General features: G+C 34.6%; 101 protein-coding genes and 5 tRNA genes (2 of these 106 cut by a window edge). 52 read left to right on the plus strand and 54 right to left on the minus strand.

What is annotated here, in order from left to right; translation table 11 throughout:
• The 3 genes in view from BM371_RS14775 to BM371_RS14780 are tightly spaced (at most 16 nt apart) and all read left to right on the plus strand, a layout consistent with a single transcriptional unit that may run on beyond the window.
• Nucleotides 1–120: the 3' end of a transposase gene (locus tag BM371_RS14775; protein WP_316931485.1), read on the plus strand. 315 nt of this gene lie to the left of the window's left edge; 120 of the gene's 435 nt are visible here — the last part of the coding sequence; the start codon falls outside the window, past its left edge; it ends in the stop codon at nucleotides 118–120.
• Between the two features lie 7 nt (nucleotides 121–127).
• Complete coding sequence (locus BM371_RS20600; RefSeq protein WP_165571804.1) at nucleotides 128–304, plus strand: hypothetical protein; 177 nt, start codon at nucleotides 128–130, stop codon at nucleotides 302–304.
• A gap of 16 nt (nucleotides 305–320) precedes the next feature.
• On the plus strand, nucleotides 321–656 hold the full coding sequence (locus tag BM371_RS14780; protein WP_034679470.1) for a transposase: 336 nt from the start codon (nucleotides 321–323) through the stop codon (nucleotides 654–656).
• 207 nt (nucleotides 657–863) lie between these two features.
• On the opposite strand, the gene BM371_RS14785 is transcribed toward BM371_RS14780, so the two are convergent.
• The 9 genes from BM371_RS14785 to BM371_RS14825 form a co-directional block, all read right to left on the minus strand.
• Nucleotides 864–1,163 carry a hypothetical protein gene (locus BM371_RS14785; RefSeq protein ID WP_034679467.1) on the minus strand — a complete coding sequence of 100 codons (300 nt, stop codon included), beginning with the start codon at nucleotides 1,161–1,163 and terminating at the stop codon, nucleotides 864–866.
• Nucleotides 1,164–1,263: 100 nt separating this feature from the next.
• On the minus strand, nucleotides 1,264–1,590 hold the full coding sequence (locus BM371_RS14790; protein ID WP_131431022.1) for a hypothetical protein: 327 nt from the start codon (nucleotides 1,588–1,590) through the stop codon (nucleotides 1,264–1,266).
• 94 nt (nucleotides 1,591–1,684) lie between these two features.
• Entirely contained in the window at nucleotides 1,685–2,440 is a 756-nt protein-coding gene (locus BM371_RS14795; protein WP_034679463.1) for an SDR family oxidoreductase, read from the minus strand.
• An 81-nt stretch (nucleotides 2,441–2,521) separates the two neighbouring features.
• Nucleotides 2,522–3,040 (minus strand): hypothetical protein, encoded by a 519-nt coding sequence (locus BM371_RS14800; RefSeq protein ID WP_034679461.1) that lies wholly within the window; start codon nucleotides 3,038–3,040, stop codon nucleotides 2,522–2,524.
• A gap of 64 nt (nucleotides 3,041–3,104) precedes the next feature.
• The gene (locus BM371_RS14805; RefSeq protein WP_034679460.1) at nucleotides 3,105–3,737 is read right to left on the minus strand and encodes a hypothetical protein; all 633 of its coding nucleotides are present in this window, start codon (nucleotides 3,735–3,737) and stop codon (nucleotides 3,105–3,107) included.
• Nucleotides 3,738–3,823: 86 nt separating this feature from the next.
• Nucleotides 3,824–11,530, minus strand: coding sequence for a GEVED domain-containing protein (locus BM371_RS14810; protein WP_131431021.1), 7,707 nt, complete (start codon nucleotides 11,528–11,530; stop codon nucleotides 3,824–3,826).
• A gap of 384 nt (nucleotides 11,531–11,914) precedes the next feature.
• The gene (locus tag BM371_RS20440; RefSeq protein ID WP_228376811.1) at nucleotides 11,915–12,061 is read right to left on the minus strand and encodes a DUF4469 domain-containing protein; all 147 of its coding nucleotides are present in this window, start codon (nucleotides 12,059–12,061) and stop codon (nucleotides 11,915–11,917) included.
• Between the two features lie 552 nt (nucleotides 12,062–12,613).
• Entirely contained in the window at nucleotides 12,614–13,813 is a 1,200-nt protein-coding gene (locus BM371_RS14820; RefSeq protein ID WP_034679457.1) for a hypothetical protein, read from the minus strand.
• Between the two features lie 282 nt (nucleotides 13,814–14,095).
• On the minus strand, nucleotides 14,096–14,638 hold the full coding sequence (locus tag BM371_RS14825) for a hypothetical protein (protein WP_143106492.1): 543 nt from the start codon (nucleotides 14,636–14,638) through the stop codon (nucleotides 14,096–14,098).
• 454 nt (nucleotides 14,639–15,092) lie between these two features.
• On the opposite strand from BM371_RS14825, the gene BM371_RS14830 reads away from it, so the two are divergent.
• Both BM371_RS14830 and BM371_RS14835 read left to right on the plus strand, forming a co-directional pair.
• Nucleotides 15,093–16,736, plus strand: coding sequence for a helix-turn-helix domain-containing protein (locus tag BM371_RS14830; RefSeq protein WP_051883060.1), 1,644 nt, complete (start codon nucleotides 15,093–15,095; stop codon nucleotides 16,734–16,736).
• Between the two features lie 822 nt (nucleotides 16,737–17,558).
• Nucleotides 17,559–17,822, plus strand: coding sequence for a hypothetical protein (locus BM371_RS14835; RefSeq protein ID WP_034679455.1), 264 nt, complete (start codon nucleotides 17,559–17,561; stop codon nucleotides 17,820–17,822).
• Between the two features lie 83 nt (nucleotides 17,823–17,905).
• Here BM371_RS14835 and BM371_RS14840 read toward each other — a convergent pair whose 3' ends face one another.
• The 3 genes from BM371_RS14840 to BM371_RS14850 all read right to left on the minus strand — a co-directional run bounded on the left by BM371_RS14840 (nucleotide 17,906) and on the right by BM371_RS14850 (nucleotide 22,767).
• Nucleotides 17,906–18,460, minus strand: coding sequence for a hypothetical protein (locus BM371_RS14840; protein ID WP_034679454.1), 555 nt, complete (start codon nucleotides 18,458–18,460; stop codon nucleotides 17,906–17,908).
• A 61-nt stretch (nucleotides 18,461–18,521) separates the two neighbouring features.
• Nucleotides 18,522–21,359, minus strand: a complete 2,838-nt coding sequence (locus tag BM371_RS14845) for a DUF11 domain-containing protein (RefSeq protein WP_165571803.1) — start codon at nucleotides 21,357–21,359, stop codon at nucleotides 18,522–18,524.
• Nucleotides 21,360–22,065: 706 nt separating this feature from the next.
• A complete protein-coding gene (locus BM371_RS14850; RefSeq protein ID WP_117601844.1) occupies nucleotides 22,066–22,767 on the minus strand; it encodes a DUF1826 domain-containing protein in 702 nt (233 codons plus the stop codon).
• A 156-nt stretch (nucleotides 22,768–22,923) separates the two neighbouring features.
• Here BM371_RS14850 and hpt point away from each other — a divergent pair, with 156 nt between their 5' ends.
• The 6 genes from hpt to BM371_RS14880 all read left to right on the plus strand — a co-directional run bounded on the left by hpt (nucleotide 22,924) and on the right by BM371_RS14880 (nucleotide 28,252).
• A complete protein-coding gene (gene hpt / locus BM371_RS14855) occupies nucleotides 22,924–23,478 on the plus strand; it encodes a hypoxanthine phosphoribosyltransferase (protein ID WP_034679451.1) in 555 nt (184 codons plus the stop codon).
• Between the two features lie 127 nt (nucleotides 23,479–23,605).
• The gene (locus BM371_RS14860) at nucleotides 23,606–24,184 is read left to right on the plus strand and encodes an adenylate kinase (RefSeq protein WP_034679449.1); all 579 of its coding nucleotides are present in this window, start codon (nucleotides 23,606–23,608) and stop codon (nucleotides 24,182–24,184) included.
• Between the two features lie 79 nt (nucleotides 24,185–24,263).
• Nucleotides 24,264–25,247, plus strand: a complete 984-nt coding sequence (gene obgE / locus BM371_RS14865) for a GTPase ObgE (RefSeq protein WP_034679447.1) — start codon at nucleotides 24,264–24,266, stop codon at nucleotides 25,245–25,247.
• Nucleotides 25,240–26,280 carry a DUF6438 domain-containing protein gene (locus BM371_RS14870; protein ID WP_131431019.1) on the plus strand — a complete coding sequence of 347 codons (1,041 nt, stop codon included), beginning with the start codon at nucleotides 25,240–25,242 and terminating at the stop codon, nucleotides 26,278–26,280. Before obgE ends, BM371_RS14870 begins: the two co-directional genes overlap by 8 nt.
• Before the next feature lie 48 nt (nucleotides 26,281–26,328).
• A complete protein-coding gene (locus BM371_RS14875; RefSeq protein ID WP_034679441.1) occupies nucleotides 26,329–26,817 on the plus strand; it encodes a DUF6438 domain-containing protein in 489 nt (162 codons plus the stop codon).
• Between the two features lie 166 nt (nucleotides 26,818–26,983).
• Complete coding sequence (locus BM371_RS14880) at nucleotides 26,984–28,252, plus strand: DEAD/DEAH box helicase (protein ID WP_034679440.1); 1,269 nt, start codon at nucleotides 26,984–26,986, stop codon at nucleotides 28,250–28,252.
• A 38-nt stretch (nucleotides 28,253–28,290) separates the two neighbouring features.
• Here BM371_RS14880 and BM371_RS14885 read toward each other — a convergent pair whose 3' ends face one another.
• The 7 genes from BM371_RS14885 to BM371_RS14915 form a co-directional block, all read right to left on the minus strand.
• Nucleotides 28,291–29,457 carry a hypothetical protein gene (locus tag BM371_RS14885; RefSeq protein WP_131431018.1) on the minus strand — a complete coding sequence of 389 codons (1,167 nt, stop codon included), beginning with the start codon at nucleotides 29,455–29,457 and terminating at the stop codon, nucleotides 28,291–28,293.
• A gap of 435 nt (nucleotides 29,458–29,892) precedes the next feature.
• Entirely contained in the window at nucleotides 29,893–30,654 is a 762-nt protein-coding gene (locus tag BM371_RS14890; protein WP_034679437.1) for a TatD family hydrolase, read from the minus strand.
• Nucleotides 30,655–30,658: 4 nt separating this feature from the next.
• Nucleotides 30,659–31,171 carry a DUF4269 domain-containing protein gene (locus BM371_RS14895; protein ID WP_034679434.1) on the minus strand — a complete coding sequence of 171 codons (513 nt, stop codon included), beginning with the start codon at nucleotides 31,169–31,171 and terminating at the stop codon, nucleotides 30,659–30,661.
• Between the two features lie 24 nt (nucleotides 31,172–31,195).
• A complete protein-coding gene (locus tag BM371_RS14900) occupies nucleotides 31,196–32,152 on the minus strand; it encodes a GSCFA domain-containing protein (RefSeq protein ID WP_034679433.1) in 957 nt (318 codons plus the stop codon).
• Between the two features lie 40 nt (nucleotides 32,153–32,192).
• A complete protein-coding gene (locus tag BM371_RS14905) occupies nucleotides 32,193–33,164 on the minus strand; it encodes a polyprenyl synthetase family protein (RefSeq protein ID WP_034679598.1) in 972 nt (323 codons plus the stop codon).
• 78 nt (nucleotides 33,165–33,242) lie between these two features.
• Nucleotides 33,243–34,007 (minus strand): GLPGLI family protein, encoded by a 765-nt coding sequence (locus tag BM371_RS14910; RefSeq protein WP_034679432.1) that lies wholly within the window; start codon nucleotides 34,005–34,007, stop codon nucleotides 33,243–33,245.
• 52 nt (nucleotides 34,008–34,059) lie between these two features.
• A complete protein-coding gene (locus tag BM371_RS14915; protein WP_034679430.1) occupies nucleotides 34,060–34,350 on the minus strand; it encodes a hypothetical protein in 291 nt (96 codons plus the stop codon).
• A 161-nt stretch (nucleotides 34,351–34,511) separates the two neighbouring features.
• Here BM371_RS14915 and BM371_RS14920 point away from each other — a divergent pair, with 161 nt between their 5' ends.
• Nucleotides 34,512–34,844, plus strand: coding sequence for a helix-turn-helix domain-containing protein (locus BM371_RS14920; RefSeq protein ID WP_034679428.1), 333 nt, complete (start codon nucleotides 34,512–34,514; stop codon nucleotides 34,842–34,844).
• Nucleotides 34,845–34,904: 60 nt separating this feature from the next.
• Here BM371_RS14920 and BM371_RS14925 read toward each other — a convergent pair whose 3' ends face one another.
• The 3 genes from BM371_RS14925 to BM371_RS14935 form a co-directional block, all read right to left on the minus strand.
• Complete coding sequence (locus tag BM371_RS14925) at nucleotides 34,905–36,047, minus strand: inorganic phosphate transporter (protein ID WP_034679427.1); 1,143 nt, start codon at nucleotides 36,045–36,047, stop codon at nucleotides 34,905–34,907.
• A gap of 15 nt (nucleotides 36,048–36,062) precedes the next feature.
• Nucleotides 36,063–36,701 carry a DUF47 domain-containing protein gene (locus BM371_RS14930; protein WP_034679426.1) on the minus strand — a complete coding sequence of 213 codons (639 nt, stop codon included), beginning with the start codon at nucleotides 36,699–36,701 and terminating at the stop codon, nucleotides 36,063–36,065.
• Between the two features lie 158 nt (nucleotides 36,702–36,859).
• On the minus strand, nucleotides 36,860–38,581 hold the full coding sequence (locus tag BM371_RS14935) for a DEAD/DEAH box helicase (RefSeq protein WP_034679424.1): 1,722 nt from the start codon (nucleotides 38,579–38,581) through the stop codon (nucleotides 36,860–36,862).
• 273 nt (nucleotides 38,582–38,854) lie between these two features.
• Between BM371_RS14935 and BM371_RS14940 the strand changes: the two genes are divergently transcribed.
• The 3 genes from BM371_RS14940 (at nucleotide 38,855) to BM371_RS14950 (ending at nucleotide 41,916) form a co-directional block, all read left to right on the plus strand.
• Nucleotides 38,855–39,532 carry a DUF2461 domain-containing protein gene (locus tag BM371_RS14940; RefSeq protein ID WP_034679423.1) on the plus strand — a complete coding sequence of 226 codons (678 nt, stop codon included), beginning with the start codon at nucleotides 38,855–38,857 and terminating at the stop codon, nucleotides 39,530–39,532.
• A 104-nt stretch (nucleotides 39,533–39,636) separates the two neighbouring features.
• Nucleotides 39,637–40,431, plus strand: coding sequence for an FkbM family methyltransferase (locus BM371_RS14945; RefSeq protein ID WP_034679420.1), 795 nt, complete (start codon nucleotides 39,637–39,639; stop codon nucleotides 40,429–40,431).
• Nucleotides 40,432–40,440: 9 nt separating this feature from the next.
• On the plus strand, nucleotides 40,441–41,916 hold the full coding sequence (locus tag BM371_RS14950; RefSeq protein WP_034679419.1) for a lipopolysaccharide biosynthesis protein: 1,476 nt from the start codon (nucleotides 40,441–40,443) through the stop codon (nucleotides 41,914–41,916).
• Here the strand turns inward: BM371_RS14950 and BM371_RS14955 are convergent.
• The 4 genes from BM371_RS14955 to BM371_RS14970 all read right to left on the minus strand — a co-directional run bounded on the left by BM371_RS14955 (nucleotide 41,909) and on the right by BM371_RS14970 (nucleotide 46,469).
• Nucleotides 41,909–42,937: a hypothetical protein gene (locus tag BM371_RS14955; RefSeq protein WP_034679417.1), complete on the minus strand. Its 1,029-nt coding sequence runs from the start codon at nucleotides 42,935–42,937 to the stop codon at nucleotides 41,909–41,911. The two genes, BM371_RS14950 and BM371_RS14955, sit on opposite strands and share 8 nt — an antisense overlap.
• A gap of 92 nt (nucleotides 42,938–43,029) precedes the next feature.
• Entirely contained in the window at nucleotides 43,030–43,884 is an 855-nt protein-coding gene (locus BM371_RS14960) for a glycosyltransferase family 2 protein (protein ID WP_034679415.1), read from the minus strand.
• Nucleotides 43,885–43,966: 82 nt separating this feature from the next.
• Nucleotides 43,967–45,367: an aspartate ammonia-lyase gene (gene aspA / locus BM371_RS14965; RefSeq protein WP_034679414.1), complete on the minus strand. Its 1,401-nt coding sequence runs from the start codon at nucleotides 45,365–45,367 to the stop codon at nucleotides 43,967–43,969.
• Nucleotides 45,368–45,446: 79 nt separating this feature from the next.
• Nucleotides 45,447–46,469, minus strand: a complete 1,023-nt coding sequence (locus BM371_RS14970) for an N-acetylmuramoyl-L-alanine amidase (protein WP_034679413.1) — start codon at nucleotides 46,467–46,469, stop codon at nucleotides 45,447–45,449.
• A gap of 135 nt (nucleotides 46,470–46,604) precedes the next feature.
• Between BM371_RS14970 and BM371_RS14975 the strand changes: the two genes are divergently transcribed.
• The 7 genes from BM371_RS14975 (at nucleotide 46,605) to BM371_RS15005 (ending at nucleotide 48,349) form a co-directional block, all read left to right on the plus strand.
• Nucleotides 46,605–46,689: transfer RNA gene (locus tag BM371_RS14975), tRNA-Ser, on the plus strand.
• A gap of 13 nt (nucleotides 46,690–46,702) precedes the next feature.
• A tRNA-Pro gene (locus BM371_RS14980) sits at nucleotides 46,703–46,777 on the plus strand.
• Between the two features lie 135 nt (nucleotides 46,778–46,912).
• Nucleotides 46,913–46,986, plus strand: a tRNA-Arg gene (locus BM371_RS14985).
• Nucleotides 46,987–47,035: 49 nt separating this feature from the next.
• The gene (locus tag BM371_RS14990) at nucleotides 47,036–47,347 is read left to right on the plus strand and encodes a GIY-YIG nuclease family protein (protein WP_051883056.1); all 312 of its coding nucleotides are present in this window, start codon (nucleotides 47,036–47,038) and stop codon (nucleotides 47,345–47,347) included.
• A gap of 45 nt (nucleotides 47,348–47,392) precedes the next feature.
• Nucleotides 47,393–47,527 (plus strand): GIY-YIG nuclease family protein, encoded by a 135-nt coding sequence (locus BM371_RS20815; RefSeq protein ID WP_228376810.1) that lies wholly within the window; start codon nucleotides 47,393–47,395, stop codon nucleotides 47,525–47,527.
• 538 nt (nucleotides 47,528–48,065) lie between these two features.
• Nucleotides 48,066–48,140: transfer RNA gene (locus BM371_RS15000), tRNA-Pro, on the plus strand.
• A 135-nt stretch (nucleotides 48,141–48,275) separates the two neighbouring features.
• Nucleotides 48,276–48,349 (plus strand) — tRNA-Arg (locus tag BM371_RS15005).
• 42 nt (nucleotides 48,350–48,391) lie between these two features.
• On the opposite strand, the gene BM371_RS15010 is transcribed toward BM371_RS15005, so the two are convergent.
• The 8 genes from BM371_RS15010 to BM371_RS15045 form a co-directional block, all read right to left on the minus strand.
• Nucleotides 48,392–48,721, minus strand: a complete 330-nt coding sequence (locus BM371_RS15010) for a hypothetical protein (RefSeq protein ID WP_034679412.1) — start codon at nucleotides 48,719–48,721, stop codon at nucleotides 48,392–48,394.
• Between the two features lie 62 nt (nucleotides 48,722–48,783).
• The gene (locus BM371_RS15015; protein WP_034679411.1) at nucleotides 48,784–49,629 is read right to left on the minus strand and encodes an SH3 domain-containing protein; all 846 of its coding nucleotides are present in this window, start codon (nucleotides 49,627–49,629) and stop codon (nucleotides 48,784–48,786) included.
• 63 nt (nucleotides 49,630–49,692) lie between these two features.
• Nucleotides 49,693–50,520, minus strand: coding sequence for a 50S ribosomal protein L11 methyltransferase (prmA, locus tag BM371_RS15020; RefSeq protein WP_034679410.1), 828 nt, complete (start codon nucleotides 50,518–50,520; stop codon nucleotides 49,693–49,695).
• Between the two features lie 442 nt (nucleotides 50,521–50,962).
• Nucleotides 50,963–51,676: a 3-ketoacyl-ACP reductase gene (locus BM371_RS15025; RefSeq protein ID WP_034679409.1), complete on the minus strand. Its 714-nt coding sequence runs from the start codon at nucleotides 51,674–51,676 to the stop codon at nucleotides 50,963–50,965.
• A gap of 177 nt (nucleotides 51,677–51,853) precedes the next feature.
• Entirely contained in the window at nucleotides 51,854–53,437 is a 1,584-nt protein-coding gene (locus tag BM371_RS15030; RefSeq protein WP_034679408.1) for a calcineurin-like phosphoesterase C-terminal domain-containing protein, read from the minus strand.
• Between the two features lie 27 nt (nucleotides 53,438–53,464).
• On the minus strand, nucleotides 53,465–54,916 hold the full coding sequence (locus BM371_RS15035) for a SusD/RagB family nutrient-binding outer membrane lipoprotein (protein WP_034679407.1): 1,452 nt from the start codon (nucleotides 54,914–54,916) through the stop codon (nucleotides 53,465–53,467).
• A gap of 10 nt (nucleotides 54,917–54,926) precedes the next feature.
• On the minus strand, nucleotides 54,927–57,905 hold the full coding sequence (locus BM371_RS15040; RefSeq protein ID WP_034679406.1) for a SusC/RagA family TonB-linked outer membrane protein: 2,979 nt from the start codon (nucleotides 57,903–57,905) through the stop codon (nucleotides 54,927–54,929).
• A 319-nt stretch (nucleotides 57,906–58,224) separates the two neighbouring features.
• The gene (locus BM371_RS15045; RefSeq protein ID WP_034679404.1) at nucleotides 58,225–58,971 is read right to left on the minus strand and encodes a glycerophosphodiester phosphodiesterase family protein; all 747 of its coding nucleotides are present in this window, start codon (nucleotides 58,969–58,971) and stop codon (nucleotides 58,225–58,227) included.
• A gap of 226 nt (nucleotides 58,972–59,197) precedes the next feature.
• On the opposite strand from BM371_RS15045, the gene ligA reads away from it, so the two are divergent.
• Both ligA and BM371_RS15055 read left to right on the plus strand, forming a co-directional pair.
• On the plus strand, nucleotides 59,198–61,201 hold the full coding sequence (ligA, locus tag BM371_RS15050; protein WP_034679402.1) for an NAD-dependent DNA ligase LigA: 2,004 nt from the start codon (nucleotides 59,198–59,200) through the stop codon (nucleotides 61,199–61,201).
• 219 nt (nucleotides 61,202–61,420) lie between these two features.
• Nucleotides 61,421–63,586 carry a DUF7619 domain-containing protein gene (locus BM371_RS15055; RefSeq protein WP_165571802.1) on the plus strand — a complete coding sequence of 722 codons (2,166 nt, stop codon included), beginning with the start codon at nucleotides 61,421–61,423 and terminating at the stop codon, nucleotides 63,584–63,586.
• Between the two features lie 48 nt (nucleotides 63,587–63,634).
• Here BM371_RS15055 and BM371_RS15060 read toward each other — a convergent pair whose 3' ends face one another.
• A complete protein-coding gene (locus BM371_RS15060) occupies nucleotides 63,635–64,285 on the minus strand; it encodes a DUF1349 domain-containing protein (protein ID WP_034679400.1) in 651 nt (216 codons plus the stop codon).
• 91 nt (nucleotides 64,286–64,376) lie between these two features.
• Complete coding sequence (locus BM371_RS15065) at nucleotides 64,377–64,937, minus strand: sugar O-acetyltransferase (protein ID WP_034679398.1); 561 nt, start codon at nucleotides 64,935–64,937, stop codon at nucleotides 64,377–64,379.
• 76 nt (nucleotides 64,938–65,013) lie between these two features.
• Here BM371_RS15065 and BM371_RS15070 point away from each other — a divergent pair, with 76 nt between their 5' ends.
• The 4 genes from BM371_RS15070 to BM371_RS15085 all read left to right on the plus strand — a co-directional run bounded on the left by BM371_RS15070 (nucleotide 65,014) and on the right by BM371_RS15085 (nucleotide 69,638).
• Nucleotides 65,014–65,769 (plus strand): helix-turn-helix transcriptional regulator, encoded by a 756-nt coding sequence (locus BM371_RS15070; protein ID WP_034679396.1) that lies wholly within the window; start codon nucleotides 65,014–65,016, stop codon nucleotides 65,767–65,769.
• Between the two features lie 39 nt (nucleotides 65,770–65,808).
• Nucleotides 65,809–66,453, plus strand: coding sequence for an MgtC/SapB family protein (locus BM371_RS15075; RefSeq protein WP_034679394.1), 645 nt, complete (start codon nucleotides 65,809–65,811; stop codon nucleotides 66,451–66,453).
• 199 nt (nucleotides 66,454–66,652) lie between these two features.
• A complete protein-coding gene (locus BM371_RS15080) occupies nucleotides 66,653–67,234 on the plus strand; it encodes a Crp/Fnr family transcriptional regulator (protein WP_034679392.1) in 582 nt (193 codons plus the stop codon).
• Between the two features lie 262 nt (nucleotides 67,235–67,496).
• Complete coding sequence (locus BM371_RS15085; protein WP_034679390.1) at nucleotides 67,497–69,638, plus strand: S46 family peptidase; 2,142 nt, start codon at nucleotides 67,497–67,499, stop codon at nucleotides 69,636–69,638.
• Between the two features lie 51 nt (nucleotides 69,639–69,689).
• Here the strand turns inward: BM371_RS15085 and BM371_RS15090 are convergent, their stop codons facing one another.
• A complete protein-coding gene (locus tag BM371_RS15090; RefSeq protein ID WP_034679389.1) occupies nucleotides 69,690–72,557 on the minus strand; it encodes a M16 family metallopeptidase in 2,868 nt (955 codons plus the stop codon).
• A gap of 713 nt (nucleotides 72,558–73,270) precedes the next feature.
• Between BM371_RS15090 and BM371_RS15100 the strand changes: the two genes are divergently transcribed.
• The 4 genes from BM371_RS15100 to BM371_RS15115 all read left to right on the plus strand — a co-directional run bounded on the left by BM371_RS15100 (nucleotide 73,271) and on the right by BM371_RS15115 (nucleotide 75,357).
• On the plus strand, nucleotides 73,271–73,828 hold the full coding sequence (locus BM371_RS15100; protein ID WP_034679385.1) for a YdeI/OmpD-associated family protein: 558 nt from the start codon (nucleotides 73,271–73,273) through the stop codon (nucleotides 73,826–73,828).
• A 169-nt stretch (nucleotides 73,829–73,997) separates the two neighbouring features.
• Nucleotides 73,998–74,561: a DUF4256 domain-containing protein gene (locus tag BM371_RS15105; protein WP_034679383.1), complete on the plus strand. Its 564-nt coding sequence runs from the start codon at nucleotides 73,998–74,000 to the stop codon at nucleotides 74,559–74,561.
• Between the two features lie 10 nt (nucleotides 74,562–74,571).
• The gene (locus tag BM371_RS15110; RefSeq protein ID WP_131431017.1) at nucleotides 74,572–74,874 is read left to right on the plus strand and encodes a hypothetical protein; all 303 of its coding nucleotides are present in this window, start codon (nucleotides 74,572–74,574) and stop codon (nucleotides 74,872–74,874) included.
• 96 nt (nucleotides 74,875–74,970) lie between these two features.
• Nucleotides 74,971–75,357: an immunity 22 family protein gene (locus tag BM371_RS15115; RefSeq protein WP_034679380.1), complete on the plus strand. Its 387-nt coding sequence runs from the start codon at nucleotides 74,971–74,973 to the stop codon at nucleotides 75,355–75,357.
• A 54-nt stretch (nucleotides 75,358–75,411) separates the two neighbouring features.
• Here BM371_RS15115 and BM371_RS15120 read toward each other — a convergent pair whose 3' ends face one another.
• Together BM371_RS15120 and polA are read right to left on the minus strand one after the other, a co-directional pair.
• Nucleotides 75,412–76,746 (minus strand): toxin-antitoxin system YwqK family antitoxin, encoded by a 1,335-nt coding sequence (locus tag BM371_RS15120; RefSeq protein WP_165571801.1) that lies wholly within the window; start codon nucleotides 76,744–76,746, stop codon nucleotides 75,412–75,414.
• Nucleotides 76,747–76,759: 13 nt separating this feature from the next.
• A complete protein-coding gene (polA, locus tag BM371_RS15125) occupies nucleotides 76,760–79,612 on the minus strand; it encodes a DNA polymerase I (protein WP_034679376.1) in 2,853 nt (950 codons plus the stop codon).
• A 695-nt stretch (nucleotides 79,613–80,307) separates the two neighbouring features.
• Between polA and BM371_RS15130 the strand changes: the two genes are divergently transcribed.
• Complete coding sequence (locus BM371_RS15130; protein WP_034679375.1) at nucleotides 80,308–81,150, plus strand: prephenate dehydrogenase; 843 nt, start codon at nucleotides 80,308–80,310, stop codon at nucleotides 81,148–81,150.
• Nucleotides 81,151–81,155: 5 nt separating this feature from the next.
• Here the strand turns inward: BM371_RS15130 and BM371_RS15135 are convergent, their stop codons facing one another.
• On the minus strand, nucleotides 81,156–81,830 hold the full coding sequence (locus BM371_RS15135) for a hypothetical protein (RefSeq protein WP_034679374.1): 675 nt from the start codon (nucleotides 81,828–81,830) through the stop codon (nucleotides 81,156–81,158).
• A 165-nt stretch (nucleotides 81,831–81,995) separates the two neighbouring features.
• Between BM371_RS15135 and BM371_RS15140 the strand changes: the two genes are divergently transcribed.
• From BM371_RS15140 to BM371_RS15150, 3 genes are read left to right on the plus strand one after another with little or no spacing between them, the layout of a single operon-like run.
• Complete coding sequence (locus BM371_RS15140; protein WP_034679372.1) at nucleotides 81,996–82,262, plus strand: DUF2089 family protein; 267 nt, start codon at nucleotides 81,996–81,998, stop codon at nucleotides 82,260–82,262.
• Between the two features lie 4 nt (nucleotides 82,263–82,266).
• Entirely contained in the window at nucleotides 82,267–82,836 is a 570-nt protein-coding gene (locus BM371_RS15145; RefSeq protein ID WP_034679371.1) for a Yip1 family protein, read from the plus strand.
• Between the two features lie 18 nt (nucleotides 82,837–82,854).
• Nucleotides 82,855–84,498 carry a serine hydrolase domain-containing protein gene (locus BM371_RS15150; RefSeq protein WP_051883052.1) on the plus strand — a complete coding sequence of 548 codons (1,644 nt, stop codon included), beginning with the start codon at nucleotides 82,855–82,857 and terminating at the stop codon, nucleotides 84,496–84,498.
• Between the two features lie 120 nt (nucleotides 84,499–84,618).
• Here BM371_RS15150 and BM371_RS15155 read toward each other — a convergent pair whose 3' ends face one another.
• The 7 genes from BM371_RS15155 to BM371_RS15185 form a co-directional block, all read right to left on the minus strand.
• Entirely contained in the window at nucleotides 84,619–86,037 is a 1,419-nt protein-coding gene (locus tag BM371_RS15155) for an L-serine ammonia-lyase (RefSeq protein WP_034679369.1), read from the minus strand.
• Between the two features lie 241 nt (nucleotides 86,038–86,278).
• Nucleotides 86,279–87,625, minus strand: a complete 1,347-nt coding sequence (locus BM371_RS15160) for an ammonium transporter (protein ID WP_034679585.1) — start codon at nucleotides 87,623–87,625, stop codon at nucleotides 86,279–86,281.
• A gap of 98 nt (nucleotides 87,626–87,723) precedes the next feature.
• Complete coding sequence (locus tag BM371_RS15165; RefSeq protein WP_034679367.1) at nucleotides 87,724–88,365, minus strand: alpha/beta hydrolase; 642 nt, start codon at nucleotides 88,363–88,365, stop codon at nucleotides 87,724–87,726.
• 80 nt (nucleotides 88,366–88,445) lie between these two features.
• The gene (locus BM371_RS15170) at nucleotides 88,446–89,057 is read right to left on the minus strand and encodes a YceI family protein (protein ID WP_051883050.1); all 612 of its coding nucleotides are present in this window, start codon (nucleotides 89,055–89,057) and stop codon (nucleotides 88,446–88,448) included.
• 78 nt (nucleotides 89,058–89,135) lie between these two features.
• On the minus strand, nucleotides 89,136–89,702 hold the full coding sequence (locus BM371_RS15175) for a YceI family protein (protein ID WP_034679366.1): 567 nt from the start codon (nucleotides 89,700–89,702) through the stop codon (nucleotides 89,136–89,138).
• 142 nt (nucleotides 89,703–89,844) lie between these two features.
• A complete protein-coding gene (locus tag BM371_RS15180) occupies nucleotides 89,845–90,894 on the minus strand; it encodes a glucokinase (protein ID WP_034679365.1) in 1,050 nt (349 codons plus the stop codon).
• Between the two features lie 113 nt (nucleotides 90,895–91,007).
• Entirely contained in the window at nucleotides 91,008–91,580 is a 573-nt protein-coding gene (locus tag BM371_RS15185) for a hypothetical protein (protein ID WP_034679581.1), read from the minus strand.
• 240 nt (nucleotides 91,581–91,820) lie between these two features.
• Here BM371_RS15185 and BM371_RS15190 point away from each other — a divergent pair, with 240 nt between their 5' ends.
• The 5 genes from BM371_RS15190 to BM371_RS15210 all read left to right on the plus strand — a co-directional run bounded on the left by BM371_RS15190 (nucleotide 91,821) and on the right by BM371_RS15210 (nucleotide 97,121).
• On the plus strand, nucleotides 91,821–93,194 hold the full coding sequence (locus tag BM371_RS15190; RefSeq protein ID WP_034679364.1) for a DUF1800 domain-containing protein: 1,374 nt from the start codon (nucleotides 91,821–91,823) through the stop codon (nucleotides 93,192–93,194).
• Between the two features lie 68 nt (nucleotides 93,195–93,262).
• The gene (locus tag BM371_RS15195) at nucleotides 93,263–94,453 is read left to right on the plus strand and encodes a DUF1501 domain-containing protein (RefSeq protein ID WP_051883048.1); all 1,191 of its coding nucleotides are present in this window, start codon (nucleotides 93,263–93,265) and stop codon (nucleotides 94,451–94,453) included.
• A gap of 124 nt (nucleotides 94,454–94,577) precedes the next feature.
• Nucleotides 94,578–95,258 carry a hypothetical protein gene (locus BM371_RS15200; protein WP_034679360.1) on the plus strand — a complete coding sequence of 227 codons (681 nt, stop codon included), beginning with the start codon at nucleotides 94,578–94,580 and terminating at the stop codon, nucleotides 95,256–95,258.
• A 76-nt stretch (nucleotides 95,259–95,334) separates the two neighbouring features.
• Nucleotides 95,335–96,360, plus strand: coding sequence for a sensor histidine kinase (locus BM371_RS15205; RefSeq protein ID WP_034679357.1), 1,026 nt, complete (start codon nucleotides 95,335–95,337; stop codon nucleotides 96,358–96,360).
• Entirely contained in the window at nucleotides 96,357–97,121 is a 765-nt protein-coding gene (locus tag BM371_RS15210) for a LytR/AlgR family response regulator transcription factor (RefSeq protein ID WP_034679355.1), read from the plus strand. Before BM371_RS15205 ends, BM371_RS15210 begins: the two co-directional genes overlap by 4 nt.
• Nucleotides 97,122–97,150: 29 nt before the next feature.
• Here the strand turns inward: BM371_RS15210 and BM371_RS20605 are convergent, their stop codons facing one another.
• The 3 genes from BM371_RS20605 to BM371_RS15220 form a co-directional block, all read right to left on the minus strand.
• Entirely contained in the window at nucleotides 97,151–97,291 is a 141-nt protein-coding gene (locus BM371_RS20605) for a hypothetical protein (RefSeq protein ID WP_165571800.1), read from the minus strand.
• 46 nt (nucleotides 97,292–97,337) lie between these two features.
• Nucleotides 97,338–98,357 (minus strand): helix-turn-helix transcriptional regulator, encoded by a 1,020-nt coding sequence (locus BM371_RS15215; protein ID WP_034679353.1) that lies wholly within the window; start codon nucleotides 98,355–98,357, stop codon nucleotides 97,338–97,340.
• Between the two features lie 343 nt (nucleotides 98,358–98,700).
• Nucleotides 98,701–99,033: a HopJ type III effector protein gene (locus tag BM371_RS15220; protein WP_034679351.1), complete on the minus strand. Its 333-nt coding sequence runs from the start codon at nucleotides 99,031–99,033 to the stop codon at nucleotides 98,701–98,703.
• 679 nt (nucleotides 99,034–99,712) lie between these two features.
• Between BM371_RS15220 and BM371_RS21020 the strand changes: the two genes are divergently transcribed.
• The 5 genes from BM371_RS21020 (at nucleotide 99,713) to BM371_RS15245 (ending at nucleotide 103,938) form a co-directional block, all read left to right on the plus strand.
• The gene (locus BM371_RS21020; RefSeq protein ID WP_394334190.1) at nucleotides 99,713–100,513 is read left to right on the plus strand and encodes an RtcB family protein; all 801 of its coding nucleotides are present in this window, start codon (nucleotides 99,713–99,715) and stop codon (nucleotides 100,511–100,513) included.
• Between the two features lie 183 nt (nucleotides 100,514–100,696).
• Nucleotides 100,697–101,446 (plus strand): nucleotidyltransferase domain-containing protein, encoded by a 750-nt coding sequence (locus tag BM371_RS15230; protein ID WP_034679349.1) that lies wholly within the window; start codon nucleotides 100,697–100,699, stop codon nucleotides 101,444–101,446.
• Nucleotides 101,447–102,106 (plus strand): hypothetical protein, encoded by a 660-nt coding sequence (locus BM371_RS15235; RefSeq protein ID WP_034679348.1) that lies wholly within the window; start codon nucleotides 101,447–101,449, stop codon nucleotides 102,104–102,106. It begins immediately after the preceding gene.
• Nucleotides 102,103–102,834: an ATP-grasp domain-containing protein gene (locus tag BM371_RS15240; protein WP_034679347.1), complete on the plus strand. Its 732-nt coding sequence runs from the start codon at nucleotides 102,103–102,105 to the stop codon at nucleotides 102,832–102,834. The genes BM371_RS15235 and BM371_RS15240 overlap by 4 nt, the downstream gene beginning before the upstream one ends.
• A gap of 6 nt (nucleotides 102,835–102,840) precedes the next feature.
• Nucleotides 102,841–103,938, plus strand: coding sequence for a nucleotidyltransferase domain-containing protein (locus tag BM371_RS15245; protein WP_034679344.1), 1,098 nt, complete (start codon nucleotides 102,841–102,843; stop codon nucleotides 103,936–103,938).
• Between the two features lie 68 nt (nucleotides 103,939–104,006).
• On the opposite strand, the gene BM371_RS15250 is transcribed toward BM371_RS15245, so the two are convergent.
• Nucleotides 104,007–104,441: a cold shock domain-containing protein gene (locus BM371_RS15250; RefSeq protein ID WP_034679342.1), complete on the minus strand. Its 435-nt coding sequence runs from the start codon at nucleotides 104,439–104,441 to the stop codon at nucleotides 104,007–104,009.
• A gap of 455 nt (nucleotides 104,442–104,896) precedes the next feature.
• Between BM371_RS15250 and BM371_RS15255 the strand changes: the two genes are divergently transcribed.
• From BM371_RS15255 to BM371_RS15270, 4 genes are all read left to right on the plus strand, one after another.
• On the plus strand, nucleotides 104,897–105,337 hold the full coding sequence (locus BM371_RS15255; protein WP_051883047.1) for a MarR family winged helix-turn-helix transcriptional regulator: 441 nt from the start codon (nucleotides 104,897–104,899) through the stop codon (nucleotides 105,335–105,337).
• Between the two features lie 6 nt (nucleotides 105,338–105,343).
• Nucleotides 105,344–107,773: a TonB-dependent receptor domain-containing protein gene (locus BM371_RS15260; RefSeq protein WP_081874597.1), complete on the plus strand. Its 2,430-nt coding sequence runs from the start codon at nucleotides 105,344–105,346 to the stop codon at nucleotides 107,771–107,773.
• 185 nt (nucleotides 107,774–107,958) lie between these two features.
• Nucleotides 107,959–108,480, plus strand: a complete 522-nt coding sequence (locus BM371_RS15265; RefSeq protein WP_034679338.1) for a hypothetical protein — start codon at nucleotides 107,959–107,961, stop codon at nucleotides 108,478–108,480.
• 169 nt (nucleotides 108,481–108,649) lie between these two features.
• A complete protein-coding gene (locus BM371_RS15270) occupies nucleotides 108,650–109,060 on the plus strand; it encodes a 5-fold beta-flower protein (protein WP_034679337.1) in 411 nt (136 codons plus the stop codon).
• Nucleotides 109,061–109,176: 116 nt separating this feature from the next.
• Here BM371_RS15270 and BM371_RS15275 read toward each other — a convergent pair whose 3' ends face one another.
• From BM371_RS15275 to rpsO, 3 genes are all read right to left on the minus strand, one after another.
• Nucleotides 109,177–111,447: a polyribonucleotide nucleotidyltransferase gene (locus BM371_RS15275; protein ID WP_034679336.1), complete on the minus strand. Its 2,271-nt coding sequence runs from the start codon at nucleotides 111,445–111,447 to the stop codon at nucleotides 109,177–109,179.
• Nucleotides 111,448–111,586: 139 nt separating this feature from the next.
• Nucleotides 111,587–112,777: an acyloxyacyl hydrolase gene (locus BM371_RS15280; RefSeq protein ID WP_034679334.1), complete on the minus strand. Its 1,191-nt coding sequence runs from the start codon at nucleotides 112,775–112,777 to the stop codon at nucleotides 111,587–111,589.
• Between the two features lie 141 nt (nucleotides 112,778–112,918).
• The gene (gene rpsO, locus BM371_RS15285) at nucleotides 112,919–113,188 is read right to left on the minus strand and encodes a 30S ribosomal protein S15 (protein ID WP_034679332.1); all 270 of its coding nucleotides are present in this window, start codon (nucleotides 113,186–113,188) and stop codon (nucleotides 112,919–112,921) included.
• A 278-nt stretch (nucleotides 113,189–113,466) separates the two neighbouring features.
• Between rpsO and BM371_RS15290 the strand changes: the two genes are divergently transcribed.
• Nucleotides 113,467–114,024, plus strand: coding sequence for a hypothetical protein (locus BM371_RS15290; RefSeq protein WP_034679330.1), 558 nt, complete (start codon nucleotides 113,467–113,469; stop codon nucleotides 114,022–114,024).
• An 83-nt stretch (nucleotides 114,025–114,107) separates the two neighbouring features.
• On the plus strand, nucleotides 114,108–115,343 hold the 5' portion of the coding sequence (gene mgtE / locus BM371_RS15295) for a magnesium transporter (protein ID WP_034679328.1). 87 nt of this gene lie beyond the right edge of the window; 1,236 of the gene's 1,323 nt are visible here — the first part of the coding sequence; its start codon is at nucleotides 114,108–114,110; its stop codon lies beyond the right edge, outside the window.

The following is a 115,343-nucleotide window of genomic DNA, read 5'->3' on the forward strand; positions in this document are numbered from 1 at the left end:
ATTTTAGAAACTGTTAACTCAGGAAAAATGACAAAGAAAGAAGTAATAAACACGTATAAAATACCTAAAACTACTTTGTACAAATGGATCAATAAATATAATAAAAATACTAAAAAATGATAGAATAATGAAACTTATTGGTAAAACTAAAGAAGAGATAATTGCTGTCATGGGACAAAAACATTTTGAAAGATCAGATAAAAATTATCTGGTTTACTCTTTCAGAATATTGTTTTTTTTTAAAAGAAAAATGTACATCGAGTTTAATGACAAAGGAATCGCACATACTGTTTATACCTTATAATATTAACAATAAGATAATGGAAAGCCACAGACCTGACTATAAACGAATATTTAAGGATATTATTTTAGACAAATGCCCTGAAAGAAGTGAAGAATTTGAACAGTACCTTATTCAGGATCATCTTTCTGCCATAGACATTATTAATATTAATAAAAAAATATTTGGTGTAGGCAATAAGGAAACATTAAATTTCAACCAAAAACACAGATCATATGATAAACAGACTATCATGATGATGCTTAATTATCAGAAAAAACAAAAATTAAGTAATGAGCAATTAGCCAATCATTTCCAAATGAGCAGAAATACAGTAGCTAAATGGAAAAAGCTTTATCTAAAATTATGTAAATAAACTGTCTTTTTAAAAAACACCTCCTAGACATACTTTATTACATATATTTAACTGATGATAAGTATTAATAAAAAAAGAAATCTACCTAAAAATAGATTTCTTCAACGAATAAAGTTCAATTTAATTAGATAATTTTAAATAAAGCCTATTCTACATAATGCTCTGCTGCAAATTTTGCAGTCTATTATGATATAATCATATGATACTTTAATACAAAAAATTATAAACCTTATATTTAGGATCTTTGTACTCGTAATAAAAAACATTTCTGAACTCTCTTCCTAAAAAATATTGTGCAATAAAAATATCTACAACAATATCTTCTTCGAAAATAAACCCTATTTCATTTTTTAATATACGAATATAGCTGGGTTCTTTAAAAAACCAAATATGGTTGTCACAATATCCGTTCGCCTGACCAAATTTTCCGCGAATCTGACTTTTTGAGAGATATAAATTTTTTTCGATAAGAGATTGCAATTTTCTGATAAGTCCGCTATTTTTCATAGTTATTAAAGTGATATGTACAAAAATTTACTGACTAAAGCAATTAATTTTACGATATAATATGATTATTGTATCAGGAATTGAATTATTAATAAAAATATTATAAAGTATAAAATGTTTTATACTCAGGAAAAGAATTTTTATAATAAAAAATGGTTCTGCAATCTATTCCTATAAGATATTGCGTAAGAAAAATATCTACTGCAATATTTTTATCAAAAATAAATCCGATCTCATTTTTTAATAGGCCAAAACAACTGTGTTCTTCAAAAAAGGAAATGTACTCTCCTGACTTAGTATTTGGTTTTCCGAACTTTCTTTCAATTTCTTCTCTAGGAAGATACAAATTGCTTTCAACAATGGATTTTAGTTTTTTCTGGGTCATAATATTCTTTATTTCGTTACTGCTTCTGTAGTAGTTTTGCAATGAGAACATTTTTGAATATGACATTTCAAGAAGCTGCAGATGCGGGGTATAATGATCCCGCCTTTCTGCAACGCTTCCTTATCATATGCAGATATTATCTAGTGGTATACCCTCCATTTGCAAAAATGGTTTGTCCGGTAATCCACCAGCCATCTGTCACAAGAAATTCTATTAATGGGGCAATGTCCTTAATGTTTGTAAGCCCCCCTAAAGCAGAAGCCGATTTATGATAAGCGACCGCATCATCACTTTCCTGACCATAGAAAAATGGCGTATCCATAGGGCCGGGTGCAACTGCCGTTACGGATATGGTGCGATTACCAAATTCTTTAGAAGCCATTCTGGTAAAATGTTCTACCGGAGCTTTTGCACCGGCATAAGTGGAATACAAACCTGTATAAGCTGCAAGAAGAGATGTTACAATCGTACATATTTTACCTCCATTACTCACATTTTTACCCGCTTCCTGAATAAAGAAATAGGCTACTTTGGAGTTGATGTTGAACATATCATCATATTCTTTTTCTGTGGTGTCAAGAAATGTTTTTTTCAATACCATTCCTACAGTATTGATCGCAATATCGATGCTTCCAAACTTCGTTTTTACCTCAGAGAACATTTTGGATATATTTTCTATTTTAGTAAGATCTGCCTGATAAAGAAATCCTTCCGCTCCCAGCGTACATATATCATCTAAGGTTTTTTCCGCATCTTCTTTTGTACTTTCGCTGTTATAGTGAATGGCCACTTTTGCACCTTTTGCAGCAAAATTGCGGCTCAGCAATCCACCTAAGTTTTTTGCTCCTCCGGCAATTAAAACTACTTTTCCTTTTACATTATGTGTTGTCATAAAATTTGATTTAAAAAATTTTGTTTTCTTTTACTGTTATATGGTAACAAATACCTTCTTGTTTGAAATGACTGCTGTATGCTAATGTTCTTCCTCAATTTTAATAAGCTTGGGATCTGCAAATTGTATTTTTAAAGTATTCTGAAGACTTTCTTTCCGAAGCTCTCCGTTTCCTCTGATATTGAATGCAATTGAATCATTCGCTTTTAACTGAATTTGAAAGTAATACTCCCCATTTGCCGGAATATTGTGCTGATTTTTACTGAAAGCTTCTTTACCATTCAAGCTTACGTAGTAGCTTATATTGTTCTCTTTTCTTTCGGTAGCATTCAGATTTGTATTCAGCGTAAATCGATAAATTCCATTCTTTTTTACTTTAACAGCATTGTCGGATATTTCTATTTCACTATTGTTTTGTGAACCTGAAAATGAAAGCTTCTCCTGTGCTTGTGAGGTTGAAATCCCATTTCCTGTGATGATGTAAACAGGGTTAGAATCTATAATTTTATGATCTTTATGACTGCTTTTTCCCTGTGCGTACATCAGGTATGTTGAAAAGAACATAGCAGAAAGAAAAGTTATTTTTTTTAAAATTTGCATAGCAATAATATTTAAATTAGGTTAAAAGCACGGGTGAAAAATTGCCCGTGCTATAAACAATATTTTAAGGTTTCCAGAAAGACCAGACCGTTCCGTTGTAAACAGCCAATTGTCTTTTCACGGTATCAAATACCATCATTCCGGGAGCAGGATTTTGTATGGTAAGATGCGGGCTTGCCACTTTTGGAAGAACCATTGCTTTATCCGTATCCGTTAAAACCAAGATGCCGGTTGTTGTATCTGTAGCAGCATTCACACCGATCGCGCTTTTAGCATTATCTACTTCTTTAGCATTATCCTGTAAGGTAGAATTGATATTATTGAACTCGGTAAAAGTTACGTCGTTGTTTGAACTATCTTTTATGGTCAGAGGGAAAACGGGGCTTCCTGTAAGGTCAGACCAAGCTCCGGCTTTCATGTATTTCATTTTTTTGTCTGAAAGGTCAAAAATGATAGTCCCGTCGACTACCGTTCCCTGTATTCCTCTGTAGCCTGCGCCGGTAGTGGCATTGTAGGCTATGGGATTATCTGGTACTGTAGACGTCCATGGTACAACAATTCCTTTGGCATTATCTGCAGAATCATAAAACTCGAGAGAAACGTTGGAACCTGCGGTTACTGCGCTTTTTCCTACTGCCACCTGAGAAAATACAGGGAAGGACAGAAGTCCTAAAAGTATTATAGTAAGTTTTTTCATTGTTTTAATTTTAAATTAAAAAAGAGAAGGTAAAGAGGTGATTGGCTTTGTCTTTGTTCACCTCTTTATTCTTCAGTATTTAACCATTAATCCGGACAAGCTTGTGTAGTAAAACAGTGCCAATTAGCCACACTTTCTCCTTCTTTGATGGTGTAAATTTTCAGACAGTCTGCCTCTTCATCATATACCATCATTCCTTCAATAGGGTTGGTGATTAAGCTTAAGTTGGCTGTAGTAGATACCCTGTTGATTACAAATCCTTTTTCTTTAGATTCCAGGACTGTCCAGGCACCTTTTCTTTCCATTGGCCAGTTGCTGTTGTCAGCACCTGCTCTGCCTAAAGCAGTGATACCATGTTTTGTTTCCAGTGGTGTTCCTGTAACTGCTGCTGGTTTGTAGCAATATACAGGGGCGCAGTTTGGAGTCCAGTCTACATAATAATCTTCTACTTCTCCGTCTGCTGCTGCAAGATGGCTACGCTCATCCACTGTAGTAGAAGTAACATCAGTTAGAGTAGATGTTGTCAGTCTCAATCTGATAAAACTGCGGATAGATACTCCTGCATTACAGTTAGCAATGTTTCCCGGATCTGCCCAGGTAAGTGTAACAGTCTGCGCTGTTGCTGATGCAGGGACTGTTTGTACTACAGTTTCACTTGATTCAAATAAACCGTTGTTATTCCAGTCTACAAAGCCATACAAATAAGCATTGTTACCTGTATTATTGGTTAATGGTATATTTAAGGTATAAGCAATACCTGCTGTTTTTACAGGCATTGTTCCTGTGAACGCATCTTCATCATCAATACTGCCATCACCATCATTATCATCACCCAATGCATCATTTCCACTACCTGTTATTGTAAATTGAGGCCCTTCATCACTGTCTGCAGCTGCTGTTCCTAATTTAAGAGGATTGTCTGTCTGGCTGTATAATATTTGGTGGCTTGCTTTATCACCAATATTGTAATTATCATCCAGATCTCCGTAATCAAAAGCTGTATTTCCGCAAACAGGCCCGGTAGAAGGTGGTGCTGTGAAGTTATATTCTGCAGGGCTTCCTGTACAGCCTCCACATCCGTCACTTCCGTCGACAGTATGACCTACATAACCATATCTGTCATTTTTATCCTTAATTAATATAGAAATATGCCCTCCTGACTCTACTATAATCATTTTACCAGGAACTTTAGTGCCACCACTACTCATTGTAACTGCTGTTGGTGTGCTGGTTGAGGTAGCTCCTACAACACCTACCTTGCTGCCATCGTTACCACCACATGCATAAGCAATGTTGTCTTCTGTGATTAAGCTCAATTGTGTGTCAGAGTATCCAGAATCGTGATTACTGGCAGAGATCCATATTACTTTTTTAATAGGCTTCGTAATATCGGCCTGGTTTCCGGCGGCTTCGGGTTCTTCATTTACATAATCAATGGTAAGCCAAGATTTTGTTTCATTCGTATTTCCAAGACCTAATTTTCCGGAGCCATTGTCTCCTAAAACAAAGACTTTTCCGTTAGCATCTCTAAGGTAATATGAGGTTGATATTCCACCCAGATCCATTTGCTTTATTGGTAGAGTAATGCCTATAGGGGTTTGCATCAATGTAGCATAAGCTTTGTTTTGAGAATTTGATCCGTTACCTAAATATACTCCTGTACCCCAAGTGTAAATATTATTTCCATCTGTTGCCATTGCGACAGGTCCCATTGCTTTTACATCTTTCATTCCTGTAAGTGGTACTCCCGGAGCTGTCGTTACTTTATGCCATCCTGAAGAAGCGATATTACCGTCTCCCTGTACATTATGTCCGATCGTATTGGTATAAGACCAAATTTCCCCCGTTTTTGTAAGAATCATAAGTGATCCTACGCTGGAATTCCTACCCGCATCAATCATCTGTATATTTCCCGGGGCAACTTGTGGCGGTAATGCTACCTGCGTCATTGCATTTGTTGCATTGGTAAAAATCATTCCTGAAGTTCCCCAAACGTACAAACCTGTAGAAGTCAGAAGATAGTATTGATGTCCCACAATGTTGTTACTTGAACCAGTCACCATTAATGGAGTTCCAGTAAAATTAAATCCATTACTGCCAGATACTACCTTAGCCGGAGTAAGCTGATTCGTGACACCATCTCCGTAGGCACTATTTCCAAATACCAAGTAATCACCTTTGGTTGTTTTTATGATACTTGCGTGGAAAAGCCCCTGTACAGGATCTAAAATTCCTAATCGATCATCTGTAGGATCACATCCCGGAACTACTACCGGTGTAGCATCTATTGGTAATCTGTAATCTTCAACCTCTCCGTTGATAGGATAAGAGCTGGTTGCAGCACTTAATCCTTCACCGATGGAACGTTCATCTACGTTAGTTGTTGCTGTATTATCAGTCAGAGTAGCGGTTGTAAGGCGCATTCTTATGTAAGTGTTGGCTGCCGTTCCTGAATAATTTGTAATATACCAGTAAAGGTTAGCTGTCGTCTCACCAGCATTAGCAGGAACAGAAGCAGAAGAATATTCATTTGCACTAAATTTACCGTCCCCGTTCATATCAATCCATGCATGCAGTACCGCAGCTGTAGCCAAAGTATTTTTTACCTTGACATCCAGATTGTATTCCGAGCCTGATACTAATGCAGGTAATGGATAAGATGTAATTCCATCTTCATCAGCACCATCTCCGTTTGTACCATTATTATCAGCTCCTGCAGCAACGTTTTGTGGCGCAGATTCTATATCTGTTGTATTTCCGATATTTAGATCAGAAGTATAAAGATGTCTTGCCGGTAAAGAGCCTCCGGATGTATTCTGGTCATAGGTTACTGGTGCATCTCCATAATCCAATTGATTAGTTACCGGAATAGCATAATCTTCTATCTCACCATTAAAAATCACTGGTGATGCAGCATATTCACCCGTATTCAAACCATCCGCCAAAGCTCTTTCATCTACAAGAGCTCCAGGAGCACCCGTGGTGAAATCAGTTAAAGTAGCTGCTTCCGATATACGTAACCTCATCATCAGCTGACTTGGTGCACCAGTAATCACAGTATTGGCAGCTGCCCATGTTAAAGTTACCAATCCATTATTTGTTGCGACTGGAACTGGAATCGTAGTAGCTTCTGTTGCTTGGAAACGACCATCGTTATTGAAATCGATCCAGCCATACAAGGTTTTTGCAGCTGCGGTATTATTAGTTGCTTTTACTCTTAATGAATAACCATTTCCTCCGCCTGTGAAAATCGGGCTCGGAACCGTACCGTCTTCGTCATCGATGTTATTGTTATCATCATCCAATGCATTTGCAGAAGTAAGTTTTGCGGATTCCTGATCTGCTGCCAAATTTCCCAAATATAATGCGCTGCTTATAGCTTGTCTTGCAGGGGCTATATTATTATTTCTCGAATTATCATAAGTATCAGGTGCATCACCAAAGTCATAAGCACTGGTAACCGGTAGGAAATAATCTTCTATTTCTCCTATTTGCGCTACACCATATGCGGTTCCTGCTAATCCGTCACCTATTGCTTTTTCGTCTACTGCAGCATTATTAGGACCCGTAGTTAAATCTGCTAATGTACCGTTTGAAATACGCAAACGCATATAAACATTGTTTGCTCCTGCAGCAATAGTATTTGTATTTGCAACTGTCCAGCTCAGGTACACGGTCTGCTGTGTTGCTGAAGAAGGTACTGATACTGTTGCAGATTCTCCTGTCTGAAAACGTCCGTCATTATTAAAGTCAATCCATCCGTAAAGATTTTTTGCTGTACCTGTATTATTCATCACACTTACTTTAGAATAATAGGCAGAACCTTTATTGATCGGCATAGCAGTCGTTCCGTCTTCGTCATTACCGTCGCCATTGGTTCCGTTATTGTTGGCACCTGCGGAAACATGCTGTGCTGATGCTTCAATATCTATTGCAGTTCCTATTGTTAACAATGGAGATATTGCCTGTCTTGCAGGAAGATAGTTAAGAGGATTTACCGTACCGTCTTTATTCATATCATAGCTTATCGGTGCATCCCCAAAATCATAATGATCAGTTATTAAAAACTGGTAATCTTCAATTTCCCCGGTATTGGTTGACGGGCCATAACTTCTTGTGTCGATCAATGCCGGTGTAGCACTATTGCCATTTGCAGCTAATGCAGCGGTTGACAACCTTAATCTCGCGTAGGTTTTACCTGCCAGCAATACGGTAGCACCTGCAGTTGTATTTGCCCAGGTTAAAGTAGCTGTAGCCGTAGTTCCTGCTGTAACAGAAACAGTAATACTGGCAAATTCATTTCCGTTGAATATACCGTCTCCGTTAAAGTCAATCCATCCGTAAAGATTTTTTGTGCCGCTTAGAGTGGAATTTACAGGAACCTTAAGCGTAAATGGTGTTCCGCTGGTAATGGTTTCCGCTGTGCTAATAGCATCTTCATCGGCGCCGTCTCCGTTTGTTCCGTTGTTGTCTGCTCCGGAAGCTACAGGGGTATTGGCTAATTCGTAATCTATCGTTGCCCCTAATGTAACTTCAGGCACTATCGTGTTGCTCTGAGATGCCGGACTTCCATTTTCATAGGTTGATGGAATATCCCCAAAATCCCTGATAATCATAAGCTGGTAATCTTCAACTTCACCATTCGAAACTGTAGCATATGCGCCTGCACTTAGACCGTCTGCAATTGCACGTTCATCTACCACCACGCTGTTAGTACCAGTGGTAAGGTCCCCGATAGTAACACCAGGATCCGGCTGAACAAGTCTCAATCTCATGTAAACTTTATTGGTTGTTGACGCGATGGCTGAGATTTGTGCCGCAGTGAAATTAAGTATAGCAGAAGTGGCACCATTTGCTACTGATACACTTTGCGCTTCACCTGCTTCAAATCTTCCGTTGTTGTTGGTGTCAATCCAGCCGTATAATGTCGCTGCGCTGCCAGTGTTATTGTTCAAAGCAACAGTGAATGAGTTTATGTCAGCAGATTGTATCAATAACTGTCCTGGAGCTAATCCGTCCTCATCAGCACCGTCACCATTGGTTCCGTTGTTGTCTGCTCCGGAAGCCATTGAGTTTGGAGTTAATTCTTTATCGAAAGATTTACCTAAATAAAAAAGATCCGTAGGATTGTTTCTGGCAGGTTTATAATTTGCAGGATTTGCAGTTCCGTCCTTATCCATTTCGTAGCTTGCAGGTGCATCTCCAAAATCATATACATCTGCGCTTACGCCGAACCTGTAATCTTCAACTTCTCCAAATAACGATGTGGTATAAATCCCAGTATTGCCACCATCCGCTATAGAGCGTTCGTCTATCGCATTTGTTGTCGCATTATCAGAGCCTGTTGTAGTAGCTAGTCGGATTCTTGCATACAAATTGGTTACCCCTGCAGGAATTAGAGCGGTTTGAGCGCCTCTGAACCAGAATGTTATATTCGAAGTACCTGTTACTGTAGCCTGATATCCTGTAGTTGTACCTGTTGATGCAGTATATGCTGCTTCAGATGCCTCAAACTTACCATTGTTGTTAAAGTCTACCCATGCAATGATATCTGACGCTGTAGCTGTATTTACTGGAACTGAAAAATTAAAGGATGTTCCTTTGGTAATTACAGGTAATATTCCTGTAATACCATCTTCATCGGCTCCGTCACCATTTGTAACATTATTGTCTGCTCCTGCAGCAACACTTTGAGCCGTTGGCTCAAAATCTGTGGCAGTACCAATCGTATAGTTTATACTGGAAATATGCCTTGCAGGTTGAAGGGCAGATGCATTATTAGTATCATAAGATACCGGTACATCTCCGAAATCATATTGATCTACAGGTAATTGGTAATCTTCAATTTCTCCAAATGACACCAATGGGTTATTCACAGCATTTGCAGTTGTTGTTGCCCCGTTACCTATACTTCTTTCATCTATAGTTGTTCCTCCGGCGGCACCTGTAAAATCTATAAGATTAAGGTTTGAAAGTCTTAATCTTGAATAAATACGAGCTGTTCCGGGCGTAATAGACAATGTCTGAGCAGCAGACCATGTTAGGGTTAAATAGTTTTCTCCTATAACTGTACTAGTTGCTGTAGCAACTTCACCAATTTGAAATTTTCCATCTCCATTAAGATCCAGCCAACCGTATAAATATTTTGTGCCCGTTAAAGTAGCAGGCACATTTACAGGTACAGTAATACTATGTGGAGCTCCTCTGCTAACACTTGCAAATGTCGATAGTCCGTCTTCATCAATCAATCCTAGTACATTATCTCCTGTCGTATTGTTTTGATTTGGACTGGTAACAGAAGCCGGCGAAGTTTCTTCGTCAATCAACTTACCGATAGAAAACCCGGTTAAAATAGCACTGGAAGCAGGCAAAAAGTTACTGTCTTTATCATTTTCAAAAGATGCAGGTAAATCTCCGTATTCCAAAGGATAATTTACCGTAATCTGATAATCTTCCACTTCGCCCGCCGGTGTGTTCCTTGCATCTAAAGCACTAGCAGTACTTGTTGCGCCATTACCTACACTCCTTTCATCAATAGCAGCATCGGTTGCATCTATAAGAGACAGAGAAGAAAGTCTTATTCTAATATAGAGTTTGGTGCTTCCCGCTACAATCGTTGAAGTCTGTAGAGCTGTCCATGTTAAAGTTTGTATAGTAGCTCCTGCTGTACTGAATGTAACAACAGTTGCCATTTCGTTTGACTGAAATTTTCTGTCATTATTAAAATCAATCCAGCCATACAGGTATCTTGTTGCGGCAGCGGGATTATTTACTGGTATTGATAAACTATAAGTTATTCCCTTTCTGATAGGGTTTGGAATAGGTATTGCATCTTCGTCTGTACCGTCTCCATTCGCCCCATTATTATCGGCATCCAAAGCGACACTTGCAGGTGTATACTCTAGGTCCGGAACAATACTTCCTAAATAAAGACCTGATAAAATAGAATGCCCCGCAGGTGCAAAAACTCCGTCTTTTGTATTATCGTAGCTTGTCGGTGCATCCCCATAGTCATAGGCTGCTGATGTAACGCCAGCCCAAGTTGTGTTGACCACAATATTATCTAGTTCAAGAGTAGGGGCATTCGTTGTAGCCGCTGTTGTTCCCTGATACAATTGTATTGCGGCAAAAGAGGTCGCATCTGCTGCTGTTCCAGTATGGGAAATATCAGCGACACCAGGTTCATTACCAGCTGAAGGATTTACATACAGCTTAACGATATCATTCGTTGCACCTGCTACCTGCTCGTATTTCAATACCAGCTTAATATTGGTATTAAAGGGTCTTACAGTAGATTCATAGGCAACGGTACCTGTGTTTCGAAGTACTCCAAAGCTGAAGCCTGTGCCGTTTGATTGAATGTATACCCTGGCAATAGATGTTGTTGCGTTTCCCAGTGATAAAAAATAATCACCGGTAGTCTGAGCTGCCGAAACATTAACTACTGCCGTTGTATATATCGCAGGAACAGTCGCACTTAATGTAGTTGAGGTAAAAGTCTTATAGACATCCTGACCGGTATTTGCCAAGGCGACCTTGTTACCCATACCATCACCAATGCTATTAGGTATAGTGAGATTACCGGTTGATACTGATATTGTCGGGGTACCCGTCGCTGACTGCGTCCATAAGGCCCCTATAAGCAATGTTCCGGCAGGATAATTAAAACTCTCTGTGAGGATTGTTTGTGCCCGCAACTGTGGAACAAAAGCGATCCAAGCAAGAATAAGCACCGTTATCTGAGTGCGAATTCGCTTGCCGGGATGTATTAAGAATTTGGAAATTTCATTCATATTTTATTGTTTTTAACAGGTTGAATGCTTGCTTTTTACTATCTGATATTTACTCATCTCTAATCTGTTGATAAGGTCTGAGTGTCGTGTAGATTTTTTTTTCTCATGGTTGTTTTTCAATCTTGTTTGTGTTCTGGTTTTCCTTGGGAAAAGCAGATCTTGTGTTTTACTAGTGTTTTCTGTTTTCTTGTCATTTGAAAGATTTTTGTATTTATTGTTTGTGTTGTAAAACCTGCCGGTTATTTCACCGACAGTCATTTATATAGAACTTTTTTTTCAAGCAAAACCTGTTGTATGTCGTTAAAACATTTCCCGAGCGGGAAAAGACCTTTTACCCGAGCGGGGTAAACACTTTTCTCCGGGATAGGAAAGGATCTTAACGTATCAGCTTACGGTTAATGTTTTGTTAAATTCTGCTGTCCGGGGTTCTTTTAAAAGATTACATCCTGCATACTGAGTCACTATTTCCAACTTGTATGTTCCTGCGGTAAGAGAAGGGATAATGCCGTTGTTTGCATTGTCTCCTGCCACTTTGATCTTGCTTCCGACGATCTTCAGATCCCGACCGGGTGTTAAAAGATCATACAGTACCGCTTTTCACATCGGTTACATGTAATATGGCAGATTAAGCGTCAGCAACTCCAAGAATATTAATTTTAATATTAGGAATCTCTGTTCTGAGCTTTTCACCTGATTAAACTGGAAAAGGATGTTGTGCTTTTCTTTGCTAAAGGTTTCAGCAGCGCAGGGTCTTTTTTTGTTAAAAAGTTATCGTAGAGATAAGCTTTGATTTTGTGTAAAATTGCCATTTGTGTAGATCTTTATTATTATGTTGTTTAATTTTTTGTAAGCTTTAAGCATTTGTATTATATTCAATACTGCACTTCCTTATCCCTTACGGGTAATTGATAAGAAGATTTTTTTACTACCACCAGCGCCTGCACCTATTTGCATACACCACCATTTGAACTCGTACCATCTGTAGGTGTTGGCATCTATCTGTACCTGTACATTGGTTGTTTCTACTTCTGCCGCGGTGGTTGTCCACCACACAACATTGTTATTGTCTACCTGGAGGTATTCTCAGGGAGCCACTGTATTATTTAGGGACGTTTTATTCTCATTTACCTGCGTAGCAAATGACTGATAGCTTACCAACTGCGAGGCTGATGAAAGGTTATAAATTCTTGGATCATAATAGTTGCTACTGTCACCCTGTAAACTAATCTGCAAACCATCAATCATCGGTAAAGCAGGTAAGCTGTTGGCTGTGACATAGATTCCCAGATTAAAACTACTGGTGTTTGTTGTCACAGCAGGTATAGAATAAACTTGTGAAATGGTTTCCCCCACATTGATAGAGCCTGAAGGGGGAGTTCCGCCTCCGGTAGTGGGTAGTCCTGCTACATACCCCAAAACACCGTTGGCATCAGCCACTATCGTTCTGGTTGCAGTAAAAGTCTGGTCTTGTGCTGAAGACATCTCTCCTGTACTTGTTGTATTAATAGCATTCGTTGTACCGTTCAGCGGAAGATTTCTCAGTCTTGTAATTCCATTATTATCAAGTTTTTCTGTTGGATTGATAATATCAATACCAACATTTCCCTCTCCTGTGACTCTCATTTTTTCACTTCCCAAATCCCCTCCACCTGCACTGGTACTGATGATTACGGGAGCAGAAACTGTATTCCCACTTGTAGATAAGGTAAGAGAAGTAGCATCTCCCTGCGCCTGAACTCTACCTTCGGCGTTATAGAACTGTTGTATCCATAGATTTGAGTTGCTTCCTCCATCCAAGCTTATAGCTGAAGATCCTGAAGACAGAAGATTTTCCTGATATAAAACGCCATTTGTTCCCCATGATGATCTTTGTTGCGTTCCTGTGAAATTCAATACTCTACCATTGAGCATTAAAGTACGGTTGCTGGTTAATGAACCGTTGGCATTGTAAATATTAGTAGAAGCAGAAGATTTTACAGTCTGCCACAAAGTCCCGTCGAAATAATAATAGCCGATATTGGTTACATTTACGGTTTGTCCGGCAGGGGTCGGGTCAGCAGTTGTTACATAGACCAAGGCTCCTTCCTGAGAACTAGTATAGGTTTTTGCTCTTAATTGCGCTCCTACAATTCTCGGAGCAATCACACCATCAAGAGATGAAGCGTCTGTAGGTTTTCCTACTATATCTAAAGTAGCCTGAGGAGAGTCTGTATTAACACCTACTTGTGCAAATGATAAGCCTGAAAAGAATAGAGTTCCTAAGAAAATAAAGTTTTTTTTCATTGTTTTACTTATTATTTATGTTTATAGTTGCATAAAAGCTTTAAAATGTCAGATTTTACTTTAGCCCGACAAAGTAACAGGTATAGCTTATTGAATATCCCTCCTACCGGCCGAATCTCAATGCACTACAAATTGAAATCAGTATGATTGGGTAATAGAAAATGTACTATGATTAAATCTCATCCTTTTCCTACCAATACGAGGAATAAAGTTTAAAATCTATTTTATAGCATATTGACAGAGTATAAGAATAGATGGATGATAAAAAAGAATAATGGAGCTCTATAAGCTCGGAGGAGGGCGCTGAAAATTGTGCCCTATATTAAGGATCGGAATTACCGTGCTTTTAAATGAATGAATACATATAATAGCAAAAAAGTAAAGAATAACTATGACAATACTGTTAACGATAACAGCATATAATTTGAAATCATAACGTGTTATTACGGAAAGCTTTTTAATCCCAGAAGTTCCGGTATTGAAATCTTCAGCACTGCGGGAAGGAATAATTTTAGCCGTATCATAAGAAAGGTTTTCTATCTTTCTTATTTTCTTCTCTGTTGATTTTGTTTTTACTGGTTTTGACTTGAGCTTTCTTAAGGTCTTATGTATCTTTTTGGCAGGGACAGTGACAACATCGCCATATAATATCGTACCCTCGGACACTATGAATTTAGCATCACCAGATATATATATTTTGCCGGAACTAGGATCTGAAATTTCAGCTGCTTTTGTCAACGATAAAAATGAAACAATAAATGATAAAATAAACAGATGCCACCTTCTCCGTGAGTAAGAAGAAGATGGTAGTATTTTTTTTATCATCATCAGTTTTTTCAAGCTTTTGGATATTGATTAGTTGCTAAATATAATTTCATCATTATTATTAATCTGCATCGATTAATCCTCCAAACATATTTATCTTTAATGCGGAACACTATAATCGCAATAGATTAAAGTATTGTGCAATGATATACCATATTTATAGATAAATAAATTGATGACAATATTAAGATGAACACACCTTTCCTGCAAAAGTTATACTTGGCGATTTCCGAATTAGTCTCATGATCCCGAAAGTTTTTTTTTTATTTTACAAATAACACCACATGATTATCAATAATTTACACAAATCAACAATTCACACGTTTACGAATGAAATTTCTACCATGCACACCATGAAATTGGGATATTTTTCTGAATTTATCTTATAACTTTGCAAGAGAGCATCTGATATACCAAACAAAAACTACTTACCCATTAACAAACTATCATATCAATGAAAAAACTACTCTATCTTTTTATCCTGCTTTTTTATTTTTACACAGCGGTTGCTCAGAACAAACAATCCTATACCACATCACAAACTGAAGCTATCGTCAAACAATTAAAAAAAATCACCCAGGATATTAATGAGGGTAAAGGCAACCAGAACCAACAAGTGCAGCAACTGCTTTACCTGAAGGCAACCTGTGAGAAATTAGGTTATGATGATGGAATTTTACAGAGTGGTAGTCTTATGATGCTTTTATATGGAAGTCAGAGTCGAAATAAAGAAATAATTGAATTAGGCAGTGAGCTTAAGAAATTAAGTCAAGGTAAAAAAGATACTTATGGGTACATATCTAATATATACCGGAGAAATGCACTTGCATTGGGCTATCTGGGTTTGGATGATGAAAGTATAAAGGATTTTAGAACAGCAGTTAAATTTACACAAACCATTGAAAATAGTGATAAAAAGTTTTATTATCTTTCTTTATGTTATGAAAACATGACTGTTTATTATCAGAATAAACAATTCGAAGATAAATCTGGAGATTCAATCGAATACTATTATAAAAAAAGTCTCAATGAGGCAAAAAAGATCAGAGATAATAACGAAACTATATCCAATAGCCTGAAATATGACCAGATTGCTTTTAGTAACATGGCGATAGGAGTATTTTATTTGTCTAAGGCTGATACCAAAGTGAATATACAACTAGCAGAAAAATACCTTCTCGAAGGTTTAAAAATACACGAAAATAAAAAATACAATATAATTCCTGATAATAAAATAAGGATGCTGAATCAGGTAAGCTGGCTATATTCAGAAAAATTAGATTATCAAAAATCTATTGATTATGCTCTTCGTGCACTTGAATTGGAAAAGCAATTTCATAGTCCATATGACCGGGTAGAATCTTTTGAATTCCTTGCAGATTCTTATATGGGTGCCGGCAATAAAGAGAAATCTAGATTCTATATGTATAAGTACACTAATCTTAAAGATAGTTTACATTTTATTACAAAAAGTAATGCAGGTGCCACCATGAAAAATATGGTAGCCGATGAAATAAATGAGCAGAAGACCGCTTCAAAGAAGCAGCTAACGATTATCGGCAGTTTGTTACTTATTGCTATTATAGTCACAATTCTGCTCTGGAGAAGAAAAAATAATAATCTTCATAAGAGATATGAAGAAATGATATCTAAAATAAATAGCAGGAAAGAAAATTCACCTATAAAACCTTTAGAAATCATAAGAAACAATGAAGCTAAAGGTTCTATATACATTCCGGACGATACAGTAAAATCACTGCTTGAAAAACTGAGAAAATTTGAAGCATCTGAAAAATATCTGAGAAAAGATGCTAGTTTAACATGGCTTGCCAATAATCTCAATACAAATACCAAATACCTTTCTGAAATTATCAAGATTGAAAGAGGTAAAAACTTTTCAAACTACATCAACGGATTACGGATCAATTATATTGTTGATAAGCTGTACAATGACCCAAAATACAGAGAATATAAAATAAGCCACCTCGTTGAAGAAAGCGGATTTGTCACCCATAAGGTTTTTGTCGCTGCTTTTAAAAACGAACATGGTGTTACACCATCCTATTTCATTGAGAAACTAAAAACCTCAGATCATTGAATATTAATTTCTAAATCATTGACGATAATTTTGATATAAATATTCATTAAGATTATTTAAAGTTTTCTAATGCTAAAATTTGTGAAATTCTTCCAAATCTTCAACCAAATATGGTTTGTTTAATTTATTTTAATGCAAAATACAGCTATAATTTTAGAATTTCTTACGTATCATACTTTAAAAATAAAAATTGGATTTTATCAGTAAAATCTCTCAATAATCACTATTGCAGTCGGGAATTATTAATTGTTTAATTTGCAGTAATTTATAAAATTAGAGGTGTACAGAAGTAGTACAAATGCTATTTTTATTTCCACTATAAAAACAATAAAACCCTTTATTTATGACTGTTTTCTAAGACGAAATTCTTGCGGAAAAGTAGAAAAAAGATGTTACAGCATCTTAATTCTGTACACTTTTGTACACTTTAAGCTGCATAACCACCATTAATAAACACTTCTTTAGATACTGTATCAGGAAAGTAATTATTATTTAATCCTTTATTTCTCCCGATTTACAACAACTTGCATTTATTCATTTTCCTTTAAAATATAGTCTAACATTAAAATGGTTTGTTTATTGATATTCAATTTTAATATCATAAAAACTTTATTATTAATATTGAAATAGGAAATGTATTCAAGGAAGTATTTGTAATGCTATTTAGACCTGATAAAATAAATTCTTTTTATTTTAAAATATTATTCAATATACACACTTTAGTGATTTGAATCATAACTTATCTTCTCGATATTTATAATATTTACAAAAGAATATTCAGAATAACCAACTAAATCGGTTACCGGCTCAAATAATATAAATATGGAAAATATATTCAAAAATAAATCTGAAAATGTAAAACTCGTGTCTGATTGGCTGCAACACAAAATGAATCAACAATTTAATTCTGAAATTAATCTGTCCCGGGAATATGCTATTGATATTGATGGATCAGGTTTGATTATTCCTACCGAAGGTTTATCGAAACTAAATTACGAGCAAAAGTCATATCTCTCTACCATGATAAGATCAATAAACAGTCGGGAAGTTTCTTTTGAAGAAATTAATTCAGAACTTAATCTGTAAATATTTCATATATAATTCTATGAAAAACAAAAAACCGCTAAAAAGCGGTTTTTTTATAAATATGATTTCTTATATAATAAAATCTAATTTGTTGTTGCTTTCCAAAAACTCCATCTGGTTCCGTTAAACACAGCCAGCCTTTTAGAACCTGCTTTATTTACGTAAACCATCATACCCGGTGCAGGATTCACAACGTTTTGTACATCCTCAACCGTTGGCAAAATCATCGCTTTGGATGCTGATTCAAGAACCAAAACTCCATCAGCGCTTGTAGTAGCACTACCAACGATTGTTTTCGCTCCGGCAACTTCCGTAACTTGTGCTGACGTAGGTTGAGAAGCTAAAGCAGAAGTAATGTTTCCATCCTGTCCGCTAAGATCAATCCATGAGCCGTTGAAATATTTCACTCTCGCTGCTGTTCCGGAAGTGGCATCCAATGCAATTGTTCCTTCTGTAGGTGTTGACGGCATTGTTCTTACATAAGGCAAAACCATTCCTTTATTTTGACCTGCAGCAAACTCTAAAAGAACCGAACCCTTCTGGTTTGCCGGCGCAGTACCAACCGCATCACCAATAATAACTTGAGCATTGATCATAGCAACGACTATTGTAAATGCAGCTATATATATTTTTTTCATTTCTTCCTTAATTTTTATTTTAAATACTTTAAATGATTATCCTGAATTCTGTAAACTATTTTTACGGACAAGCAGGTGTAGAAAAACAAGACCATCCTGTATTGGCAGGAACTGCGGTATCTACTGTATAAATTTTAAGACATTTAGCTGTTGTATCATAAACCATCATACCATCTACAGGTTGAGTAATAGCCGAAAGACCAGTCGTGGGAACTCTCGTAATTACAAAGCCTTTAGTATTTGATTCTAAAACAGTATGTGCTCCGGTTCTGATCATTGGCCAGTTTCCTTCTGCAGCTCCTGCTCTTTTAAGAAGCGTAATACCATGTTGAGCAGCAATACCCGTAGTTGTCGTATTCGGAAGATTGTAGCATGCACACTGAACGATATTCAGTCCGTATCCTCTACCGGTAATAATTGTTGCTCCTACAACAGCTTGAGTAATTGTTATTGTATTACCTGAAGAAGTGTTCCAGGGTATTGTGTTAAATGAATTTCCGTTGAAAAGTTCAAGCGGGAAAAGTGCTCCACCTGCAGTTTTACTTCCGTACATAGAGACTACACCTGTAGGACTGATTACTACTCTGATAAGTGGTGCAGCAGCAGATCCTGAATAATTGTATATCAAAGGAGTATTTACTTCATATTGATCACCATCAGCAAAACGAATATTAATTCCGGGTACTGCACCAGACTGGAATTCAATTTCAGAAGATGCTATTTTCACACCATTTACAGTCATGTTAAAGGAATTGTCTATAGAATAAATGTCAAATACAAATCCGTAATTCGTTGCAGGCTGAACAAATGTTTTTGGTGTTCCAAATGAAGTAGTAAAGTCTTCTCCTCCGACTTGTTCCGTACATATTGCTGCCGCTGTATAAGAAAGCGATAAATTTTTGATATTGTTACAGCTTCCTCCAATACCATTATTAGTACATTCTGCCTGTGCGTCTGTAGGCTGTACTGTCGGATCAGGATTCGTTGCATCAGGGTCGGTAACGTCATTAGGACGTAAAATACCTGCTTTAAAATTTTGATTTCCTGAATTCACACCTGTGGTTACATTTAATTTTATGGTATAACCGATTTCACAACCGTTCGGAAGATCAATAGAAGATGAATAGGTTCTTGTTGCAGCATTATAAGTTATGGCAAGTGACTCGGTACCACACCCTTTACCATCAAATACAACCGATTGAGGACTAAATCCAACAGGAATTGTAAACGTAAATTTAGATCCTGTAACTGCACTTGGTCCATCATTTTTAGCTTTTACATAAAAAGTAACAACATCTCCAGGAATAACAGCTGTTTTATCTGCAACTGCCTGAGAAATATTAAGATCCGCAATTTGAGTAACAATAGGTACAGGCTGTGTTTCAACAGGACCTTTCACAAATGCCCAGGTATCCATTGACTTTACATCACCAAACTGACCACCCGTTCCTGTACCGTTTACTCCCCAAATGTGTCCGTTTACATTACTGTTTAATCCTGCACTATTTACAGGCGGTAAATGAGAATTGTTTTTAGGTGAAGAATTACTACCGTTATTAACATTTGGAATATCAGTATCGTTCCAGTAAACTGTACTTGACGCAACCTGAGAAAGATCATCTTTGTTCAGCAACTCAATGATCGTTCCGAACCTGTTGTATTCCATATCAATATACGGAAAGTGCACCTCTGCTCCCTGAAGCTGAACTGAAACATCCGCCTGATGAATTCCCACTGGAAGAGGCTGACCTGCTCCATCTTTTCCATCCCATAATATACTATTGGCATTGGCATTGGCAAAACCTAGCAAAACTCTTTCCGTAAAAGTAGCAGGATTGGCGCTGCTCTTAATGATGATCGTATACTTTGCGGGTCTGTTGGAATTAAATTTAATATATCCTCCCTTCGAGCTTACCTGCCCATTTGTACCTTCAACTCCCTGTGTATTCAATGAAGTTACAACAGGTACAATAGGAGTTTTTCTCAACCAGGTACTGTTTCCCGGTACTGCACCAACGCTGGTTTCAGGCAGATCTGACGAAGGCAGGGTGTAGAAGATTTTATGGGTAATCTGCTGGGTGGTTGAGTTTGATATATCAGCAGCTGTAGGATTTTGCACATCACTGCTAGATAGGTTTGTAATATTTAAACTCTTATAAACCGATACTCCACTGGCATTTGTAAAACCGTTGTTGTTGATAAAAAACGAGAAGTACAAACCATTATTACCATTATTATTAATTCTATAAATAAAACCGTCGTCCGTCAATCCATATACAATTCCATAGAATCCGTTGGCATTTGAATTTTGGTTTCCGTTGCTCATATTAAGCAAATTTGCATAAACACGGCCACCAATAAATCCTGTATTGGACGTATTTATAACTGATATATCCCATGCAAGGATACCGGCATTAGATTCTTGAATCCAAGCTGCATCGGCGAGCACAGTAGTACTAGGAATTCCAGAAGCTCTTGCGATAAATTCTACACGATAGATACCCGCACCTCCTGCTGGAACCTGATAATAGACTGGTGTATATTTAGTAGTAGAGCTTTCACCAAATAATTTAGGTCCATTTTTTTCCTGATCTCTACTTGCGATTTGACCAGCAGTATTATTATCCACAACAAGTGTACCTGATGGACTGTACATCATGATCTTAGGAGTTGCATTAACATTACCCAAAATCTGTGCACTGGATGCTAAAGTAATTCTCTCTCCTTCTTTTGCATACACATAATGCGTTCCGTTTGTAGGAAACGGCCATCGTTCTGTATCCGGCGTTAAGCTGGATCTAAGGTAAGCACGGTATCCTGCTTTTCCGTTCGGGTATAAATCTTTTGAACCATCAGCAAATAAAAAACTGTTGCACAAAAGAGTGATAAATAATGTCAAAAATAATTTTAAACTGACATTTGTTTTTAGTTGATATATTTTTTTCATGGACGAGGGGTATCATGAGTTTTGATAATATGATTTTAACCCAAAGAAATAATCTCTGAGCAAAATGTTTATATTTTGAAGAAAATTAAGGGTTTAGAGCCTTATTTCTCGGATTGATAAGAATTGAATATGCCTCTTGACTGACAAGAAATTTGCCATGGAAGCAAATTCAAAAGATGTTGCGTGTGGGGAAAAATCACAAGGGAAAATCAACACCTGTTGAACAAGGTGCTGAAAGAAGGTGTTAAACATTTTCATTCAGTTTCAGTTTGAGCAGCAAAAATACACAAAATCATTTAAATAGCACATCCCTACCTGATTTTTTAACCATATTTTAATATGGATTGAATAATTCGTAACATAATCGTTTACATTTTGTAAAATATTTTTTATACCTTATTGGGAATTTATCATCATTATTTATTAATAATCAACAGTTTACACATCAAAACAACACCTCCAAACAGCGTCTGAATCATCATTTATGACATTTATCATTAATTATTGAAAATTATTCTTCAAAAGAGTAATCTTATCCAAAAAGTATAATCATTCGAATAAGAATGTATTTTGATAAGATAACAGGAAATTAAAAATCAAAAAAAACTCTGACGAGTCTCTTTGTATTGTAAAATAAAGCACACTGTTTTTCAGACAATTAACAGATCAGCAAAAGTCGGCACTCTCCCTTATTTTCCACAGGAGCTCGATGAACACAAGGTAAAACGTTTTGCTCAGGATGATCTACCGCCAATCGCCAAAGATGACCATTTCCTAAATTGGTGGGTTGTGCATCAGGCTTTGGTTCATAATGCAAATCGAAGAAATTTTCTCTAAGAAAAGATTCAAAATCACCTTCTGAACCGTCATATAATTGACTAAGTTTTTCACGAACTTCAGGAATCAATATTTTTTGTACAACTTGATTATTTGGAATTATATCACTTGCCGCACCATAATAAGTACACAAAAAGGTATCTGTTCCAATTGGTGAGCGGTCTACATGATAAGAATATACATCGGTTGAAATAAAATCAAACTCATCATCACGATCATAATTTTTAAGCAAATTAAGAGAAGGAGAAGCTCCGAAATCTGACAATAATTGCAAATCACTTAATATAATTTCTCTTGCAACACTACCCTTTCCAGATAAGTTTAAAACCAAAAGCTCCTCAATAGAAATTTCTGTAATATTTTCTTTTAACTCAAGCTTCGAAACAATTTCTTCAAAATCTCCGGTTAAATTTCTTTCCCAGCACAGAGCATTTACTTCCCCTTGAAACTCGGTATTTACCAATTCAGAAAAAGAAGAAACCACTTCAACCTGATTATTTTCAGAAAATATATCATTTATCATATCAATTTCACAGACTTAATTATCTGCAAAAATAATAAACAACAGTGATACAAATTTAAAGTTAGATCACTTCAAAAACATTTATGCAAATAACCCTACCCTTCCTAAAAATATTTCAATCAAAAATCCGTAACTTTGCCGCCTACGAAAAATTTTATGGAAAGTATTCAAGTTCACGACAAAACTTTTGTTCCCTATTTAAAGGATGCCGAAATTCAGGAAATTGTAAAAGCAACTGCTCTAAAAATTCACGAAGACTATAAAGATGAAGTTCCTGTTTTTATTGGTGTTTTAAATGGTGTTATCATGTTTTTTTCAGACCTTCTTAAACATTATCCGGGCTCTTGCGAAATCGCTTTTATCCAGATGAGTTCTTATGCCGGGACAGAATCTACAGGAATTGTTTATCAGAAAATGGAATTAACGAAAGACGTAAAAGACCGTCACATTATTCTTGTAGAAGATATCGTAGATACCGGAAATACTGTTGAAAGTCTTTTCAAATATTTTAATGAAACCCAACGTCCGAAATCTGTAAAAATTGCTTCATTCCTATTGAAACCTGAAGTTTATAAAAAAGATTTTAAACTTGATTATATTGGAAAAGAAATTCCAAACAAATTTGTACTGGGTTACGGACTGGATTATGATGAGTTAGGGAGAAACCTACCGAATTTATATCAGTTGGAAGACGGACAAATCAATCACTAAAATGCGATCAGCTTCTAGCTTTTGGCTATTAGCTTTTAAAAATTATATCTAAGTAAAAAGTAATTATTAATTTAAAAATGCTAAGAGCAAGAAGCCATTCGCCAATTGCCAATAGCGAAACCACATTATGATAAACATTGTTCTGTTCGGTCCTCCAGGAAGTGGAAAAGGAACTCAAGCGCAAAACCTAATCGAAAAATTCAATTTAAAACAAATCTCAACAGGTGACCTTTTCAGGTTCAACATGAAAAACGATACCGAACTTGGGAAACTGGCTAAATCTTACATCGATAAAGGAGAATTGGTTCCGGATCAGGTAACGACAGATATGCTGATTGATGAGATCAGAAAACCAAGTGATGCTGCAGGATTTATTTTCGACGGATATCCAAGAACCGCCGTTCAGACAGAAGCTTTGGAAAAAATCGTAAAAGAAGAATTAAATGACGAGATCGACGTTTGCCTTTCTTTGGTCGTTGAAGATTCTATTTTGGTTGAAAGACTTTTGAAAAGAGGAGAAATCAGCGGAAGATCAGACGACAGCAATGTTGAGATCATCGAAAACAGAATAAAAGAATACTACACAAAAACAGCAGAAGTTGCCGAATTGTACAAACAACAAGGCAAATATGTAGAGATCAACGGTGTCGGAGATATCAACGAAATCTCTGAAAAACTTTTCGCTGAAGTTCAAAAATTTTCATAAATTTTTGATTCAATATTCAAAGTTCAAAATTCAAGGTTTGGAACTTTGAATTTTAAATATAAAACCTTGAATTAAAATTATGTCAAATTTTGTAGATTACGTAAAGATTCATTGTAAAAGCGGTCATGGTGGCGCAGGTTCTGCCCATCTTCGTCGCGAAAAATATATCCCGAAAGGTGGTCCCGATGGAGGTGATGGAGGTCGCGGTGGACACATCATTATGAAAGGAAATGCCAATGAATGGACTTTACTACCCCTTCGTTACACCCGTCACGTAAAAGCGGAACGTGGTGAAAACGGAGGAAAAAACCAGCTGACCGGGGCTTACGGAGCAGACGTTTACATCGAAGTTCCGATTGGGACTATCGCTAAAAACGAAGAAGGCGAAATCATCGGTGAAATTATGGAAGATGGTCAGGAAATCATCCTGATGGAAGGCGGAATGGGAGGAAAAGGAAACGAACACTTCAAATCTTCTACCAATCAGACTCCTAGATTTGCACAACCGGGAATGGATGGTCAGGAAGGTTACGTTGTTTTCGAGCTTAAAATTTTAGCAGATGTAGGTTTAGTTGGTTTCCCAAACGCTGGAAAATCTACATTATTATCATCTGTTTCTGCAGCAAAACCGAAGATCGCCAATTATGCATTTACTACTTTGACACCCAATTTAGGAATTGTTGATTACAGAAATTACAAATCTTTTGTAATGGCAGATATTCCTGGAATTATTGAAGGCGCAGCGGAAGGAAAAGGATTAGGACACCGATTTTTAAGACATATTGAAAGAAATTCAATCTTATTATTTTTAATTCCTGCCGATTCTGAAGATCATTTTCAGGAATTTAAAATTTTGGAAAATGAGTTGAAAGAATACAATCCTGAATTATTAGATAAAGATTTCATTATTTCCGTTTCAAAAGCAGATCTTTTGGATGATGAACTGAAAAAAGAAGTTTCAGCAGAATTCCCTGAAAACAGAAAACCTTTATTTTTCTCAGGAGTAACCGGAGAAGGTTTAATGGAGCTTAAAGATGCAATCTGGAAAAAACTTCATGGATAGAAAAATAGTATTTTTTTTAATTATCTTAATCAATCAATTTTACTTTTCACAGAGTAAGGTTTTATCAAAAATAGACAGCCTCGAGACAGAACTCGAGGTTGAGTCTTTTGTAAGATCATGTTCTAAAAGTGAAAAAGACCACTTATCTGAATTTGAATTAAAAACAATTCAGAGTTTTGACGAAAATTATCATTCTGTAACTGAATTATTGCGAAATACTGTAAAAAAATTAGGAATTACAAAAAGCTTCTACAAAGGAGATTTTGATCATAATGGCAAAACAGATTTGCTTATAATTGGTGATGATAAGACATGTGGTGGATATGACTCTGAAACGAAAAAAAACACTTCCTGCAGCTCTGTTGTGATCATAATTTTAGATATCGATGGTTCTTATGAAATAAAAAATTTAGGCCCAAATTTCCATACATTTGTTATTCCTCTAGTTATTCAAATTAATAGTCAAGACTTTTTGAAAGTTTTCTATGATGTCGCTGTTGAAGATATTAATGCCAAAGAACTTATCTTCAATCATCATATTGAATCCAGAATTGTAGAGTATAAATTTGGAAATATCATTGAATACAATCCTCAGCCGGGAAAATTATCTGTAGACAAAATCGTATATGAAACTGAAATGTGTTATGGATATTGTCCGATTTTCAAATTAGAAATAAATAAAAACGGAACTTCCACATTTTATGCAGATTCCTATAATTTCATTGATTTTAAAAATGCAGAGTTCGTAAAAGAGATTTCGGATCCGGATAGAAAAACATTTGAAGTTGTAGTAAAACAAAATAATTTCAGAGAACTTGAAAATATTTTAAACTATATTGATTTTCAGAATCTTCTTGATAATTATGCGGTTCACTGGACAGATGATCAATCTTCAAAGCTAAAAATCTTTTATGATAATGGTAAAGTAAAAACCATTGAAGATTATGGCTTATCAGGAACTTATGGTTTAAAACTTCTTTATAAAAAGCTATTCGATCTACGATTTAATCAAGATTGGAAGCTCATAAAATAAAAATTTGGAACAATTATTGACAGAGGTTTTTAAATTAAAAAAACAAAAATGAAGTATTTATTCAGCCTTTTGGCATTTGCATTTGTATTTTCTTGCAATTCACAAAAAATAACCTCAAAATATTCAACGATAGAATATGAAGCAGGACCTTGCTTCGGTTCTTGTCCGATCTACAAAATGACGATTAATGCAGACAGAACAGCAGTTTTAGAAGCAGAACATTTCAATTTTTCTAAAGGGTTTTCTAAAGGTGAATTCGATAAACCCAGAGAAGGTACATTTAAAACAATCATTAAAGAAGCTGATTACAAAAAACTCACAACTCTTCTTGACGATTTGAACGCTAAAAGCTTAAATGACAAATACGGAAAACGTAATATTACCGATTTATCTACTTCTTTTCTAAGAATTAAATTTGCTGACGGTTCAGAAAAAAACATTGAAGACTACGGAAAAAAAGGAACGGAAAAACTAATGACTGTTTACAAATTTTTCGAAGATTTAAAGCATAATCAGCAGTGGGAAAAGGTTCAGTAATATTCTTAAATTAATTTAGAGTATCTTTGCAGTATATTTCGCGGCATTCTCAGCCAAATAGTAAATGATTTTACTTAAAAATTCTGTTAAAATACATTTAGCAGATCTGCTAAAAATGATGAAGTATACTGCTTCAACCGCATTATTTTAATACACAATATATATTTTGTTATTCACAGACTTAAAATTAATTAAGCCCATTCTTGATGCGCTTCAAAATGAAGGCTACGAAAAGCCTACTCCTATTCAGGAACAGGCAATTCCTTCCATATTAGAACACAGAGATGTTTTAGGAACAGCACAAACAGGAACAGGAAAAACTGCCGCTTTCGCCATTCCTATTTTACAAAATCTTACCGAAAGAAAAGCACCGAAAAATAATCATATAAAAGCTTTGATTCTTACTCCTACAAGAGAATTGGCCATTCAGATTGAAGAAAGCTTTAATGCTTATGGTAAAAACTTACCCCTCAGAAAATTGGTGATTTTTGGTGGTGTAAAACAGGGAAATCAGGAAGCAGCCTTGAGAAAAGGTGTAGATATTTTGGTAGCAACTCCGGGAAGATTGCTGGATTTTGTTGCACAGGGAATTATTTCACTTAAGAATCTTGAAATATTTGTTCTGGACGAAGCCGACAGAATGCTGGATATGGGTTTTGTACACGATGTGAAAAGAATCATCAAGCTTATACCTCAAAAAAGACAAACTTTATTTTTCTCTGCAACAATGCCGACGGAAATTCAGAAACTGGCAGATTCTATTCTGAATACTCCGATAAAAGTTTCTGTGACCCCAATTTCCTCTACAGCAGAAACGATTAAGCAATCTATCTATTTTGTTGAAAAAGATGATAAAATTGCTCTTTTAACCCATATTTTAAAAAATGATATCTCGGGTTCAGTGTTGGTTTTTGCACGAACAAAACACGGTGCCGATAAAATTTCAAAAAAACTTCAGCAAAGCCATATCACCACAGAAGCGATTCACGGAAATAAATCTCAGAATGCAAGACAAAATGCCCTGAATAATTTTAAATCCGGAAAAACACGTGTTTTGATTGCCACAGACATTGCTGCAAGAGGGATCGATATCGATGAACTGAAATATGTTGTGAATTTCGAACTTTCCGATGTTGCAGAAACATATGTTCACAGAATCGGGAGGACCGGAAGAGCAGGTTCTGAAGGGAGCTCAATCTCATTTGTGGACGGTTTAGATTTATTGAATCTGAAAGACACCGAAAAACTGATCGGAATGAAAATTCCTGTGGTAAAAGATCACCCATTTCACACAGACAATTTGGTTGTTGAAAAAAGAGATTCTAATAATAAACCCTTTACTCCGAGACCTAAACCAAAAGATCCGTCTCAACAGAGAAAAGACATTGGTTTTAAAAAACCGAAGAATAAGAGTAATTTTTCGAGAAAGAAATAATAAATAGCAAGCCTTCCGATTGGAAGGCTTGCTATTTATTATTTCAATTTATAAACGCTAATCGAATCATACCCAGACTGCCAAGTTTTAATGGGATTCGGATAAGATTTAATCTTATTTAATTCACTTTCTTTCAAACTATCTATTGTTGTTCGTTTTAAAGTATTTCTTAAAGAGAAAGTATAATCATCTGTCAGGTTATTAACACGAACAGCTAAAAAGCTTTGCTCTTTGGCTCTTACCAAAAAATGCGTAGGAAATATTAAATACTCTATTTTATTTTTAATTAAAAAGTTTCTAAAATTTCCTGGCTTCATGTCGTTAAAATAATCTTTATTCGCAACTAATCCGTCTGCAGGAATAACATTAAAACCAGAATAAAAAGCAAATTTTCCCGGAAAATCATAGACAAAGATTCTTGAGCGCTTAGGAATATTTCTCTCAAATTCTTGTGCTGTTTTCATTACTAGATCATTGGATTTTTTCTCTAACTTAGAATAACTGGCAAAGACATTATTCTGAAGACTAAAGCTGGTAGTAAGCTTTAACCATGCGATTCCACAGACAAAGATCATAGCACCTAAAAATACAATTCTATCGAAAGCTATTTTTTTTAATATACTATTTTCTAAAACACGCATGACATCATAAATAAACATGCCACAGAAAAACATTTGAGAAACAAAATACCACTGTCCTATTTCAGATTGAAATATCAAATTATAAATAAGATGAAGAAAACTTCCCAATAAAAATGAAATTTTAATAGCCCGAAAAGGATTTTTTTTGTCTAAAATTAAAAAAACGAAATATAGAACACCACAAAGGGCAAATAATTTTGGAAAAAGGTCAAACTTAATATATGGCTGGATGAGAGGGAATGTACTTTTAATCCTACCACTGATCGGAACAGCAGCATCAAAATAATAATAGTTTGATCCAATGTACGGAACTGATAAAACAGAAAAACCAATTAATATGATTCCCAAACTTTTAAGATTCCATTTTCGGTAATGCCAATATAAAAATCCAAAAGGAAGAACCACGAAAATATGATCTAAACGGGCTAAAAAAACCAGACTACAAATGAAACCAAATAAGAAATCATTCGTTAATCTTTTAGAAATATAAAATATAAGTAAAGCAAATGTAAAAAATGTGAGATGTGCCTCAATTAGATATAAAGTACCTAAACCAAAAAACATCAGACAATAAAATGCCAAGCTGAGAATTTTCCCAGTTTTGTTTTCTTTGAAAATCGTTTTTTCTAAAAGGATAAATCCGAAAAAAATTAATAAAACCTGAAAAATCCAGATGATATTTAATACAAAAAATTTATCAAAAGGATTAATTAATTCTGCTAATACACAAAAAAACATCCATAATGGATGAAAGCCATTAGTCAAATAGAGATCATTAAAACCCATAAAACTATAATGGATAATATTATACGCAATTTGCGGATAGAAAAAACCGTCATCAGCAGGAAACTTCGATGGATTTCCCAAGAAAAAAATTGAAGAAAGAAAAAGTAGATAATGATAGTTTTTTTTTATGAATTCCATTAATTAAAATTTATGTCACCGTTTTACTTTATTTCTCGTCAGATGATTAAATTTGGTTTATTAGTTACTTAGACCTTAAACAAACATTTTCTTAGCATTCTCACTCGTAATTCTCCCAATCTCAGCAAAATCTTTATTGTAAATGTTCACCAGTTTTCCGACAATGAGATCAAGATATGAGCTTTCATTTCTTTTTCCACGATGCGGAACAGGAGCCAAATATGGGGAATCTGTTTCCAGAACGATTTTATCCAAAGGAATTTCATGTAAAAACTGATCTATTTTACCATTTTTAAAGGTTACTACTCCACCGATTCCTAAAATAAAATTCAGATCTAAAGCATGTTTTGCCTGCTCCAAATTCCCTGAAAAACAATGAAAAATCCCACGAAGTTTCGGATGTTTTTTCCTTTCTAAAACCTCAAAAGTTTCATCAAAGCTTTCTCTGGTATGAATTACAATTGGCAAATCTTTTTCAATTGCCCAGTCGATTTGTTGTTCAAAAGCTTTCACCTGAATATCTAAAGTCGATTTATCCCAATACAGATCTATTCCGATTTCTCCGATTGCCGGAAAATGTCTTTGGTCGAGGTAATTTTTTGCGATTTCCAGTTCTTTTTCCCAGGATTCCGGCTTTACATAACAAGGATGCAATCCCATCATTGAGAAAATCTGATTTGGATATTCACTTTCCAGTTGAAGCATTTTTTCATGCGATTCAGAATCGATTGCCGGAAGATAAAACTTTGTAATTCCTTTATCTAAAGCTCTTTGAATTGCTTCTTTTCTGTCTTCATCAAATTCTTCAGAATATAAATGGGTATGCGTATCAATCATTATTTTAAAATTTCAAAAGATCTTCGTAAGGATTTTCTAAATGTAAAAGCATTCCGAAAGCTTGTTCGGTTTTCATTCCTTGTTTCTTGAGATCTATTATTTTTTGTTTAAACTTCTCTCCTTTTTCCTGTAAAATTTTGTATTCGGCAATCATGTGGAGATAAGCATTCTGTTGTGTTGTCGGTTTGTTTTGTCCGAAAATTTCGATAGAAAATTCTTCTAATTTAAAATTACAAACTAATGATTTTTCATTATTAATTTTAAAAATTTCAATATTTAAATCAAAATCCTTAAATGCTTGAATTAAAAATTTTTCAAACTCAACTTTATCCTTAACCTCGCAAATAATATCCAAATCACTTTCTTCAATATCAATTTCGATCGGAATAGTTCCTGCTAAGATTGGAGAATAATTTTTTAATATATCAAAGATTTTATATTTTGTGAGAACCTCATAAATTATTCTCTGCCTTTCATTTCCGATTTTCAGATAATCAAGCTTTGTAAAATCAATCATTTTAATAACATTAATCTTTGAACCTTATACCTTGAATATCGAATGCTTCACCTTCTGTTTTTGAACTTCAATTCTTTGGTTTAATTTTTCTTTAAACTCAATAAATTTCGGATCTTTTTCATCATTCGTTCGATGTTCTAAAGCTTTATTGATTTTAAAATTCTCTTTAATAAAATCTTTGGCTTCATCTGAAAAATAAGCTTCTCCAAATTTTTCAAAGATATAATTAACTGCCTGAGAATTGGGATGAATTAAATCTTCTTTATAAAATCTATAATCCCGTAAATCATCCATTAAAATCTCATAAATCGGAAGATAATGGCAATTTTCAAACTGTGAAATTACTTCATGAACCGTTGTTATCAATTTAGATTTACTTAATTGATTTTCAGTCATACCGTCTTTCGTATGACGAACTGGTGAAACGGTGAAAAGAATCTGTACATCATCTTTACAAATATCTTCCAGATTAATAATGGTATCATATATAGAATCTGTCAATTCCTGATTCGTCAAAAGTCTTTTCTCGAAGAATTTTTGTGGAATTTTATGACAATTGGCCACAAGCTTTTTCTTAGGTTCAAATTCATAGATAAATGAGGTTCCGTAAGTGATAATCACCCAGTTTGTTTCCTGTAAAAAACGGTTTCCTTCTTCTATTTTAGCATTGATTTTATCTAAAGTCTGATGAATATATCTCGTATCAAAACTCGTATGATGATCCAAAGAAATAAACTCATCGTGATATGCAATCAGTTCATCTTCATGATAAAATGCTGAATCATGAAGCCTTTTAACCGAATTATTAATCGAAAACGGATTAAAAATCGTCCCGAAAGGATTATTAACCGTCTGAAGTTGTCCTTTGTGGAACAAATCCGACATTTCCGAAGCAAAGCAAGAGCCTATTGAAAATATTTTATCTTCAATTTCAATCTTCTTCGGCGATGGTTTTATGTCAACTTCGGTACGAAATTTCATTTATATAATTTGAAAATTTGAGAATGGGCCAATTTGAAAATTAGGATTCTCTTCTCAAAAGGTAATTTGCAAGTTCTGTGAACGGTTTTTTCTTTTCCTCTGGAACATTAATTTTTGATAAGTAACTTTGGCCGATTTCATTATGCTTTTCAATTAAACGAAGTGCTTTTTCATCCACTCTTGTTCTTCTGAAAATCTTTTCTACACCGTAAACTTTATCAATATTATCGGTTTTTTTAGAATACCAGTAATCTAATTCTTTACGCTCTTCCTCCGTTCCGTGCTCTCTTGCCAAAAGATAAAGAACTGTTTTTTTATTCTCGTAAATATCGCCCGCATGTTTCTTACCAAACTGAGCCTGGTCTCCGAAAACATCCAGATAATCATCCATAATCTGGAAAGCGATACCGATATGTTTTCCGAAATTGAAAATCGCTTTTGCGTCTTTAAACTGAGCTTTAGCAATCATTGCTCCGATCTCAAATGAAGAAGCACTCAAAACTCCTGTTTTATACGTAATCATTCTGATATAATCATCGAACGTTACATTTTCCTGGGTTTCAAAATTGATATCATATTGCTGACCTTCACATAAAAGCAAACCTGTGTGAGTGAAGATTCTTACACATGCTTTAAAAATTTCGGGTTCAAGATCTTCAAAAAACTTGTACGCTTTCAGCATTAATCCGTCTCCGGAAAGGATCCCGGTATTGATCCCGTGAATGGTATGAATAGTTGGTTTGTTTCGTCTCAACGGTGCTTCATCCATAATATCATCATGGATCAAAGTAAAATTATGGAAAAATTCTATTGCCAAAGCCGGCTTTATCGCCATTTTCTGGTCGCCTCCAAACAGATCGCAAGCCATCAAAACCATGATGGGACGAAGTCGTTTTCCACCATGCGAAATGATATAATTCATTGGTTCATAAAGTTCCGTAGGCTTGTCTTTGAAAGTATATTTGCTAATCGCATCAGCAACAATATCTTGGTATCTGTCTAAAAATTCCATAAAATTTAATAGTTTGAACAAAAATACAATTTTCTGAGCTTTCTTTAAAGGAAAAATGATCACCGATTCTGCAATAAATCAATCTAAAAAAACGTTGAAATTTTTAAAATTGCTATTTACTGTTTTTGAATCAAATTTTACACGATCTCCAAGATAAACCTTAGAGACTTCCGCAGGGTTATTAAAAAACTCCTGTCTTTTATTTTTAAAATCAGCAGAAGTGGTAGAGATCGTATTTTTAGGCAATTCAGTGGAAATTTCTTCTTTCTTAATTTCACTTAAAACAAAATGGAACAGTTTTTTTTCATCATAAACCTCTACTACAAGCCCAGGAAGTCCCTTGAATCGGTACGGCCCGTCATTTACCGGTATTGAGATTGTAAACCATGCTTCAAATTTTCTGTTATTTATTATGCAATATGCATTCTGGCATTCGAAGTCTCCAATCTTTTTCCTGCTATTTCCTAAACTCCATTTTACAGGATTTTCAGTATAAGCAAAAGTAGCATTCACTACTTTATCATAAATTAAAATAGTGTTTTGAGATTTGTCCGAATAAACTTTTTGATTGACCCTGCTCTTTGGTAAAGTACTAAAATCGGCCATATTGCCTTTCTTTACATTGCTCAGCAATATTGAATCATTTTTCATTTTCACATAGCTGCAAAAGAATGATTCTTTCTGGTTTGACAATAAAACTGTTGTTTCTGTATTAACTTTGTTTACATCTGTAGAATCATTGTGATAAGTATATTCGTAGAAGTAGGCTGTATTAAAACTAATTTTCTGTGCATTGGAAAAATTAGCTATAAAAATGAATAATAATAAGATCTGTCTTTTCATAATTTTGGTATAAATAAATTACCCATCAATCAATGATGGGCATTTAGTTTGATTAAGGGGCACACATTATATAATCTGCTGCTTCCATATCACTTATAAGGCATTCTTGTCCCCAATCACTATCCCAGGTTATATAAGTAACCAATCCGCATGAAGTTCTTACAGGAATATTGCTAAATAATTTTTTTGATTTATTCGATGTCAGGTTTTCTGCACTTTCAGTATTTTGTACTTTTTCAACGTTCTCAGATTCTGATTTTTGAACAGAGGTTTCTTTTACCACATCTTTTGCACTCATTACTCCCGCCATTCCAAGAGCTAAAATTAAGATCATTTTTTTCATAATAATTTGAAATTTTAAATTAATATTTTTAAAAGTTTTTCGCGAATACTTTTATCAAAGATGAGCAAGAAATTTTCCTTATACAATTCCAAAAAGAATATAATTCATTTTATTTGGAATAATTCATTAAAACATATATATTTGCAATACATCACCAAATAATGAATAAAGACACTGGCTTTAAGATAAAAAAATTAAGAGAAGCTGAAAATATTTCTCAGGCAGAAATGGCTCACCACTTAGAAATTTCACAGAGTTACCTCAGTAAAATAGAGAACGGCTTTGTCGAAAAAATAGATTTCAAGTTAATTCAAAAAATTTCTACTTTCTTCAATAAAAACGTTCTTTATTTTTACGGTAAAAAAAATGACGGTATTCCCGAAAGGAATCTTGAACTTGATGCTATTCTGAAAAATATTTTTAAAAACCAAGAGCAGATCAATCATTTGGTAGAAATGCAAAACAATTTAATATTACAATTGGTCAATAAATAAGAATAAACAAAAAACTTTGCCCGGATAGACAAAGTTTTATATTGTTAAGAAAAATTCAGTTTAAGTTAAAAACGTTACCACTAAATAAGTAATTCCCGCAACAATTGCTGAGATTGGAATCGTTAAGACCCAAGCCCAAAGTAAGCTTACTGTAATACCCCAACGTACTGCTGAGATCCTTTTTGTAAGACCTACCCCGATAATCGAACCGGTAATTGTATGGGTTGTAGAAACCGGAATACCAAAGTGATCGGTAATGAAAAGCGTGATTGCTCCCGCAGTCTCTGCGCTTACTCCTTCCAATGGTGTTACTTTTGTAATCTTTGTCCCCATCGTTTTAATAATCTTCCAACCACCACTCATCGTTCCTAATGCAATCGCGATAAACGAAACCAGAGGAACCCAGATATAATGTTCAGAAAAATAATTAAAACGTTCTGCTGTAGGAATATTCAGATACTGAGGATCTGCAAGCATATTCACATGATAATAAATTAAAGCCGCACCAATAATACCCATTACTTTCTGTGCATCATTCAAACCGTGACCTAAACTGAATAAAGCTGAAGAAGCCAACTGAAGTCTCTTAAACGCTTTATCTGCCTTGTGTGGATTTGATTTTTTATAAAGATGAACAATAATAAGAGTAATGATGATCGAAATGATCATACCAATAATCGGAGCAAGGAAAATGAATAAGAAAATAGGGATTACTTTATCAAATTTCACAACGCTTTGCGTAGTCACTTTCATGATAGCTTCCTTTATGGTTGCAAACATTCCGAGATCAGGTTGTGCTGCAACAACTTCATGATAATCCATCATAAATGCATGCATTAAAGCTGCTCCTAAAAATCCCCCGATCAAAGTGTGAGATGATGATGAAGGAATACCAAACCACCAAGTCAAAAGGTTCCATGCAATCGCTGCAATAAGACCTGAAAATATTACTTCGAGCGTAATAAAGTTTTCGTTTACGGTTTTGGCAATCGTATTACCGATTTTGAATTCCCCGATAATATAAACGGCGATAAAGAACGCTGCAAAATTCCACAATGCTGCCCAAAGTACGGCCTGAAATGGCGTAAGAACTTTAGTCGAAACAATTGTTGCAATAGAGTTTGCCGCATCATGAAAACCGTTGATGTAATCGAAGATTAAAGCTAAAGCAATAATAACCGTAAGTAAAATAGGAAATTCCATTTCTGTTATATTGTTTTATGCGTATTTAATCATGATGTTCTCAATCGTGTTGGCAACATCTTCTGCTTTATCGGTTACTACTTCAAGATAATTTAATACGGATGAAACTTTGATGATATTGATTGCATCATTGGTTTCAAACAATTCTACCATAGAATTTGAAAGAAGGTCATCTGCAATGTTTTCGATAGAATTCACTTTGATACAAGCTTCTTTCACCTGTTCCATGTTTTTAAACCCTTTAAGATTTTTCATCGCATTCTGAATCTCAAGACAAGCTTTGTGAATCAATAGAGAAAAATCTGCATAAGCTCTCATCAAAGGAGACTTATAAAGGAAAATATATTTTGCAGAAGCATAGATGTAATCTGCGATGTCATCTAAACCTGTTGCTAAAGTGTGAATATCTTCACGATCAAAAGGAGTAATGAAGTTTTTCCCCAATTCAACGAAAATCTCGTGAGTAAGTTCATCATTTTTATGCTCATAGTCGCTCATCAGTTTCAACATAGAATCGTCATTCAGATCGAAATCCTTGATTCCGTGGTTGAAATCGTTAGACATAGCAACCAGATTATCTGTAACTTTTTCGAAAAGTACAAAAAAGATTTTATCTTTCGGTTGAAAAGCGTGGAAAATATTACCAATTCCCATTTTATAGTATTTATAAATTCGTGTGCAAATTTCCTAAAAAAGCATCTTATCAAAAAGCTTCCCGCGTTAATTTTTGTTCACATTGAAGGAATTTTTGTTCACATTTAAACAAAAAAGCCGACATTATTGCCGGCTCGTTGTATGGTATAAAGAGAAGATTAGTTAGCTTCTTCAGCTCTCATATCTTTTCCTTTGAATTTCATTGAAGAAATATTTCCTAAAAGTTCGTTTTTGTACGATTTTTCAACTTCAAAGAATGAGAATTTTTCAAGGATCTCGATATTACCGATTTCCGCTCTCTTGTTTCCTTTGCTAGAAGTTGCTTTGTTGATGATTTCTAAAACGTCAAGTTTCTTCAATTGGTCTTTTTTACCAAGATTAAAGAAAAATCTCGTCATATTTTCATCTCTTTGTCTTGGCTTACCACCACGATCGCTTCTGCCTCTCTCGCCTCTACCGTCACGATCGCCTCTTGGCCCTCTGTCACGGTCACGGTCTCTACCTCTGTCTCGATCTCTTCTGTCTCCTCTTCCTCCTCTGTCATCATCTCTGCTGCTCATTTTCTGCTCCAGAAGATCATGTCTGTCTTTATAATACAAAGCAAGATCTTTCAATTGGAACTGAAGTAATTTGTGCACCAATTCTTCTTTGGTAAATTCTGATAAATCAGGAATCAAAGAATCATCAAATTCAAAGAAATCTTCATGAACTTCAAAAAGACTTTCGAAAACACCTCCAACCTGAGCTTTAATAATATCTTCTCCGGTAGGAATTCTAGCTTCATTAATCTCAATTTTAGTTGTCGATTTTATCTGCTTCAGCTTTCTGCTTTCTTCAGGTTTAATCAAAGAAATAGAAATACCATCTTTTCCAGCTCTACCTGTTCTACCACTTCTGTGAACGAATACTTCAGGATCATCCGGTAAAGAATAATGTACAACGTGAGTCAGTGAATTTACATCCAAACCTCTCGCCGCAACGTCTGTTGCCACCAAAATATCGATGTTTTTCAGTCTGAACTTCTTCATTACCGTATCTCTCTGCGCCTGAGAAAGATCACCATGAAGTGCATCTGCTGCATAACCATTCTGCATCAGGAAATCAGCAACTTCCTGAGTTTCCATTCTTGTACGGCAGAAAATAATTGAATATTGATTAGGATTCGAATCGATCAATCTCTTCAAAGCCTCTTTTTTCTGACGGTAACCTGCCACATAATATTCATGTTTGATGTTCTTTTTAACTTCGTTAATAGAACCAACAGAAATACGGTGAGGTTTTGTAAGATAATTTTTAGAAATTCTTTCTACTTCTTTGCTCATTGTAGCAGAGAAAAGGAAAGTTTGCTTGGTTTCAGGAGTAGTACTCATAATTGTTTCCAACTCGTCTTTGAAACCCATTGAAAGCATTTCATCTGCTTCGTCTAAAACCAACCAGTGAATTGCTGAAAAGTCTAATGCTTTTCTGTTGATCAAATCGATCACTCTTCCCGGAGTTCCTACAATAATCTGCGGTTTTTCCTTTAAAGAACGCATCTGATCCATAATACTGCTTCCACCATAAACTGCTGTAGTCTTAATGTTCTGCATGTATTTTGAATAATTTTTGATGTCTTTTGTAATCTGAAGACATAATTCTCGTGTCGGACAAAGCACCAAAAGTTGGATTTTGCGACTCGTATCGTCAATCATATCCAAAATCGGAAGCGAAAACGCTGCTGTTTTGCCTGTCCCTGTCTGCGCAAGTGCGATTAGATCGCGAATATCTGAAAGAATAAAAGGGATAGTCTGTTTTTGGATTTCTGTCGGGCTTTCGTAACCCAGTTCGCCAATTGCCTTAAGAATGTCAGGACTTAAATTGGTTTCCGTAAATAAATTCATTAAATATTATAAAATTTTTGCAAAGATACAATTTTTATTTGAATATTAAATTATATAATATTAACGAATTGATAATTTTATTTTAGAAAACCCTAATCATTTTTATATTTAATCAAAAAAACTACATCTTTTTTATTTTTAATTTAAAAATTTTTCAACAATAATTGTCATTATAGAATTATACAATTTTAATACTTATCATTATGGATCATTGAAAAATTTCTACTATTTTCTTTTCAATATAATTATTTACATTTGATAAAAATATAAATTATGGCATCTCATCTTTCTGCAAAAGTTTTTGATTTTCTTAATCTTATTGAAAAAAACAACAACCGTGAATGGTTTAATGAAAACAAAAATATTTTTACTGAAGCACAGACAGATTTTCAGGATTTTATAGAAGAACTTATTTCCGAAATGGGAAAATTTGATGAAGATCTATTAAAACTGGATGCCAAAAAATCATTACTCAGAATTTACCGTGACACCCGATTTTCAAAAGACAAAACACCTTACAAAACCTATTTCGGGGCTTCTTTGGGAATGGGAAAAATGAATTCAAAATCAGGATTTTACTTACACGTTGAATCCGGAAAATCTTTTTTAGCAAGCGGAATTTATTTACCCGACTCCCCTATTTTAAAACAAATCAGAAAAGAAATTTCTTTATTTAAAGATGATTTCATGAAGACCATTGAAGATAAAGATTTCAAAAAATATTACGGAGAACTCGACGACGAGAATAAACTGAAAAATGTTCCGCAAGGTTTTGAAAAAGAAGATCCAATGGCAGAATATTTAAAACTGAAAAGTTACATTGGTGTTCATAACATCACCAATAAAGAACTTTCTAATAAAAATGCAGTAAAAAGTGTTGCAAAAATCTTTGAAGCAGCAAAACCTCTGAATGATTTTCTGGATACCCCAATTTTAAATACTCAAAATTAGACATTAACCAAATAACTATTGATAATCAATTCGTTATAAATATCATTTTTTAACATCAATTTAACATTTTTCATTACCTTTGTTGGCCTTCAAATATTCACACCATGTCTTTATACCAGCAATTAGCGGAAAAACTACAGTACATTAGTCCGGGTTTTTATAAACAGAGGTATTTTAAAAATTTAAAAAACCTTACAAAAGAAAACTTTTCAGGACGAAATGTTGAGCCGGAGCTGGTTTGGATTAAAGAATATTTACAAAACGACACTGTTATTTTCGATATTGGCGCCAATGTAGGAACTTTCCTGTATCAGTTTGAAAACAAGCTGAATCACAAGAACATTTATGCTTTTGAACCTAATAAAAAATTAAACATCAGACTGAAAAGACTTTTTCCGTTGATGAACATTTTTTCTGTGGCACTTTCCGACGAAAATACAATGGCACAATTTAAAGTTCCGATCATCAAGGGAAAAATGGTTGCTTCAAGAGGAACACTAAATACGGAATATAAAGAAAAAGGAGAAGAAAGAAGTTACACCGAAACTGTAGAAGTCGTAAAACTGGATGATTGGACGAAATCAAAAAACATCCAAAAAATTGATTTCATTAAAATTGACGTGGAAGGAAACGAAATGAAAACCCTTTTTGGTGGAAAAAGCACAATACAGCAGTTCAGACCGACTTTGATGGTTGAAATGGAACAAAGACACCACGAACAACCCATCTGGAACGAAATTTCCGAAGTGGAAAACTGGGGTTTTGAAGCCCATTATTTAAACCGGAAAACATTTATACTTGAAAAACTTACTGAAGAAATATTAGTCAGAAATATCAGCGACGAAAAAAACAAAACCGACTACATCAACAATATTATTTTTATTCCTAAAAATTCCTAAAATCTAAGTATGAGTGTAGTTGCAAGGCAGGGTTTTAAGTATTCACTTATTGGTTATACGGCAACCCTGATCGGGATGTTCTCCATTTTCATTTTTACAAATGATCTGTTTTTTTACGGAACACTGCGATACATTATGTCTGCTGCAGAAATGCTGGTTCCTTTCGTTGTTTTAGGAATTTCTTATTCTAATGTGAAATTTTTTGGGAAAACTCATGACGACGACAAACATCAGAATATGCTGTCGCTTTCGTTAGCTTTGGTTTTTTTTAATTTTATTGTTTTCCTGCTCATTTTTTTTCTAATTCCTACTTTCTTTCCCGACTTTACAAAAATGAAAATCTGGGAGAACAAAAAATATATTCTCCCTCTTGTTCTCACACTTTCATTGTGTGCCATTTTAAATAAATACATTTCGAATTACAAAAGAATTGTTGTTTCTAATATTTTTGATAATCTTTTACCAAAACTGGCTAATTTAGGTTCGTTTTGCCTTTTCTTTTACTTTCAGTTTTCGGAACAGATTGCACTCGCTTTTTTCTTTGGAATGTTTGCCTTGATGCTTTCTGGATATATTTATTATACCAACAAACTTGAAAAAATAAGCTTTGATTTTAGTAGAGATTATTTTAAAAAAGATGATTTTTATAAAGAATTTGCAGCTTACAGCTTCTTCGGATTTCTGGGAACTTTTGGAAATCATATGGCAATCAACAACTATATGATCGGTGAATTTATTGGTGAGGAGGAGATTGCGATTTACAGTATTTTACTAGCTCTTATTTCTTTGATTTCTATTCCGCAACTGGGTTTATTTAATATTTCCGCACCGATTATCAGAAAGAATTTAGCCGACGGCGACATGCTGGAACTCGACAGATTTCATAAAAAAACGTCATTAACCATTTATTTTCTTGGTGCTGTCTTGTTTGGCTGTATCATGGTAGGATTCCCATATTTAACTCATTTTATGCCTAATAAAGGTGATATGCTGAGAATGTATGAACCAGTCATCTGGATTTGGGGTTCTGCAGTTTTGATGGATCTGGCTACAGGATTTAACGGAAACATTATTTCACTTTCAAAATACTACCGATTCAATATTATTGTGATGCTTTTATTGGCAGGATTAACGATTGGGCTAAACTGGTATTTCATTCATTATACCGACCTTTCATTGATTGGAATTGCTTTATCGACAGCAATTTCTGTGACAACTTATAATTTGATAAAAGTGATCTTCAATTATTTTATGTTTAAAGTTTCACCTTTTTCAATTGAAATGATTTTTGTATCGATCATCTGTACTTTGGCGATTACGGTTGCGATTGTGCTGCCGGTTTTCGAGAATAATTTCATCAATTTGGTCTACAAACCAGCAGTTGTTTTATTATTGATTTTTATTGGAAATCATTTCACCAAAATATTCCCGATTGAGCAGTATATCAATAGAAATTTCATCAAAAGTATCCTGAAATTTAAATAAGTCTAAACAGAAGATTTTCTAAATTTCTGAGAACAATTTCTTTATTATAATCCTGCTGAAAATCATATTTCAAGTTTTTTAATTCATCAAATTGCTGAATGATATTTTCTTTTTCCTGAATAATAAAGCCAAGATTTGAAGAATAATTTTTCGGAAAAACAGCCATTTTACCAAACTTAATGGCATCACCGATATTTCCTGTCATTTTTGTTTTACCATAGATTTCTTCCTGACTGAAAAACCGTGTTTTCTGCTGAATCGGACACCAAAGAACATCAGCTTTTTTCATCCAGATTTCAAAATCTTTCTGAGAAACTCTTTCAGTAAAATATGTAACATTAAATTTCTCTGCAACTTTTTCTATGCTTTCAAGCTCCTCTCCTTTTGCTTTTCCAAGAAGTACAAATTCTATTTTTTTTGATTCTTCGGAATTCTTGATAACGTTTAAAACACGTTGATAATCACGTCTTTTTTGAGAAACTCCACCCGGAATGACTATCGTTAAAAATTCATTTTTATTCTGGTAAAAATCTTTAGTATAAAAAAGTGGTAAAAACTGATATTCTGAAGATGAAAAAGTTTGATCCAAAACCAATAATTGGTTAGCTTTTTTATAAACTTTTGAAGCATTAAATAATCCTTCTTTCCACCACAATTTCAGTCGATAAATAATATCTTCCTTGAAAATATTTTTAATTAAGTCTAATCGCGAAGCTTTCGAAAAATTAAGATTATGAACAATCACCGCCGTTTTGTATTTCTGAGTGACATTCAGAAAAGTATTGAAATAACGATGTACGGTTCCGATAATGATTAAATCATAGTTCTTTGCCTGCAACTGATCCAAAATCATTGAGCTATCTGACAAAAAAATATTTTCAGAACTCCCTTGAATTTGTTTTTTAATCTTTTCAGAAAAATAATAATCTACAGAAAACGCTTTTGAATCTTTCATTAAATCCAAAAAATCTGCAGCAATTTCCGCATGCGTATCGATTTCTATGTAGGCTATTTTTTTCATTGAAATTTTAGATCTTATATTTTGGCTAAAGCCAATGGAAAATTCTTGTTTTTGTAAATAGGCTAAAGCCCATTTCTATTGAATCAAAAGAATCACATTTTAAACCACTTCTTTTTAAACTGATTCCAACGTTGCTGATTAATTACTTTTTGTTCATCTTTTGAAATTTTCAGCTCAAGATTTTGAGATTTGCATTTTTCATACGAACTGATAATCTGAAATAGAAATGAAGGCGATTTTATTTTCATGGCTTCTTTTGCAGATGCAACATAGGTTAAGAATCGGTTTAAACCTAAAAAATAAAAATATCTTCCGTAATAATCTGCTGGTTTTATCGTATAATCTGCCCCTTTTACTTTAATTAATTTAACGTGCAATTCAGGCAAAACTATTTCTTTCCAGCCTAAATTTTGCAGTAAAATTGCATCGATATTATCCCAGCCCAAAGTTTCACGCAAACCGCCCATTTGTAAAAAACATTCTTTTCTGTATGCTTTCATCGGGCCGCGAACATGATGTTTATTGGAATTCCCTTCATAAACCCATTCGCTATTTTTTTCAACATATAAAAGTCCGCCAACCAAACCGTAATCCGGATTTTCTACAAAAGCATTCGCAACGATCTGAAGATAGTTTTCATTTAAAATAATATCCGAATCGAATTTACAGATAATATCAAATTCATTAATAACCTGCGTTTGTAATCCTTTTTTGAATGCTGCAACAACTTTTGAGCCCGGTTGATGAGCTGATTTTTGCAAATTAATAGTTTCAAATCTGGAATCGCTTTCAGTATATTTTTTGATCACTTCAGAAGTTCCGTCAGTCGAGCCATCGTTTACAACGACAACTTTAAAATCCTTAAAACTTTGCTGCTGTAAAGAATCTAAAGTAAATGGAAGATTATTTTCTTCGTTGTGCGCAGGAATAATGATGAGAAATTTCAAGCTGAATCAGTTTAAAAATATATAGCGATAATTGACAACTGCAAAAGTACGTCAATTATCGCTTATGAATATCCATTTAATATTATTTATTATGCGGTTTAAGCATGTTTACAGGATCTAAAATTTCGTCTAATTTTTCCTGTGAAAGCAAACTTTGTTCAAGAACTAAATTATAAACACTTTTCCCTGTCTCCAAAGCTTCTTTCGCGATTTTTGTAGACTGCTTATATCCGATGTAAGGGTTCAGAGCGGTTACAATTCCGATGCTGTGTTTTACCATATTCAGACAAACCTCTTTATTGGCGGTAATTCCGACAACACACTTGTCACGAAGGGTATCTAATGCATTGCAAAGGAAATGAATGTTTTCCATAATGGCATGAGAAAGCACAGGTTCCATTACATTCAGCTGCAATTGGCCTGCTTCTGCGGCGAAAGTTACGGTAAGATCATTTCCGATTACTTTAAAACAAACCTGATTTACAACTTCCGGAATTACAGGATTTACTTTTCCAGGCATTATCGAAGAACCCGGCTGCATTGGCGGAAGATTGATTTCAGACAATCCCGCTCTTGGCCCTGAAGAAAGCAATCTTAAATCGTTACAGATTTTTGAAAGTTTCACGGCAAGACGTTTCATTGCTGATGAATAAATCACATAAGACCCCGTATCAGGCGTTGCCTCGACCAAATCCGGTGCAGATACAACAGGATAACCTGTAATTTCAGCTAAATTTTTAGCACAAAGCGTTGCGTAGCCTACAGGAGCATTAATTCCTGTTCCGATTGCCGTTGCACCCATATTAACCTCGACAAAAAGATTGGCGTTATTATTTAATTTTGAAATATCTTCTTCCAAGGTTGCGGCAAATGCTTCAAACTCCTGCCCCATTGTCATCGGAACTGCATCCTGAAGCTGAGTTCGACCCATTTTGATTACATCATGAAACTGTTTTCCTTTCTCACGAAAAGCGACAACAATACTTTCAAGCTTTTGAACAAGAGTAGCATTCATTTGCAACAGCCCCATCTTGATTGCAGTTGGATAAGCGTCATTGGTAGACTGTGAAAGATTGATATGATCATTTGGTGAACAAAATTCATATTCACCTTTATTTTTTCCTAATTTTTCTAAAACACGGTTGGCAATCACTTCATTGGCATTCATGTTAATAGAAGTTCCTGCCCCTCCCTGAATCATATCTACAGGAAACTGTTCGTGCAGTTTTCCTAATAATATTTCATCGCAGGCTTCTGCAATTTTAAAATATAAATCTTCATCTAAAAGTCCCAGCTCATAATTCGTTTTTGCCGCCGCTTTTTTCACGAAAGCCAAACCTTTGATAAATTCCGGATATGACGACAAAAGCTGTCCTGAAATTTTGAAGTTATCAATCGCTCTTTGCGTCTGAACTCCGTAATAAGCATTGATAGGAACGTTTAATTCTCCGAGAAGATCACTTTCTTTTCTGAAATTTTCCATAAAATAAGTTTGAGTATTAGGCTAAGTTTGAGATTGAAAATTACGTACAATATTTAAATTTTCACCCTCAATATGAACCTTACTTAGAATATTTTTGATTTAAAGCCTGAAGAATTGCCCAAGTTTCGGCATCCATAATTCCGTCATAATTTTGTGGTCGGAAATGATACTGCAGTGCTTCAATAGTTTTTTTGGTAACATCATCCCATTTTCCACTCGGCTGAATGTCATAACCAAACTTTTGCAAAGCAGTCTGAGCTAAAAATATAAATGCCGGCTCATTATATCTTGTAGAAATATCGGTTTGTGCAGTGGTAAGAAGCGTTTGTTTTGCTGCTTCATCATACCACATTCCTATTTGATATTCATCATATAATTTTTTCCATGGGAAAAGCGGGCCTGGATCCTGTTTTCTTGTCGGGGCAATATCCGAATGCGCCAAAACATTAGTTGCAGGAATTTGGTATCTTGTAACAATATCTTTTGCTAAAGCTGCCACCTTTTTGACCTGTTCATCACTGAAAGGCTGGAAAATTTTCGCACCAGTTGCATCTGCAGTGTATCCCATATTTACAATTTCAATTCCTATGGAAGTGTCGTTAAGATTTTTGTCTGAACGCCATGCACTTACTCCTGCATGATAAGATCGTTTGTTTTCATCCACCAATTGATAGATTTCGTTATCTCCAAGATTATTTACAAGATAATGTGCGCTTACCGATTGCTGCGTAAGAACTTCAACAGATTTATCATCAGGTAAAACGGTATAATGTAAGATCAGATATTTCTGTCTAAAATTTTGAGCAATCGCAGGAAAATGCGTTTTCACTACTTTGTAACCTGCTGGTTTTGCTGATACAATTGAACCGTAGCTAATCGTATTGTCATTCTTTGTAGCATCAGCAATATTTGTTGTGAAAAATTCTACGCCATGCTCATTTGTAATTTTAGGTTTAGGTTTCTCTACAGAGTCGGTTTTTGTTACAGATTTTGGCTGTGAAGTCACTGTTTTAGGTCGGTACGTAGTTTTTTTAATATTTTTTTGTGAAGTACACGAAAAAACCAACGTGCTTAAGCCGATGATATATAATGTCTTACGCATTAGTTTACTTTTTTAATCGTTTATTAGCGTAAAAATACGTAATTTTTTCTTGAATTTTATTTGGTAAATAAAGAAATCTATTCTATATTTGCACTCGCAATAACAGAACAAAGATCTTTAAAATATAAATAAAAAGGAGGGTTGCCGGAGTGGTTAACGGAGCAGTTTGCTAAACTGTCGACGCGAAAGTGTCGCAAGGGTTCGAATCCCTTACCCTCCGCATTTATTTCTTTCGGGGCGTAGCGTAGTCCGGTCATCGCGCCTGGTTTGGGACCAGGAGGTCGCAGGTTCGAATCCTGCCGCCCCGACAGTTTTCGGTAATTTTCTCAAAATTACAAATGGGTGCGTAGCTCAGCTGGATAGAGCATTCCGATTCTCGGAACGGTCAAATTCAGATACTACCACTTAAAAAGTTTTCAGTAATTTCTTAAAAATTGCAAAATGGGTGCGTAGCTCAGCTGGATAGAGCATCTGCCTTCTAAGCAGACGGTCAAAGGTTCGAATCCTTTCGCGCTCACTGAAACCTCATAACTTTCGTTGTGAGGTTTTTTGTTATACTAGCTTATATGTGTTATTGCTATATTCTTTATTCAAAATCTTTAGACAAATACTATATTGGACACTCCTGTGAAGATTTACAGGAAAGACTAAGAAAGCATCTTTCAAACCATACAGGTTTTACTGATAAAGCCAAAGATTGGATTATCGTGTATTCTGAAAACTATGATTCCAAACCTGATGCATATAAAAGAGAGCTTGAAATAAAAGCATGGAAAAGCAAGTCTAAAATATTAAAATTAATCGAAAGTTCAAGTAAATCGAGCATTCCGATTTTTAATCGGGACGGTCAAAGGTTCGAATCCTTTCGCGCTCACTGAAACCTCATAACTTTCGTTGTGAGGTTTTTTGTTTTACTAGCTTATATGTGTTATTGCTATATTCTTTATTCAAAATCTTTAGACAAATATTATATTGGGCACTCCTGTGAAGATTTACAGGAAAGACTAAGAAAGCATCTTTCAAACCATACAGGTTTTACTGATAAAGCCAAAGATTGAATTATCGTGTATTCTGAAAACTATGATTCCAAATCTGATGCATATAAAAGAGAGCTTGAAATAAAAGCATGGAAAAGCAAGTCTAAAATATTAAAATTAATCGAAAGTTCAAGTAAATAGAGCATCCCGATTTTTAATCGGGACGGTCAAAGGTTCGAATCCTTTCGCGCTCACTGAAACCTCATAACTTTCATTATGAGGTTTTTTGTTTATCATTACAATATAGCTTTCTGTCTATAATATTCTACGTCATTTTTGTTAGCCTTAAAATTGAAAAATTAGGTTCCTTTAGATTTTTAGAATAAATGAATATCTTTAAAATTGAAGATTATCAAGTTTCAATTTTAAAAATATAAAAATTCTTTTCTCGTGCTAGCTCCGGATAATCCAATGATTATTAATACAGTAAAAATTGCAGAGAACCAATCAATAAATATTCACAAAAAATTATTTTGAATTTTATTTTGTTTTATAAAAAAATCTGCTATCTTTGCACCCACAAAAAACAAGGTAATTCTTGTTAAAAGATGACCTCAATCGGGGCGTAGCGTAGTCCGGTCATCGCGCCTGGTTTGGGACCAGGAGGTCGCAGGTTCGAATCCTGCCGCCCCGACAGTTTTCGGTAATTTTCTCAAAATTACAAATGGGTGCGTAGCTCAGCTGGATAGTGTATTCCGATTCTCGGAACGGTGAAATTTAGATACTACCACTTAAAAAGTTTTCAGTAATTTCTTAAAAATTGCAAAATGGGTGCGTAGCTCAGCTGGATAGAGCATCTGCCTTCTAAGCAGACGGTCAAAGGTTCGAATCCTTTCGCGCTCACTTAAAACTCACAACAGAAGTTGTGAGTTTTTTTATCTAATACTAGTCTTTTAAAAATATTTCAAAATCACTTTTAACATCAAAAATTACATATTTGAGTTTTTCATCTTTAACTTGAGCAAATTTCTCTTCTATTAGATCTCTATTCAAAAGATTACCAAAAATTCTTGCAATATCACCAATACTATAAATTGCTGCGCGAGATATTCCAAAGTCATCATTTAAAATATATTTTAAGCACAATTTCTCCAACCATTCCTGATCATCAATATTATTGACCGCACCTATAATAACTTCAATAACATTTTTATTATCTTTTAAAAGTTTTAATATTTCCCGTTTATCTGAATAATTAAAATTTTCATATCTCATTACAATTCTAAAATTAAAAACCACCGTAAATATACAGTGGTTTCAAATTTATAATTAAAATTTTATTTCAACTTATAAGAACTTCCATTCCAAAGATAGGTTTTTGAGGCTTTTTTCTTCTTCTCACGGTCTTTGTCATCTTTCTCCATTTCTTCCATTTTAAAAATAAAAGCATTGGGAATTCCGCCTTTATCATTTGGGAAAATAAATTCTTCAGAATGATAATAAACATCAGCATCACCGACGTTCATCAATTGAGGCAGAGCAATCAGTTTTTTATCTTTAAACAAAACGTATTGATCATAGCTTGCAATTCCGCAAGCTTCACCAGAAACGGTAGCTTTTAAAGTTAATTCCACGTTTTGAAGCTTGTGATTACTTTCAATATTAAACGTTCCGTAGCTCAGGCTTTCTCCTGATCCTGTCTCGAAAGAAACCTCATCAACCAAAGTACTTCCTTCCACAACTTTTATGGCTGCAATATTTTGCTGGATATTAATTTCCGGATATTGCTTATCTTTTTTATTAATCGTTTTCGTTAAACCAAACAAAAAATCGTATCCGTTCTTATTTCTGTAACTCACAGCAAGATTTCCGCCCCAAACGTAGCCTTCAGAAATCTCATCACCTTTCTGATAGGATATTTTGTACCAATTCGCTCTTCTTTCTCCTAACTTCAAAATCGTTTCATCTTTTTTAAGAATCAAAATCGATTGATTGGTTTTTAAAGAATCTAAAATCTGAGCATTCACATTAGGAGACTGTCGTATTCTCGCCCAATCGGTGAATATTTTTTGTGTTTTATTTTCTTCAAAATGGAAAACTCCGTTAGCGTAATCATAATCTTCCTCCTGCGCAGAAAAAATCTGAACGATGAGTAAAAACAAAATTGTGAATAAGGGTTTCATAATTTTAGGTTGAGGCTAAGATTGACATTTAGGCTAAATTTCAGGTTAAATAAATTGGTCATTTTATTTTTCAAGCAATAAGCTTACCCATTCTTCGCGTTGCAATTTCTTTTTGAGTTCTAAATTATTTTCTTTACAAACCTCAAGAATATCGTCAACATCAAAGAAACACAATCCTGAAAGCAATAATTTCCCGCCCTCATTTAAAACAGAGACATAAGTCGGAATATCTGAAATCAAGATATTTCTATTGATATTGGCTAAAATAATATCATAATTTTCTTCACCTAAATTTTCAGCAGTTCCCAATTCAATATCCAGTTCTACTCCATTTCTTGCGGCATTTTCTTTTGAATTTTCAACGGACCACTCATCAATGTCAATAGCTTTTGTGTCTCCGGCTCCGATTTGTTTTGCATAAATTGCCAAAACCGACGTTCCACAACCCATATCCAACACTTTTTTACTGTTAAAATCAATATCCATCATTTGTTGGATCATTAAATGTGTTGTTGGGTGATGCCCTGTTCCGAAAGACATTTTTGGCTGAATGATAATTTCATGCATTCCCGGAACCGATTGATGGAATTCTGCTCTGATTAAGACTTTATCATCAATATTAATCGGTTCGAAATTTTTTTCCCATTCTTCATTCCAGTTGATGTTCGGCATTTCCTGAAAAGTATATTCAATTTTTACTTCTTGATTCTGGAAAAGCGGTAAATTTTTCAGTTCTTCTTCATTAAATAAATCTTTCTGAATATATCCTAAAATACCTTCCAGCTCTTCCGTGAAACTATCGAAACCTATCTCGATAAGTTCTGCCATTAATATTTCGTTCCAGGGCTGAAGCGGAGAAATTCTGAAATCGAATTCTAAATAATTTTGCATGCGAGTAATTTGTTGCAAAAATAAAACTACTTTTTTGATTTATGGTTTTAAACACAAAGAACACAAAGTTTTTTTTAATTTACTTTACGTTTTTAAGTTCGCAAAGGAAGAACTACGTTCGTAAATCTTCAGTTCATACTCAGTAAAGAACACTAAGCATGTCATTCTGACGAAGGAAGAATCTGTTTTGTTTTATTTAGAAAGATTGTAAGTCACCTCCAATATTGAGATGAAAGACAAAAATCCTATCCCCGATTGCAATGAAAATCCTTTTTTGAAAAAAAGATTGTAATGGAAAGCGGGAAATAGATCCTAAAAAATAATGAATGATTATTTATAAAATGTAGATTCTTCACTTCGCTCCGCTTCGTTCTGAATGACAAAATAGTATACATAAAAAAGCGAACCGAAGTCCGCTTTTATTGATTATATTTTAAACCAATTAAGGATTTGTAGAAAATATAGAACCATTCGCAATTAAAGCTCTTCTGTTCATTTTCAGAATATCTCTTACCCATTCTGCAAAATCTTCCGGCTGAAGAACTTTATCTGGATTTCCGTCTGTCAAACCACCCTGAATAGACATATCTGAAGCAATTGTACTCGGCGTCAAAGTGATTACACGAATATTCTGTTTTCTCCATTCTGCCATCATTGATTGAGATAATGAAACAACTGCTGCTTTTGAAGCCGCATAAGCCGACATATTCGGACCACCTTTTAGACCAGCTGTAGAAGCTACATTAACGATATCACCCTCACCTTTTTCTTTTAAAAACGGATACACCGCTTTTGCTGCATAATATACCCCAAAAAGATTGGTTTTGATGACCTGTTCCCAGGTTTCGGAAGACATTTCTTCGATCGATCCGAAGTCTCCGATTCCTGCATTGTTGATTAAAATATCTACACCGCCGAGCTGTTTTACCAATGATTCGATTCCTGCTTTTACCTGAATTTCGTTATCGACAGAAAAAACTGCATATCCTGCATTTACTCCTGTTCTTTGAATTTCATCAACGGTCATTTTTAAATTCTCTTCATTTCTTCCTGTGATTCCTACATTTACACCTTCATTAGCCAAAATCAAAGCTACAGCTTTTCCAAGGCCTCTACCGCCACCTGTAATGATCGCATTTTTTCCTTTTAGGTTCATTTTAAAATATTTTAGTGCAAATTTACGAAAGATCATTTTTAAAACTTTTCAAACTCTCTTTATTTAATAGATTTTTATCATTTGAAATTTCAATTGAATAATTTATGACGTTATAAAAAGTGAAACCGACTCATTAAAAGCCGGTTTCTGAAAGTAATATATAAAAAGTAAATTATTTTAAGGGATAATGATCTGATCCTGCACTTCGAAATTTTCAGAAGCTGTAAATTCGTTTCCATACATATCCTGTGCTTTTACCTCAACTTTATGTTTGCCTAAAGATAGTTTATTGCCAAAACCTCCGCTCCAGATGTGTTTTGACTGTTCAGGATTTGAAGGTCTTCTTCCCGGGAAAAGTTTATCGGTAGCATCCCATTTGAAAACGGAATTTGCAAAATTCGGATCTATGGTTTCAATGTATTCCATTTCCTCCCATTTTCCGCCGTCGATTCTGTATTGTACTTTGTCTTTTTTACTTCCCATAAAGAAATTAGCCAAAATTTTTGCCGAAGTTTTAGACGGATAAGGAATTACTTTTGGCACATACAACTGAATCTGATGATCTTCAGGCTTTCCTGCCGTTTTATATTTTACCTTATACTGATTATCATTAAAGCTGATAAAAGAATATCCTTTTGCCGTACCGTCTCTCATGGTAGATGTCGGCAAGCCGATTTCGTCTGATGTTCCAGACCACCAATCACCACAAGTTGTCCCTACGTTGTACTCGTGAAGATCTTTTGAGCCGTTCCATCCCTGAGCTTTTCCGTAGAAAATCTGCTGCTGAATGTGGGTGTGTGCAGAAAGCAATAAAGCATTTTTGAATGGCGTTAATGCATCAAATAATTTCTGACGATCTGCATTTCTGAAATTATCTTCGTTCATATGATCCAAAGGAATATGGAAAGAAACGACAATCAGTTTATTTTTGTCAACAAGTTTTAAATCGTTTTCTATAAACTGCATCTGATCTTCTCTAAAACCACCCCAATATCCTTTACCATCTCTCGGATCCGGATACAGAATATCATCAAGCACAATAAAATGTACATTACCATAGTTGAAAGAATAGTTTGCCGGACCAAAATTGGCTTCAAAAGTTTCGTCTGAAAGCATATCTTCTTTAGCATCATAGTTCATGTCATGGTTTCCCATCACATTATACCAAGGAAGACCAATTTCTTTCATGACATCTGCATAAGGCTTCTGTAAACTTAGATCATCACCCACCAAATCTCCTAAACTAATCCCGAACACGGCATTTTTCTTGGTAGATTTCACTTCGTTTACGATCGCTCTTTTGAAATAGTCCAACTGCTTTTCTGTATAAGGTTGTGGATCTCCAAAAACCAGAATATCAAAATTTTTGCTTTCGTTCTGTTTATGTAAAGCGAAGTTTAATTCCTTCGGAAGCGCTCCTGTAGGTGTGGATCCTTTATATTTAAAATCTGCGGGAGAACCATTTGGCTTATACTGATAATAATATTGCGGTAAATTATTCTGATTTAATGCAACCATATAACCAGATGGTTTGATCACAAAAATCGTTTGTCCATCGGAAATCGGTAAGCTGTATTTTCCGCTTTTGTCTGTTATAACTACTTGTGCACCATTCGAAACAGCGACTCCTTCAATTCCCTTTTCGCGGTTTTCTTTTTTCTGATTTTTATTTAAATCTTCAAAAACATATCCTGAAACCGATGTTTGCGAAAAGGCCATCGCAGAAATAAGTAATGAAGGTATGATGAATTTATATTTCATTGTAATTATATTTTTTTAGATTAAAAATTATTGGTTCCACCACATTTTTGTGTTGATATTATCACCGCCCATGTTTTGAGATGCTGTAACATAGTTTTCATAGTTCTGAACTTTTGTAACTGTTGGATATGGCATTCTCTGAGGCATCTTTCCATCATTCATGAGTCCTCCGTTATTGGGTAAAACAGGAAAACCTGTTCTTCTCTGCTCATACCACTGCTGATGATCTACGAAAAATAATCCCACATATTTCTGAAGCATAATTCTTTCTAAAGTTCCGTTATAAGCAACTTTTGGATTAGCAAAATAGTTTGCAGGCATTGTTGCTCCCCATTGTTCAAGGGTTGCTTTTACTCCGTTTTCGTAGAAAGTCTGAGCATTTCCAGGAATAATTCCTTTAAACGCCAACTCAGAAAGGATAAACTGAAGTTCTGCATTAGGCATAATCAATATTTTCAGCGGTGCTTTTGCTAAATTCTGATTCAGATTGGAAGGCTGATAATCAAATGTAGTTCCTAAAGCATAGCCAGACGGAGCTCCTTTGTAACCGATATTCGGATTTGGGGGTGTTACACTTTTTGCCTGAGAAAAAAACATACTTAATCTTGGATCGTTGTTATCAACTAAAGTCTGGGTAAAAAACGCTCCTGAAGCTCTGTAAGCCGTAAAATCTTGTGGTCTTGCAATTGGCGGCATTAATGGAGCGACTCCGGAAATATCCAATACTACTCCATCAGCATTATTTTGGAAGATAGGATATGTTGTCGGGTTATTAACAATGTCGGTAATTCTCTGATGTACATTTACTTCTCCGTTTCTTTTTAAAATCCTTGTCAAAAGTCTTAATGAAAGAGAATTGCAGAATTTTTTCCACTTTACAATATTTGCAGCATTGGAGTTTGCCTGAAAGAATAAGTCGCCTTCACTTAAAGCCTTTGTCGTATCAAATAATGTATTAGCTTCTTTAAGATCATCCAACAAGAACAGATAAATATCTTTTTGCCTATCATACTTCGGCCTCATGATATTTTCTTCAAGTCTCAAAGCTTCGGTCATCGGAACATCACCGAATGCATCGGTAAGATTTGCCATAATCCACGCATTAAGAACTTTAGATATTGCCAGATAATTGGCATTATTCTCTTTTTTTGCAGCTTCATTAAGTTCTTTTACCTGCTTAAGCCATTTGTAGCTTGTATTCCAGTATCCGTTTCCGGTACTTTCTGTGAGATAATAGCGGCTTACCGTATTTCCTTCATTTGGAAAAGCTAAAGCAACCTGCATGATATCAAATGTAAAATCGTCAGCTCTGTTGTATCCGTAAGAACCCATTTCATACTGAATCGGAACTAAAAAACTTCCTACAGAAGGCTGTTTTATTTTGCTTGTATCTGTATTGATCTCTTCAAAGCTTCTTTCGCAAGAATTTATACTAAAAACTGAAAGAGCAATTGCGGTAGATAAAAATATTTTTTTCATAAGGTTGATCTTAGAATTTTAAATTAACTTGAAAACCGACAGTTCTTGCCGATGGAAGCTGACCTATTTCAGCACCTGGAGTAATTGTAGAGTCATTAAGAGCAGCAACTTCCGGATCAAACATTGGAAACTTCGTCCACATCCAAAGGTTTTTACCAAAAACAGCTAAAGTAAGTTCTGTAAGCTTTAGAGGAGCGATTACATCTTTTGAAAATGAGTAAGCGATTCTTGCGTCTCTCAGTTTAATGAATGAAGTATCAAAAGTATTGGTCTCAATATTAGCTCTTCTGTAGTAATCACCGTAATATGCTGCTAAACCAACTGCTTTTGTATTAGAGCTGTAAGTTCCGTCAGGATTTAAAACAACCCCTTGTCCTACAATTGTTCCACTTTGATTATCTCTTCCCATCAAAGTATTCTCAAGTTTACCTTGCTCGGACATTTTGTGATGGGTTTGAGAGTAAGCCATTCCACCATACTGACCATCAAATGAGAAACTGATCTGCCAGTTTTTGATTTTGAAATCATTTTGAAAACCAGCTCTCCATTTCGGAAATGCATTGCCAACTTTTTCCACACGATCCGGTCTTGCAGGAAGTCCGGTTGCCTGATCATAAACTACCTGTCCCGCTTCATTTCTTAACAGTTTGAAACCATATAAATCTCCTAAAGATCCTCCTACAACTGCATTATAATATAAAACACCTGCAACGGTAGAAATAGTGTACGAGTTTTCTCCTGCGAACTCATCAGGTAAAGTGAGGATTTCGTTTCTGTTTAAAGTCCAGTTGGTCGAGATATTCCAGCTAAAATCTTTTGTTTTGAAAGGCATTGCACTTAAGCTCATTTCTACCCCTCTGTTTCTCACTTTTCCTGCATTGATGATTCTGTTTGAATAACCTGATTCTAATAATGTAGGAATTGTGATGATCTGATTGTCTGTATCATTTTGATAAAGCGTTACATTATAGCTTAATCTGTTTTTGAGCACAGAAAAATCCATACCGGCTTCAATGTTGGTGTTGTCTTCAGGTTTCAAAAGCGGATTAGGATATGTTCCCGGAGTTAAAACAGAACCTATGAAATCACTCGGTGTATAATATTTATCTAACTGATACGGAAGTCCTGCAACCCCAACTTTTGCCCATGAAGCTCTTAATTTCCAATAATTAAAGTTTGGAGTTGATAATTTAAAAATATCTGAAAGAATAAAGCTACTGCTCACAGAAGGATAAAAGAACGATCTGTATTGCACTGGAAGTGTGCTGCTCCAATCATTCCTTCCTGTAACATCTAAGAATACTAAATTATCATAGTTTGCACTTACCAAACCGTAGACAGAGTTGGTCTGTTGATCATTTGGTCTCGGAACTTTTGTAATTAAAGAAATAGCATTATTCAGACTGTAATCTCCGACAACTTTAAGACCTTCAGCACGGTAATCTGTCATTACATATTCGTTGTAACGAACACTCGCCCCTGCATTTGCGTTTACATTAAACTTGCCATAATCTTTTTTGAAGGTAAATAGCAAATCATTATTAAATTCATTATTCTTAATATATTGCTCTCTATAAAAACCTTTAAGGTAATTCGCTGAACTATAAGGTCGTTGTGTTGTTCTTTCTTCATCCAACATTTCAATTCCTGATCTTAACATCAAACTGAAATTTTTGTTAAAATCATAAGTTCCGGAAATATTTCCTGTGATCATTTTCTTTTCAACACCATTGAGCATCTGATAAGCAATCAGATAAGGATTGTCTATGAAACTACTGAACGGGTGAATCTGATCTACCTGCTCTTGTCCCGGTTTCCAGATCGGTTTATACCAAGCCAAATCAACATTCGGATTCTGGAAAATCATGAAATAAGAAATCGACTGATTGTTGTATCCTGTTGCAGGGAGGTTATCGCTTTTGGTATTTGCGTAATTGAATTTTGTTGAAACCCTGAATTTATCTGTTACCTTATGATCCAATGAGAATGCCATATTAAAACGATCAAAACCTGTGTTTGGCATCATCCATTTGTTATCCAGGTACGAAAGTGATGCCCTGAAACTTGTTCTGTCTGTGCTTCCTTCTACAGAAACATTGTTTGAAGATGTAACTCCTGTTTCCCAAAAACCTTTTATATTATCTTTATATGGTCTCCACAATTGTCTTTCCGCACTTTGTCCCAATAAATTAGGGTCGTACTGAAAATAGTATTGTCCATCGAATTTGGGTCCGAAAGCACTACTTGTTCCACCCGTACTTACTCCATCCGCAGATAACCCGTAAGAATAGAAAAATTGCCCTGCCGTGTTTTTCACTAAAGTTCCCTGACCGTACTCATATTGATAATCCGGCCATTTTAAAACAGAATCAAAACTCAAAGAAGAATTGAATGAAACTTTAAGTCTCCCATTTTTACTTTTTCCTGATTTTGTCGTTACCATTAAAGCTCCGTTCGCCGCTCTTGAACCATATAATGCGGCAGCTGAAGCTCCTTTTAGAACGGTAACCGATTCAATATCATCAGGATTGATGCTGTTCAGACCATTTCCCAAATCAATTGGTAAATCTCCTCCTGTTCCTGCTCCATAAGCTGCTGTTCCTGTTCCTGTTGTCGAATTGCTCAACGGTACACCATCTACAACGATCAAAGCATAGTTACCATCAAGATTAAAAGATTTTTCTCCTCTCAACGTAATTCTTGAAGAACTTAAGGGTCCTGCTCCTGCTGTCTGAATCTTCAAACCGGCTACACGACCTTCCAGACCTTGTGCCCAGTTGTTGTTCTGAATATTTTCAAAAATTTCAGAATCTACTTTTTCAGCAACATAGCCTAAGGATTTATCCTGTCTTTTAATCCCTAAAGCAGTTACCACAACTTCATCGATCGTTTTTACCGAATCTTTTTTTACCTGCTGTTGAGCCGCCATCTGGACGCTGACTAATCCGAGAACGGATAATAGAAGCAGTTTTTGAGTCTCTTTACGCATACAATTTTTTGTTTGCGCAAAATTAGACTGCTATGACGAGCATAGCTTTAATACGATTTTAACATATTTTAAAGAATTTTTAAACCACATATTAATTTATGATTAACAGAAATACATAAACTTTTAGCCTACAGGGTTTTAAAAGAATGAATCATTTTTAATATAAAAAATGACTTATTTTACCATACCTTTATTGTCTTTTCTTGAGAAAATAAATAACACTACACTTGTAGCATAAAGCATTTTGTTAATTATTCTTATTTAAACAAAAAAATCTGCTTCAAAAGAAACAGATTTTTTAATATATTTTTCGGGAAAATTATTTTCCTTTCAGCTGATCAGGAATATTGGTCGTAATAAAACCGATTCCCTGAGATTTTAATTCTTCATAAACTTTCTCATCATTTACCGTCCAGGAATTGGTAATTAAACCTAAAGTTTTTGCCTCCGAAATCCAGGTCGGGTTTTTCTGGAAAACACTGTAATGATAATCTAATCCGTCCAAACCTTCATTTTTAATCTGTTCCGGTGATAATTCTCCATTCAGATATTGTACTTTGAATTTTGGCTCAACTTTTTTAATCTCCTTACAAACATTTAAGCTGAAAGAAATAAATTCACTTTGAGACTCAAGTTTCATATCTTTTACCATTTTAATGGTTTTCGCTACGATCTCGTTTTCTTTTTCCTGAGATTTAATCGGCTTAATTTCTATGATTAACTGTAAAGACTTGTCTTTCTTTCCTTGTTTAAGATAATCTTTTAATGTCGGAAACTTTTCACCATTCGACAGTTTTAATTTTTCCAATTCTTTGAAATCAGTTTCTTCAATAATCATTTTTCCGTGATGCTCATCATGATTAATGACCAAAACACCGTCTTTCGTCATTCTCACGTCGAATTCAGCTCCGTAAATTTTTAATTTCTGTGCATTTTCCAATGCCTTGATCGAATTTTCTGTAGTCGGAGGATTGGTTTGAAAATAACCTCTGTGTGCGATAATTTGAGTTTGTGCATTCATAAAAGCTGTCGTTAAAACTGCAAACCCTAAGATAAACTTTTTCATAATTTTAAATATTCTTCTGCATTATAATTCCAGTTAAAGTTTGATTTTATTTTTTTAAACTGAAATTTAAAACAATATAATGATAATTATACAATTCGCTGCAAAGGTAAAAGAGATTTGCGACGATGCTTTAAAATGAATTTGAACATTTGTTGAATTTAATCTTAATTTTAATCATCCATTTCTCCACAATACTTATTATTTTTGTTGAAAAGTTAGAAAACCCATGTCCGAAAACATTCAGCATAAAATTGAGCAACTTAGAAAAGAGCTTCATCAGCATAATGAAAACTATTATCTGCTGGATGAACCAAGCATTTCTGATATGGAGTTTGATCTTCTTTTAAAGGAACTTCAGGATCTGGAAGCACAATATCCCGAATTTCATGACGATAATTCGCCAACTATTCGTGTCGGAGGCGGTGTCACCAAAATATTTCCGACGATTCAGCATCAGTTCAGGATGTATTCTCTGGATAATTCGTACGATTTTGATGATCTGGAAGACTGGGAGAAAAGAATTATTAAAACCATTGATGAGCCCGTAGAATTTGTTGCCGAATTAAAATATGACGGTGCTTCAATTTCCATTCTTTATGAAAACGGAAAACTTGCACAGGCTGTAACACGTGGCGACGGATTTCAGGGCGATGAAATTACCGCAAATGTTCGTACCATTTCGGATATTCCATTAAAATTAACAGGAGATTTTCCTGGGAAATTTTATATGCGTGGAGAAATTTATTTGACGAGAAAAAATTTCGAGAAAATCAATAAGCTTCGTGAAGAAGAAGGACTTGATCCGTTCATGAACCCGAGAAACACCGCAAGCGGAAGCTTAAAAATGCAGGATAGCGGTGAAGTGAGAAAACGCAGACTTTCATCGGTTCTTTACCAGTTTGTTTCAGAGGAAGTTCCTGCCGAGACCCATTGGGAACTGCTTCATAAGGCTCAAAACTGGGGATTCAAAATTTCTGATCAGGCAAAACTGTGCAAAACTTTAGACGAAATAAAAGAATTCATCAATTTCTGGGATGTTGAAAGACACAATCTTCCTTTTGAAATTGACGGAATCGTTTTAAAAGTAAACTCATTAAAACAACAAAGGCAGCTTGGCTATACGGCAAAATCTCCTCGTTGGGCAATGGCGTATAAATTTAAAGCAGAAAAAGTGGAAACCGAGTTGCAAAGCGTTTCTTACCAGGTCGGAAGAACGGGAGCGATTACTCCGGTTGCCAATCTGAAACCGGTCTTATTAGCCGGAACCATAGTAAAAAGAGCTTCTCTGCACAACGAAGATATTATCAAAAAACTGGATCTTCATGAGCATGATTTTGTTTATGTAGAAAAAGGGGGCGAAATTATTCCTAAAATTGTTGGCGTAAACACCGAAAAAAGAACACCGGAAAGCAAAGAATTAGAATACATTAAAAATTGCCCGGAATGCGGAACTGAGCTGGTAAAAGTAGAAGATCAGGCGATTCACTTTTGTCCGAACGAATTGCATTGTCCGCCACAGGTTGTCGGAAGAATGATTCATTATGTTTCGAGAAAAGCTTTAAACATCGAAAATCTGGGAAGCGAAACCATCGAACAGCTTTATAAAGAAAGACTGATTGAAAATCCTGCCGATTTTTATGCTTTAACCAAAGAACAGCTGCTTCCACTTGAAAGAATGGCTGAAAAATCTGCACAGAATATCATCTCAGGAATCGAAAAATCGAAAGATATTGCTTTTGAAAAGGTTTTATACGGAATCGGCATTAAACACGTGGGAGAAACCGTTGCCAAAAAACTGGTTAAAAACTTCAACACAATCGATGATTTAAAAAATGCCACTGCAGAAGAGCTTTGTCAGGTTGAAGATATCGGGATGAAAATCGCAGTAAGCATTGTTGATTTCTTCAATAATTCGGAGAATGTTTTAATGCTTGAAAGATTAAAATCTTATGGTGTTCAGCTCGAAAAAGGAGAAAATACCAATGAAGTTTTATCTAATGTTTTGGAAGGAAAAACGTTTTTATTTACCGGAAAATTATCACTTTTCACAAGAGAACAAGCCGAAGAAATGGTTGAAAAGCACAACGGTAAGAATATTTCTGCCGTCTCTAAAAACCTGAATTATCTTATTGTTGGTGAAAAAGCAGGAAGCAAGCTGAAAAAAGCTCAGGATATTGGCACGATTACGATTTTGGATGAGCAGCAGTTTTTGGATTTGATAGAGAAATAATACGTTTTTAATAATTTAACATATTATACCATTGAGATTCATTCTTAATGGTATATTTTTGTTTTTCACTCTGAAAAGAATTTAAAACTAATAATTTCTATGAAAAAAAATTACTATTTAATTTTTTTGTTGTTATGCTCTGTGTTTCAAGCACAAATTATAAACATTCCGGATCCTATTTTCAAAGCTCGGCTTTTATACGCAAATACATCAAATGGAATGGCAAGCAACAGCTCAAATCAATCTATTGTAATTGATACAAATGGAGATAACGAGATTCAGGTTTCAGAAGCATTGAATGTTTATAAACTAAATATTGGTGGCAATCCTGGCAATGGGATTTCTGATCTTACAGGTATTAATCAGTTTAGTAATCTGACATCTTTAATTGCTTGGAATAATAATCTAACAAATCTGCAAATATCAGGATTATCAAATGTAGAATCTATTAATCTTGCCAACAACAATCTTACTACTCTTTCATTAAATAATTTAACAAATCTGAAAGTGATCTCTTTCGCTAATAATCAGGTTTCAACTTTTTCAGCAACTAACGTTCCAAATTTACAAATTCTCACTTGTACTGGGAATCAATTAGGAACACTTGATATTTCTGTTTTCCCAAATTTAAAGAACTTAGAATCTAACAACAATTTGCTAACCACACTAAATTTAAATAACAATAATCATTTATTATCGATTAATGCCAAAAATAATCAGCTTACAACGATTCCTTTAGGAGAATGTCCAATTTTAACTAGTCTATATATTAATAATAATTTGTTCAGTACAATTGATGCCGGACAACTTACGCAGCTTGGCTATTTTGATTTTTCAGATAATCCTAATCTTATAAGCTTTAATATTAAGAACGGCAAGCATAATTATGATCAAAATGCGGTACCCAAATTCTCAAACACTCCAAATTTAAAATACATCTGCGTTGATGATTTTGAGCTTGGGATGATCTATGGACTTGTAAATTTTTATAATCAGCCTAATGTTGTATTAAGCTCATATTGTTCTTTCACTCCCGGAGGAAATTTTTATACAATACAAGGAAATACGAGATACGATTACAATAATAATGGTTGCGATATCAATGATCCTGTAAAAGTATTTCAAAAATTCTCAATTACGAATAGTGCTAATTCTGGAAATATAATAGCTAATGCCTCTGGAAATTATTCAATTCCTGTTCAATCAGGAAATCATACAATTACGCCAATAGTAGAAAACCCAACCTATTTTACGATTTCTCCTACAAGTGTAACAGCGAATTTCCCAGCACAAACTAGTCCTTTAACGCAAAATTTTTGCTTAACGGCTAATGGAACACACAATGATCTTGAAGTTCTCATTATTCCTGTTACAGCCGCAAGTCCGGGTTTTGATGCAAAATATAAAATCGTCTATAAAAACAAAGGAACATCGGCACAATCAGGTACGATCGTTTATAACTTCAATGATAATCTGATGAACTTTTTGAGTTCCACTGTTGCTCCGAATTCGCAAGCAACCGGAGTTTTAAGCTGGAATTTCACCAATCTATTACCATTTGAGACAAAAGAAATGACGCTAAATTTCAAATTAAATACACCAATTCAAACTCCGGCTCTGAATGGTGGTGATATTTTAAATTATTCTACACAAATCAATGGATTAACAGATGAAACTCCTTCAGATAATATTTTTGTGCTCAATCAAACTGTCGTAAATTCTTTCGACCCGAATGACAAAACATGTTTGGAAGGAACTGCAATCACTCAAGCGAAAGTTGGAGATTATGTTCATTATTTAATCCGATTTGAAAATACAGGAACAGCAAATGCGCAAAATATTGTCGTAAAAGATGAACTAGATACTTCAAAATTTGATATATCAAGCTTGATTCCGCTTAACGCAAGTCACAATTTTGTCACGAGAATTACCAATCCTAATGTTGTAGAATTTATTTTTGAAAACATCCAGCTTCCATTTGACGATGCAAATAATGATGGTTATGTTTCATTTAAAATTAAAACAAAATCCACTTTAAATATTGGTGACAGCTTCAGTAATCTTGCTAAAATTTACTTTGATTATAACCATCCGATTATTACGAATAGTTATACCACTACAGTTCAGAATGTTCTTTCTACTACGGAAAATTTGATAGAGAAAAATTCCGTATCCATTTATCCAAACCCGGTAAAAGATATTCTTCATATAAAATCTAAAAATGAAATAATTAAAGCTGAAATTTATGATTCTATAGGCAGAATTATACTTTCTGCAAAAGCGAAAGAAAACGCAATCAATGTTGCTGAGCTTTCCAAAGGAGCTTATATGATTAAATTATTTTTAAAAGATCATTACGAAGTACAGAAATTTATCAAAGATTAATTTAATTATAATAAGAAAACTGGCTGCCTTTCTAAGACAGCCAGTTTTTTACTGGTTCTTCTTCAACCACTCAAGCCGACGCTGATCCGGGAGATGTTTTACCGAAAAATTTTCAAAAGTGGCCTTGAAACCGTTTCCGTCTGGACTTGCCGCCATAAAACCTACCTTCACCGGAATATTATCCTGCAGATGGGCATTTCTCATCATCACATATTCTTTGTCGTCAAACGAGTAGAAAATCTCGACTGCATCTAATCTCCGAACCGCTTTTATCCAGACGAAAGGCGGAGTTTTATCCAAAACAATTACACTCCAATCGCTAGTTTTATGAGTAACAACGGTACTGAGATTGAATTTTCCGTCAACAAATTCCACTCCTGCTTTAATATAATTTTCTTCATCAATTCTCAACATCAGTCCCATTTGATCGAAACGGGCTTTATAATCGCCTGTAATTTTCACTTTAGCTTCAAATTCACCGCCGTAAGTGGAATAATAAAACGGTGCATCATCAACTGTAAAACCATAATGTGAAATTCTCCAGTAATCACTTTGTGGAGTAACATTCATTATAAGTTTTTTATCTTTTATTTCCCATTGCTGCGGTTCGTTGAACCAGGTCATTTTCTCCAAAGATTGTGCTTTTACTTCTTGAAAAGCAGAAAAAATGGCAAGAGATGCAAATATTATCTTTTTCATTTCTTTATTTAAAATATTAATATTTTCTCGCAAAGATTTAGCTAATCAACCGTATGTTCTAAGTCGCTTAATCTGTGAAAGAATTAAAAAACTAAATTTCACGAACAACTTTACACGGATTCCCAAAAGCCAGAACATTGGCCGGAATATCTTTTGTAACAACGCTTCCTGCTCCGATAACCGTATTATCCCCTATCGTAACGCCGGGAAGAATCGTGCATCCGCCGCCAATCCAAACATTATTCCCAACAGATATAGGTTTTGCATCTTCCAGACCTTTATTTCTTCTTTCAGCATCCAATGGATGTCCCGCCGTATAAAAACCGCAGTTGGGAGCAATAAAAACATTGTCTCCGAAAGTTACTTTTGCACAGTCGAGGATTACCACATTGTGATTGGTGTAAAAATTTTCTCCAATTTCAATATTATAGCCGTAATCACAATAAAAAGGCTGTTCGATATGGAAATTATCAGTCGTTTTTCCAAACAGACTTTTGATTATATTTTTTCTATCTTCAATCTTTGAAGGCAAAAGATGATTGTATTCAAAACATAAGTCTTTACATTTCTGTCTCTCCTCCACCAAAACAGGATCACCGGCATCATATATTTCACCGGACATCATTTTTTCTTTTTCGTTCAGATTATTCATTGTACTTTTACATATGTCGTTACAAATGTATAGTCTCAAAACTCGATAACCAATACTGATTAATAACCATTTTCAAATGAAACCCATCCGATCCGACCTCAACGATCAATTACTTCAGCAAAATTTTGCTTCTGAAACGGAAACAGAAAAACGGCAGCTGGAAAAATGTCAGATCATGGCCAAAAATTTTGTAGAACTCGAAAACGGAATTGCTATTCTGAGCGACCTCAAAAACAACAAAAGCTACGTTTATTCAGGGAAAATTGCAGAAGAACTGAAGATTTTTCAGAATAAAAATACACTTGAAATTGAAAGCATTTGGGAAGACGAGCTTTTTGATGTTCTGGAAGCAGATGATGTTCTTCAAAAACATATTCTGGAACTCCAGTTTTTCAAATTCATTAAAACAATTCCGTTTGAGAAAAGAAAAAATTATAGCGTTGTGAGTCGACTACGAATTTTAGAAAAACAGAAATCATTGATTCACAAAATGTTTTATTTTTCAGATGCGCATCACCGAAATATAGAGTTTGCCCTTTGTCTTTATCATTTTGATTTTTTTCCGGCGGCAAATTATACAGGAATGATTATCAATAATTCGGATGGAGAAATCTTCCGTCATACAGAAGTTGAAAATTCTGACTTTCTTTCTTTACGGGAAAAAGAAATCCTTAAAATGATTCAGCTGGGTAAAAAGAGCAAAGAAATTGCCGGACTTCTTTTTATCAGTGTGAATACAGTCAACCGTCACCGCCAGAATATTCTCGAAAAAATGCGTGTTTCGAATACCACTGAAGCCTGCACAATGGCTTCAAAATTGAATTGGATTTAGAATCTATTTATCGTACTTTTATTTCATTAAATTTCTACAATGGATTTCCTGAAAGATCACTCCATACAAAACGAGCTTTTGCTGATTTTCTTTTCGGTATTGCTGGGTCTTTGCATCGGTGCAGAAAGAGAATACCGCAATAAATCTGCAGGTTTACGAACTTTTATACTCGTTTGCTTCGGTTCTTGTCTTTTCACCATTCTTTCTATAAAAATAGGAGTTCAAGATCCTGATCGACTGGCTGCAAATATCATTACCGGAATCGGTTTTCTTGGAGCCGGTGTTATTTTTAAAGGTGATAATAAAATTGACGGAATTACCACAGCAACCACAATCTGGGCTACAGCTTCCATCGGAATGGCAGTCGGTTCCGGCTACGTTTATCTTTCTCTTCTGGGAACTGTTCTTGTTCTGCTTATTCTCAGCTCACTCACTTATTTTCAGAACTTCATCGATAAAAATCATAAAATCAGGGAATACAGAATCACAGTTTCAGATAAAAAAGACCTGAAATACTGCGAAACCTTATTTAAAGCCAGCAATCTAAAATCTATGATTATCAAACAGCAGTTTTCGAAGGAAAATCTTATAACTACATGGCGACTAACGGGCAAAAATAATCATCATGAAACTTTTATCAACCAGATGATGGATGACGATAAAATCATTTCTTTTTCATATTAGTTTTCCAAACGACGATCTTTAATTTAAAATTTTAATTAGTTTTAATATTTTTTATTTTAAATTTAACGCAAGTAAGATATTTAATTTAAATTTTAAACAAACATCGTTAAAACACAGCCTGATGTTTTCCTATAAAAATTTTAAAAAAAAACAATTCGGTCTTACTTTTGTATCAGGAAATCAATATTCATAGGGTTTTATGGAGAAACTGCTCAATATTTACAAATCGATCGAAGGTCTTTCTCAGGAAGAGGCTCTTTACCATGTCAATAAATTTGAAAGAATAACTTTCCCTAAGAAAACATTGATTCTGAAAGAAGGAACTGTGGAAGATTACCTTTATTTCATCGACAAGGGCATCATTCGATTTTTTGTCAATAAAGTTCATCCTACAGAGCCTTCCAAAGAAATTACTTTTTCTTTTATTGCCGAAAATATGTTTTGCAGCGCATATGATTCTTTCATCACTAGAAAACCTTGCGCATATAATGTAAAAACGGTGCAGGAAACAATTGTTTACAGAATTCATCACGATGATCTTCAGGAATTGTATGAAAGAAGTAAAGTGGGAAATTATCTGGGAAGAATTTCAGCAGAAAATCTTTATGTAAAAAAAACTCAGCGGGAAATCTCACTATTAATGCACACTGCTGAAGAGCGTTATTTAAATTTAGCAAAAGCATACCCGAAATTCATTCAGGAAATTCCGTTAAAACACATTGCTTCTTACATCGGAATCACTCCGCAAGCTTTGAGCCGTATCAGAAAACAGCTTTTATGAACATAGGTTCATTTTTTAGCTCATAAATAATGCGTTAATTTGCGACCAGTAAAAGGAAACACAAGTGATGGAAATTTTTACTTTTCAAAATTTGATGAAATAAAATACAAATTACAGTACGACAGATTTTTAAAATTCTTTTATTAATCTTAAGCTGAAAAAAGATAATCCCAGAAAACCCTTTCTAAATTTAAATTTTAGAAAGGGTTTTTCTTTTATTAAAAAAATTAAAATGTGTATTTTTAGGCAAAATTTTTAAATAATGATAAAACGTAATATTCTTATTGCTTCAGCATTCTTCAGTTTTTCTTTAGGAATAGCGCAGCAGTACGGTGGAATGTGGATTCCTACGGAACTCAATGAAAAGGAAATGAAAGATCTCGGAATGAAAATCTCTGCAAAAGATATTTTTAATACGCAAAAACCGAGCATCAAAGACGCAGTGGTACAGTTCAATGGTGGTTGTACAGCCGAAATCATCTCTCCGAAAGGATTATTACTTACCAATCATCACTGCGGTTACGGACAGATTCAGGCACACTCAACCGTTCAGAATGATCTTTTATCAAATGGTTTTTGGGCTAAAAATATGGAAACCGAACTTCCTAATCCGGGAGTTACCGTAGATTTTATCGTAGACATTAAAGAAGTGACCAATCAGATTCTGGAAGGAACCGACAAGCTTCAGGATCAGGATTTAGCAAAAAAAATTGCCAACAATATTGAGATTTATAAAAACTCTCAAAAAACAGAAAGTTATCAGTCGATTACGGTAAAGCCCATGTATTATGGCAATAAATATTATGCTTATGTGATCGAAACATACAAAGATGTTCGTTTGGTCGGAGCGCCACCCCAAAGCATCGGGAAATTTGGATCGGATACCGATAACTGGGTCTGGCCAAGACATACGGGAGATTTCTCGATGTTCAGAATTTATGCCGATAAGAATAATAAACCTGCAGAATATTCGAAAGACAATGTTCCGTACGTTCCGAAGCATTATCTTCCGGTTTCCATTAAAGATAAAACAGAAAACGATTTTACTTTTGTTTTCGGATTTCCGGGAAAAACTACGGAATATCTTCCTGCCATTGCAGTGGAAAAGATCATGACTGAAATTGATCCTGCAAGAATTGCCGTGCGCGATGTTGCTCTGAAAACATTAGACGAAAAAATGCGTACCGATGATGCAACGAGAATAAAATACGCTTCAAAGTATGCTTCTGTAGCCAATTACTGGAAAAAATGGATCGGCGAAGTGGAAGGTTTGAAAAAATCGAATGCAGTACAGAAAAAAGTAATGTATGAAGGTTCTTTGGTTTCAAAAAATCATGAAGTAAAAGCCACTTTGGATCAATTGAACAAATTATACAATGACCAGGCTCCATTTGCTTTGAACAATGCATATTATACTGAAGTTGTGAGAAATGCAGAATCATTTGCTCTGGCAAATATGTATTCAACCCATATCGCTTCTGTAGAATCCGGGAAAATGGATGAAAAAGGATTAGTTGCTTTTAAAAAGAAACTTACTTCTTTCTACAAAGATTACAGCGCCGAGCTGGATTCTAAAGTTACCGCTAAACTTTTAGCATTATACGCCAACAAAACTGCGCCTCAGTTTTTACCTGAAGGTTTTGATAAATATAAAAATGAAGCTCAGAATATCATAAGTTTTGAAGAAATGTCTAAAAACTCTGTGATCACAGGAAGAAATCAGGTAAACGGAGCAGCTCTTAACGGAGATATTGAAAAGGCATTTTCTAACCAGGATAAATTAATTAAAACTATTAAAAAAGATCCTGTTTATCAGTTATTCATGACGATTAAAGATACGTATATGAAAACAGCTGATCCGCAATATACAAGTTTACAGGCAAAAATCGACGTTCTGCAAAAAACCTATATGGCACAGCAAATGTCTACTGATAAAGACCGAAAATTCTTCCCGGATGCGAATTCCACACTTCGTGTAACGTACGGAAAAGTAAAAGGTTCTACTCCGAGAGATGCTGTTTCTTATGATTATCAGACGCATTTGGCAGGAGTGATTGAAAAATATGTTCCGGGAGATTATGAATTTGATGTTCCCCAAAAGCTGATTGATCTTTACAACAAGAAAGATTACGGAATGTATAAAGATAAAAGCGGAGATGTTCCTGTAGGATTCACTGCAACCAACCACACGACGGGAGGAAACTCCGGAAGTCCGGCTTTGGATGCACACGGAAACCTTGTCGGATTAAACTTCGACAGACAGTGGGAAGGAACAATGAGCGACATCAATTACGACCCGCGTTTCAGCAGAAACATCATGGTTGATACCAAATACATCCTTTTCATCATTGATAAATTTGCCGATTCGAAATGGCTGATTGATGAGATGAAAATAGTAAAATAGAAAATTTACATAAAATAAAAGCGGCAAGTTTAAAATTTTGCCGCTTTTTTATTAATATCCAAAAATCTCTTCCTTACTTACTTCCCGAAAGCTTCCCATTTCATTTACTGCATCCATATTCAGGTTTTCTTTTTTCCCGATAATAGCAGTGTTAAAATGAATAGGTTTGATCGAGGTCTGATAAAATTCTTTCAGATCATGAAACTGTAAGTTTTCAATTTGACGATAAATATCTTTTCTGAAATCATAATCAATTCCCAGTTTCTTAAGACGTAATGTATTAAAGAAAATATTGGTTCTTGTAATTCTTGTAGACGCAATCTGTTTCAATGCCGCATTTTTAGCATTTTCAAACTGGACAGGAACTTCAGGAAGTTCACTCATCAGTTCCGTCATCGTATCAACCGCAATTTGAAGTTTATCAGGCTGGGTTCCGATATACGTTGTAATGTAATCCGGATGCGTCAGTTCAGAATTCGGAGCATAAGAAACATAAGCTGAATACGCTAAACTCTTGCTCTCTCGAATCTCCTGAAAGACAATTGACGACAAACCACGACCGAAATATTCATTAAAAACATTAATTTTTCCAAAGTTTTCAGGATTTACGTTTTGACCTTTTCCAACTTTACTCATTTCCATCTGAACCATATCATAATCGGTAAAATAAACGGTTCCGGTTATTTCCTGTTCAGGATATTTTTTAGGTTCAGGAATGGCAAAAACTTCATCAACAATGTAATTTGGAATGTAATTTTTAAAGCCATGAAAATCTTTTCCGTAAAAGAAAATCTGATACGGAAAGCTGAAAAGCTTTTTCATTCGATCCGTAAATTCTTTCACTTTTGCACTTTCAAGCTTTTCCTTAGAAATAACATCCAAAAACCTTGACGTTTTACCAAGCTTTGTATACGTCGTTAAAGCCGTCATGATACGGTTTTTGTCTTTTTTTACTGCATCACGGTTTTCCAAAAGTGTTTCTACAAACTGATTGTAAATTTCCTGATCCGGTTTTACATCAGACATCCAGTGTTGCAAAAGAGAAATACCTTTTTCGAGATTAGATTCCAAGCCGCTTAATGAAATTGTTAATTGATCTGAAGTGGTTTTAAAATCATTGGTAACTCCGATTTTGAAAAACTCTTTCTTCAAATCTTCAGGCGAGAATTGATCTGTTCCCAAATACTGCAAAATCTGTGTAGAAATTCCTAAATCTCTGTCGTGGTCGCTTCCCAAGGGAAAAATAAAATGAACCTGAGCTAATTCATTGTATTTATTTTTAACAAAACTCAACTTTTTATTTCGAACCAAATCCGTTTTAATTTCTTTATGATAATCAATAAATTCAGGCTGAATATCTTCTGTTTTATCATTTAAAATTTCCTGCAAAAATTCAGATTGTGCTTCACGGTTGATTTTGATGGGTGTAATTCCCGGATTATCAACACGCAATAATTTATCATTAATCCCTTTTTCTTTATTGATAACCACATAATTATCTTTGAAAAAAACATTTGCAAAATCAATCACATCCTGTTTGGTGAACGAAGCATATTCATCCATTTCACTCAGCTCTTCTTTCCAGGTTCTTCCTTTAATATAAGTATCATAAAGATTGGTAGCTAAACCTTCTGCGGTTTCCAGACCTTTCAATCTTTGCAATTTGAAATCATTGATAATCGCAGGAAGCATCCAGTCCGGGAAATCTCCTTTTTTCAATAATTCCAACTGTTCCAAAATCATTTCTTTGGCTTCTGGTAAAGTCTGGTTTTCTTTCGGAACGGCAACTACTGAAAAATATCCGTACTGTTTCAAACCTAAAGAATACGCTTGAGCCCAAAGCATTTTTTGCGTCTGATTGATATTTAAATCTAATAATCCGGCTTCTCCCCTATTGCTTAAAATATTGGCTGTAATATCTGCCAACATGGCTTCTTTTGTTCCATAACTATCAGTTCTCCACGCTAACTGAATTCTTGGTGTTGTAGGACTTTTTAGTGTTCTTTCAACAACTTCAGTCTGTGGTTTTTCTATAATTAAATCTTTCTTCGGCAATTCTCGGTATGGAATAGTTCCGAAGTATTTATCGATTAAAACAACCGTCTCTTCAAAATCTAAATCTCCCACCAAAACCATTGCATAATTATTAGGAACATAATATTCATCAAAATATTTGTGAATCGCCTTCATAGAAGGATTTTTCAAATGTTCCGGATCTCCTAAAGTCGTTTGCTGACCGTTTGGATGAGTCGGGAAAAGCGCATCCATCAATTCATAATTCACCAAGCGTGAATCATTATCCTGTGCTCTGTTGAATTCTTCATAAACCGATTCCAGCTCCGTATGGAAAAGCCTTAAAACCATTTCTGAGAAACGTTCTTTCTCAATTTTCAGCCATTTTTCAAGCTCATTGTTGGGAATATTATTTTTGTAAACCGTTTCGTCGAACCAAGTATGTGCATTTGTTCCGGTTGCTCCCAAAGATGAAATCGCTTTATCGTATTCATTGGCAATCGCATATTGGCTTGCTTCCTGAGAAATTTCGTCTATTTTTTTATAGATTTCTTTTTTCAGTTCGGGATTTTTTTCGGCTTTGTGTTGTTCATATAAATCTGAAATCTGTTCCAGAAGAACCTTTTCTTTCTCCCAATTATGAGTTCCTAATTTTGATGTTCCTTTAAACATCATATGCTCAAGATAATGCGCTAAACCTGTATTATCAGAAGGATCGTTGTTACTTCCTGTTCTCACCGGAATAAAAGTCTGAATTCTCGGTGCATCGAAATTTTGGGCTAGAAAAACGCTCAAACCGTTTTTCAGGGTATAGATTCTTACTTTGTTTTCGTCGTTGGTAATGGTGATATAATCGTAATTATTTTTGTCGGTATGATGTGTTTCGCTGTATGTTTTGTCAGTCATATTTCATTTTTTCATGCTCTGAAATTCAGAACATCTTACAAATTTACGGATTCAAAAAAGATAAGAAAATATTTAATGATAATGATTTAAAATATAGATAACAGAATAACCCTTTACTTATCAAGCATCAAGATTCATTAATTCATTTTAGGAAGAATTTATTTATATTTTTACTTTAAAATAATAATCCAATTATACTGTATAAAATATTCTTTAAAAGATGAATGATATTCTAACTTATTTACTTCCCTTGGCTATTACAGGTCTAATTATATCCGCAGTTTTTTTTACTGTTAAAAAAAATGACATTATTAAAAACTACAAACAACCCAATTCCCATAAAATAAAAAATATAAAAGGTCTTATTATCGACAGCAATGGACTTTTACGACAGAAAGTTCAATGGTGTAATTTCGAGATTCTGATTAACGAAAACTCTATTTTTATTTTTCCAAGAAGTTTTTACGTCATTCCAATCCGGAGTATTAATCTTATTTTTTCAAACTCGAATCGAAAATTTACACGATCACCACAATTACTTCGGGAAATAATCATCAATAAATACAGTGTAGATTTTATATATTATCCACCTTTTTTGGTTTCGGGTAAACGTACAATTAGATTGCAGAATTTGAATTCAGAAGAAATAAAAATTTTTGAAGATTTAAAAACTCAAAAAAATTATTAGATTTATAAAATTATAAAGAAATTAAATGCCTCCAACATTCTTCCCAACACCCCAAGATTTCAGAAACTGGCTTGAGAAAAACCATCAAACCGAAAAAGAGTTATTAGTGGGATTTTATAAAGTCAAAACAAAAAAGCCATCCATGAGCTGGTCTGAATCTGTGGATCAAGCTTTATGTTTCGGCTGGATTGATGGTGTGAGAAAATCGATTGATGAAGAAAGTTACACCATCCGTTTTACGCCGCGTAAAAAAGACAGTATTTGGAGCGTGATTAATATCAAAAAAATTGAAGAGCTTACTAAAGCCGGATTGATGCAGAAAGCAGGTTTAGAAGCATTTAAACTGAGAAAAGAAGATAAATCCGGAATTTACTCCCATGAAAAAGAACCCTCATGGCTTAATCCAGATTATGAAAAACAATTTAAGGCCAATAAAAAAGCCTGGGAATATTTTGAAAAGCAGGCGCCGTCATACAAAAAAGTGATGATTCACTGGATTATGAGTGCCAAACAGGAAAAAACTCAGCTTTCGCGCCTTGAGAAAACGATTCTTGAAAGTGAAAAAGAAAAGCGAGTTCTGTGAAAAATCATTATTTATAAATTATTTTTTCTGGCAGATTTTGCAAATTTCGCAGATTTTAAATACAAAATTAAATCAGCGTGATCTGCAAAATCTGCGAGAGCTTAAAATATAATAGTTATAAGAAATAGAATTTTTTAATTAACCTTAAAATTCATTTAACTCAAAGAAAATGTCAGCAAAAAAACAAATTTCGACAGAAGAAAGTACTGAACTTTTAAAGATCCTCAGAAAACGTTTTGAGAAAAATATGAACCGTCACGAAAAACTGGATTGGTCAAAAATTGAAGAAAAGCTTATTTCAAATCTTTCAAAATTATGGTCAATTGATCAGATGGAAATTTCCGGCGGTGAACCAGATGTTGTTGATTATGATGAAAAAAATGATGAATATCTGTTCTTCGACTGTTCCGCTGAAACTCCGAAAGGCAGACGAAGTTTTTGCTACGACCGTGAAGCTCTGGATGCACGAAAAGAACATAAACCACAGAATGATGTAATAACGGCTGCCAAAGAAATGGGTGTAGAAATTCTTTCTGAAGAGCAATACCGTTATTTACAAAGCTTAGGAAAATTTGATCTGAAAACTTCAAGCTGGATTAAAACTCCGAAAGACATCAGAGAACTAGGCGGTGCTTTATTTTGTGACCGTCGCTACAACACCGTTTTTGTATATCACAACGGAGCCGATTCTTATTATGCGGCGAGAGCTTTTAGAGGGGTTTTAAAAGTTTAAAACTATGAAAATGAATCAATATATTTTTTGGATTTCTGACAATCAGTTAAAAGATGTTGTCATATTTCTTAATGAAATTATGCAGTCCGATACTTATTTTGATTTAGAAAATATTAAATATGAACTCTTTCAAACTGATACTGTTAGAGAAATATATTTTAATCTTTATACTACAAGTAATATAGTTATTAATATAGCAAGAGATTCAGATGACAGAGAGATTATTCTTTGGTACATTGATTATTATGATGAGATCACAGAAAAAATAACAGAATTAAAAGTTTTTCTATCTTCTTTTGAAAATAAATTTTGAAATAACGCAAACCAAATTACTTTTGAATAAATAAACTATTATCATACCTTTGTTTTTCAAATTTCAATATTAAACTTTGAATTTTAAATTAAAAGTATGGATAGACAGGTTTTAGACTTTTGGGTAGGAAATTTCAGAACGGAAGAAGATTTTTTTCAGTTTGTGGAAGAAGATGAGAATTACTACATTGAAGAAGAATCTGATGACAACTATATTTCAAAATTTGCAGAATCTCAGGACACCATTTGGTTTGATCAGGATTTAATGGAATACGGTTTTGAACAAAGCATTCAGCATTTTTCAGAGTATTCTTTTGCCGAACAGTGGCTTCCGGTTTTATTCAACAGACTGAATGAAATGAATTTTAAATTTGACATCAATTCATTAGTTTTTGTAAGTCAGGGACAAATTCCAAAACCAAAATCTGTAGAAACTGATGATTTTTCTTTAACTTATGTTGGAGGAATTGAGTTTGAATATTGAAATGATAGTAATCAAATGATACTGTGATAATATCATTCCATCATGAAATTAATTCTACAATGAGGATATCAAAACATTGACATCTTCATTTTGTATAATATTAATCAGAACATCATTTGAATTATCATCTAAAATAGACTGCTTCAACATAAACCTATCTGACAGAAAAAGAAAAGGATCAAAATTTTCAGTCCTAATGGTTTGAAGATATTGCTCACCATCTTTTTGGTTATTTTTATAATCTCTGGTCTGCAAAAGTTTTCCTGTATTTTTTGAATAAATTTTCCACAATCCTGTTTTAAGTCCCTCTTTATAAAATGCTTCTACCACTAAAATTTTATCATTATAAAATTTCCAGTTTTCTACATCATTTTTAATAGTCATTTCTGCAGAAACTGTTTTGCCTTTTTCTTTTCGTAAAGAAGTCGAATTGTATGTTAAAGCTTTACCATCTTTAAATTCTCCTTCTGTTGAAACCTTTTTATCGCGGAAATATTCATAATATTTGCCGTCAACATTTTTATTTTTGATAAAATACTTTTTCCTGAGCTCTCCTTCGTAGTAATAGTCAAAACATTCACCTTCCTGATAACCGTTCACTGCATTTCCTTTATTAAAAAGATTTCCGCTTCTGTTATAAACTTCGTATTTGCCATTCATAACTCCATCTTTATTGGTAATGAGGGTTTTAAGTTTACCATCATCAAAATAGATTAGATATTCTCCATCCATTTTTCCGTTAACAATATTACTTGTAGCAGCTATTTTTCCATCTTCAAAATATTCTGTATACTTATTTTGAAAAACACCATTCACATAAAATCCATCAGCTTTAAGATTTCCATTTTCCCAATAAGCCGAAAATTTCCCATCTAAGGAATCATTCTTAAAATTGCGAACAAATTTTTCCTTTCCGTCTTTGTAATATTCTATAGATTGACCTTCTTTTTTTCCGTTAATGTAAGTCATTTTTCCCTGAAGCTCGCCAGAATTATAATATTCTCTATATAATCCATCTCTTTTGCCATTGAGGTACATTACCGTATTATCTAATTTACCATTATCATAGAACTTTTCATAAAGCCCGTTTTGAATTCCGTCTTTAAAGTTAGCCTTACTTTCAATATTTCCGTTTATATAGTACCATGTTAACAATCCGTTGTAGACAAAAGGTTCGACGCTATTGGAAGCAAATCCTTTAAACTGAATATTACCACCAACATAGTAATCGTTTATTTCAAATAATCCCTGACTGCTCTTTAAGGTTCTGTAAAAGCTCGCATTTTTCTTATTGGTTTCTTTCCAGTTTTCATCAAAATATGTTATATTCTGCGCAGTAGCAAAACAGAAAGAAAGTATACAAAATAGTTTTATAAAATGCTTAGTCATATTAATTCCCATTTTAATGCGCTTCCAGCCAGTTGTTCCCTACTCCCACCTCAACCAATAACGGAACCCGTGTTTCAATTGCGCTTTCCATTTCTTTTTTGATCAAATTTGTAGCAATTTCAATTTCTTCGATCGGAGCTTCAAACAGCAATTCGTCATGTACCTGAAGAAGCATTTTTGTCTGAAGATTTTGCGCTTCCAGTTCTTTATCAATTTTAATCATCGCCATTTTTACAACATCTGCCGCACTTCCCTGAATTGGAGCATTCACAGCGTTTCTTTCCGCATGTGCACGTACTACAAAATTTCCGGAATTAATGTCTTTCAAATGTCGTTTTCTACCCAAAATGGTTTCAACATAACCCTGTTCACGGGCTATCTGTACTTGTGAAGCCATGTATTCTTTCAATTTCGGATAGGTTTCGTAATACGCTTCGATCATCTGCTTTGCTTCTGATCTCGACAAACCTGTCTGTTCTGCTAAAGCAAAAGCTCCCTGACCATATAAAATTCCAAAGTTGACAGTTTTTGCCTGACTTCTCTGCGTTTTGGAAACCTCTTCCAACGGAATTTTAAATAATTTTGCCGCCGTAGAAGCGTGAATATCTTCACCGTCCTGAAATGCTTTAATCATATTATCTTCACCGGAAATTTCAGCAATTAAACGCAATTCAATTTGTGAATAATCGGCAGAAATAATTTTCTTTCCGTCGCCTGAAACAAACGCTCCACGAATCTGCTGTCCTCTCAACGTACGGATCGGTATATTCTGCAAATTCGGATTTACACTCGCCAAACGACCTGTTGCAGCCGTTGTCTGTGAGAAATTGGTATGAACACGGTTATCATCTTTATCAATCTGCGATGGCAATGCATCAACATAGGTCGACTTTAGTTTCTGATACGTTCTATATTCTAAGATGTGCTGAATAATTTCGTGTTTTGAAGACAACTTCTGCAATACATCTTCGGAAGTTGCATACTGTCCTGTTTTTGTTTTCTTAGCTTTCGGATCGAGCTGCATCTTTTCAAACAAAATATCTCCCAACTGTCTCGGAGAATTCATATTAAATTCTTCGCCCGAAATTTCAAATATTTTTGATTCTAATTGTCTTAAATCGTTTTCCAAATCAATGCTTTCCTGAGCAAGCCATTTTTCATCTAAGGAAATTCCAGCCAGTTCCATTTTAGCCAAAACTTCCATCAACGGCATTTCAATGTTAAAGAAAAGATCTTCAAGATTTTCTTTCTTCAATTGAGGTGCAAACAATTCATACAACTGAAAAGTAACATCTGCATCTTCTGCTGCATAATCTGTCTGTGTTCTTAAATCTGCATCTCTGAAATTTCCCTGGTTTTTACCTTTCTTCCCGATAATTGTTTCAATAGAAACTGGTTTGTAGCCTAAATAAACTTCAGAAAGATAATCCATTCCGTGTCTTCCATCAGGATTGAGAAGGTAATGTGCGATCATTGTATCGAACATCGCCCCTTTTACCGTGATATTGTATTGCTGAAGAACTTTATAATCGTATTTAAGATTATGAGCAATTTTTACTAAATCTTCCTTTTCGAAGAATGGCCTGAAAATTTCCAAAGTCTGCAAAACTTCGCCCTGATCTTCAGAAAGCGGAACATAATACGCCAAACCTTTTTTATAAGAGAAACTCATTCCGACCAATTCGGCTTCCATTTCGTTTAAAGACGTAGTTTCCGTATCAAAACAAACCGCTTGTTGTTTCAGTAAATTCTGAACCAAAATTTTCTGTGCTTTCGGATTGTCTACAAACTGATATAAATGATCGTTTTCTGCAATCGTAGATTTTGTCGAAGTTGCCTGATCGAGTTCTTCATACGTCGCAAACAAATCAAGCTGACCAACGTTTTTAGCAACCCTCTGTTGTGGAGTTTCTGTAACCTGGGCGGTTACGCCATCCTGAGAAACAACCGTAGTTTTTACCGAAATTGTTTCTGTCGGAGCAAAAGCTCTGTATAGATTTTCATATAATCTTCTGAATTCGATTTCGTCGAAAACCTCTTTTACCTTTTCAAAATCAGGAGTTTCAAGATCATACTGTTCCTGATGAAATTCGATGGGAGCATCACAGATAATGGTGGCTAGTTTTTTAGATAAAATTCCACGTTCTGCCGATGCTTCTACTTTTTCTTTTAATTTACCTTTCAGTTGGTCGGTATTGGCTAAAAGATTTTCAATACTTCCGAATTCTTTCAGGAATTTCATCGCCGTTTTTTCTCCGACACCATCCAATCCCGGGATATTATCTATCGCATCACCCATCATGGCTAAGAAATCGATTACCTGTTTCGGATCTTCAATTTCGTATTTGGCTTTTACTTCTTCAACGCCTAAAATCTCAATATCTCCACCCTTCAATCCAGGCTTATACATTTTAATTTTGTCGGTAACCAACTGAGCAAAATCTTTATCTGGAGTGACCATAAAAGTCGTGTAACCTTCTTTTTCGGCTTTGCAGGCAATCGTTCCGATCACATCATCTGCTTCATAACCTTCTACACCCAAATACGGAATATGCATCGCCTGTAAAATTCTGTGAATGTATGGAATAGCAATCGTAATCGCTTCCGGAGTTTCACTTCGGTTGGCTTTATATTCTGTGTAATCATTGGTTCTTACACTTGCCTGTCCGACATCAAAAACCACCGCCAAATGGGTAGGTCTTTCTCTCCTGATTAATTCAATCAAAGAATTGGTAAAACCAAAAATTGCTGATGTATCAATCCCCGAACTTGTAATTCTCGGACTTCTAATCAATGCGTAATACCCTCTGAAAATCATTGCATATGCATCAATGAGAAAAAGCCTTTTATCTTGTGTTGCCTCCATATTTTGAATAATGAACAAATATATGAAAATAGGAATATTTTCTTTCGGGATTTGTATGCTAAAATTAAATTCTTAAAACCATTCAGAAAATAAAATTGTAAGATTTTTTAAGAATCAATAAAATTAATTTAAGCGCTTAGTAAATGATTTACATTGTTCAATTTAAATTAATCTAACCTGAATTTGAATTAAGTAAGTTAGATTAAATTCATTAAACGCAATGTGCGCAAGGTTTTTAAATTTTCTTGCTATAAATCTATCGTTCGCAAGGGCATTTCATTCAGCAAATGATAGCAAAAGCCTTAGCTGAGTGAAACGCCTTTGCGAACAAAAATAATAAGAAACTTATTTTATATTGCCTAGCGAACTATAGTGTTAAAAAACACCTTATTGTATTTTGAATCTCTAGTTTATCCCAAACTGAGGTTAAATTACCATTCAATAATTTATAATATTTTCAAAAAAATTCTTACATTCGCTTTGTGATTACAAACAAGACATATTATTACGGAATTTTTAACTCAGTTTTGGGATAAGGATTTCTTGTATAGATAAATTAAAACCTCGTCCTTGGGCGGGGTTTTTTATTTTTAAAATTTAAATGAAATGAAATCGCCAACTTTAATTTGAACAGACATCCACAAGTGATTATTTGGCGATTGCAAATGACTTATAAAAAATAATAAAATATACATATGAAAATAAGTATTATTGGTGTAGGATTAATCGGTGGTTCGATTGCATTAAAATTAAAACAGAAAAAAGCAGCAGATTTCATTTACGGAATCGACAACAATATTGAAAACCTCAATGAAGCTTTAGCTTTGAATATCATCAACGAAAAAGCAGATTTTGAAACCGGAATTAAAAATTCAGATGTTATTATTATTGCCATTCCTGTAGATTCGGCGAGAAAAATTTTACCTGAAGTTTTGGATTTAATTTCAGATCAGCAAACCGTCATGGATGTTGGTTCGACCAAATCCGGAATTGTAAATTCGGTAAAAGATCATTCAAAAAGAAATCGATTTGTAGCTTTCCATCCGATGTGGGGAACAGAAAATCATGGACCGAAATCGGCTGTTGCCGAAAGTTTTTCAGGAAAAGCAGGTGTGATCTGCAACCATGAAGAATCTGCTGAAGACGCTTTACAGATTGTAGAAAACATTGTTAAAAATCTTGAAATGCATCCTATTTATATGAATGCAGCAGATCATGACGTTCACACCGCTTATATTTCGCACATTTCACACATCACTTCTTATGCTTTAGCCAACACGGTTTTGGAAAAAGAAAAAGAAGAAGACACAATTTTTCAGTTAGCGAGTTCAGGTTTTTCGAGCACGGTTCGTCTGGCGAAATCTCATCCAGAAATGTGGGTTCCGATTTTTAAACAAAACAAAGAAAATGTTCTGGACGTTCTGAATGAACATATTTCCCAGCTCAGAAAATTCAAATCTGCTTTGGAAAAAGACAATTTTGAATATCTGGAAGAGCTGATTACAAACGCCAACAGAATCCGTGGAATTTTAAAATAAAAATTTTAAAACTTCATCATGAATCCTACTCCGTTTTTATTATTCAGAACGTAATAGGTCGGGGTAAACTTTCTTGAATCTGCATTTTTGTAGCTTTCTACTGCATTTTTCATTTGAGAATGTCCCATCAGTTTCAATACGACTCCGGCTCCGGCTCCGATCAAACCAATGATTAACGGAACCGGAGATCCTTTTGGTTCTTCTCCGTAAGCATACGTTTTGTTGGCAGAAGAAAGATTGGAAATTCCGCCTGCCACGAAACAGGCAGCTCCGCCTACAACGAAAGCCGTTCCTACATTATTCAGGGTTCGTCCTCTTTTGTATTCTACATTATTTTGCTGAAGCAGATAGTTTTTAATATCTTTTTTGGAAGTCAGCTTCACATTTTCCGGCTTTTCTACAATGCTTACAGCTGCTTCAGTATTTTCACCAGATGCAGAAACCACCGCTCCACCATCTTCCTGAATGCTTTTCAATGAATTATCATATAAAAATTCTTCCTGATTGGTATTTGCATTAATATAAATAACCTTTCCTTTTTCATATTTCAGGTTTTTATATTCAATTTTCTGATTGGTTTGGGTTGTAAGCGTTCCTTTTGGAGAAGTCGCAGGAATATTAATCTGAGAATAAGTCATTAAAGAGAGCAGTATAACAGATAATGTAAGTATTTTTTTCATGATAAAAGTTTCGCGCAAAAATATAGATTTTAATCAGTGTGGCAAATAGTTTATCTATCAATTGTGAATAGTTTATAAAAATTTAAAACAAGATAAATTTTAACTTTATTAAAAAATATTTTAACTTTATTAAAATAAATATTACATTTGTAAAAATTAAATTCAATGAAACTTCCTATAATTTGTCCAAGTTGTGATCACACGCTCAATGTGAGCCAGATGAAATGCCCCGATTGCGGAACCAACGTAAATGGCGATTATGAACTTCCCGTTTTTCTGAAACTTAACAGAGAAGAGCAGGATTTTATTCTCAATTTCTTCCTTTCCAGCGGAAGTATAAAAGAAATGGCGAAGCAGGCCGAACTCTCATACCCTACAATGAGAAATAAGATGGATGACCTCATTCAAAAAATCGATCAATTAAAAAAATAAAAGCATGAACTGGAAAACCATCTTTAATCCTTTTTTGAAGTTTGACGACAAGAAACTTTTAGTTATCGGGATACTCTTTTTTATATTCAATATTTTTGGTTCTTATTACGCAGACAGTATTAATGACAGCATTTTTCACTATTCAAGTCTTGAAGAAAATCAGGAAATCTGGGAAGTTGTAAAAGTAAACAGCTTAAGTTATCTTATGGCGATTGTGATCATTTTTATTTTAGGAAAGATCCTTAATGGCAGAACAAGATTTATAGATATCCTGAACACCTTATTGATTTCTCAGATTCCTTTGATGATCATGATTCCTATCAACGGATTACCATTTTACAAAAAAGCCATAGAAAATCTTTCTGACAACATAGCAACTCCAGAAAAAATTCAGTTTTGGGATATGACTTTACTGACCTTCGGAGGGTTTATTTCTTTAATTCTTTTGATTTATAGTATTGTTCTTTATTATAACGGTTTTAAAACTGCGACCAACATCAAAAAATGGCAACATATTGTATTATTTGCATTCATAACGCTTTTAATTACAATCGTAAGCCAGATTATATTTTAATCTAAAAATTTTAAATACATGAAAACCAAACTATTATTCGTACTAACCGTATTAGCGCAGATTTTTCACGCTCAGGAAATAACCGGCTCATGGAAAGGGGAACTCGATTTAGGCGGAGTTGTACTTCCTTTGATTCTAAACGTCAGCAAAGAAAACAACAAATATATTTCGACAGCGCAAAGTCCGAAACAAGGAAATGAAATTATACCTGTAGATAAAACCGAATTCCTCAATAACGAGCTTGTTTTCGAAATGAAAAATCTTGACGCATCTTACAAAGGTCAATTTAAGGCCGATCATTTTGAAGGAACTTTCACACAGAGGTCAAAGTCTTTTCCATTAAATCTTTATAAAAATGATGGCAAAGAAAAGTCTAAAACTAAAGATATTGTCATCACAAAAGATCTAGGCAAAAGTGAAATTAACACCGCAAAAATTGATGATTTTTTAAATTATATTGCTAAAAACAAACAGAACGTCGGAAGTGTAGCGATTTTTAAAGACGGAAAAGAAATTTATCAGAAAAACTTCGGTCAAGAGCAACTGACTCATGTAAAATGGAACTCCGAAACAGGTTACCAGATCGGATCTATCAGCAAATTGGTAACAGCGGTGATGCTGATGCAGCTTGAAGAAAAAGGAAAATTAAACCTGAATGACAAACTTTCAAAATATTATCCTGATGTACCAAATGCCGATAAAATTACTTTAGAACAAATGATGAATCACACAAGCGGATTAGGAGATTATGTCGGAGGATGGCTGCTTGAGAAATCTGTTGGAGATAAAGCTATTTTAGATACCATTAAAAAACATGGTGTTGAATTTCAACCAGGAGAAAAAGTAAGATATTCAAATTCGGGATATTATCTTTTAAGCAGAATTTTAGAAAAGGTGACTAAAAAACCGTACAATATTTTACTTAAAGAAAACATTACCGACAAAGCCAATATGAAGAACACTTTTTCAGTGCTTGATAATCCTAAAAATATTTTTAAATCGTACGAAAATACTTCCGGAAAATGGATCGAAGCAAAGGATTTTGACTTTCACAACTGTATCGGCTTAGGAGATATTACTTCTACAATGCAGGATATGAATTTATTCATTAATGCCTTATTCAATTATAAATTTGTTAAAAAAGAAACCCTTCAAAAAATGTTACCAAAAGATGGAGATGATTTTGGATTGGGGATGATGAAAGTTCCTTTTTATAATAAAATCTCCTACGGACACGGGGGCGATACCACAGGAACACACTCACTTGTTTCTTACAGTCCCACTGAAAAATATTCGGTTGCAATAGTTGTAAATGGTGAGAAATTTTCTCACAACAAGTTATTTATTGGAATTGTAAGCCTTATGTATGATCACGAATATGAATACCCGAAGTTTGCAGAAATTAAAAATCTTTCGGTAAATGAATTGAAAAAATATGAAGGAAACTATCATTCCGAAGAAATAAATATGGATTTTAAAATTTCCATTAATGACGAAAATCTTTTTGCCCAATTAACCGGTCAACCGTCATTTCCTTTAGAATTTGTCGAGGGTAATAAATTTAAATATGATAATGCGGGAGTAGAAATTATTTTTTCTCCGGAAAAGAAACAGCTCACCCTCATCCAAAACGGAAATAATCTTGTTTTTAGCAAGAAATAAAATTTCTGATAAAAAGATGCGGACGTTTTTACTGAAACGTCCGTATCTTTTTAATAAAATGTCCTGATGTTTACAAGAAAACACCAGGACATTTTTATTTAAAGCTCTTAATCTTTTATTTTAACATTCTGCTACATTTACCGCAATAGCTAATCCGCCTTCTGAAGTTTCCTTGAATCTGTCATTCATCGATAAAGCGGTTTCCCACATGGTCTGGATCACCTCATCCAAAGTTACTTTCGCTTTTGCCGGATCGCTTTCCAGAGCAATATTTGCTGCAGTAATTGCCTTAATTGCTCCCATGGTATTTCTTTCTATACAAGGAATTTGCACAAGACCTTTGATCGGATCACAGGTTAAGCCTAAATGATGCTCCATTGCAATTTCTGCCGCCATCAAAACCTGACCAACACTTCCACCCAGAATTTCCGTTAAACCAGCTGCAGCCATTGCCGAAGAAACTCCGACTTCCGCCTGACAACCGCCCATTGCCGCAGAAATGGTTGCATTTTTCTTAAATAAAGTTCCTATTTCTCCTGCTACCAAAATAAATCTTGCAATATCATCTTCAGTAATTGCATCAGTAAAAGCCTGAGAATACATCAAAACCGCTGGAATTACTCCACTTGCTCCATTGGTAGGAGCAGTAATAATCCTTCCGAAGCTTGCATTTTCTTCATTCACCGCTAAGGCAAAACACGAAATCCATTTATTAATATTGGTGAAATTTTCTTCAGCATCAACCACCAGCTTAAACCATTCGTCTTTATTTTTATAAATTTTATCGCCTAAAAGTTTTCTGTTGATTCCTGCGGCACGTCTTGTAACGTTCAGTCCACCCGGAAGAATTCCTTCTTTATTTACACCTTTATAAATACACTCTTTAATCTGTTCCCAAATGTAAAGCGCTTCCTCTCTTGTTTCTTCCTGTGTTCTCCAGCTTTCCTCATTCATCAAAATTAAATCTGAAATTTTATTCAAATTTAATTTTTCGCAATATTTCAAAATATCCGAACCATGATGACAAGGATATAAAGTACGAACGCAATGCTTCTCAATCGATTTTTTCTCCTGACTCATGATAAAACCACCTCCTACAGAATAAAAATCCTGTACAAGCTCTGTACCGTCTTCAAAAACAGCCTTAAAGATCATCCCGTTCGGATGATAATCTAAAGTTTCAGACATATTCAGAACCAGATGATGACCGTAAACGAAAGGTATTTCTTTCTCACCTCCAAGGTTGATGATCTGACTTTCTTTAATTCGATCGACAATTTCATCAATCTTCGTGGTATCAATGGTTTTAAAATCTTCACCATTTAGACCCAACATTCCTGCAATATCAGTTCCATGGCCGATCCCCGTTTTTGCTAGTGAGCCAAAGAATTCCAGAAAAACTTCTTTTACTTCTGCCACAGACCTTTCACGATTCAGAATCCTGATAAATGCCGAAGCTGCATTCCAAGGCCCCATTGTATGGGAACTTGAAGGTCCTATTCCTACTTTAATGATCTCAAATACAGATATTGACTCCATTTATATTTTCCATTTTGAAGAAAAACAAATATACATTGAAAATATCTTAGAATGAAAGGAATAATTTATCATAATAATTGTGATTTTTTGGTCCGCTCCGTAGGAGCGGCACCTTTGTAGTAAACAATAATAAACGAACATTGCGCTCCTACGGAGCGCAACATTACATCGATCAATTTCTTTTTTTAATATTTTTATTTTCTCACAAATTTTAAAATCTACTACGTCTGCGAGAAATAAATCACCATTTCAAACTTTCTCCATGTTGAGAAACATCAAGACCCAAATCTTCGGAATCTTCTTTCACCCTCAATGTGATAATCTTATCTGTAATTTTATATAAAAGCATAGATCCGAAAAATGCAAAAATTGAAACCAGAATCAGTGCAATCATATGATGTATAAAAACTCCGAATCCGCCATGAAGAAGACTCGCATTTTCACCATGCGCAAAAATTGCCGTGAGAATCATTCCCATAATACCTCCTACTCCATGACAGGCAAAAACATCAAGCGTATCATCAATCTTTTTTAAAGCATTCCAGTTGACCATGATATTAGAAACAATGGCAGAAATAAATCCTATAAAAATACTCTCCTGAATCGAAACGAAACCGCAACCGGGCGTAATCGCAACCAAACCGACCACCGCACCAATACAGGCTCCCAAAGCTGAAACTTTACGACCGTTTATTCTATCGAAAAAAATCCAGGTCATCATTGCGGAGGCCGAAGCGATCGTTGTTGTACCAAAAGCTATTGCTGCCGTTGCATTGGCGCTTAAAGCTGAACCTGCATTAAAACCAAACCATCCAAACCAAAGCATTCCCGTTCCAAGAATAACGTAAGGAATATTTGATGGTTCATGATGCGGATTTTTCCTTCGTCCTAAAACAATTGCTCCTGCCAAAGCTGCAAAGCCTCCACTCATGTGAACGACTGTTCCCCCTGCAAAATCTTTAACACCGAAAAATTTATTCAAGAGCCCTTCAGGATGCCAAACCATGTGACAAAGCGGTGTATAAATGAACAGACTGAAAAGAACCATGAAAACGAGGTAAGAAATAAAACGAACTCTTTCCGCAAACGAACCCGTAATCAAAGCCGGTGTAATCACCGCAAATTTCATCTGAAATAAAGCAAATAAAACAAACGGTATTGTTGATGCCATTGCTTTATGCGGATAAACGCTTACATGATTAAAAAAAGGATAGGTAAAAGGATTCCCGATGATTCCGTAATGAACTCCATCGATTTCAAAACCGATAGATTCACCAAAAGAAAGCGAAAAACCAACGACAATCCACAAAATTGAAATCACTCCCAAAGCGATAAAACTCTGAAGCATTGTAGAAATTACGTTTTTCTTGCCAACCATTCCGCCATAAAAGAATGACAAACCTGGTGTCATTAACAAGACTAAACCCGCCGCTGCAAGAATCCAGGCTACATCTGATCCTACAATTTCTTTTTCACTGAGAAAATTTCCGGTATTGGGAATGTCAACATCCGGTCTGAAGAATAAACCACCGATTGCAACGATGCAGATAATAACGAATGAAACCTTCCATTTTAAACCAACTTTCATAAATTTTATTTTTAACCCCATCAAAATTAAAAATAAATTTCACAAAAAACACTATTTCCAGACACAAACCCCTGTAAAATTAACACAAAAATATAAAATTAAATAAAAATCTTATTTAAAAGTAATGAAACTTCCTTGTATTTAGTTGCGGGAAAAAGATGAGTTCCGCCTTTTATGATATAATCCGGTTTAGAATTTTTTAAAGGAAAAACAATATCACGATCTCCCAAAATTTGAATCACATTATTTTTTTGTTCAAATCTCCATTCTGTTATGCGCTGAACAGACCATTTCAGATAATAAGGATCGGTAACTCTGAAATACTGATTAACTTTCGGATTTTTTGGATCAAAGAATTTTCTGAAAACCGAATAGGTCTCTAAAGTTTTAAGGTTGAAAAAATTCACAGGAATATATTTGGGAATTTTAGTAATCTCTCCCATCTTTATTAATCTCGATTTTTCTTTATCAGATTTTATACTTCCTAAGATTACTACTTTTTCTGCAGGCTTTAACAGGTTAATTTCCTGAACCATAATTCCACCAAAAGAATACCCTAAAAGATAAAACGGTTCGGAATCATCGATTTTTTCAGCCATTCTTGTCACATACGAACTGAAGGATTCATCATTATCCGGAATTAGCCAATCAATAAAAACCACTTCATGATCTTTTGGAAACTGAAGACGTTCCAAAACCTTAAAATCGGCACCAAGACCACTCACTACATATATTTTCACTTGCTTCTGTTTTTTAAGCTAAAATAAAAAAAGGACCGCTTATTTAAAAGCAGCCCCTCATTTTTATAAGAATTTTAACCTTACAAAGGTCTTTCGTTATCAACTTTTTGAGTAGAAAGCTTAAACTGAATATCCATTTCGTCTTTGATGAAATAGTCTTTCAAAGAATTCTGATAGAAAATTTTGAAATCTTTTCTGTTCAAAGAAAATTTCGAAGACTCAATTTCAACTGTAAATTGCGTGATATGTGCGTTTGCAGGGAAAGAAATTGTCTTTCTGATTCCTTTGATGGTAATATCACCTACGATGGTAGAATTGTACTCACTATTCGCCAAAGGAATAATTTTCTTTAAGTGAAATTTAGCTGTAGGGAATTTTTTTACTTCAAAAAAGTTTGTTCCTTTTAGTTCATTTGTCAGTTTTACCTGATCATCTCCTGAAAGATCTGCAACGATAAGACTTCTCATATCAATCACAAATTCACCGTCTACCAAAACTGTTTTATCAAAAGTAAACTTACCACTTTTCAGCTTTAAGCTTCCGTAATGAGAAGTAGGCTTTGTTTTTACCACTTTGTGTCCCCACCATTTTATCTCGGATGTTATCACTTTTGAAATTTTATCTCCTTTCTTTTGAGCAAAAACAAATGATATGCTTGCACACATCATAACAAACAATAGTAATCTTTTCATTATTTTTTATTTACAATTCAACAAAAATAAAAAAAAGTGTAGAACTTCTACACTTTTAACAATATTTTTTTGAATAAATTATTTAGCGCTCACCTTTACGGTCATATCGATCTCATCTTTCACAAAAACATCTTTCATTGCAGACTTGTAAGCAACGTCAAATTTTTGTCTGTCCCAAGAGAATTTATTAGACTCTAAACTTACCACTCCGTTTGCATAAGAAACTTTTGCAGGGAAAGAAACCGCACTTGTTTTTCCTTTTACCGTAAGATTTCCGGTTACAAGCTTGTTGTAAACTTTATCACTGTTTTTCTTTACCGATGTGATTTTGAAAGTTGCCGTAGGGAATTTTTCTACTTCGAAGAAATCTCCGTTTTTAAGGTGACCATTTAATTTTCCTTGGTATTCACCAGAAAGGTCTGTTGCATTGATAGAAGTCATGTCTAAAACAAATTCTCCACCCACGAGCTCATTACCTTTCATCACCATATTTCCAGACTTCACTTTCACTGTTCCGTCATGAGAACTAGATTCAGTTTTTGCTACTTTATAACCCCACCAGTGCACATCAGAGCTTGTTACTTTTTTTGTTTGTCCGAATGCTAATCCACTAGCTAAAACCGCCAATAAGAATATTTTTTTCATTGTAAAATTTTTTAATTGTTTATTAAGTGGTGCAAATGTAATTAACTTGTTTTATAATTCTTGTTGATATACATCAATAAAAATAATTTCAAGCATGAATAAAATCATCATAAAAAAACTCCGACTAAATCGGAGTTTAATGTTATTCTGTATAATAAGCGGTATAAAGTGCTACACCATTAATACTTGTGCTGTCTGTACTGACCAGAAGAATAGGAATGTTCTTCAGCATATCTTCCATCTTATCGCTGATCTTGAATTTCTGATAAAACTTATCTTTATCTATATACTCTCTGAAGATCTGCGGAATATCTCCTGCAATAAGTAAACCTCCAGTCGCTTTTAGCTTTAAAGTAAGGTTATTCGCTTCTCTTGCTAAAAACTCAAGGAAGGTATCTAAAGCAATTTTACAGATTAGAACATCTTCATTCATTGCTGCTTTGAAAATCTCCTCAGTGAAGTTTCCGTTTGTCAAACGTTCCGAAAGCCATTCCGGTTCAGGATGTCTTTTTACATCTCTTAAAAATCTGTAGATATTAAACAAACCTGTTTTTGAAAGCACATTTTCCCAGCTTACAATTCCGTAGATATTATTTAAAAACTGATAAAATTCTACTTCAACATTCGTTCTCGGTGAAAACTCTGAATGACCGCCTTCCGTTGCAAAAGGTCTTAAATATTTTCCGTCGAAAAAATAACCTGCTTCTCCTAAACCGTTTCCTGGTGCAAGAATCGCAACATTTCCTTTTTCACGATATTCACTTGTATAAATTTCATCAAGTTGAGAATCATCCAGAAGACCAATTCCGTATGCAGCAGCTTCCTGATCGTTCAGCATATAAACTTTCTCAAATCCGAACTTGCTTTGATATTCGTTTACATCCAAATGCCAGTTCAAACGTACAGGATTACTTTTTCCGTCAAGAACAGGCCCCGGAACCGAAATTCCAAGTCTCTGAACATTTTCAAGCTGAGATTCTTTAATGAAATGAGAAAGAACATCTGCAAAAGATGCATAATCTTTTGTGGAATAATTGTTTTGAAATTTCAATTCTATACCCGAATTACCCGAAGTATAATATGCAATGGTTGTAATATCTTCTCTTAAATTAGCTCCAATAATCGAAACATTATCATTATTGGCGTTTTTTACTCCCGGTAAATAGAGAGGAAATTTTGGATTTAAGTTCATAATCGCAAATTTTATCAAATATAATAATTGTTTTGGTATTTCTTGTATGGTAACAAAAAACCTTTTCAAAAACTCGAAAAGGTTTGTATGATAAGTAATTATATTTTACATTATTATTTTCCTAAGGCAATATTGTAAGAAAATCCTACGCCAATACTTCCCACATTATAGTCCTGAGAAGCCGGTGCAGTGATATCTCCGTTACTTCCTGCAAAAACTTTCTGGTATTGTACAAAGAAATTCCAGTATTGATTGTGGTATCCGATCTCTGGTTTTAAATAGAAACCTCCACTTGGTCTGTCAACTGCAGAATTGGATGCAACTTTATCATCTCCCACTAAAAAACCGTATCCCAAATCTGCTCCGAAATAAAATCCTGTCTGTTTAGGGTACACTCTGAAAAGTGCCGCTACAGGAACTACGCCTACATCGTTATTGCTATATCCGTTGTTATCTTTCCCAAAATAATGTGTATAACCAGTTGCAATACCCAATCCGAATCCTGGTGTAATCAAATTCTGATACGCCACATCAACCCCAACTGCCGCAGACAAGTTATCTGCAGGAACTGCCAAACCGGCTGTAGCTCCTACTTTGATCATGTTATTCATCGAAGCATCCTGTGCACTTACTAAACCTGCTGTCAAAATTCCAGCTGCTAATAGGGTTTGTTTAAACATTTTCATAACTCTGATTTTTATAAATTTTACTGGTTTGCAAGATGTAAAAATCATGCCAAAACAAATTATTTCACAGTTCAAAAAGCTTATAACTATCATTAACAAATGATTTTCAATAAATTAAAAATTATAGAAATTTAAATATTTGTTTAAATTATTTTAAATCTGGTATAATAATTTTATATTAAATTGAGTTGATATAATTTAACCTATCATCATTAGCAACGTCTAAAAATAAAGTATGCTATGGGTACACCATTTTCACAAAACAAACATCTGATTTCGCGTGCCGGTTTTGGTATAAGCATTTTGCAGATAGAAGATATTAAAAACAAAAAAAGCAAGACCATGGTTGCTGATTTGTTTAAGGAATATCCGTTTACAGAGATTACTTATAACACTCCGGATTTTATATCGATAGAATACACCGATCCTAAAGCGACTGCAGATCAAAAGAGAGAAGCGCAGAAAATTACCCAAAAACAAAACGTAGAACTCAATCTGAATTTTCTTACTCAGATGACAAAAAGTGAAGATCAGCTAAGAGAAAAAATGGCTTTTTTCTGGCATGGTCATTTTGCAACACGTGTGAATAATCCAAAATTCAACCGGCAACTATTAAATGTTATCCGAAAAAATGCACTGGGAAATTTTAAAGAATTATTGTTTGAAGTCAGTAAATCTCCCGCAATGCTTCAGTTTCTGAACAATCAGCAGAATAAAAAAGATCATCCCAACGAAAATTTCGCCCGTGAAGTCATGGAACTTTTCACGATGGGAAGAGGAAATTATACAGAAAATGACATTAAAGAACTCGCAAGAGCCTTTACAGGATGGGGCTATGATAAAGAAGGAAATTTTACTGAAAGACCAAAACAGCATGATACAGGAGCCAAAACTTTTCTCGGAAAAACAGGAAATTTTACCGGAGATGATGTTTTAAATATCATTCTCGAACAAAAAGCTACCGCAAAATTTATTACGACAAAAATTTACAAGTTTTTTGTGAATGAAAATCCTGACCAAAACAATATCAACGAGCTGAGTGAAGAATTATATACTTCTAATTATGATTTAAAAAAACTCATGCAAAACATATTTTCAAGTTCATGGTTCTATGATCAAAAAAATGTAGGCAACAGAATAAAATCTCCTACAGAACTGATTGCAGGAATCATCAGAATTCTTCCAATGGAAATTAAAAATCCTGAAAATATAACGGTTTATCAAAAATTATTGGGACAAATGCTATTGTTTCCTCCAAATGTTGCAGGTTGGCCAAGTGGAAAATCATGGATTGACAGTTCGACTCTGATGCTGAGACTTCAGATTCCGCAAATCTGGTCAGGTTTAAGACCTATGGAATATTCCGCAAAAGAAGATGACGATATTGATATGGGAATGAAATCAAGAGAAGCCTTAATAAAAGCTTTTAAAAATCCGAACATTACGATTGACTGGCTTGCCGTGGAAAAAACTTTTAAAAATAAAAAACCTGAAGATTATCTCATTCAAAATACAGAGTTAATCAATATGAAAACGGTCAGTCAGTTTTCTGATCAAAGTTTGAAAATGAATATTATCAATCTGATGTCAACACCGGAATATCAGCTGATGTAAAAATGCTGGAAGATGAATGCTTTTACAGCTCATAAAATAAAATATTTCATAACTACAAAATTGAAATCATGATTATAAAAAGAAGAGAATTTTTAAAGATAAGTTCATTGGCAACCGCTTCGTTACTGATGCCTAGTTTTCTGAAATCAATGACTTTGGATAATGCGCTGAATCCGAATCAGAAAATATTGATCGTTTTGCAGTTTACAGGTGGAAATGATGGTTTAAATACGATTATTCCGACAAGAAATGATATTTATTTTAAGGAAAGAAATAAAATTGCCATCCAGAATTCTTTAGCTTTAAATGATGAAACAGGAATCAATCCTGCCCTTTCGTATTTTAAAGAGCTTTTTGACGGTGGAGAACTTTCGGTTTTGAATAATGTGGGTTACCCAAATCCTGACAAATCCCATTTCCGAAGCATGGATATTTGGCATTCTGCGAGCAAAAGCGACGAATATCTCGAAACAGGCTGGCTCGGAAGATTTCTGGATGAAGAATGCTACAAATGCGAACATCCGACGCAGGCACTGGAAGTTGATGATATGCTGAGTTTAGCTTTGAAGGGAGAAAACAATAAAGCTTTTGCCTTCAAAGATCCTAAAAAACTGTATCAAACCAGTCAGGAAAAATATTTCAAATCTTTGTACGACCACGACCATCATCATGATGACGAAACGGTTTCTTATCTATATCAGACTTTAGGCTCAACCATCAATAATGCTGATTATATTTTTGAAAAAAGTAAAGCAAAAAAAACAACTCAGGAATACCCAAATTCTAAACTGGGAAAGGACTTCAAAACGGTTTCTTCTTTGATAAAATCAGACATCAATACGCAGGTTTATTATCTTTCAATAGGAAGTTTTGATACACACGTCAATCAAAATGAAAGACAGCAAAAGTTATTCGGAGAGATTAATGATGCGGTAAAATCTTTCGTCGCCGACATGAAATCTAACGGATTGTTTAATGATATTTTACTAATGACTTTTTCAGAATTCGGACGAAGAGTTGCCCAAAATGCAAGCAACGGAACCGACCACGGTACAGCCAATCAGATGTTTTTCATCAGCGGAGGGTTAAAAAGGAAAGGTATTCTGAATGCACTTCCTGATTTACAAAAACTCAACGACGGAGATTTGATTTACACCGAAGATTTCAGAAAAGTATATGCAACTATTCTTAAAAACTGGCTCAATGCAGATTCTTCAAAAGTTCTCGGCTGGAAAAACGGAGTGTATGATTTTATTTAATTAAGCTAAAAATTCACTCATCTTATAATATTCTTAGATGATCGCTTTATTTCCTTAGTTCAAAAAAGAGTTCTTGATTCCAATTTGTACTCATGATACTTTTGCTTCATAAAATCAAACAATTATGACAGAAAAACGTATCAACAGAGAGCTTATATTTTTAAGAACTTTCGCCTTTTCCATGGCCATTGCAATTTTCTTTTTAGTCAATTCAGCTTTCAAAAGCAATGGAAATCAAAAGTTTTCAGAAATCGATGTGGAAAGAATTAATATCGTAGAAAAAGATGGCACCGTCAAAATGATAATTACCAATGTAGATCGCTTTCCAAACGGAAAAATCAAAATAAACGACGTGTACACTAACGAAAAGCGTAAAAAACGTTCCGGAATGTTATTCTTCAATGAAGAAGGCTTGGAATGTGGCGGTTTCATCTATGACGGTAAAAAAAATGCAGATGGTCATTCTTCAGGACTTTCATTCACACATGATCAATACGATGGCGACCAAATCATGCAATTGTTATCTGAAGATTATCAAAAGGGCAATGAAAGGTTTGTGGGAAGCAGCCTTACATTCAACGATCGTTCTAAAAATGAATCTCAGAGAACTAAAAATTTTGAACAGGGAACTCCAAGAATTATGCTCGGAAAATCTCGCGGACAAAGAGATGGTTTGTTTCTTTTTGATGCAAAAGGATTACCTAAAGCGATGTTTTATGTAGACAAAGAAAACAAAGCAAAGCTCGATTTTTATGATGATAAAGGAAATATCACCGCTTCATTTCCCGAAAATCGAGCAAAATAAATCTTAAAACATATTCCACTCTAAACTTTATAAATAGTTCTGTATTTTTATAGAACTATTTTGTTGTAACAAAATCATGAAGAAAATTTTAAACGAAATACAGCAGAACAAATACTTTTTACTCTTTATTTTTCTTTTTTCTTATGTTCAAACCATAGAAATCCGTTTTCAGACAGAAAGAGAGATCAACTGGTACACTTTCACACCGGAAGCTCCGGTATTGTATTTTGTAAATGCCGGCATTCTCTTTCTGATCATGCGTTTCCTGATGATCTATTGGCAAAAATCGGATAATTTCAATTTTAAAGAAATTTTTAAAATCTTTGGAACTTCCCTTCTTTTATATTTGGTGATACTTAATATTTTTAAACTTATTATAGCTTTTATTTTTAATACTTTTGAAAGGAACTTTAATTCGCAAACATTTCTCAATAATGTCATCTCAGACTTTCTGAATGCTTTTATTTACGGAAGTTTCTTTTTAGCTTTTTATTACTACCGGAAAAATCAGAAAAACCAGCAACAGATTGCAAATTTTAATGAAATGCTTTCCGAAACCAAAATCAATCAACTTAAAAATCAACTCAACCCTCATTTTCTATTTAATAACCTGAATATTCTCGATCAGCTTATTGAAGAAGATAAAACCAAAGCATCAGATTTCCTCAATGAGTTTGCAGATATTTACCGCTATGTTTTGCAGGTTTCGGATAAAAAATTGGTAGAAATTGATGAAGAACTGGCTTTCGTTAAAAAATATTTCAAACTGATTCAGCACAAATACGGAAAATCTTATCAACTAAACATAGAAAGCCATCAATCTCAAGGTTTTATTGTCCCGCTAAGTCTTCAATTATTATTGGAAAACGCCATTCAGCATAATTTCGGAACAGAAACAAATCCTATTTTTATTACAGTCAGAATTGATGAAAACCTTACCATTTCAAATAATAGTATTCAAAAGAGAAATACAAAATCTCCATCAGGAAAAGCTTTAAAAAACCTCAACGAACAGTATTTTTTACTAACTGGAAATCAGATAAAAATTCAAAATACCAACGATCAATTTTCCGTAGCCCTACCTATAATTCCAGAAGCATGATAAAAATAGTCATTATTGAAGATGAAATTCCGGCAAGAAAAAAGCTCATCAGATTTATTGATGAGTTAAAAGAAACTACGGAAATCCTAGCAGAAATCGATAATGTGGAACAGGCTGTAGAGTTTTTTAAGACAGAAAAATCTATTGATCTTATTATTTCAGATATTGAATTATTAGACGGAAATGCTTTTGAAATTTATGACCAAGTGAAAATTTCCTGCCCGATTATTTTTACAACTGCTTATGACCAATTTTGGATGAATGCTTTTGAAACAAATGGAATTGAATATCTTCTAAAACCTTTTACATTAGAGCGTTTTCAAAAAGCCTGGAATAAATTTTTAGTATTAAATAAATCTCATGATTCCGACAAAATTTTATTGAAAATCAGCCAGATTCAAAAACAAATTCAGCCTAAAGGTTTCAAAGAGCGATTCAGTGTGATCAGCAATAAAGGAATTTATTTTTTAGAAACTGAACATATCACATTTTTTAAAGCTGAAGAAGGAGTTGTTTTTGCTTTTGATGATTCCGGTAAAAAACATTTACTCAATCAAACCTTGCTTAAAGAAATAGAATCTCAGCTCAATCCTAACGAATTTTTTAAAATTAACCGTAGCGAGCTGGTCAATAAGAAGAGCATTACAAAACTTGAGCGTTATTCGAAAAATGCTTTGGCATTAGAAATTAAAGGTTGGGAAAATCCACTTATCACAAGCCAAAGTCAGACAGCAGATTTCAGAGAATGGATTGAAAAATAAAAACCTCCCAATTAGGAAGGCTTATAATTTTAATGAGGTGAAGGAATTGATGTATTCGCATCTTTCACGTCTTTCTTTTTATCGATTTTCTCGCTTACTTTTTTGATAATAAACTCAACAACAATGGGTACTACAAGAGCGACTACGGCTTTTAATATTCTGGATTTCATATTTATTTATTTTTGATGAATCATTACAATTTCCAAGCCACAAATCTTAATCTTCATCATCTACGATCAAATTTTCATAGTTCTTTTTTGCAGCAGCGAATTTCTCCTGCAATCTCACCCTGAGTTTTCTGGGTTTATAAACCGTTAAACATTCTCCAAAACCTAAAAGAAGCCGCTCCAATTCATAGTTCAGCTGTACACAGATTTTAAAGACCGTACCTTCATTCGATTCACTTACAATTTCCTGACTTGCGTGAAATGGTTTTGTTTTAACATACGGAGCATTATGCGAATCCACAAAAAAGACAACCTTTCGGGGAGCCATCGTGGGAGAAACTGTAACCCCTATAATATCTTTAAAATATTCATCGCCATCGAGATTCATATCGATATAATCAATTTTTTCCTCAATCTGAATATTTTCCATTCTATCTAAAGCCAAATTGTATACATATTGTTTATTCGAACAGATCAAAAACCAACGGTTATTAAATTCCTTCAACAATTGCGGATGAACAACATACGAGTCGGATTCTCTGGCTTTAAAACTTTTATATGTGATATTTAAAACCTTTTTATTTAAAACTGCATCATATAGAATATCAATATGTTCTAAGCCTTTCAGTTGCTCATTTTTATCCAAATGAATAATCGATTTCTGACTTGTCGCATGTATAGAATCCTCCAGTTTCTGAATGACACCATTCATTTCTTTAAACATCGAAAAATCTTTAAACTGTTTCAAAATCTGCACCGCATTGTTCATCGCTTTCAGGTCACTTTCATTCACGGAAATATTATGAATACTGTAATCCGGATCACTGTATCGATAGTATTTTCTTTCATACACTTCGATCGGCGCTTCATACCCGAATTTTTCACTTCGCATATTCTGCAAATCAAGTTGTACAGTCCGTTTGCTCACAAAAGATTCTTTTCCTTCAAATTCGAACAACGCTTCGGAACATTCATCGATCAGATCTTCCAAAGTATACTGTCGGTACTTATTTTTCAGGCATTTATCCAGTGTCTTGTATCGGATTAAGGCGTTTTTATTTGATGACATGGGCTTTATTTTTATTTGGGCGTGTCCCTTCGTTTTCCAATTCTAAACCTCATAGGTTTTGAAAACCTATGAGGTTTCCAGCACCATCACTTCGGGCCGGGCTGCTACAGGCTCCACTTCGTTTCGGTCTCGGCGCGGGGCTTCGCCCCGCGCCGAGACTCTTCCTTTCAGTCAGACCTTCCGTATCCCTCACGCAGAAAGTTGAAAATTTTGTCTGATCATTGTCATTTAGACATTAGGAGAAATCTATTTTGTACAGTTTAGAAATAGATTCTTCACTGCGCTTTCGCTCCATTCAGAATGACAGAAATTGTGATTAAAATCATTCTGCACAATGGTGAATTTACTTTCTTTGCAAAGCCTTCCCTTCAAAAGAAATTCCGTCCCAACCGAATTCTATGAAGTTTCTGATATTCTGATGATCCTTTCCTTCAGGATTTTTTAAAACATCTTCTCTGTAAAAATCTCCAAACAAAGCCAAAGTTTCTTCTTTGGATAAATCATTCAGTTTTCCGAAACTGAAAACTTTACATGAACCATTATTTTGATTCACTTCATTTACAGTATTCCCGTTCGTGAATTTTGTCGGTGTAAAGTCATAATGCTCATCAATGAAAGCTATGACATCAGTAAATTGAATTTCTTGTGGTGCGTTTTCTAACTGTTCAAACAACATTTTATTTAAATTTTTCCAAAAATAATTAAAATAACTTTATCTACGCAAAAAGATTGCATACTTTAGTTTTTACTTTGCATCAACAAAATGAAACAAGATGGAATTTAACGGAAACAGCTTAATAGAATTAGGATACAGATCGGCGAAATGGTTTAAAGAAGCGATTTCGCATATCAATGAAAATCAATTAGATGAAAATCAGATCACAGCATATTTAAAACAGTTCAAACAACCAGAACTGATTCCGCTTCATGAAACGGCAAAAGATTTTGTCATCAACATCCGAGCTGAACATGAAAGCGAAAATGATAACGTGGAAAAAGTAATCAACACCATGAAGGTTTTGATGAAGACGCCAACTTTAGTTGCCGGTGCAGTAATGCCCGATGCCTGTCCGACAGGTCCTGTAGGTCAGATTCCCGTTGGAGGAGTTGTTGTTGCGAAAAACGCAATCCATCCCGGATTCCATAGCGCAGATATCTGTTGTTCGGTAATGTTGACGGACTTTGGAAAAGCAGATCCTAAAGAAGTTTTGGATGCGGCGCATTCCATCACGCATTTTGGATACGGAGGAAGACCGAGAGGTGAGCAAATGGAAATGTCTCAGGAATTAATGGATGCTTTCAGAGTGAATGATTTCCTGAATGACGAAAAATTAATCAGCATTGCCCGTTCTCATATGGGAACGCAGGGTGACGGAAATCACTTCCTGTTTGTCGGAATTTCTAAGAATACAGGAAATACGATGTTGGTGACCCACCACGGTTCAAGAGCTCCCGGAGCGGCTTTGTATGATAAAGGAATGAAGGTTGCGAACAAATTCAGAATAGAAAATTCTCCTGAAACATTGAGAGAAAACGCCTGGATTCCATTTGAATCTGAAGAAGGAAAATCGTATTGGGAAGCGCTTCAGCTGATCAGAACATGGACGAAAGAAAACCATACTTCTATTCACGATGCGACCTTGAATAAATTAGGAATTGAAAAAGAAGACAGATATTGGAACGAACATAATTTCGTTTTCAAGGATGGAGATTTGTTTTACCACGCAAAAGGAGCAACGCCCTTGGATGATAAATTTATGCCGGATATTACAGGACCGAGATTGATTCCATTGAATATGGCAGAACCCGTTTTGATCGTTCAGGGAAAAACAAACGAGAGAAATTTGGGTTTTGCGCCCCATGGAGCAGGAAGAAATTTCAGCAGAACGCAGCATAAAAAATCTTTGGCTCATAAAACAATTGAAGAAGTTTTTGAAGAAGAAACTAAAGGATTAGATATCCGTTTCTTCTCTAATGAAATTGATATTTCTGAACTTCCGACCGCTTATAAAAGTGCTAAAAACGTGAGAGCACAGATTGAAGAATACGGACTTTGCAAAGTGTTGGATGAAGTGATGCCTTACGGATGTATTATGGCAGGTGATGTTCAGAAGAATGCACCTTGGAAAAAGAAGAAAAAATTTAGAAAAGCTTAGTTTTTTTGTTGTACACAAAGGCGCAATTTCTTTTTACAACTCAAAACTATAAGAGGCAAGGATTTTATCTTCGATAAAATTTCATGCTAAATATTTTGCTGAAAATCTTTGATTTTCTTGCGCCTTAAATCTGCACATTTTTATAAACCTTGCGCCTTTGCGTTTAACCAAAATAAAAAAAAAATGACACCAAAAATACTAGAAAAATTAAAAGAAATAGAGGCAAAAAGAAACATAGAAATACTTCTTGCCGTAGAATCAGGAAGCCGAGCTTGGGGTTTTGCGTCTCCTGACAGCGATTATGACATACGATTCATATATCGACACGAAAAAGACTGGTATCTGTCGCCGTGGGATAAAGATGAAACGATAGAATTCATGACAGAAGACGATCTCGACGGTTCCGGATGGGATTTGAGGAAGACTTTTCATTTATTATTGAAGTCGAATGCGGCTCTATTAAGCTGGTTCTACTCTCCTATCGTTTATATAAAAAATGAAAAATTTTATGAATTATTCAAACCTTTGGCGGATGAATGCTTTTCTCCGATAGCGGTTTCTTATCATTATCTGAGCATGAGCAAAAAGTATCTGGAAGCCTGCAGAACCGACGAAGTAAAATTGAAATCTTATTTCTACTGCCTTCAAACAGCCTTGACAGGAAAATGGATATTAGAAAAAGGAACAGTTCCACCAGTTTTATTCAGTGAATTGCTCGTTTTAGTCGATAATTTTACAAGAATGGAAATAGAAAATTTAATAGCCTTAAAAGCTACAAAAGGAGAATCTTATCATCACCCAAATGACTGGGAACTTTTTGGATCTTTAGAGAAAATGATATTGGATAATGAGGAAAGAGCGAAGAGTCTAAAAGGTGGGAATACAGATAAAAGTGAGATGGAGAAGGTTTTTAGAGAAATATTATCACTATAAATGAAAGTAAAAAATATGAAACAACTATCTGAAAGAGCTTTACATTTTATTGAAAAGTGTGGAAAGAATAAAGAATATGAAATTGACTTGGATATTTTAGAAAAACATTTAAGGTTTTATCATTTACAAAACTCTTCCGAAATTTTAAGATTTCAAGAAAAATTTTCAGGACTTAACCTTGAAAATATTGTAATTCATATTTTTACGCCAAAACAAGTAAAAGAAAATAAAGGGCTCAACATTTATCAGTGGCAAGGACAAAATTTGTTTTCAATAAATAACAGCCTATATCTTGCAGAAAACGGAGAAATTGCCATCAGAGATTGTGGCTGTGATTCGGATGATTTCTATTTTTATTATGAAAGTTTCGAAACATTTATCGAGCAACAAGCATTTTTTGAAAAACATAAATATTACAAGAAACTTCCTGCCGTTTTCTATGATATTCCAGATATAAAAGAGTTTTCAAAGTCTATGTCTGATTATATTTTTTTAAATGAATGTTCAGATAAGTATAATTTAATATGGAGAAATGAAGTAAATCTTATCCACGCTACTACAAACTCTTCAAACGTTTGGAGTGTCGTTTTTGACAGTATTTCAGAACAGAACCGCTATGATTTTATTGAAAAATTAATAGAAAAAAATTTAATTACATGAAAAATATAATTGCCCTCTCTCCCATGTACACGGAGGACAGCAACAATCTGAAAAAAGCATCGCTCAATTCACCTTACGAACTGAGCCGTTTCAACGCCAAATGGAATGTTCCCGAAGAATTTCGTGCGGATCTGATTGCAGTGTATGGCGAAGATATCTATGCAGAAATTGTTGCGGAACAATGTAATTTAATCTTGACAAAACCTGATAACAATTGGCTTTCAAAGATTTCAGAGGAGTTTACTAAACGTAAAATTTCATATGGGCAGTTGAAAGACTTTCTACATGAAGAAAATATTTTCATCAAATGTTCTGATTTTAAAAATTTTAAAGCCGGAGTTTTCAATAAAGTAACCAATATCAAAGGGTTTGATACACTGGATTTGGAAAATACGGTATTCACCTCGGAAGTTGTGGAATGGGAACTTGAAGTGAGATGTTTTGTTTTAAATAATGAAATAAAAACCTATTCTTCCTATTGGCGAAACAATGCGTTCGATACCAATCCGCTTTCTGAAACAGAAGAAAAAGACCTGTTTGAGTTTTTCAACAATTTCATGAAAAACTATTCTGAAACGCTGCCAAAAGCAATTGTTCTTGATTTTGGAATCATCAAAGAAAAAGGCTGGGCTTTGATCGAAGCAAATCCGGCTTGGTGTTCCGGTTTGTATGATTGTGATGCTGAGAAGGCTTTGGAAGTGGTTGTGCAAAGTTGTATTAAAAATTAAATTAATATGTTAGAAATAAAATCAATAAAATCCTGCAGCCTCATCCTCTTCGAAACCATCTCTGGAAGCCGCTCTTTCGGGCTCGCCACAGAGAACTCAGATACAGACATCCGCGGAGTATATTTCTTACCAAGAGAAGACTTTTTTGGTTTAAACTATATTCCGCAGATTTCTAATGAGACGAATGATATTACGTATTATGAGATCGGGAGATTTGTAGAATTATTGCAGAAAAACAATCCGAATATCCTGGAAGTTTTGGCAAGTCCGGAAGACTGTATTCAACATAAAAATCCGTTGATGGATTTGCTGAAACCTGAAGATTTTCTTTCCAAATTATGTAAAGATACGTTTGCAGGTTACGCGATTTCGCAGATCAAAAAGGCAAAAGGACTCAACAAAAAGATTCTGAATCCGATTGATAAAGAGAGAAAATCTATTCTCGATTTTTGTTATATTTTGCAGAATCAAGGCTCGACTCCTTTGAAAAAATGGCTACGAGAATTCCCCTCCTTTGGAGGAGTGTCCGAAGGACGGGGTAGTTTAGTTCAGGAAAAATGCGGTTTGGTAAGCATCGACAATACCAAAGGAATATTTGCGCTTTTCTACGACGAATCGGGAGATTTGAGTTATAAAGGAATTATCCAGAGCGAAGAAGCCAATCAGGTTTCCGTTTCATCAGTTCCGAAAGAAGAAAAACCGGTTGCCTATTTATTCTGTAATCTCGATGCCTACTCCACGTACTGCAAAGATTACCGTGAATACTGGAAGTGGGTTTCGGAGCGAAATGAAGACCGTTATAACGTCAATCAAAACCACGGACAGAACTACGACAGCAAAAATATGATGCATACAATTCGTCTTTTGCAGTCTTGTGACCAGATTTTCAAAACAAATTCTTTGAATATTCGAGTAGAAAATCGTGATGAATTATTAGATATCAAAGCAGGAAACTGGTCGTATGAAGCCGTGATGAAAAAAGCCGAAATCCTGATCAAATCGATTGAACACTACCATTCACTTTCTACATTACCTGAGTTTCCAGACATAGAGAAAACCACAAAAATTTTAGTGGAAATAAGAGAAAACCTATACAGTCACTAAAAAACAAAGGCTCCGAATCCGGAGCCTTTTATATGATATTCTAATCTGTTTTAGTTCAAAACAAAAAATTATTTCACGATTTTAATATCGATTGCAGAAAAACCTTTTGGCGATTTTTCTTTTTCGTAAGAAACTTTGTTTCCTTTTTTCAACACTTCTGTTGCGTTGTTGGTGTGGAAGAAAACGTTCTCTTTAGAACTGTCTTCGGTAATAAAACCATATCCTTTTTCGCTTAGAAAAGTAATGATTCCTGTTTTCACAAGTTCTTCAGCTTCAATAGGAGCTGCACCCAACTGAATATTGTTGATATCAAATTCTTCAACATTGCTGTTATCAGGAGGTGTAGAAGTCAATTGTCCGTTTGCATCAACATACATGATCATGTCATCAAGACTTTTTCCTTTGTTGTTGACTGTTTTACGCTCTTCTCTTTTCTGAGCTTTTTCTTTTGCTTTCTGTACTTTTTTCTTAAAATTTTCTTTTTTAGAGAAAGAATCCGCCATATATATATTAAAATTTATTTGTTACGTGCTGATTGTTAAAGATAAGATTTCTTTTCGATAATCTATCCCATTCTATCCAAATACTTTTCCCGATTAAATCAGAAAGGTATTCTATTGTTTTTCAGTAATGATAAAAGATTGCGACACAAGTATTTTTTGAGGAATAAACTGAAGCATCTGAAATGTGAAAACTGAGAGAAAAAATAAATGTTTTAAGCTGTGTCTGAAACAAAAGCCTGAAAACCTTTCTATTAATTGCTTCTGCAAATATACGACAATTTTTTCTGGAATCGGCCATTTCAATAACTTTTTCAATGTCAACAACTTACGAATCTGAAATTTTGAGCTTAAAATTGGTTCAAATTATTTCTAAAAAAATTGTAACAAATAAAAAATTTCAGCAACAAATTAATTGATATATCAATAATTGATAAATCATTATTAAAATTTTTATCATGGAAAAGTTAGATTCAATTATATTTTACAACATCGATAAAGCGATCAGAGCTTATAGAAATTACGCTCAGAGACAGCTGAAACTTCATGGTTTTACGATAACCATCGACCAGTGGCTCATTATTAAAGCGATTCTTGAAAATCCTGAAATCACACAGAATGAAATTGGAAATCTGGTTTTTAAAGACAACGCATCGGTCACGAGAATTATTGATCTGCTCGTAAAATCGGAATACGTGATTCGCACCGTTCACGCCAACGACCGAAGGAAAACCCATCTTGAAGTCACCGAATCAGGTTTAAAAATCATTAAAGATGTTCAGAAAATTGTTGAAGACAACAGAAAAATTGCATTGGAAGGTATTTCCAAAGAAGACCTTCAAATCATGAACAACGTACTTCTGAAAATATCAGAAAATACAATTAATACAAAAAAATAAAGCACGATGACACGACTAATCCTATTCCTTTTTGTTTTGCTGATGTCATTTTTCAGCAACAAAATTTCTGCACAAACCGCTTTTCAAAGTTATTCTCTTTCGGGAAGCATAGAATCTGACAAAGCCAGTCAGGTAGAAATCAACTTGTTTAATACAGAAAATAAACTGGTGAAAACTGAACTCGCTGACCAGAACGGAAAGTTCACATTCAATGATCTTGCAAACGGTAATTATTATGTTCAAATTAATAAAAATGGTTCTGAAGCTTATAAATCAGAAGCGATTTCAGTAAAAGAAAACATCAATCTCCCACAAATTCATTTAAATGAAAAAACAATTGAGGGCGTTACAATTACCAAAGCCAAACCTTACATCGAAAGACAGGACGGAAAAATGATCCTTAATGTTGAAAACAGCATTGCCGCCACCGGAAATTCAGCATTTGAAGTTCTTGAAAAAGCTCCGGGTGTAAATGTTGACAGCAACGACAATATCAGTCTACGTGGAAAAGGAAATCTTCTCGTTCAGATTGACGGAAAAAATACCCCGATGTCCGGAACCGATCTGGCTAACTATCTCCGTGGAATTCCATCTTCAACCGTTGAGAAAATTGAGTTTATTACCAATCCTTCTTCAAAATACGATGCAGCAGGAACTTCCATTATCAACGTTAAATTAAAAAAAGACCAGCGAAAAGGAACCAATGGAAGTCTTTCTACATCTTTGGGAACGGGAAAATTCATCAAAAATAACAACAGTTTCAACATCAACCACCGAAATAAAAAAGTGAATCTTTTTGCCAATTACAGCTTTGCCTATAGAGAATTTTACAATCAGTTGATGCTCGACAGAAACTTTTATGACAATGGAACATTTACCAACGCTTATGTTCAGGATAATTTCCTGAAAATGAATTTCCGCAATCACATTGCAAAAGTCGGGATGGATTATCATGCCAACGATAAAAATATTCTGGGTTTTTCAGTTGGTTTTGTGAGCAACAGATTTGATCCGACAAGCACCAACCAGACTCAGATTCTGAATCAGAATTATCAGCCTGCAGGAAGTTTCGTTACGACCAGCAACAACCGTGACCACTGGAAAAATGCATCACTTAACTTCAACCATAAATTCAAAATTGATTCTTTGGGTTCAGAATTGACAACCGATTTGGATTATATCAATTATTCCAATGCATCACTTCAGAATTTTAATACTCAAAATTTTGATGTGAACGGAAACTTTTCGCCTGTTCAGCCTAATCCTTACATTTTAAAAGGAAATTTGGATGGAAACCTGAATATTTATTCCGCAAAATCCGACCTTACCAAAGCCTTCAGCAACAACTGGAAACTGGAAACCGGGGTAAAAACAAGTTTTGTAAAAGCAGACAACGACCTTCAGTTTTTCGATGCAAGTTCTGGAACATCTGTGATAGACCAGTCGAAAACCAATCATTTTATTTACGAAGAAAACATCAATGCAGCCTATGGAAATGTGATTAAAAATTGGGAAAAATTCAAAGTGAATTTTGGTTTAAGACTTGAAAATACCAACGTGACCGGAAATCAGCTAACTACCAATCAGATTAATAAGAAGAATTATACGCAACTATTTCCGAGCGCCGTTTTTTCTTATGATTTAAATGAAAAAAATACGGTCGAGCTGAATTTCAGCCGAAGAATTACAAGACCGACTTACAGACAGCTGAATCCTTTTAAATTTTATCTTGATCCTACAACTTACCAAGCCGGAAATCCTGATTTAAATCCGCAAACCACGATGAATTATGAATTTACCTACAGTTTAAGTAATAAATATTTTGCCACATTAAGCTACAGTAAAACACAGAATAATATTACAGATGTTCTGAAACCAATCGATGAGAATGGAAACATCGTAGTTGTTCAGGCGGTAGAAAACCTCAGTTCAGCTTCTTATTATGGTTTAAATCTGATTGCTCCCGTAAAAGTAACCAAATGGTGGGATATGAATAACAATGCCAATTTTTACTATGGAACCTACACCGGAAATATTTCGGATACCTACATCAAAAATCAGGGGAATTTTACTTTTAACATCAACAGCATCAATTCATTTAAAATCGGGAACGGATATTCTGCAGAGTTATCGGGAAATTATCAGGCAAAACAGATATATGCGTATATGCATCTGAAACCTATCTGGTCTTTGAACATCGGTGCTCAGAAGAAATTTAAAAACAGTACTTTGAAATTCTCTTTCAATGATATTTTCTTCAAAAGCAATCCTGAAGCCGAAAACATCTACTCCAACTACATCGAAAATTTTGTTGTAAGAAGAGATACCCGTGTTGTTACCCTTTCTTATACTTATAATTTCGGCTCATCCAAAAACGGACAGCCAAGAAGAACCGGTGGTGCGGATGATTTGAAGCAGAGAGCGGGGAATGGATAATGTCATTGCGAGGAACGAAGTGACGAAGCAATCTCTAATTTAAAAATATTTCAAATATACACATTGTCATTCCAAGGAGCGAAGAATCTTTGTGAAAGCAAATAATTTACTATTATCAAAAAATGTAGAAAAAATATCATCCATAAGTTTTAAGGTTTTTCATATTTTAGTAGAAAAATTATTAAATGAAAAGTTTTTTATTTTCCACTCTATTTTTTGTTTCGTTTAGTCTTTTTAATGCCCAGATTGGTAGAAGTGATTATATACAACTACCGTTGATAAGAAAGTATACTCAGATAGATCCTTCACTAAAAAAGGGTTTTGTATTGATGGGCAAAAAGGAAACTGATGAAACTTTAATCATACGTCCGGAAAATGAATTTGACCTTTTGGTGACTTCTAATATTTTTGTCAATAATTCAGTGGCTCTAATTATATTGTGCAATAATTTTCCTGATGAGAAAAATCCTAGATTCAAAAAAGCGACTTTTACAATTGATGGTAAACAGTTTTCTTATGACATGTCTCCTGCTGAACTTCATTACAACGATGATCTCAAGAGAATAATGGTCTCTCAGCGTGCAATTAATCAAAACATGTATGAAATGCTTGGCAAAGTTATATTATCAAAGAATCAAATAAATTACACCTTGTATGGAGATAAAGAATATAAAGGGGTTTTATCACAAAAAGAAATTCTGGTTTAAAAAAAAATATTGGATTTATTGAAGGCTTTAACTGAAAAATAGCAAAATTATCAACTTCTGAAATAGTATACTCCAAAAATATGGCAATATTAAACTTATTCACAGATTTTCGTATACATTTTAATGCCAATATACAATCTATGATACTCCATCCAAAAACAACAAACCCATGAAAAAAACACTATTCATTTTCTCTCTACTTTTAAACCTTTCCCTCCTTGCTGCCCAAACTATTGAATCAGGAAATCGAAGCACCACAGGCTATATTCAAAACGATGGGACAATAGAAAACAGCAGTCGTTCAACGGTAGGTTACATTAAAAATGACGGAACCATTGAGAATAAAAGTCGAAGCACGATTGGATATATAAAAGATGATGGTACGATAGAAAATCAAAGCCGATCTACGGTAGGCTACGTAAAAAAAGACGGAACGGTAGAAAACAGCAGCCGTTCAACGATTGGTTATATCAGAGATGATGGAACGGTAGAAAACAGTAGCCGCAGTACGATTGGCTATGCAAAAGGCATTAAAAAAGAATGGGCAGCGGTCGTGTATTTCTTTTTTAGGTTTGATTAACCATCATCTTCTCAAACAATAGCTTTTTTATACTTAAAAAAATTAACTACAGCATTATATACACTGATCAAAAACAAAAAAACCACCGAAATTCGGTAGTTTTAATATTTATAAGATTATTGATCTTGTGGTTCGTTCAAAGGCTTGTGTTCTCCCGGCTGATCTTGTCCTTCAGGATTTACTTTTCCTTCTGGTCTCGCAGGTCTCTCCGGTCTGTTTTGACCTTCTGGTCTTGGACCTCTCTGCTCCCCTTCTTTTTTCTCCGGTCTTGGTGGTCTTGGCAACAAAACTTTTCTTGAAAGCTTCATTTTCTTACGATCATCGTAACCCATGAATTTCACCTCAACTTCGTCTCCTTCTTTATAAGGAACTTTGTCAAGACGAGCCCATTCGATTTCAGAGATATGAAGAAGTCCTTCAGTACCTTTAGCAATCGCTACGAAAGCTCCGAAATCCATTACTTTTACAACTTTACCTTGGTAAACTTCACCTACAACCGGTACGAAAGTAATTTCATTGATTTTCGCAATCGCCTCGTTGATTTTTTCTCTGCTAACACCAGAAATTTCAATTCTACCGATTTCTCCAACTTCTTCAATTGCGATAACAGTATCTGTATCTTTCTGCATCTGCTGAATGATTTTTCCACCAGGTCCGATTACAGCACCGATGAAATCTTTAGGGATTTCCATCATCACCATTTTCGGAGCATGAGGTTTCACATCTTCTCTTGGAGCAGCAATTGTTTCAGTGATTTTATCTAAAATGTGAAGTCTTCCGTTTCTTGCCTGAAGAAGCGCTTTCTCCATAATATCCATAGAAAGTCCCTGGATTTTGATATCCATCTGACAAGCTGTGATTCCGTCTGCAGTTCCTGTTACTTTGAAGTCCATGTCACCTAAGTGATCTTCATCTCCTAAAATATCAGAAAGTACCGTAAATTTTCCTGTTTTAACATCAGTTACCAATCCCATTGCAATACCTGAAACCGGCTTCGTAATCTGAATACCTGCATCCATCAATGCTAAAGTTCCTGCGCAAACAGTCGCCATAGAAGATGAACCATTAGATTCAAGGATATCAGAAACGATACGGATGGTATAAGGATTTTCTTCAGGAATCATATTTGCCAAAGCTCTTTGAGCTAAGTTACCGTGACCAACCTCTCTTCTTGAAGTTCCTCTCAAAGGACGTGCCTCACCTGTTGAGAATGGTGGGAAGTTATAATGTAAGAAGAATCTTTCGTCATAGTTTACCATTACGCTGTCTACCATGTTTGCATCTTTTACCGAACCTAAAGTTACAGCCGTTAAAGACTGAGTCTCTCCTCTTGTAAAGATTGCAGAACCGTGCGCTCCCGGTAAATAGTCAATTTCGCTCCAGATCGGACGGATTGTTTCAGGATCACGACCGTCAAGACGAATTTTATCATTGATAATCATCTGACGCATCGCTTCTTTTTCCACATCGTGGTAATATACTTTTACGAAAGGTGTCACTCTTTCCAATTCCTCAGCATTTTCAACATATTGAGCTAAAAATTCATCACGTACCGCTTTGAATTTCTCGCCTCTTTCTTCTTTGCTTGAAGGAGTTTTAGCTACTTCGTATACTTTATCGTAAGTTTCTTTCCAAACTTTCTCACGAATTGCTTCATCGTGATTTTCGTGGTTGTATTCTCTTTTTGGGAATGATTTTCCAACTTTTTCAGCTAATCTCTCCTGAGCTTCTACTTGTTTTTTGATTTCTTCGTGAGCAAAAGTAATCGCTTCAAGCATTTCTGCTTCTGTGATTTCTTTCATTTCACCTTCCACCATTACGATAGAATCTTTAGTTGCTCCAACCATAATATCAAGGTCAGAATTTTTAAGATCTTCGAATTTAGGATTGATTGAAAGTTCACCGTTGATTCTTACTACTCTCACTTCAGACATTGGTCCGTTGAAAGGAATATCGGTAATTGCAATCGCTGAAGACGCCGCAAGACCTGCCAAATCATCAGGAATCGACTGTCCGTCATAAGAAATTAATGAAATCATTACCTGAACTTCCGCGTGGAAATCTTCAGGGAACAAAGGTCTTAAAACTCGGTCTACCAAACGCATTGTAAGAATTTCTTGGTCTGAAGGACGAGCTTCTCTTCTGAAAAAGTTTCCGGGGATTTTACCGCCTGCATAGAATTTTTCTCTGTAATCAACTGTTAACGGTAGAAAATCTACACCAGGATTGGCTTCTTTGTTGGCTACAACTGTTGCTAAAAGCATTGTTCCGCCCATTTTTACTACTACAGATCCGTCAGCTTGTTTTGCCAGCTTCCCTGTTTCGATTGTGATTTCTCTGCCGTCTGCAAGAGTAATCAACTCTGTAATTGCTTGAGGTGCACTCATAAATTGTTTGTGTTGCGCTCCGTATTGAGCACTTTAATTATTGATATTTCGTCTAAATGTGATGCAAATTTAGTGTTTTTGTTTTAAATAGTATGATGAAAGTAATTTAGCTTACATTTTAGCACCTTACATTCATTTTTCATGAATTTTTCTTATTAAAAATTCTGTAACCCAATCTCCATTCAATATAATCAGCTTTGTGAAATTTAAAGGATCTTAAACCTATTCCTATTAAAAATTTCTTTCCGATTGTGTATTGAAACCCTACTCTCTGATAAAAAATCGTTTTATCATAACGACGGTCGATTGCTTTTTTAAAAATATAAAATCCTGGCTGTAGCTGAATGGCAAACTTTGAAATTGAAAGTCTATATGAAGGGAAAATATTGAGTAAAACCTGTTCACGTTCAAATCTTTTTGTAGATTGAATTACTCCATTTTCATCCTGATAAAACTTATTGTTATAGTCTTCATCATACATCAAACCGATTCCTAATCCAAGAGAAGATTTGTACGTAACCTGTCTATGATAAACCGTTTCTACTCCCCAGTTCTGATAATATTTACCTTCAAATTTTCTGATCATATCAACATCAGAAGCCTGAAAACCAGGATCAACTCCATAAAAAATAGAATGTCTAACTCCGCCAAAGACATTTACATCCAAAGTAGAATATTTATCAAATGTCGACAAAGAATCATGAGGTGCGAATTGTCTTTCATCAAAATGATAAGTCAATGATAATTTTGGAGAAAAGGTATTCATTCCTTTATTTGGAAGTTTAAGCGCGCCGTTTGAGAAATGATTAAAATTTAAACCTAATCCTAAGTCAAAATGTTTTCCCAAGTAATATTTATAATTGACTCCGAAATTAATATAAATACTCACCGAAGAGCCGAATGTCTGATTGGTATATCCTTTTTTCAAATCATAAGGAGTCCAGTTGAAAGCAAAACCACCGCTCGTTTCATAATTCCAGGAATGGGTCGGTGTTTCTTTAATAGTTCCACCAAAAGTTCCATAAACAGCAAAAGGACTTCCCATATCCCGGTTTTTAAGATAATCAAATGCCACGATTCCGCCGCCGTAATAAGGTCTTCCGAATCTTCTGTGCCATTCTTTACTTCCATCAGTCTGTACCGTAAGTTCGGCAGAAGCACCGATAAATTCTCTATGGGTAAGCGTTTTCAAATAATCATTCGTTCCTAAAAATTTTCCGAACTGCATACTTACAGAAGTCTGAAGATTCGACCTTGAAATGGTATCCGAGTTCTGAGAATTGTAAAATCCAGAAACAAAAAGAAGAATATAGAGATAAATCTGTTTCAAATCAGTAGATTAAATTTTGAAAGAAGCAAATTTAAACGATTTCTGCAAAGAATACCACGTTTTAATGCCAAGTTTTCAGATTATTAAACAAAAAAAGCAACCTCTTTCGAAGTTGCTTCTGTTTCTTTTGGAATCCAAAGATTATTTTCTTAGACCAAGTTCAGCAATAATTGCTCTGTATCTTGTAATATCTTTTTTCTTAAGATAATCTAATAAGCTTTTTCTCTTACCTACTAATTTCACCAAAGATCTCTCCGTGTTGAAATCGTGACGATTAGCCTTCAAATGCTGAGATAAGTGGTTAATTCTGTAAGTGAATAGAGCAACCTGTCCTTCAGCGCTTCCTGTGTCTTGTGCAGATTTACCGTGCTTTGCGAAAATTTCTGCTTTTTTTTCTGTTGTTAAGTACATTCCAATATTGTTTAATGATTATTATGTAACGGGTGCAAAAGTACGACTATTTTTTTAACTCCGCAAAATTTAAGTCGGAATTAAATATTACAATCATTAAGATCAATTTTAATTAAAAAAAATAAAGAGATAAAAAAAATAAAAAATCCTTAAAATCAAAGAGTTTGGAAACATTATTGATTTCATTTATTAAATTGAATAGAAAAATATGTTAAATAATTCTTAAAAAAATTATGCCATCCCGTTAAAAGACAGTAATTTTACAGCCGACAAAAAAGATGAAAAATTTTTTATTTTATACGCTTATTTCTTCTGTATTTATCATCAGTATTTCTTCTGTAAATGCTCAGAAAAACACCTCTCATGATAACATAAAAAAAGTTCTGTATTTTAATCCAGAAGTTGAGCCAGAGGTTGAAGAAATAAAAGAACCTACCAATCACGCATTCTTCAGTGCTGTTTCTGATAACATCAGTACATTCCGTAAAAATAAAATGCTGAGATCTGAAGTTCAGGTTTCTTATGATAGTATTGATGCCAAAACCATCAGTGAATATTGCAAAAATAACGATGCTGATTTTGCCATTGTTCCCAAAGTGAAATATTTCAAAGTCGGTTTGGGAAAATATGTTTTTTCTAATCAGGTTATTGTCAGCATGAAACTTTTCGATGCAGAAGGAAATCTGATCACCTCTTCAGATTACGATACTTACCGTAAAAACATGCGTCTTTTGGGTTCAGCTGAAAACTCAATAAAAATAGGAACCAATGGTGCTATAAAATCGATTCTCAAGCAGTTAAGAAAAATAAAACCCTCTACAGAAGCCGGTTTCTAAACTTTAATAAAACCTTAAATTTAGCGTATCGTTCTCCTATTCTAAAAATTTAAATTATTTTTGCATAGCAAAAATCTCACGTTTTGAATTCTACAGACGAACTTATCTTTAATCCAGCCGATATTGCCGAAAGACTCAGTGAACTTCCCGCTGATGAAAGGTTACTGGCTTTTCTGAAAGTTCCGAAGCAGTACAAAGCGGATGTTTTTTCGCATTTAGATCCTGATTTCCAGGAAGAAACCATACGAAGCATCGGAAGCGATGAAGTCTCAGAAATCCTGAACGCCATGACTCCCGATGACAGAACGGCTCTGTTTGAAGATTTCCCTGATGAACTGATCAAATACTCCATTAATCATCTCAATCCGCAGGAAAGGAGAATTGCCTTAAAGCTGTTAGGCTACAACTCAGATTCGATCGCCCGTCTGATGACTCCTTATTACATCCAGATCCGTAAAGAATGGACGGTAAAAAGATGTCTTCAGCAGATAAAAAAAGTCGGTAAAAAAGTAGAAACCATCAATCACCTTTATGTAGTTGATGAGAGAAACCGCCTGATTGACGATTTACCTTTGGGTAGTTTGCTTTTGGTGGAAGAAGATACTTTGGTTTCCGATCTTACCGACAATCATTTTGTTGCAATTACTACGACAACATCAAAAGAAGATGCAGTTACTTATTTCGAAAAATATGACCGAACTGCTCTTCCGATCATTACAGAAGCCGGAGTTTTGGTGGGAATTGTAACCATCGATGATATTTTAGATCAAATTGAATCTCAAAACACAGAAGATATTCAGAAATTCGGGGGTGTTGAAGCACTTGACGATCCGTATATTCAGACGCATTGGTTTGAGATGATCAAAAAGCGCGGACTTTGGCTAATCGTACTTTTCTTTTTACAATTGATTACCGCATCTGTAATGGGATTTTATGAAAATGAAATCGAGAAAGCGGTTGTTTTGGCACTATTTATCCCTCTAATTATTTCGAGTGGCGGAAATTCCGGTTCACAGGCTGCAACGTTGATAATCCGTGCGATGGCATTACAGGAAATCACTTTGAAAGATTGGTGGACGGTCATGAAAAAAGAAATCGTTACCGGATTGGTTCTGGGAACTTTCCTAGGAATTATCGGCTTTTTCAGAATTATGATCTGGCATAAACTCGGTTGGTTCGATTATGGAGATTACTGGTTTTTCATCGGAATAAGTGCCGGAATTTCTTTGGCTATGATTGTACTTTGGGGAACTATTTCAGGTTCCATGGTTCCGTTTATTCTTAAAAAATTCAACCTCGATCCTGCAACTTCTTCCGCA

The sequence above is a fragment of the Chryseobacterium formosense genome, from assembly GCF_900116415.1.
In the GTDB taxonomy this organism is placed as follows: Bacteria; Bacteroidota; Bacteroidia; order Flavobacteriales; family Weeksellaceae; genus Chryseobacterium; species Chryseobacterium formosense.

Bases quoted from the DNA above. Each gene is read 5' to 3' on its own strand.
- BM371_RS14805 (WP_034679460.1), bottom strand. From the start codon at position 3,737: ATGAAAAAACTTACTATAATACTTTTAGGACTTCTGTCCTTCCCTGTA.
- BM371_RS15155 (WP_034679369.1), bottom strand. From the start codon at position 86,037: ATGGAGTCAATATCTGTATTTGAGATCATTAAAGTAGGAATAGGACCT.
- BM371_RS14860 (WP_034679449.1), top strand. From the start codon at position 23,606: ATGATAAACATTGTTCTGTTCGGTCCTCCAGGAAGTGGAAAAGGAACT.
- BM371_RS15250 (WP_034679342.1), bottom strand. From the start codon at position 104,441: ATGGCGGATTCTTTCTCTAAAAAAGAAAATTTTAAGAAAAAAGTACAG.
- BM371_RS21020 (WP_394334190.1), top strand. From the start codon at position 99,713: ATGGGAACGCAGGGTGACGGAAATCACTTCCTGTTTGTCGGAATTTCT.
- BM371_RS15230 (WP_034679349.1), top strand. From the start codon at position 100,697: ATGACACCAAAAATACTAGAAAAATTAAAAGAAATAGAGGCAAAAAGA.
- BM371_RS15170 (WP_051883050.1), bottom strand. From the start codon at position 89,057: ATGAAAAGATTACTATTGTTTGTTATGATGTGTGCAAGCATATCATTT.
- BM371_RS15140 (WP_034679372.1), top strand. From the start codon at position 81,996: ATGAAACTTCCTATAATTTGTCCAAGTTGTGATCACACGCTCAATGTG.
- BM371_RS20815 (WP_228376810.1), top strand. From the start codon at position 47,393: ATGTGTTATTGCTATATTCTTTATTCAAAATCTTTAGACAAATATTAT.
- BM371_RS15115 (WP_034679380.1), top strand. From the start codon at position 74,971: ATGGATAGACAGGTTTTAGACTTTTGGGTAGGAAATTTCAGAACGGAA.
- BM371_RS14870 (WP_131431019.1), top strand. From the start codon at position 25,240: ATGGATAGAAAAATAGTATTTTTTTTAATTATCTTAATCAATCAATTT.
- BM371_RS15265 (WP_034679338.1), top strand. From the start codon at position 107,959: ATGAAAAGTTTTTTATTTTCCACTCTATTTTTTGTTTCGTTTAGTCTT.
- BM371_RS15135 (WP_034679374.1), bottom strand. From the start codon at position 81,830: ATGAAAAAAATACTTACATTATCTGTTATACTGCTCTCTTTAATGACT.
- obgE (WP_034679447.1), top strand. From the start codon at position 24,264: ATGTCAAATTTTGTAGATTACGTAAAGATTCATTGTAAAAGCGGTCAT.
- BM371_RS15085 (WP_034679390.1), top strand. From the start codon at position 67,497: ATGATAAAACGTAATATTCTTATTGCTTCAGCATTCTTCAGTTTTTCT.
- BM371_RS14850 (WP_117601844.1), bottom strand. From the start codon at position 22,767: ATGATAAATGATATATTTTCTGAAAATAATCAGGTTGAAGTGGTTTCT.
- BM371_RS15015 (WP_034679411.1), bottom strand. From the start codon at position 49,629: ATGAAACCCTTATTCACAATTTTGTTTTTACTCATCGTTCAGATTTTT.
- BM371_RS15130 (WP_034679375.1), top strand. From the start codon at position 80,308: ATGAAAATAAGTATTATTGGTGTAGGATTAATCGGTGGTTCGATTGCA.
- BM371_RS15120 (WP_165571801.1), bottom strand. From the start codon at position 76,746: ATGACTAAGCATTTTATAAAACTATTTTGTATACTTTCTTTCTGTTTT.
- BM371_RS20605 (WP_165571800.1), bottom strand. From the start codon at position 97,291: ATGAAATCCAGAATATTAAAAGCCGTAGTCGCTCTTGTAGTACCCATT.
- BM371_RS14970 (WP_034679413.1), bottom strand. From the start codon at position 46,469: ATGCGTAAGACATTATATATCATCGGCTTAAGCACGTTGGTTTTTTCG.
- BM371_RS15080 (WP_034679392.1), top strand. From the start codon at position 66,653: ATGGAGAAACTGCTCAATATTTACAAATCGATCGAAGGTCTTTCTCAG.
- BM371_RS15105 (WP_034679383.1), top strand. From the start codon at position 73,998: ATGTCAGCAAAAAAACAAATTTCGACAGAAGAAAGTACTGAACTTTTA.
- polA (WP_034679376.1), bottom strand. From the start codon at position 79,612: ATGGAGGCAACACAAGATAAAAGGCTTTTTCTCATTGATGCATATGCA.
- BM371_RS14920 (WP_034679428.1), top strand. From the start codon at position 34,512: ATGAATAAAGACACTGGCTTTAAGATAAAAAAATTAAGAGAAGCTGAA.
- BM371_RS14935 (WP_034679424.1), bottom strand. From the start codon at position 38,581: ATGAATTTATTTACGGAAACCAATTTAAGTCCTGACATTCTTAAGGCA.
- BM371_RS15240 (WP_034679347.1), top strand. From the start codon at position 102,103: ATGAAAAATATAATTGCCCTCTCTCCCATGTACACGGAGGACAGCAAC.
- BM371_RS15260 (WP_081874597.1), top strand. From the start codon at position 105,344: ATGACACGACTAATCCTATTCCTTTTTGTTTTGCTGATGTCATTTTTC.
- BM371_RS14945 (WP_034679420.1), top strand. From the start codon at position 39,637: ATGTCTTTATACCAGCAATTAGCGGAAAAACTACAGTACATTAGTCCG.
- BM371_RS15235 (WP_034679348.1), top strand. From the start codon at position 101,447: ATGAAAGTAAAAAATATGAAACAACTATCTGAAAGAGCTTTACATTTT.
- BM371_RS15290 (WP_034679330.1), top strand. From the start codon at position 113,467: ATGAAAAATTTTTTATTTTATACGCTTATTTCTTCTGTATTTATCATC.
- BM371_RS14840 (WP_034679454.1), bottom strand. From the start codon at position 18,460: ATGAAAAAAATATATATAGCTGCATTTACAATAGTCGTTGCTATGATC.
- BM371_RS15090 (WP_034679389.1), bottom strand. From the start codon at position 72,557: ATGACTGACAAAACATACAGCGAAACACATCATACCGACAAAAATAAT.
- BM371_RS15035 (WP_034679407.1), bottom strand. From the start codon at position 54,916: ATGAAAAAAATATTTTTATCTACCGCAATTGCTCTTTCAGTTTTTAGT.
- BM371_RS14905 (WP_034679598.1), bottom strand. From the start codon at position 33,164: ATGGAATTTTTAGACAGATACCAAGATATTGTTGCTGATGCGATTAGC.
- BM371_RS15275 (WP_034679336.1), bottom strand. From the start codon at position 111,447: ATGAGTGCACCTCAAGCAATTACAGAGTTGATTACTCTTGCAGACGGC.
- BM371_RS15030 (WP_034679408.1), bottom strand. From the start codon at position 53,437: ATGAAATATAAATTCATCATACCTTCATTACTTATTTCTGCGATGGCC.
- BM371_RS15205 (WP_034679357.1), top strand. From the start codon at position 95,335: ATGAAGAAAATTTTAAACGAAATACAGCAGAACAAATACTTTTTACTC.
- BM371_RS15055 (WP_165571802.1), top strand. From the start codon at position 61,421: ATGGCAAGCAACAGCTCAAATCAATCTATTGTAATTGATACAAATGGA.
- BM371_RS14795 (WP_034679463.1), bottom strand. From the start codon at position 2,440: ATGACAACACATAATGTAAAAGGAAAAGTAGTTTTAATTGCCGGAGGA.
- BM371_RS14950 (WP_034679419.1), top strand. From the start codon at position 40,441: ATGAGTGTAGTTGCAAGGCAGGGTTTTAAGTATTCACTTATTGGTTAT.
- BM371_RS14895 (WP_034679434.1), bottom strand. From the start codon at position 31,171: ATGATTGATTTTACAAAGCTTGATTATCTGAAAATCGGAAATGAAAGG.
- BM371_RS15040 (WP_034679406.1), bottom strand. From the start codon at position 57,905: ATGCGTAAAGAGACTCAAAAACTGCTTCTATTATCCGTTCTCGGATTA.
- BM371_RS15100 (WP_034679385.1), top strand. From the start codon at position 73,271: ATGCCTCCAACATTCTTCCCAACACCCCAAGATTTCAGAAACTGGCTT.
- BM371_RS15245 (WP_034679344.1), top strand. From the start codon at position 102,841: ATGTTAGAAATAAAATCAATAAAATCCTGCAGCCTCATCCTCTTCGAA.
- BM371_RS15110 (WP_131431017.1), top strand. From the start codon at position 74,572: ATGAATCAATATATTTTTTGGATTTCTGACAATCAGTTAAAAGATGTT.
- BM371_RS14830 (WP_051883060.1), top strand. From the start codon at position 15,093: ATGAAAAAACTACTCTATCTTTTTATCCTGCTTTTTTATTTTTACACA.
- BM371_RS14820 (WP_034679457.1), bottom strand. From the start codon at position 13,813: ATGAAAAAAAACTTTATTTTCTTAGGAACTCTATTCTTTTCAGGCTTA.
- BM371_RS15185 (WP_034679581.1), bottom strand. From the start codon at position 91,580: ATGAAAATGTTTAAACAAACCCTATTAGCAGCTGGAATTTTGACAGCA.
- BM371_RS15255 (WP_051883047.1), top strand. From the start codon at position 104,897: ATGGAAAAGTTAGATTCAATTATATTTTACAACATCGATAAAGCGATC.
- BM371_RS14825 (WP_143106492.1), bottom strand. From the start codon at position 14,638: ATGATAAAAAAAATACTACCATCTTCTTCTTACTCACGGAGAAGGTGG.
- BM371_RS14925 (WP_034679427.1), bottom strand. From the start codon at position 36,047: ATGGAATTTCCTATTTTACTTACGGTTATTATTGCTTTAGCTTTAATC.
- BM371_RS14810 (WP_131431021.1), bottom strand. From the start codon at position 11,530: ATGAATGAAATTTCCAAATTCTTAATACATCCCGGCAAGCGAATTCGC.
- BM371_RS15210 (WP_034679355.1), top strand. From the start codon at position 96,357: ATGATAAAAATAGTCATTATTGAAGATGAAATTCCGGCAAGAAAAAAG.
- BM371_RS15270 (WP_034679337.1), top strand. From the start codon at position 108,650: ATGAAAAAAACACTATTCATTTTCTCTCTACTTTTAAACCTTTCCCTC.
- BM371_RS20600 (WP_165571804.1), top strand. From the start codon at position 128: ATGAAACTTATTGGTAAAACTAAAGAAGAGATAATTGCTGTCATGGGA.
- BM371_RS14800 (WP_034679461.1), bottom strand. From the start codon at position 3,040: ATGCAAATTTTAAAAAAAATAACTTTTCTTTCTGCTATGTTCTTTTCA.
- prmA (WP_034679410.1), bottom strand. From the start codon at position 50,520: ATGCAAAATTATTTAGAATTCGATTTCAGAATTTCTCCGCTTCAGCCC.
- BM371_RS14940 (WP_034679423.1), top strand. From the start codon at position 38,855: ATGGCATCTCATCTTTCTGCAAAAGTTTTTGATTTTCTTAATCTTATT.
- ligA (WP_034679402.1), top strand. From the start codon at position 59,198: ATGTCCGAAAACATTCAGCATAAAATTGAGCAACTTAGAAAAGAGCTT.
- BM371_RS15060 (WP_034679400.1), bottom strand. From the start codon at position 64,285: ATGAAAAAGATAATATTTGCATCTCTTGCCATTTTTTCTGCTTTTCAA.
- BM371_RS15200 (WP_034679360.1), top strand. From the start codon at position 94,578: ATGACAGAAAAACGTATCAACAGAGAGCTTATATTTTTAAGAACTTTC.
- rpsO (WP_034679332.1), bottom strand. From the start codon at position 113,188: ATGTACTTAACAACAGAAAAAAAAGCAGAAATTTTCGCAAAGCACGGT.
- BM371_RS14930 (WP_034679426.1), bottom strand. From the start codon at position 36,701: ATGGGAATTGGTAATATTTTCCACGCTTTTCAACCGAAAGATAAAATC.
- BM371_RS14915 (WP_034679430.1), bottom strand. From the start codon at position 34,350: ATGAAAAAAATGATCTTAATTTTAGCTCTTGGAATGGCGGGAGTAATG.
- BM371_RS14990 (WP_051883056.1), top strand. From the start codon at position 47,036: ATGTGTTATTGCTATATTCTTTATTCAAAATCTTTAGACAAATACTAT.
- BM371_RS14875 (WP_034679441.1), top strand. From the start codon at position 26,329: ATGAAGTATTTATTCAGCCTTTTGGCATTTGCATTTGTATTTTCTTGC.
- BM371_RS14835 (WP_034679455.1), top strand. From the start codon at position 17,559: ATGGAAAATATATTCAAAAATAAATCTGAAAATGTAAAACTCGTGTCT.
- BM371_RS15070 (WP_034679396.1), top strand. From the start codon at position 65,014: ATGAAACCCATCCGATCCGACCTCAACGATCAATTACTTCAGCAAAAT.
- BM371_RS15065 (WP_034679398.1), bottom strand. From the start codon at position 64,937: ATGAATAATCTGAACGAAAAAGAAAAAATGATGTCCGGTGAAATATAT.
- BM371_RS14780 (WP_034679470.1), top strand. From the start codon at position 321: ATGGAAAGCCACAGACCTGACTATAAACGAATATTTAAGGATATTATT.
- BM371_RS15160 (WP_034679585.1), bottom strand. From the start codon at position 87,625: ATGAAAGTTGGTTTAAAATGGAAGGTTTCATTCGTTATTATCTGCATC.
- BM371_RS14785 (WP_034679467.1), bottom strand. From the start codon at position 1,163: ATGAAAAATAGCGGACTTATCAGAAAATTGCAATCTCTTATCGAAAAA.
- BM371_RS15075 (WP_034679394.1), top strand. From the start codon at position 65,809: ATGGATTTCCTGAAAGATCACTCCATACAAAACGAGCTTTTGCTGATT.
- BM371_RS15190 (WP_034679364.1), top strand. From the start codon at position 91,821: ATGGGTACACCATTTTCACAAAACAAACATCTGATTTCGCGTGCCGGT.
- BM371_RS15045 (WP_034679404.1), bottom strand. From the start codon at position 58,971: ATGAAAAAGTTTATCTTAGGGTTTGCAGTTTTAACGACAGCTTTTATG.
- BM371_RS15195 (WP_051883048.1), top strand. From the start codon at position 93,263: ATGATTATAAAAAGAAGAGAATTTTTAAAGATAAGTTCATTGGCAACC.
- BM371_RS15220 (WP_034679351.1), bottom strand. From the start codon at position 99,033: ATGTTGTTTGAACAGTTAGAAAACGCACCACAAGAAATTCAATTTACT.
- BM371_RS15145 (WP_034679371.1), top strand. From the start codon at position 82,267: ATGAACTGGAAAACCATCTTTAATCCTTTTTTGAAGTTTGACGACAAG.
- BM371_RS14910 (WP_034679432.1), bottom strand. From the start codon at position 34,007: ATGAAAAGACAGATCTTATTATTATTCATTTTTATAGCTAATTTTTCC.
- BM371_RS14885 (WP_131431018.1), bottom strand. From the start codon at position 29,457: ATGTTTTTTGGTTTAGGTACTTTATATCTAATTGAGGCACATCTCACA.
- BM371_RS15175 (WP_034679366.1), bottom strand. From the start codon at position 89,702: ATGAAAAAAATATTCTTATTGGCGGTTTTAGCTAGTGGATTAGCATTC.
- BM371_RS15025 (WP_034679409.1), bottom strand. From the start codon at position 51,676: ATGAACCTAAAAGGAAAAAATGCGATCATTACAGGTGGCGGTAGAGGC.
- BM371_RS14890 (WP_034679437.1), bottom strand. From the start codon at position 30,654: ATGATTGATACGCATACCCATTTATATTCTGAAGAATTTGATGAAGAC.
- BM371_RS14955 (WP_034679417.1), bottom strand. From the start codon at position 42,937: ATGAAAAAAATAGCCTACATAGAAATCGATACGCATGCGGAAATTGCT.
- BM371_RS15150 (WP_051883052.1), top strand. From the start codon at position 82,855: ATGAAAACCAAACTATTATTCGTACTAACCGTATTAGCGCAGATTTTT.
- hpt (WP_034679451.1), top strand. From the start codon at position 22,924: ATGGAAAGTATTCAAGTTCACGACAAAACTTTTGTTCCCTATTTAAAG.
- BM371_RS15010 (WP_034679412.1), bottom strand. From the start codon at position 48,721: ATGAGATATGAAAATTTTAATTATTCAGATAAACGGGAAATATTAAAA.
- BM371_RS15180 (WP_034679365.1), bottom strand. From the start codon at position 90,894: ATGAACTTAAATCCAAAATTTCCTCTCTATTTACCGGGAGTAAAAAAC.
- BM371_RS14900 (WP_034679433.1), bottom strand. From the start codon at position 32,152: ATGAAATTTCGTACCGAAGTTGACATAAAACCATCGCCGAAGAAGATT.
- BM371_RS15215 (WP_034679353.1), bottom strand. From the start codon at position 98,357: ATGTCATCAAATAAAAACGCCTTAATCCGATACAAGACACTGGATAAA.
- aspA (WP_034679414.1), bottom strand. From the start codon at position 45,367: ATGGAAAATTTCAGAAAAGAAAGTGATCTTCTCGGAGAATTAAACGTT.